Origin of the sequence: Bradyrhizobium sp. 179, assembly GCF_023073535.1 — a bacterium.
GTDB lineage: Bacteria > Pseudomonadota > Alphaproteobacteria > Rhizobiales > Xanthobacteraceae > Bradyrhizobium.
Genome location: NZ_JADPJR010000087.1, coordinates 1 through 111,990 on the forward strand (window position 1 = coordinate 1; position 111,990 = coordinate 111,990).

A 111,990-nucleotide genomic window follows, 5' to 3' on the forward strand; every position below is an offset into this window, starting at 1 on the left:
AGGCCCAAAGACAATGCGAGACGGCTGGGACCGCCTCGCCGCAATCCTCGAAGGTTATCTGCTTGCAATCCAAAGCATAAAACCGGGAATCCCATAGCCCCTTGTGGGAGAGGGTGGCTTCGCGAAGCGAAGCCGGGTGAGGGGTCTCTCCCCACGAATTCAATTCTTATTTGGATGCGCTGAGACAGACCCCTCATCCGGCGCTTCGCGCCATCTTCTCCCACAAGGGGAGAAGGGAAGAAGTGCTCGCGGCTAGTGGGTGCGACTAAGGCGCCGAGCGCCTCGTCAAGAACCTTGTGATCGCCCCACCGAGCTTGGCGTTGTCCATCGGCTCTGACAGCGATGCCCGCGCTGTTGTGACGACATCATCCGGCGCCTTGCCGTCGCGCAGGTCGCAACACACCTGTGCAAACGCCACGTCGAACTCCGGATGCGGCTGCACGGTCAGCGTGGTGCCGTTGGCGTAGAGCAGGCCGGCATGCGGCGTGAAGTCCGACGAGAGAATCGTCAGCGCCTCGTTCGGGGGCTCGATCACCTGGTCCTGATGCGAGGCGGCGATTGCGATGGCTTCGCCGTCGATCACGCCGTTCTCCGGCAGCACCTGATAGACATGCCGGCCGATGCCCCAACCCTTCTCCGACTTGCGTACAGTGCCGCCGAGCGCTCGTGCGATCAGTTGATGGCCGAAGCAGACGCCGACCATCGGCGTCTTCTTGGCGTAAGCCGTGCGCACGAAATCTTCCAGCGGCGCGATCCAGTCGAGCCTGTCATAGACGCCGGCCGCCGCGCCGGTGATCAGGATGGCCTCCAAGCCGCGCGGATCGGGCAGTGCATCCCCATTCGGAATGCTGACGATGTCGATTGTAGCCATGGGGTCCTCGGCGCGGATCATGCGCTCGAACATGTCCGGAAACGAGCCGTGCCGCTCGCGATGCTCTTGAGGAACCAGCCCGGTCTCGACGATGGTGATGCGTGCCATATGCTACCTGCGGGGGCAGGCAGCATACAACGGGACCCGCACGGCGTCCAAATCAACCAGGCGCAAAACCATTTGCGGACTTGTCCTCGAGCTCAGTGAGCGCCTTGCGCATGGTCTCGACCAGATCCAGCGCCACCGGCGAGGGGCTGCGCTGGGCCGGGAAGACGGCCGAGAACTCGAAGTCGATGCGCGGCAGGAAGCGACGCACGACGACGCCGCGCGTTGCAAATTCCCGTGCGGTGAAGGGATCGCAGATCGACACGCCAAGCCCCGACGAAACCATGCCGCACATGATCTCCGACAGCGTGGTCTCCACCCGCAGCACGCGGCGAACGTCGCTGCGATGGAAGACCTGGTCGACCAGGTGCCGGCTCGATGATCCCGCAGAGAGCGAGATGAACGTCTCGCCCTCGAAATCGCCCGGCTCCAACACTTCCTTCTCCGCCAAACGATGTCCGGTCGGCAGCACCGCGACACGCGCCAACGCCGGCAGCCGCAGGCTCGGCAGGCCGGAATGGGCGATCGGCACCTCGGCAAAGCCGATGTCGCATTGATTGTTCAGCACCCAGTCGACCACGATCGGCGAGATCACGCCGAAGAAGGCGAGGTTGAGGTTGGGCCGCTCCTTCAAGAACTGCCCGGCGAGCCGCGGCAGATAGCCGTTCGCGAGCGCCGGCAGCGCGGCGATGCGCAGCGAGCCGGTGCGCCGGCCGCGGATTTCTTCGGCCGCCGCGGTGATGCGTTCGAGACCGACGAACGAGCGCTCGACTTCGGTGTAGAGCGCCATCGCCGCCGCGGTCGGCACGAGACCGGTGCCGCGTCGTTCGAACAACTCCATCTTCAGCAGCGCCTGGAAATCGCGCAGCAACCGGCTGACGGCGGGCTGCGTCACCACCATCAGCTTTGCCGCCTCGGTGACGCTGCCGGTCAGCATGGTCGCCCGGAAAGCCTCGACCTGCCGCGAATTGATCCGCGCCATCTCGAATTCCACTCATAACATTTCGGCATGCAGAGGGTGCCATTATTCATTGGACGATGGAAGCTTGGGTTTGCGATCTTTTTCATCAGAGCTGGAGCCAGCCCGCTTTTTCGGCAGATTGGAGGCGTTCAAACCTCCAAATCGCGCCAAAACCCGCCGAGCAGGGGCCGGAGCCCTGGTCGGAGAGGGGTTTGCGCGGAAGGAAATGCGGAAGGTGCTTCGGCCGGAGACTTGTCGGCACGTCACCTCATTCCGGTATGGAGATCGGTCCACATGAAGACTTTTCGCCTTCTGACCGCGGTCAGCATCGCGGCGCTGATTGCCGCCCCGTCGGCCGCATCGGCCCAGCAAAAGACGCTCTATGTCGCGGGCTATGGCGGCTCATTCGAGAAGACGATCCGCGACGAGGTGATCCCCGCTTTCGAGAAGGAGAACGGCGTCAAGGTCGAGTACGTCGCCGGCAACTCGACTGACACGCTGGCAAAGCTCCAGGCGCAGAAGGGTAACCAGCAGATCGACGTCGCCATCGTCGATGACGGCCCGATGTACCAAGCGATCCAGCTCGGCTTCTGCGGCAAGCTCGACGGATTGCCGGCCGATCTCTACGACACCGCCCGCTTCAAGGATGATCGTGCGGTCGCGATCGGCATCGTCGCGACAGGCCTGATGTACAACACCAAGGTGTTCAAAGAGAAAGGTTGGGCGCCGCCGACCTCGTGGAACGATCTGAAGGATCCGAAATACGCCAAGCAACTCGTCATCCCCCCGATCAACAACACCTACGGCCTCGAAGCCCTGGTGATGCTGTCGAAGATGAATGGCGGCGGCGAGACCAACGTCGATTCCGGCTTCAAGATCTTCAAGGAGCAGATCAATCCGAACGTGCTCGCCTATGAGCCGTCGCCCGGCAAGATGACCGAGCTGTTCCAGTCCGGCCAGGCCGTGATCGCGGTGTGGGGTACCGGCCGCGTGCAGAGCTTCGCCAATACCGGCTTCCCCGTCGACTTCGTCTATCCGAAGGAGGGCGCTGCGACGCTGCTGACGACGGCATGTCCGATCGCCAAGCCCAACGCTTCTCCGCTGGCCGCGAGCTTCGTCAAGATGCTGCTCGATCCCAAGATCCAGCTGGTGATGCTGAAGGACTATGGCTACGGCCCGGTGCTGAAATCGCTGGTGATCCCGCCCGAGCTCGGCAAGATGGCACCGATCGGCGAGCGCGCGGCGAAGCTCTATAATCCCGACTGGACCGTCATCAACGAGAAGCGCGAGGAGTGGACCAAGCGCTGGAACCGCGAGGTCGAACGCTGATCTGATCGTCAGTAGCGGAGACAGCGCATGGCCTATCTCGAGCTTGATCGGGTCGCAAAACAGTTCGGCGCGCAGACCGTGGTCGATGACTTCAGTCTGTCGGTGACGAAGGGGGAGTTCATCTCCTTCCTCGGGCCCTCCGGCTGCGGCAAGACCACGACGTTGCAGATGATCGCGGGCTTCCTCGATCCCACCCGCGGTGCGATCCGGCTGGAGGGCAAGGACCTCACCGCGATCCATCCGGCCAAGCGCGGCCTCGGCATCGTGTTCCAGAGCTACGCGCTGTTTCCGCACATGACCGCGGCGGAGAACGTCGCCTTCGGCCTTGAGATGCGCAAGGTGTCGCGCGCTGAAAAAGCTGAGCGCGTCCGGGCCGCGCTGGCGATGGTCGGCCTCGCCGGCTACGAGGACCGTCATCCGCGCCGCATGTCCGGCGGCCAGCAGCAGCGCGTGGCGCTGGCGCGCGCGCTGGTGATCAAGCCGAGCGTCCTCCTGCTCGACGAGCCGCTGTCCAACCTCGACGCAAAGCTGCGCGAGGAGATGCAGATCGAGCTGCGCCAGATCCAGCGCACGGTCGGCACCACCACGATCCTGGTCACCCACGACCAGAACGAGGCGATGTCGCTGTCCGACCGCATCGTGGTGATGAGCCAGGGCCGCATCGAGCAGATCGGCACGCCGCAGGAGACCTATGAGAAGCCGTCCTCGGCCTTCGTCTCGCAGTTCCTCGGCAAGACCAACGACTTTGCGGCGGTGATCGATCGGGCCGTCACGCCGGCGCGGCTGACCGCGGGCTCCTGGAGCGCGCCGGCGCCGGCGGGTTTCAGCGGCCCTGTCACTGTCAGCATTCGCCCTGAAAGGATCGGCTTCGGCGATGCCGGCCTTAGCGCCAAGATCGTCACCCGCATCTTCCAAGGTAATCACTGGCTGTTCCAGTGCGAGAGCGAATGCGGGCCCGCCATCGTAATCCATCAGAATGACGGCAAGGCGCAGCCCGCCGAAGGCGAGGCGGTGCGTCTGGCTTGGCGTCCCGAGGACATGAGTGTGCGTGCGAGGGCCGTCGCATGAGCGCGGCCGCCGAGGAACGTAACGCGCGTGCGCCGTGGGCTCTGACTGCGCCCGCCCTGATGCTGTTCGTCGGCGTGCTGCTGATTCCGCTGGCGATGACCGTGATGCTGTCGTTCCACGATTGGGGCCAGTACAAAGGCATCGAACCGGTCTTCATTCTCAAGAACTGGCACGAGATCGCGACCGATCCCTATTACGCCGAAATGTTCTGGCGGACCTTTCGAATCGCGATCCTGACCACATTACTCACCGCCGTCCTCGGCGCGCCTGAAGCCTACATCCTCAACCGCATGAGCGGTCGCTGGAAGAGCTTCTTCCTGCTGATCATCCTCGGGCCGCTGCTGATCTCGGTGGTGGCGCGTACGCTCGGCTGGGCGCTGCTGTTCGGCGGCAATAACGGACTGGTCAACAAGCTCTTGATGTCGCTCGGGGTGATCCGCTCCCCCATTCCCTTCATGTTTACTGAAACCGGCATGGTCGTTGCGCTCGCGCATGTGATGATGCCGTTCATGGTGCTGTCGGTATGGGCCGCGCTGCAGCGGCTCGATCCGCAGGTCGAGAACGCCGCGCTGTCGCTTGGCGCGGGACCCGCGACCATCATCCGCCGCATCATCATGCCCCAGATCATGCCGGGCGTGCTGTCGGGCGCCATCATCGTGTTCTCGCTCTCGGCCAGCGCCTTTGCGACGCCTGCGATCATCGGCGGCCGCCGGCTTAAGGTCGCCGCGACGCTCGCCTACGACGAGTTTCTCAACACGCTGAATTGGCCCCTCGGTGCAGCGGTCGCGACGCTCCTTCTCGTCGCGCTGGTGCTGATCGTCGTCGGCAGCAATGCGCTGATCGAGCGCCGCTATGCGGAGGTGTTCCGATGAGACGGAACGGGCCGCTGGCGTTGATCTTCCACACCATCTTCGTCATCGTCATGGTGTCACCGATCCTGGTGGTCTGCCTCGTCGCGTTTACACCCGAGGGCTTCCTGTCGCTGCCGATCAAAGGATTTTCGCTGCGCTGGTTCAGGACGATCGCCAACTACCCCGAATTCGTCCATGCGTTCTGGGTCAGCCTTGGGCTCGGCGCGTTGTCGTCCTTGGTGGCGCTGCTGTTCGCGGTGCCTGCGGCGCTGGCGATTGCGCGCTACCGCTTCCGCGGCCGCGATGCGCTGGCCGCGCTGTTCCTGTCGCCGCTGATGATTCCGCATGTCGTGCTCGGCATCGCCTTTCTGCGTTTCTTCACCTCCGCAGGCATGAGTGGCAGCTTCGCGGCGCTCATCATCGCGCATGTCATCATCGTGTTTCCGTTCGCGCTGCGACTAACGCTGGCGGCGGCGACCGGCATGGATCTTTCTGTCGAGATGGCCGCGATTTCGCTCGGTGCCAACGGCTGGACGTTGTTCCGCCGCGTGACGCTGCCCTTGATCCTGCCCGGCGTCGTCAGCGGCTGGGCGCTCGCCTTCATCCAGTCCTTCGACGATCTCACCATGACCGTCTTCCTCGCGGCGCCTGGTACCGAGACGTTGCCGGTGCGCATGTTCCTTTATATCCAGGACAACATCGATCCGCTGGTGACGTCGGTCTCGGCCTGCGTGATCGCGATCACCATGACCGCCCTCATTCTGCTCGACCGCTTCTACGGGCTCGACCGTGTGCTCGCCGGCAAGGGCGATACGGGACGATAGGAAAATCTATGTCTAAAGCGTTTTCGAGCGAAGTGGACGCCGGCTCGCGTAGAGACAACGCGTCAAAGCAAAAATCTGAATACGAGGTCGCCGTCGTCGGCGGCGGGCTGCTCGGCTCCGCCATTGCCTGGGGCCTCGGCCGGCTCGGCAAAAAAGTCGCGGTGCTCGACGAAGGCGACATCGCCAAGCGCGCCTCGCGTGCGAACTTCGCGCTGGTCTGGGTGCAGAGCAAGGGACTCGGCATGCCCGCCTATACCGTGTGGACCGTGCAGGCGTCGCAGGCGTGGAGCCGACTTGCGTCGGAGCTGAAGCAGCAGACCGGGCTCGACGTCTCTCTTCAGCAGAATGGCGGCTTCCATCTCACCCTCGGCGAGGACGAATTCGGCCAGCGCACCGAGCTGGTCAAGCGCATGCACAACCAGGTCGGCGCGGCCGACTACAAGATGGAGATGCTCTCCGCATCCGAAGTGAAGAAGTCGCTGCCGCTGATCGGCCCCGAAGTTTCCGGCGGCAGCTATTGCCCGCTCGACGGCCACGTCAATTCGCTGCGCACGTTCCGCGCCTTCCACACCGGCTTCAGGGCGTTCGGCATCGATTATTTTCCGGAACGTCCGGTGTCGGCGATCAGCAAGAGCAGCGGCGAATTCCGCCTGACCACGCCGAAGGGCGAGCTGCGCGCCGCGAAGGTCGTGCTTGCCGCCGGCAATGCCAACCGGACGCTGGCGCCGATGGTCGGGCTCTACGCGCCGATGGGCCCCACCCGCGGCCAGATCGTGGTGACCGAGCGCACCATGCCGTTCCTGCCACATCCGCTGACCACGATCCGCCAGACCGACGAGGGCACGGTGATGATCGGCGACAGCAAGGAGGACGAGCTCGACGACCGCGCGCTGAAGCATTCCATCAGCGCCGTGATGACCGATCGCGCGCAACGGATGTTTCCGCATCTGTCGCGGCTCAACGTTATCAGAAGCTGGGCCGGAATTCGCGTCATGCCGCAAGACGGCTTTCCGATCTACGACCAGTCGGAGACGCATCCCGGCGCCTTCGTCGCCTGCTGTCATTCCGGCGTGACGCTCGCCTCCAACCACGCGTTCGAGATCGCGCGCATGGTGGCGCAGGGCGCGCTCGAGCCGGAACTGGTCGGCGCGTTCTCGGCGAGTCGTTTTGGCGGTGCGGGCGCTGCGAACCACAGCGGTTATTAGAAAATAGGAGGGTCGATTTTGAATCGATGCTGGCCCAGAGCTCAAATCACCTCTCCCGTAGGGAGAGGTCGGATCGCATCGAAAGATGCGATCCGGGTGAGGGGTTACGGTCTTACCGGGCGCTGCGGCCCCTCACCCGGATTGCACTGGACGATGCTTCGCATCGCCAGGCGCAATCCGACCTCTCCCCGTTGGGGAGAGGTGAAGCCATCGCGGCCGCACCTGATTTTCCTATGCTCCACCAAGTTCAGAGAAGGAGCCAAAGGGGCATCCCATGTTTAGACGATCCGAACAGGACAAACGGCCACAAGTGCAGATTTTCGTCGATGGCGCTGCCGTTGCAGCACGTCAGGGCGACACTGTCTCTGCGGCGCTATTGGCCTCCGGCGTTGATGCGCGGCGGTCCACCGCAGTGAGCGGCGCGCTGCGCCTGCCCTATTGCATGATGGGGGTTTGCTTCGACTGCCTCGTCACCATCGATGGCATCGGCAATCGCCAGGGGTGTCTCGTGCCCGTCGCAGAGGGCATGAGAATCGAAATCCAAAAGGGCAAGCGGGAGATCGGCAAATGACTGTGGCTCCCAAGCGCGAAGCCTACGACGTCGTTGTGATCGGCGCAGGTCCGGCCGGCCTCGCGGCCGCTGCAACGTCAGCCGAAGCCGGCCTGTCGACGCTGCTGCTCGATGAGAATATCGGTCCGGGCGGTCAGGTTTTCCGCGCCATTGGCTCGACGCCCTTGACAGAGCGCAATCAGCTCGGCGCCGATTATTGGGCGGGCGCCGATCTCGTGCAGGCGCTGCGCGCCAGCAATGCCGAGGTCCTCCATCGCGCGACGGTCTGGAGCCTCGATCGCAACCTCGAGATCGCCGTCTCGATCGGCGGGGCCTCTGCCTTCGTCACGGCGCAGCGCGTGATCCTCGCGACCGGCGCGCTGGAGCGGCCGTTTCCAATTCCCGGCTGGACGCTGCCCGGTGTGATGACCGCGGGCGCCGCGCAGACGATGCTGAAGTCCTCGGCGCTGGTGCCTGACGGACGCACGGTGATCGCAGGGCAGGGGCCGCTGCTCTGGCTGCTCGCCGCGCAGATCCTGCGCCTCGGCGGCCGCATCGACCGCATGCTCGACACGACCGAGCGCGGCAATTATTTCGCCGCGCTGCCGCATGCCTTCGCCTTCCTGACCTCGCCCTATTTCAGCAAGGGGCTATTCATGATGCGCGAGGTGAAGGCGAAAGTGCAGGTCGTCTCCGGCGTCACCGAGCTCTCTGCATCCGGCGACGGTCAGCTCGCGAGCGTGAGCTATGTCGCCGGCGGCAAGCGCGAGACCATTCCTTCGGATCTGTTGCTGCTGCATCAGGGCGTTGTGCCCAACGTCAATCTGGCGATGTCGGCCGGCGTCGAGCATCGTTGGGACGAGCTGCAATTGTGCTGGTCGCCGGTGCTCGATGCGAATGGTGATTCGTCGGTCGCCGGCATCGCGATTGCCGGCGACGGCGCTGGCATCGGCGGCGCGAGCGCGGCCGTGGCGCGCGGCCGCATCGCGGCGCGCGCGGCCGTGGAAGCACTGGCGCCCGCGGCTGCCGCGAAGCTCGCGCCAATGTCGGCGCTTCGTGCCGATCTCGCTAAGGCCGAGCGCGGCCGCACTTTCCTCGATACGCTGTTCCGCCCCTCGCCGCAGTTCCGCATTCCCTCGGGCGATACCATCGTCTGCCGCTGCGAGGAGGTCACCGCAAAGGACGTTCTCGACGCAGTCGCGATCGGCGCGACCGGGCCGAACCAGCTCAAGGCCTATCGCCGCACCGGCATGGGTCCGTGCCAGGGCCGGCTCTGCGGCCTCACCGTCACCGAGCTGATGGCGCAGGCCCGCGGGAAGACCCCGCAGGAGATTGGCTATTACCGGCTGCGCGCGCCGGTGAAGCCGATCACGCTCGCCGAGCTCGCCGCCGTTCCCAAGAGCGAGGCCGACGTCAAGGCGGTGGTGCGCGGATGACCAGAAACGTGGATGCAATCGTCGTCGGCGGCGGCATCCACGGATGCTCGACCGCGCTGCATCTGTGCCTTGCCGGCATGAAGCCGGTGCTGATCGAGAAGGATTATGCCGGCCGTCACGCGTCCGGCGTCAACGCCGGCGGCGTGCGTCAACTCGCCCGGCACATCCCCGAGATTCCGCTCTCAATACGCTCGATGGGGATTTGGGAGAGGATCTCGGAGCTCGTCGACGACGATTGCAGCTTTGAAAGCTACGGCCAGGTCCTCGTCGCGGAGAACGAAGAGGAGCTGGCGGTCTGCCGCGCGCGCGTGGCCGAGCTCAACGCGCTCGGCTTCACCCATGAGGAGCTGATCGATGCGGCCGAGTTGCGGCGCTTGGTGCCGGCCGTGGCCGAGACCTGTCCCGGCGGCGTGGTGTCGCGCCGTGACGGCGCGGCCAATCCGGCGCAGACGATGACAGCCTTCCGCCGCAAGGCCGAGCAGCTCGGTGTCGTCGTGCGCGAGGGCGAGGCGGCCGGCAACATCCGCCGCAGCGGCGGTCTCTGGCACGTCGATGTCGGCCCGGACACCTATGCCGCACCGGTGCTGGTCAACGCGGCGGGCGCCTGGGCCGGGAAGATCGCCGCCGCGCTCGGCGAACCCGTTCCGGTCGAAACCGTGGCGCCGATGCTGATGATCACCTCGCGCGTGCCGCACTTCATCGATCCCGTCGTGATCCTGCGCGGCCGCAAATTGTCCTTCAAGCAATTCTCGAACGGCACCGTGCTGATCGGCGGCGGCCATCTGGCAACGCCGAACCTGGACCGCAACGAGACGGTGCTCGACTGGAAGAGCCTCGCCATCAGCGCCCGCACCGTGTTCGAGCTGTTTCCGGTGATGCGCAGTGCGATGATCGTGCGGGCCTGGGCCGGCATCGAGGCCAGGATGAAGGATGACATCCCCGTATTCGGCCCGAGCTCACGTCACGTGGGCCTCTATCACCAGTTCGGCTTTTCGCTGCACGGCTTCCAGCTCGGCCCCGGCGCCGGCGCCGTGATGGCGGAGCTGATCGTCAACGGCGGCACCCAGACCCGCGTCGGCGATCTCGGCATTGACCGCTTCCATCCTTCCACGCTCTAGAACAAGAGGACATCATGAGCATCACCCGCAGCATCCGCACGCCCATCATGCACCGCGCCGTCGAAGCCAATGGATTCGTCTTCCTCGGCGGCACCATCGCCGACGACACCTCGGTCTCGATGGGCGACCAGACCCGCAACATCCTCGGCAAGATCGCCAGCTATCTGAAGGAAGCGGGAACCGACAAGAGCCGAGTGGTCAGCGCCTCGATCTTCGTCACCGATCTGTCCAAGAAGAAGGAGATGGACACGGCCTGGACCGAGTTCTTCGGCGACAATCTGCCGACCCGCGCCACGGTCGGCGTCGCCGATCTCGGCGGCGGCGCGCTGATCGAGGTGGTGGTCACCGCCCTGAAGGGCTGATCGTGCAGACCGATAGGGACGTCAGCGCTCGCCGCGCTGTCGTCTCCTTGAAACTGCGGCTTGAATCTGCACTTCTGCCGCACGGTTCTGGTGAAGATTTTCAAAAGCCCGACGCCCTGCCCCCAGCGCGTCGGGCCGAAAGATTGACTATCGATCGGTGATGCCATTGTTGTGACGCGTATCTCACCGCTTTTCCATTCCGGGAAACTACCGCGTCGGAACCGCTACGCTCTGCCGCCGGGTTCCAACGCCTCGCCGATCTCCAGCGGGTGGGCCATGGTCTCGTGCAGCGCGTCGCGATCGAGCTCGCCTTCGGAGATGCTGATGACGACGCAGGCAACGCCATTGCCGATCAGATTGGTCAATGCGCGGCACTCGCTCATGAACTTGTCGATGCCGACCAGGATCGCGATCGACTGAATCGGGATGTCGGGCACGATCGAGAGCGTCGCGGCGAGCGTGATGAAGCCGGCGCCGGTGACGCCCGAGGCGCCCTTCGAGGTGATCATGGCAATGCCGAGAATACCGAGCTCCTGCCAGAAGGTCAGATGGGTGTTGGTCGCCTGCGCCAGGAACAGCGTCGCCAGCGTCATGTAGATGTTGGTGCCGTCGAGGTTGAAACTGTAGCCGGTGGGGATGACCAGGCCGACGACCGAGCGCGAGGCACCGAGATGCTCCATCTTCTGGATCATCTGCGGCAGCACAGTCTCCGAGGACGAGGTGCCGAGCACGATCAGCAACTCGTCCTTGATGTAGGCGATGAAGCGCAGGATCGAGAAACCGGCGAACCGGGCGATCGCACCGAGCACGATCAGCACGAACAGGATGCTGGTCAGGTAGAACGTGCCGATCAGGGCGGCGAGGTTGAGCAGCGAGCCGAGACCGTAGGCGCCGACGGTGAACGCCATCGCGCCGAAGGCGCCGATTGGCGCCACGCGCACGATGATGCGGATGATGCCGAAGAACATTTTTGCGGCCTTGTCGATCGCGTCCGCAATGGGCTCACCGGCCTTGCCGAGGAAGGCGATGGCGAAGCCCGACAGGATCGAGATCAACAGCACCTGAAGCAGGTCGCCCCGCGCGATGGCGCCCAGATAGCTGTCGGGGATGATCGCCATCAGATGGGCGACGATGCCCTCTTCCTTGGCCTTGGTGACGTAGGTGGCCACCGATTTCGGATCGATCGTGGCGGGATCGATGTTGAAGCCACGCCCGGGCTGGAGAATCTCGCCGACGAGCAGACCGACCGCGAGCGCGACGGTCGAGACCGTCTCGAAATAGATCAGCGACTTGAGCCCGACCCGGCCGACGCGCTTGAGATCGCCCATCGAGGAGATGCCGTGCACCACTGTGCAGAAGATCACCGGTGCGATCATCATCTTGATCAGCGCAATGAAACCGTCGCCGAGCGGCTTCAAGGCCTTGCCGAGATCGGGATAGAAATAACCGATCAGCACGCCGAGCGCGATCGCGATCAGGACCTGGACGTAGAGGATCTTGTACCAGGGCTGATGCCGGCGGCGGACGGCTGGCTGGACCGCGACTTGTGTCATATTGTACGCCCCGGAACGTATCGATTTTGCTTGATTTGCATCATGTGATGGCCGTGGCGGAAGCGACAATCACATTTTTGTCGGATCGCACGACGATCGACCGCTGCACCGCAAGTCGGGGGAAACATGTCGACAACAGGCTCCGAAGAACGCGTGCAAGGCTATTTTCCGCGATGGAAACTCAAGACCTCGGGCGTGATCATGCCGGAGGAGCGGCTGTCTTGGGGTCAGACCGTTGTCTCCGGTCTCCAGCATTGCGTCGCAATGTCGGGATCAACGATCATCGCGCCGCTACTGATGGGGTTCGATCCCAATGTTGCGGTCCTGTTTTCCGGCATCGGCACGCTGATCTTCTTCGTCATCGTCGCAGGACGCGTGCCGAGCTATCTCGGCTCGAGCTTCGCATTCATCGCCGTCGTCATCGCTGCCACCGGCTATGTGGGGCAAGGGCCGAACCCGAACCTGTCAATTGCGCTCGGCGGCATCATCGGAGCCGGAGTGCTGTACGGCCTGATTGCGCTGATCGTGATGTGGTCTGGGGTTGGCTGGGTCGAGAAGCTGCTGCCGCCGGCTGTCACCGGCGCCGTGGTCGCTGCGATCGGGCTCAACCTTGCGCCGGTGGCGGTCAAGGCTGTGAGCGCCGGCACGTTCGACACCTGGATCGGGCTTGCGACCGTTCTGATTATCGGCGTGGTCGCCGTTGCCGCGCCGGGCCTGTGGCGCCGCCTGCCGATCATTGCCGGCGCCATCGGCGGATATCTTTTGTACTTGCTGTTCGCGAACGGACTCGGTTTCGGCAAACCGATCGACTTCGCGCAACTCTCGGCCGCGCCGTGGTTCGGCCTGCCCAACTTCACCGCGCCGAGCTTCCATGCCGATGCAATTTTCCTGATCGCGCCGGTTGCGATCGTTCTCGTCGCCGAGAACCTCGGTCACATCAAGGCCGTCGGCGCCATGACGGGCCGGAGCCTCGATCGCTATCTCGGCCGCGCCCTGTTGGCCGACAGCCTCGCGACCATCGTGGCGGCCTGCGGCGGCGGCACCGGCGTCACCACCTATGCCGAGAATATCGGCGTCATGGCGGCGACGAAAGTCTATTCCACCTTGTTGTTTGCGTTCGCGGCCACGGTGTCGATCCTGCTCGGCTTCTCGCCGAAATTCGGCGCGCTCATCCTGTCGATTCCAGGTCCGGTCATCGGCGGCCTCTCGATCGTGCTGTTCGGGTTGATCGCGGCGATGGCGGGACGGATCTGGGTCGAGAACAAGGTCGACTTTGCAAATCCCGCGAACCTGATTACCGTTGCGGTGGCGCTCACGGCAGGCGCCGGCGATCTTACGCTCAAATTCGGTGCGTTCACCATCGGCGGAATCGGTACCGCAACCTTTGGCGCCATCATCCTGTATCAGATTCTGACCTCGCCACTCGCACGCCGCGCCGAGCGGATCGAAGTAATGCGCTGAGGGATGGAACAAAAAGCCAGTTCCGCCGATGATCAAGCATCCCGGAGAGAACTCATGCCGCAAACCTCAACCTCCTTTCCCTCGCGCCTCGTGGGCCAATACGCGCTGGTGACCGGCGCCTCGCAAGGCATCGGCCGCGCCGTCGCCATCCGGCTCGCCCAGGAAGGCGCGACCGTCGCCATCAATTATTTCGATCATCCTGAAAGGGCCGAGGAGACGCTTGCGCTGGCGCGGACGGCATCGGGCGATCGGGGTCATGGCAGGCTCGATCACATCATCGTCAAGGCCGATGTCGGCAACGAGCAGGACATCGGCGCGATGTTCGAGACGGTCCTGGCGCGCTGGAAGCGCCTCGATTGCCTGGTCAACAATGCCGGCTTCCAGCGGGAATCGCCGAGCGATGCGCTCGACGTCGAAACCTATCGTCGCATCATTGACGTCAATCTCAATGGCGCCGTGCTTTGCGCCCAGAAGGCGCTCGCGCATTTCGTCGCCCGCGGCGGAGGTGGGAGTATCATCAATTGCTCCAGCGTCCACCAGATCATCCCAAAGCCCGGCTATCTCGCTTATTCGATCAGCAAGGGCGGCATGGGTAATCTGACGCGTACGCTGGCCCTTGAATTCGCCGGCCGCGGCATTCGCGTCAATGCGGTTGGACCCGGCGCGATCGACACGCCGATCAACGCGGCGTGGACCGGTGATCCCGAGAAGCGCGGCGTCGTCACCTCCCACATTCCGCTCGGACGTGTCGGCACGCCGGAAGAGATCGCCGCGGTGTTCGCCTTCCTCGCCTCGGATGATGCGAGCTACATCACCGGACAGACCATCTATGCCTGCGGAGGCCTGACGCTGTTCCCCGAATTCCGGGAGAATTGGGCGAGTTGAACGTCAGCTTGGGAGCGTGCGCATCTGCGGCGGCCCGACCCGGTTGCAACGATTAGATCGTGGTCGCGAGGCGAGCCTCCTCGCTGGCGTGCTGGCCACCAATGCCCGCGCGGCAAAGGCGGTCGGAGCCGGGTAGGGGTCTGCGGCGCCGTGTGCTATCGATCGTGGACGACGCTGCCGCTAGTGGCGAGCGCCGACACATGAAGGCTCCGTGACCACAACCATAAACATCAATGCCTACAGTGACGCGCTGGTGGTCCTCGGCACTGCCGGCGTCGTGGTGCCGATCGTCCGCCACTGGGGCATCAATCCGGTGTTGAGCTATCTCGGTGCCGGTGCCATCCTCGGCCCGCTCGGACTCGGCTCGCTCGTTCAGGACCTCCCGTTCCTGTACTGGTTCACCGTTGCGGACGCGCAGAACGTTGAAGGCATCGCCAATCTCGGCGTCGTGTTCCTGCTATTCCTGATTGGGCTCGAGCTGTCTTTCAGGCGGCTCGTGACGATGCGGCGCCTGGTGTTCGGGCTTGGCGGCCTGCAGGTGCTGGCGACGTCTGCGATCATTTTCGGCGCGACGCTTCTCGCGGGGAAGAATTCCCATACCGCCGTGATCCTCGGCGCAAGCCTTGCGCTGTCCTCGACGGCTATCGTGCTTGAGCTTCTGTCCAGCGACAGGCGGCTCGCGACCATTGCGGGGCGCGCCAGCTTCTCGGTGCTACTGGCCCAGGACCTCGCAGTGGTTCCCATTCTCGTGTTCGTCTCGGTGCTCGGCGCGGGCAGCGACGGCTCCGTCGTGGCGCACATCTCCAGTGCGATCTTGAAGGCCGTAGTGGCGGTCGCTTTTCTTATTCTGATCGGACGGCTGCTGATGCGTCCGCTGTTCCAGATGGTTGCGGGCACTCATTCGATGGAGTTGTTCGTCGCGGCGACCTTGTTCGTCATCGTCGGCGCAGGCCTTGCCGCGCACCAAGCCGGCCTATCGATGGCGCTCGGAGCATTTGTTGCAGGACTGATGCTGGCTGAAACGGAGTATGGCAAGGCCATCGAGGCCACCGTCGAGCCATTCAAGGGCCTGCTGCTAGGCATCTTCTTCTTCACCGTCGGCATGGCCATCGATGTCCGCGTGTTCATGCGCGAGCCTGGTTGGTTGCTGGCCGCCGTCATCGGGGTTCTGACCGGCAAGGCGATCATGCTCATCATCCTGGGCCGCCTCTTCAGGCTCTCGTGGCCGTCGGCGATCGAGGTCGGCTTCCTGCTGGCTCCTGTTGGCGAATTCGCTTTCGTAAGCATCGGGATGGCGGCGGCGCTCGGCCTGATCGAACCGCGCGTGTCGAGCTTTGTCGTCGCCATCACCGCCGCAACGATGGCATTGACGCCGTTTTTGGGCATGCTCGGGCGACGATTGGCCGCGAAACTGGGTGGCGAGCGAACCCTCGATCCCGAACTGACGGTTCGGCCGCCCGGCGACCGGGCGCAGGCCATCGTGGTCGGCTACGGCCGCGTTGGAAAGGTCGTCTGTTCGCTGCTGACCAGCCACGGCCTAAACTACATCGCGGTCGACAACGAAGCAGTCGCCGTGGCGCGCGACCGCCGCGATGGTCATAAGGTCTATTTTGGTGATGCGACAGAACCGGGCTTTCTCGAAGCCTGCGGCCTGATGCAGACGACCGGTGTGATCATCACCATTCAGTCGCGACCAGCAATCGATGCTGTCGTCGAGCGGATCCGCGCCGTGCGGCCGGACGTGCTGATCGTCTCACGTGCGCGGGACGCCGATCATGCCCGTCACCTCTATGCGATCGGCGCAACCGATGCGGTGCCGGAAACCATCGAGGCAAGCCTGCAACTTTCCGAAGCGGCACTGATCGGCCTCGGAGTCGCGGTCGGGCATGCGATCGCCTCGGTGCACGAGAAACGGGACGAATTTCGGCTGACATTGCAGCAAGCCGCCCGCATTGCAGCAGAAGAGAAAACTCGTCTGCTCGATAGCACAGGGCGCCGGTCCCCGAGATAGCCACCTCTCCAGGCCGTGCGCTGCGGACCATCATCATCTGGCAAAACCCGCCCGCACGAACTACATCTGCGTCATGACAAGTGCTCCGCTGCCAAACCTTCCGCTCCAGGATTTCATCGGCCGACACGAACGTCTGTTCGTGCTGACCGGCGCGGGCTGTAGCACCAATTCGGGCATTCCCGACTATCGCGACAGCCACGGCAATTGGAAGCGCACCCAGCCGGTGAATTTCCAGGCCTTCATGTCGCACGAGCATACGCGCCGGCGCTATTGGGCGCGCAGTCTGATCGGATGGCGGCGGTTCGGCCAAGCCAAGCCGAATGATGCGCATCATGCGCTGGCCAGGCTCGAGGCGAACGGCCGGTGCGGGATGCTGCTGACCCAGAACGTCGACCGGCTGCATCAGTCCGCCGGCCACCGGCAGGTGATCGACCTGCACGGCCGACTCGATCTGGTCCGCTGCATGGGCTGCGGCTGCAGGACGCCGCGCGATGAGTTTCAGCACGCGCTTGGCCGCGCGAATCCGGCCTGGCTGACGCTCGATGCCGCCGATGCACCTGATGGCGACGCCGATCTGGAGCACGAGGAGTTTTCGTCCTTCGAAGTGTCGGCCTGCGAAACCTGCGGCGGCATCCTCAAGCCCGACGTCGTGTTCTTCGGCGAGAACGTCCCCCGCGATATTGTCGCCACCGCGCACGATCATCTGGCGCAGGCCGACGCCATGCTGATCGTCGGCTCCTCGCTGATGGTCTATTCCGGATTCCGCTTCGTGCAGGCTGCCGCGGAGCGCAAAATTCCGATTGCAGCGGTCAATCTCGGCCGCACCCGCGCCGACGATCTCCTGACGCTAAAGGTCGAGGAGCGCTGCGAGTCGGCGCTTGCATTCCTGCTCTGATCGCGCAGGCGTCGAACACGTCTTGCCTATTGCATAGGTGCCAAGCAGAATAGCCGGGCGTGGCGTTGTCCTCGTCGTCCATGGCATGGAAATTGCTGCGCTTTCGACCTCAGTCTTGACGATCAGCGCGGAGAATTTGGAATGCTTGAGGGAGCCGAGGTGCGGCTTGCCGTCGATATCGGTGGCACATTCACCGATATCGTGCTGGACGTGGGCGCGGCGCGCAAGACGCGCAAGGTGCTGACGACGCCGCAGCGGCCCGAGCAGGCGGTGCTGGACGGCATGCGCCTCATCCTCGCTGACGCGCGCGCGCATATCAGCGACATCGACGTCTTCATTCACGGCACCACGCTCGCGACCAATGCCATCATCGAGCGGCGCGGCGCGAAAACCGCGCTGATTGCGACGGAGGGCTTTCGCGACGTGCTCGATATCGGCACCGAGAGCCGCTACGACCAATATGACCTCAGCATCGACAAGCCGAAGCCGCTGGCGCCGCGCAGTCTGCGCTTCACCGTCCCCGAGCGTATCGACGCGCACGGTGCCGTTCGGCTCCCGCTGGACGAGACTTCTGTGCGCGCGCTCGCGCCGAAATTGCGTGAGCGAGGCGTCGAGAGCGTCGCGATCGCCTTCCTGCACTCCTACGCCAATCCCGAGCACGAACGCCGCGCTGCCGCGATCCTGGGCGAGGAGATGCCCGGCATCTCCGTGACCGTGTCGTCGGCCGTGTGTCCGGAAATTCGCGAGTATGAGCGGACCTCCACCGCGGTTGCGAACGCCTATGTGCAACCCCTTATCGACGGCTATCTGGCCCGCATGGCGGACGCCTTGCACGTCGAGCAGTTCCGCGGCGCCATCTATCTCGTCACCTCCGGCGGGGGCGTCACCTCGATCGAGACGGCGCGGCGCTTTCCGGTGCGTCTCGTCGAGTCCGGTCCGGCTGGCGGAGCGATTTTCGCGGCGCAGATCGCGGCGCGTCTTGGCGAGACCAAGGTGCTGTCCTTCGACATGGGCGGCACCACCGCAAAGATCTGCCTCATCGAGAAGTATCAGCCTGAGACCTCGCGCGTGTTTGAGGTCGATCGCGCCGCGCGCTTCCTCAAAGGCTCCGGCCTGCCGGTGCGCATCCCCGTGATCGAGATGGTCGAGATCGGCGCCGGCGGCGGCTCGATTGCCCATGTCGACGCGATGAAGCGCGTCACCGTGGGTCCGGAAAGTGCGTCATCGGAGCCGGGGCCGGCCTGCTACGGCCGCGGCGGCCAGCGTCCGGCCGTGACCGATGCGGACGTTGCGCTCGGCTTGATCGATCCCGACGCCTTTGCGGCGGGTACGATCAAGCTCGACCCCGAGCTTTCCAAACAGGCGCTGCTGCGCGATGTCGGCGAGCCGCTCGGCCTGTCCGCGGAAACCGCCGCCTATGCCGTGCACGAGGTCGTCTGCGAGAACATGGCAAGCGCGGCGCGCGTGCATGCGGTCGAGCGCGGCGCCGTGGTCGGCCAGCACACGCTGATCGCGTTCGGTGGCGCTGCACCGTTGCATGCGGCGCGCGTCGCCGAGAAGATCGGCGTCTCCCGGGTGATCGTGCCATCGAATGCCGGTGTCGGATCAGCCGTCGGATTCCTGGCGGCGCCCATCGCTTACGAATTGGTGCGCAGTCGTCATGTCCGACTCGATGATTTCGACACCGAGGCGGTCTCCGATCTCTTGCAGGAGACGGCGACCGAAGCGCGTGCGCTGGTCGAACCCGGCGCCGCCGGTGCGCCCGTGCGGGAGCGGCGCGCCGCCTTCATGCGCTATGTCGGCCAGGGCCACGAGATCTCGGTCGAGCTGCCGAACCGGCGGCTGACGACCGCCGATCTCGCCGGCCTGCGCCAGAAATTCGAGGCGGATTATGCTGCGATGTTCGAGCGGCCGATCCCGGGGGCGGCGATCGAGGTGTTGAGCTGGTCGGTGCTCGCGACCACCGAGGCGCGCAATCCAGCTGCGGTCGCGGCCGTCGCGCGCAAGCCCGCCGGAAAGGCGGCCGGCAGCCGCAAGTTCTTCGACGGCCGCGCAGGCGAGGTGATCGAGATCCCGCTCTATCGCCGCGAAGACATGGCGCCCGGCGCGACCATTGCAGGCCCTGCCGTGATCGCGGAGGACGAGACCTCCACCTTCGTCTCGACCAGTTTTGACGCCCATATCGACGGTGCCGGTAGCATCGTCATGGAACGAAAGGCGGCCTGATCATGAGCAAGGCAAGCGGCGCGAGCCTGATCGACCTCCAGATCATGTGGCACCGGCTGATCGCCGTGGTCGAGGAGCAGGCGCAGGTCCTGCTCCGTACCGCCTTCAGTCCAATTGTGCGCGAATGCGGCGACCTCTCTGCCGGCGTGTTTGACCTCAAGGGCCGCATGCTGGCGCAGGCGGTGACCGGCACGCCCGGCCACGTCAATTCGATGGCAGAATCTGTCAAGCACTTCATCGCGCACTTCCCGCTCCAGACGATGAAGGAAGGCGACGCCTACATCACCAACGATCCGTGGATGGGCACCGGCCATCTCAACGACTTCGTCGTCACCACGCCGTGCTTCAAGGATGGCAAGGTCGTCGCACTCTTCTCTTGCACCAGCCATCTCATGGACATCGGTGGCATCGGTTTCGGTCCCGATGCCACCGACGTGTTCATGGAGGGGCTCTACATCCCCATGCTGAAGCTGATCGATCAGGGCGTCGTCAACGAGACGCTGATGGCGATGATCCGCACCAACACGCGGCTGCCTATAGACACCGAGGGTGATACCTATTCGCTCGCGGGCTGCAACGACGTTGGTTGCGAGCGCCTGGTCGAGATGATGACGGAGTTCGGCATCGATACGCTCGACGAGCTCGGCGACTACATCTGCGAACGCTCGCGCGAGGCCGTGCTGGCCGAGGTCGCGAAACTTCCGAAAGGAAGCTGGCGCAACACCATGGTTGTCGACGGCTATGACGCGCCGGTCACGCTTGTCGCGACCTTGACGATTTCGGACAAAGGCATTCACGTCGATTTCGACGGCACCTCGGCCGCCTCCAAGTTCGGCATCAACGTGCCCTTGTCCTATACCACGGCCTACACCGTGTTCGGTCTCGGCTGCGTCGTTGCCTCGCAGATCCCGAACAACGCCGGCTCGCTCTCGCCGCTGACGGTGTCGGCGCCGGCGGGTGCGATCCTCAATGCGCCGAAGCCGGCGCCGGTGGCCTCGCGCCACATCATCGGCCAGATGTTGCCCGACGTCGTGTTCGGCTGCCTGCGCCAGATCATCCCCGAGCGCGTGCCGGCCGAAGGCACCTCGTGCCTGTGGAATCTCAACGTCCGCGGACAGACCCGAAGCGGCGCCGGCGGCAATTACGGGTTCTCGATGGCGGTGACCTCCAATGGCGGCACCGGTGCGCGCTTCGACAAGGACGGGCTGTCGGCCACCGCCTATCCCAGCGGTGTGCGCGGTACGCCGGTCGAGATCGCAGAGACGCAGACGCCTTTGATCTTCTGGCGCAAGGAGCTGCGTCCGGATTCCGGCGGAGCAGGGCGCACCCGCGGCGGGCTCGGTCAGATCATCGAGGTTGGCAGCGGCGTCGATGCCCCGTTCGACATTCTTGCCGCGTTCGACCGTATCGATCATCCGCCGCGCGGGCGTGATGGCGGCGAGGACGGCGCGGCCGGCTATGTCGGCCTGAAGTCTGGAAAGAAGCTGCGGGGCAAGGGCTTTCAGCAGGTGCCGCCCGAGGATCGGCTGGTGGTGCTGACACCGGGCGGTGCCGGGATCGGCGCGCCCGTCGAACGCGATCGAGCGGCCGTCAAGGACGACGTCGAGAGCGGCCTCGTGTCTGCCGATAGCGCGATTGCAGTTTACGGGTACACACGGTGACGCGTCAGGCGTCGCGCGCGTAGCGAACGGAGGGGTGCAATGATCACGCGACGAAGCTTCACCGCGGGCGCAGCGACGCTGCTTGCGGCCGGCCACATCTCCACTCGCGCCCGGGCGGCGGGCGTGAGCTGGGACATGTCGACGGTCTGGCCTGACGGCAATTTCCACACCCAGAACGCTTTTGCCTTCGCCGAGGAGGTGAAGAAGCAGAGCAGCGGCACTGTCAACATCACGGTGAAGGCCGGCGGCCAGCTCGGCTTCAAGGGCCCCGAGCATCTGCGCGCCGTGCGCGATGGCCTGGTGCCGCTCGCCGACGTCCTCAACATCCAGCAGGTCGGCGACGAGCCCTTCATGGGCGTCGAGAGCATCCCCTTCCTGTGCGGCTCGATGGACGAGCTGAAGGTGCTGCACAAATATGTGCGGCCCGAATACGAGAAAGTCGTCACCCGCAACAACCAGAAGATCCTCTACATCGTGCCGTGGCCGACGCAATATCTGCATCTCAAGGTCAAGGTCGCCAACGTCGAGGGCCTGAAGAACATCAAGATCCGCGTCCCCGACAAGAACGCCGTCGACATGCTGAACGCGATCGGCATGGCCGCGGTCATGATTCCCTGGGGGGAGACCATCCCTGCGCTCGCTTCCGGCGCAGTGGCCGGCGTCTCGACGTCGTCAGTGTCGGGTGTCGACGGAAAATTCTGGGAGTTCCTGAAATACGTCTACCCAACCAACCACGTCTGGTCGTCGCAGATGCTCACCGTCAATCTCGATTCCTGGAAAGCGCTCAGCGCCGATCAGCAGCAGCTCATCGGCGGCATCGCCGCCAAGATGGAGCCGGGCTTCTGGGCCAACTCGCTCAAGGCCGATGTAGACAGCCTCAATCGTCTGAAGGAGGGCGGCATGGAGGTGGTGCCGGTCTCGGACGCGATGATGACCGAAATTCGGGCCAAGACCGCGCCGCAGCTCGATGCTTTCCTCAAACGCGTGCCGGCAGCCGACAAGCCGGTGCGGGCTTATCTCGCCGAAATGAAGCGTGGCTGATGGTGAAGGCGTCGTGAGCGTCTCGCCCGAAGCTCCGCAGAGCCTCAATGCAACGGCGCCGGCGCCGCTGCGCATCCTGCTCGACGGCATCGACCGCCTCGGCCGGCTCGACGGCTGGATTGGCGGCGGCTGTCTGTTGATGCTGGCCCTGCTGATGCTGTGCGAGGTCGCAACGCGCTTCCTCTCGAACTTCCTGTCGTTTTTCCCGCCGTCGATCTCGATCGCCTGGGAATACTCGTCCTATCTGATGGCGGCGTCCTTCACTTTTGGCGCCGCGATGACGCTGCGTGGCGGCGGTCACATCCGAGTCGTCCTGCTGCTCAAGAACGCGCCGGCCTTGGTGCAGCGCGTACTCGAAGTCCTGTCGGCGGCTGCCGGCTTCGCTTTCATGGCGTTCCTGACCTCAGCGATGGCGAAGTTTGCCTTCGGTGCCTATGTGCGCGGCCAGGTCTCGACCTCGAGCGATACGCCGCTGTGGTTTCCACAAGCCGTCGTCACCTTCGGCATGCTGCTCTTGACGCTTCAGTTCCTGGCGCGCGCGATCCAGGCCGTGCTCGGCCTGCCGCTAGAGGATCACCGCATGAAGGCCTCGCCCGTAGAATGATCGCTCACGCGCCAGCCTCCGGACAGCGGATCCCATGACCATCGAAGTCGTTGCCCTTTTCGTGATCCTGTTCGCGTTGCTGGCGTGCGGCGTGTGGATCGGCCTGACGCTCGCGCTCACCGCGACGCTGCTGCTCGCGATGTTCCGCTCGATCCCGCTCGACAAGCTGCTGCCGCAATATGCCTGGAACATCCTGACCACGCAGGAGCTGCTGGCGCTGCCGCTGTTCATCCTGATGGGCGAGCTGTTGTTTCGTACCCGCTTGTCGCGTTCGCTGTTTCAGGGACTCGCGCCGTGGGCTGGGCTTTTGCCCGGTCGCCTGCTGCATGTGAACGTGATCGGCTGTACCATCTTCGCCGCGATCTCAGGCTCGTCGGCCGCGACCACGCAGGTGATCGGCCGCATGTCGCTCAACGAGCTGCTGCGCCGCGGCTATTCGCGCGACATCGCGATCGGCTCGCTCGCCGGCGCCGGCACGCTCGGCTTCCTGATCCCGCCGTCCAACATCATGATCATCTACGGCGTGCTCGGCGATGTCTCGATTTTGAAACTGTTCACCGCCGGCGTGCTGCCCGGCTTCTTGCTCGCCGCCACCTTCATGGCCTGGGTGATGCTGCACACGAGCCTCAACCGCAGCATGGTGCCGGAGACGGAAGCAAAGCTTTCGCAGGTGCCCTGGAGCGAGCGCTTTGCGGCGCTGAAGGATCTTGCGCCGGCCCTGTTCCTGATCGGCTGTGTGCTCGGCTCCATGTATGGCGGCCTCGCAACCCCGTCGGAAGCTGCGGCTGTCGGCGTCCTCGGCGCCGCGCTTGTCGCATGGGCGCAAGGAGCGATGTCGCGGCAGGTGATGCGGGACGTGCTGATCGGCTCGGTGGTCACCTGCTCGATGATTGCGCTGATCGTGCTCGGCGCCTCGATCCTCGGCAACGCGGCTGCCTTCCTCGGCATCCCACAGGCGATTGCCGCCTTCGTGAAGGGCTTGGGCCTGTCGCCCTTCATGCTGATCGTGGTGCTGGTCGTCTTCTATCTCGTCCTCGGCTGCTTCCTCGACGGCTTCTCGATGATCGTGATGACGCTGCCGATCGTGCTGCCGATCGTGAAGGCGGCGGGCTTCGATGAGATCTGGTTCGGCGTCTTCCTGGTGCTGGCCGTCGAGATGGCGCAGATCACCCCGCCGGTCGGCTTCAACCTGTTCGTGATCCAGGGCCTGACCGAAGATGGTCTCGGCTACATCGCCCGCGTGACGATGCCGTATCTGATGATCATGATCGGCTTCGTGCTGCTGCTGACGCTGTGGCCCGGCATTGTCACGCTGCTGCCGCGGGTGCTCTACGGATAGATCGTGCCGTCCCGGCCGGTGCCGGGACGGCATTGCGACGCCTCAGGCTTACGCCGCGGCCTTCTTCCGCGCGAGCTCGGCCTTGTACAGCTCGAACTCCTCCGCGATCGCGCGTGCGATCGACGGCCGCTGGCGCAGGCGCTCGTAATAGGCCTTCAGGTTCGGCCATTTCGCGAGCTCGATCGGCGGCGTCGCCATGGTCCAGTTGATCACCGTGACGAGTAGGCATCAGCGACACTGAAATGGTCGAGCAGGAATTCACGTCCCTTGAGATGATTGTCGAGATAGTCGAGCCGCGACAGGTTCTTCTCCAGCGCATAGGCCTTGGCCTCCTGCGGCGCCTTGCGGTCGAGCAAGGGGACGAACAAGGCCTTGTGTAGCTCGGTGCCGACAAAGCAGAGCCATTGATGCAGCCGCGTGCGCTCGATACCGGCGGCGGCGGCGAGGCCGGATTGCGGAAAACGATCGGCGACATATTGCAGGATCGCGGCGTTCTCGGTCAGCACCACGCCCTCGTCGGTGCGCAGAGTGGGCACGAGGCCAATCGGGTTCACGGTGCGGAAGTCGGAGCCGTCGTTCAGCACTGTCTTGGTCGGCGGATCGACTTCGAGATAGCTCGCTTCGGCGCCAGCTTCGTACAGCGCGACGCGGGTCGCCATCGAGCAGGCGAGCGGCGAGAAATAGAGATCCATCTGTAGCCTCCTGGGGCAATTCGTTCTGGGGTGTCGCTCAACCTGGCCAGATTGATTTTTATACTGTCTTGCATAATATAAGACCGGTCAAGGATTATCTTGCGAAATGGTACAAAAATCGAAGCCGCCGGTTGCTGCCAGCGGACCCAAGCGCCGCGGCCGGCCGCGTGCCTATGAGCCCGGCGTCGCGCTTGGCAGGGCGCTCGACCTGTTCCGCAAGCAGGGCTTTGCCGCGACCTCGCTGGACGATCTCAGCGAAGCCACCGGCATGAACCGGCCGAGCCTCTATGGGGCGTTCGGCGACAAGCGCGAGCTCTACATCAAGAGCTACCAGCGCTACCGGGAGGAAGCGCGCGCGTCGATGGCGGAGATCTTTCGCCAGGAGATGCCGGTGCGCCAGCGCCTGGAGCACATCTTCGCGTCCGCGCTAAACATTTATCTTTCGGGCGACACTGGTCCGCGAGGCTGCTTCACGGTGGTGACTGCGGCATCCGAGGCAGTGAGTGATCCCGAGATCCGCGCCATGGTGCTCGACGGTCTCACCGAGCTCGACAAGGCCTTTGCCAGTTGCTTCCGCCGCGCCAAGGAGAAGGGCGAACTGCCTGATAGCGCCGAGCCGGCGGTGCTGGCGCAGGTCGCATCCGCGACCGTGCACACGATCGCCATCCGCTCCCGCGCCCACGTTCCGCGCAAGGAGCTGGAGGCGATCGTCAGCGGCGCGATCGACCTGATGGTGGGGATCGGGGTCAAAAACTGAGCCGTCCGGTGCAGGCCGGGACGACATCGAGGGTGAGGCGCGGTCGTGCGTCTTGCCAAACCGGACGGAGCGCTAATACCCTCTCGCCCGATTCACCACGTTCTCCAGCACGCCGCCCGCTTCGAACCGCGCAATCTGCTCGGCGACGTAGGCCGAGATCGCATCCGCGTCAGTGTCGGCCGCATTGTGCGGCGTCAGCAGCACCTTGGGGTGGGCCCAGAACCGGCTATCCGCTGGCTGCGGCTCCTGGACGAAAACGTCGAGCGAGGCGGCGCCCAGCGTGCCGTCATCGAGGCAGGCCAGGATGTCGGCTTCGTTCTGCAAGCCGCCGCGGCCGGCGTTGATCAGCACCGGCGCGCCGAGCGGGCTCTTACGGTTGAGCTTTGTGAAGACGTCGCGGTTGAGGATGCCGTGCGTGTCAGGCGTCAGCGGCAGCAGGCAGACCAGGATGTCGGTCGTGCGCAGGAACGCGTCCATTCCGGCTGCGCCGTGGAAGCATTCCACGCCCTCGATCGCGCGCGGGCTGCGGCTCCAGCCGGTGACGCGGAAGCCGAGCCGGCGCAGCACGGCGGCCGCATCACTGCCGAGCGTGCCGAGCCCCATGATGCTCACTGTGACCGCGCTTGCAGGCCATTGATAAGTCGGCTCCCAGCGCTTCTCGCGCTGGCACTGGCGCAAATAGAGCTCCTGGCGATGGTGCATCAGCACATGTAGCACGACATATTCAGTCATGCGGTTGGTCAGGTCGGGCACTGCGACGCGCACCAGCGGCACATCGGGCAGGCTCCTGTCGGCCATCAGCGCGTCCACGCCGGCGCCCAGATTGAAGATCGCACGCAGATTGGGGAAGGCACCGAGATCGCCCGGCACCGGTTTCCACACGGCGGCATAGTGCACCTCGGCCGGATCGAGCCCCGCATCAGGCAGCAGCACCACGCGACGGCCGCCGCAGACCGTCTCGAACCGGGCCTTCCAGCGCTCCGGCAGCCAGTTCTGCTGCGTGCTGTTGATCAGGACGGCCAGTGTGCCCAGGGTCATTCGAAGTGCCTCGTCGAGTTCCGCTTGAGAAGGCCCTCCTTGGCACGATCTACCGGATTTTTCTTGCAAATTTTTTCCGCAGCCCTGTCGGGGCGAGGCATATTGGCGCGTCTTTAGAACAGACGAGGGAAGTGTCGCCTATGCTTTATGCCATTCTTTGCTACCACGATGAGGACTTCGTCGGCTCCTGGAGCAAGGACCAGGACGAGGCCGTGATGAAGAAGCTCGCCGTGGTGCAGGAGAAGCTCACCAAACAGGGCCGGCTCGGGCCGGTGGCGCGGCTGTTGCCGACCACCGCGGCGGCGACGCTGCGCAAGGAAGACCCGCCGCTGGTGCTCGACGGCCCCTATGCGGAGACCAAGGAGCAACTCCTCGGCTTCTACATCGTCGACTGCAAGAACCTCGACGACGCGCTCGACGTCGCCCGCGATCTCGGCGCTGCCAATCCCGGCGGCGCCTATGAGGTGCGTCCCGTCGGCGTGTTCAGGCCCGGAGGGAATCTGACGTGAGCGAGGCCGACACCGCCTGGATCGAGACTGCGCTGACCTCGGCGCGCCCTCAGGCGGTCGGGGCGCTGCTGCGCTATTTCCGCGATCTCGACACCGCCGAAGAGGCCTTTCAGAACGCCTGCTTGCGCGCGCTGAAAACTTGGCCGCAGAATGGCCCGCCGCGCGATCCCGCGGCCTGGCTGATCATGGTCGGCCGCAACGTCGCGATCGACGAGGTCCGCCGCGCCCGCAAGCAGCAACCGCTGCCGGACGACGACCAAGCGATCTCCGATCTCGACGACGCCGAGGGCGCGCTCGCGGAGCGGCTCGACGGCTCGCACTACCGCGACGATATTTTGCGGCTGATGTTCATCTGCTGCCATCCGCAACTGCCGGCGACGCAGCAGATCGCGCTGGCGCTGCGCATCGTCTGCGGCCTCACCGTGAAGCAGATCGCGCGCGCCTTTCTGGTTTCGGAGGCCGCGATGGAGCAGCGCATCACCCGCGCCAAGGCAAAGGTCGCCGACGCCGGCGTACCCTTCGAAGCGCCCGGCGCGGTCGAGCGTTCCGAGCGGCTCGCCAGCGTCGCGGCGATGATCTACCTGATCTTCAACGAGGGCTATTCGGCGAGCGGCGATACCGCGGAGCTCCGCAAGCCGCTGTGCGAAGAGGCGATCCGGCTGGCGCGGCTGCTGCTGCGGCTGTTTCAGAGCGAGCCGGAGATCATGGGCCTGACGGCGCTGATCCTGTTGCAGCACGCGCGCAGCGCCGCCCGCTTTGCCGCGGATGGGTCGCTGATCCTGCTGGAGGACCAGGACCGTTCGCTCTGGAACGGCACCATGATCGCGGAGGGCCTTGCCCTGATTGACAAGGCGATGCGTCACCGCCACAGCGGGCCCTACCAGATCCAGGCCGCGATCGCCGCGCTGCATGCGCGGGCATCGACGCCAGAGGAGACCGACTGGGCGCAGATCGACCTGCTCTACGGCGCGCTCGAAGTGCTGCAGCCCTCGCCGGTGGTGACGCTCAACCGCGCCGTCGCGGTCTCCAAGGTGCGCGGACCTCAGGCCGCGCTGGACCTGATCGAGCCGCTGGCGCCGAAGCTTGCCAACTACTTCCATTTCTACGGCGTGCGCGGTGCCTTCCTGATGCAGCTCGGCCGCAACGACGAGGCCCGCATCGCCTTCGACCGCGCCATCGCGCTCGCCAACACCTCAGCGGAAGCCGCCCACATCCGCATGCATCTGGATCGCCTGATCCGGGACAGCCAGCCGAAGCCGAAGGAAAGCGCCAAGGCGAAATAGGGCGCAAACCGTCGCGGTCGTCATGTCCCGGCTTGTCCCGGGCAGCCCAGTCTTGCCATCGGCGAAGAACGTCGATGGCCGGGGCAACGCCCGGCCACGACGTGGGGTGGGCAGCGTGCCAAAAATTTCGTTTCGATCTTGTCGGCCGGGGCCTCGCTCGTTCGTCCTATGCGTGTGTCCCGGGAGCCCATCCATGCTGAAAGCCATTGCCGTCATCGCAATCGTCCTCGCGGCCGGAATTGCGGCCGTGCTGGTCTTTGCCGTGACGAAACCCGACACATTCCGTGTCGAGCGCACTCTCGCCGTGAAAGCGCCGGCCGACGCGATCTATCCGCAGGTGGCCGATTTCCACCGCTGGACCGCCTGGTCGCCCTACGAGAGCCGCGATCCCGCCATGAGGCGGACCTTCGGCGGAGCCGCGGAAGGTAAGGGCGCGAGCTATGCCTGGGACGGGAACAACAATGTCGGCGCCGGCCACATGGAGATCCTCGAGGCGAACGCGCCTTTGAGGCTCCGCATCAAGCTTGATTTCGAGCGCCCGCTCGAAGGCCATAACAGCGCCGAGTTCACCTTTGTGCCGCAAGGTGATGCCACACTGATCACGTGGGCGATGTATGGTCCGGCCCCGTTCCTGTCCAAGCTGATGCAGGTGTTCATCAACATGGACAGCATGATCGGCAAGGATTTTGAGGCCGGCCTCGCCAGCCTGAAGAAGCTCACTGAGAAGCAATAAGTCTCACAGGAAGCGAAGAGGAGAGAAACGATGCTCAATCCCTATCTGTTCTATCAGGACACCTGCGAAGCTGCGTTCAACTATTACGTCAAGGTTCTCGGCGGCAAGATCGATGCCATGATGCGCGCCTCGGACGCGCCGCCGGAGGTGCCCGCCTCACCCGGGCGCGAGAAGATGATCATGCATGCGCGAATGTCGCTGCCCGACGGCAGCGTATTGATGGCCTCCGACGCGCCGCCCGAGCATTTTCAAAAGCCACAGGGCTTTTCGATCTCGCTCACGGTCAAGGACCCCGCGGACGGCGAGCGCAAGTTCAACGCGCTCGCCGACGGCGGCAGCGTCACCATGCCCTACAGCAAGACGTTCTGGGCCAAGGGTTTTGGCATGTGCGTCGATAAGTTCGGCATTCCCTGGATGGTGAACTGCCCGGCGGAAGGAATGTGACGGGCGCGATCGCCCACATGGTCGATTGAATGTGATCCCCTCTCTCCAAAGCCGCGGGAGAGGGGACACATAATGGATCGTACGGAGCGTGGAGCCGCTCCGTCAGGCGCGGATCGGCCGTTCATCCTCTCATCGGATTGATCCGGTCACGTCCGCGCCCGGCGGCGACGCTTGCACTCAGCGAGGGCAAATCACGAGCTTCGTGCCGAGCTGCCTGTTATTGTCCGCTTCGATCTCGTCATGGACCGCCCACCACGCCTCGGAGTATGGCCGCAGGGTGCCGAGCACGCGTTCCCGCTCCCGATTGGGATCATTTGCCGCGGGGACGGGATTCGTTGCGTGCCGTTTCGCGATTTGAGGGCGGTTCGGGCGTTGTTGGGGTCTTGGCCGAGGCTATCCCACGCGATCGGGCGACGCTCCTGCGCCGGTGCGACTGCGCATCCGGGAAAACTTGCATCGCGTCGGTCAAATGGAACTTAAGGCAAACCAGTGGGCCGGCATGGCCGAGGAATGAATTGGCGATTCGCATCACTTTGCGCGAGCAGTGCGGCCGCTTCGTGAAACGATGCGGACTGCATCGCACAACAATTGACGCAATATTGGGCTGTGCTCTGCACGTCAGAATCGTTATTTGTGAGTCATAAAATCTACAAACTGGGATGGACGTCACTTGGAAGGGGAGCGACCGATGGCGGCGGCGCTACAGATCAATTTTGCTCTTTGGGGGATGCTCATCTGCGTCAGCATGAAGCTGGTGCCGGTGATTCAGACTCTCTTTTGAAGCTAGCCAGCGCGTGATGGCGAACAACCCCGGTGCGCACATAACGTGCGAGCACAGGGAACCCGCCCTATGGCCTCGGACCAGCCAAGCCAAGGGCCATTGGAGCGGCGGCTGGCAAATTGGTCAGCGGCAGCGCGGGTAGATCGCGGCGAGATCACGCCCCTTGAGCAAGAGCAGCCGCGAAGTGAGGCCGCCACGGCGGCTGATCCAGTCGCGCACCGGGCCGGGATAGGCCGCAAGCACCGCGACCGATGCCTCCGGCTCGGCATAGATGTGCCCGCGCCGGTCGATCGAACGTGCGGCATGGAAGCCGAGCACCGCCCGCTTGGTGACACAGATGCGCTCGCCTGGCACGATGCTCAGCACCAGGGTGCAGGCGGACAGGCAAGGACCATCGATCACCACGCGCTCGCCGCTCTCGCGCACCTGCTCGAACAGGTCGAGGAACGGCCCGACCTGTCCGCCCGGCGATTGGATGATGCGGATCTCCGCGGCCGCGGGCGCAGAGGCGAGCAGAGCTGTCGCGAGCAGCCAGGTTTTGAAGGTGACGCGTCGCATGGCACTCTCCGAACTCTCGACATCAAGGTGGGCAAAGCCACCGGTCGCGCGAATGCGCGCCCGATGACAGGCTCCGCGTGCCAGCATTGGCACCGCTGGTCCGGAACGAGGGTGGGCACGGCGCGTGTGCGCCTTTGCCCACCTTACCCGTGCCTACCCGTTGCGCCGCTGGCCGCGCAGTGTCGGCAGGCCGATACCCGCCGCATCGAAGCCGCCATCAACGGCTAAAATTTGGCCAGTGATGTAGCTCGCATTTGCCGAGCACAGGAAGTAGATCGCGTCCGCGAGCTCCTGTTCCAGGCCGTAACGGTTGAGCGGAATGGCGTCGTGATAGTCGGCGCGGATCTCCTTGGTGTGCACCTGCTTCGCCATCGCGGTGTCGACAGGCCCCGGAGCGACCGCGTTGACGCGGATATTGAGGGAGGCGAGCTCGACCGCGAGCTGCTTGGTGAGGTGCGCCAGCCCCGCCTTGCTGGTGCCGTAGGCCGAGCGCAGCGTCGAGGCGCGCACCGCCGAGATCGAGGTGATGTTGACGATGGCGCCGCCAATGCCGTCGCGCATCAAGGGCACCGCTGCCTTGGTGCAGAGGAACGGGCCGGTGAGGTTGACTTCGAGCACGCGGCGCCAGTCAGCCTCCGACGTCTCCATCAGCGGCGCGAACACCGCGATGCCGGCATTGTTGACGAGCGCATCCAGCCGGCCGAATTGCCGTTCGAGCGCGGTCATTGCAGTGGCAACCGCAGCCTTGTCTGAGACATCGCAGGTGAGCGCCAGCGTCGCCTCGCTCTGGCCGATCTCGGCGACCGCGCGGCCGAGCAGTTCGCTCTCGACGTCGAGCAACGCCACGCGCCAGCCCTCGGCGAGGAACTTCTTCGCGGTCGCAAGCCCGATGCCGCGCGCAGCTCCGGTGACGAGGGCGACTTTTTGTGGGGCTTGCGGCATTGGTGATCTGTCCCTGTCGGAAACGTAAGCCGCGCGGCGGCCAACGCATTTTACTTTGCTTTCGTTCCGACAAGAAGGGCAACCGAAAGTCAATCCCCGTCACATCGCGGTTGCCGGGGGGAGGGGGGATCGCTAGGTGCCGCTGATGCCGCGCCTGGCCTCGGGTTCGCCGGCATCAGGTCTCGTCAAGTTTCCCCGCGTGGCGGATCGAGGCTTCGCAAGGTCGAGTTCATCACGTCGGAAACGGGGGCTCGGCCGCATCGACAGCCGTTTTCGCCGAAGCCGCGGCGACTGGCTTCCAGATCGACCAAATTATCTCCAGGTCGGTGTCGGCTCGAGGAGATTGCATTCGTCTTACTTGGGAGCAGGGGCCGGACCGGCCCCCTTCCATGCATATCACGGAGCACGTCCATGCGTTTCATGGTGATCGTCAAGGCAAACCAGGATACCGAGGCCGGCAAGATGCCGAGCACGGAGATGCTGGCGGCCATGGGCAGGTTCAACGAGGAAATGGCCAAGGCCGGCGTGATCGAGGCCGGCGAGGGCCTGCATCCGACGGTGAAGGGCGCCCGGCTCAGATATTCAGCGCGGTCGGAGGCAAGCGTCACCCGCGGTCCGTTCGATCTCTCCCCCGATCTGATCGCCGGCTTCTGGCTGATCAAGACTGCATCGCTCGACGAGGCCATCGCCTGGATGAAGCGTGCGCCGTTCGACTCCGGCTCCGAGATCGAGATCCGCCAAGTGTTTTCGGCCGACGACTTTGGCGAAGCCTTCACCCCCGAACTGCGCGAGCAGGAAGAGCGCACGCGCGCCCATGCGGCGAAGAAATAGCTCTCCGCCGCCGTCATTCCGGGGCGCGGATAGCGCCAGCCGGATCCATCGGCGGCAGCAATAGCGATGAATGGACTCCGGGGCTCGTGACTTCGTCGCGCCCCGGAAGTGACAGCGAATAACGAGGAACTCCCATGCGATTTATGATGCTCATGATCCCACTCGGTTACGAGAGCGCACCGCCGGACGTGCAGCTCGATCCAGAACGCGTTGCCGCGATGATGCGCTACAACGAGGCGCTGAAGGATGCCGGCGTGCTGATCACGCTCGACGGCCTGCATCCGCCCTCGATGGGCGCACGGGTCTCGTTTGCGACCGGCGTGCCTGTCGTGACCGACGGGCCTTTCACTGAGGCCAAGGAGGTCCTGGGTGGTTACTGGATGATCGAGGTCGCCTCGCGCGAGGACGCGATCGCATGGGCCAAGAAGTGTCCGGCCTCGCCGAACGAAATCATTGAGATCCGGCAGGTGCAGGAGATGAGCGACTTTCCGCCCGACGTGCAGCACGCCGCCGCCGGATTCGACGAGCTGAAGAAGTAGCCACAGCGGTCGCGATGAATCGCGGCTAGCGTCAATCGATCAACAAGGAGAGAACCGATGAGCACCGAACAGAAATTTCTCGCCGTCTATCTCGGCAGCATGACGGGTGCGAAAATGGCGGCCTGGCGCGCGCTGCCCGAGGCCGAACGGAAAGCAAGGGAGCAGGAGGGCATGGCCGCCTGGCACGGCTGGGTCGAGAAGCACCAAGCCGTCATCGTCGAGATGGGCGGCCCGCTCGGGAAGACCCGCAGGATCGACGCAAGCGGCATCACCGAGGTCAGCAATGCCCTGACCGGCTTCACGGTCGTGCGGGCTGCCTCGCAAGAGGAAGCAGCCAGGCTGTTCGAGAACCATCCGCATTTTGCGATCTTCCCGGGCGAGGCGATCGAAGTCATGCCCGTGCTGCCCATTCCGCAGATGTAGCTTCGGTCGAACTCCTTTCCGGGCCGATACTGACGCATCGGCCCGGCCTGACGTGAAAATACGGGTTAATGACGCCTCATCGCCGCTAGTGACCTTCACGTCCGCCTCATGTAAAAGTCGTTCACATGAGCTGGCGCAAGGAGCAACGCCGCGCCGAGCGCGGCTATCACCACGGCAATCTGAAGGAGGCCCTGTTGCAGGCCGCTCTCGGGCTGATTGCCGAGAAGGGCGCGGCCGGCTTCACCTTTGCCGATGCTGCGCGCATGGCCGGGGTCAGCGCGGCGGCGCCCTATCGGCATTTTCGTGACCGCGACGAGCTGTTGTCCTCGATTGCCCAGCGCGGCTTCGAGCAGTTCGAGGCGCGCCTGACTTCGGCCTGGGACGATGGGCGTCCCGACACGGTCACCGCGTTCGAGCGCGTCGGCAAGGCCTATCTCGCCTTCGCCCGCGAGGAGCCCGCTTTCTATAACGCGATGTTCGAATCCGGCCTGCCGGTCGATGCCAATCCGGCGCTTCAGGCCGCCAGCGAGCGCGCCTTCAACATCATTCGCGCCGCCGCGGAGCGGCTCGCCGCATTGGCGCCTCCCGGCACGCCGCGGCCGCCGGCGATGATGATGGCGCTGCACATCTGGTCCATGGCGCATGGCGTGGCCTCCTTGTTTTCCCGCGGCGATGCCGCGCGACGAAAACTGCCGATGTCGCCGGATGAACTGCTCGAAGCCGAGGTGCTGATCTATTTGCGTGGTCTCGGCTTCCCGACGGATCGCCGCCCGCAGAAGAGCGCCGAGCCGCCGCCAGTGCCACCGGAGGCGTCCTCCGGTTCAGGCGTGCCGCCCGGCGGCCCCTGGGGCAAGCCGAAATAAAATTGCGCAAATAATTCGGCGACCCTGTCTGGCGGCTGGCTTGACAAAATCGCGGGATGGTCTAGCTATGTAAATGTTATTTACATTCACAACGGCGCTGATGCCGTCATGGAGATGGAAATGGCCTACACCGCTGATGTCAATCGATGGCGCGGCCCCTCGGACCAATACCAACAGTACCAGCGTCCTCACATGCTGGAGACGCCCTGGCATCCCGGCTGGATCGCCGTGACCATTCTCGGCTTCATCATCTGGTGGCCGATCGGACTTGCCCTTCTCTTTTTCACACTCGGGAGCAGAAGAATGTCGTGCTGGAGCCACCAGGATCGCTGGCAGAACAAGATGGAGAAGATGCAGTACAGGATGGACCGCATGCGCGATCGCATGGAGCGCCGTGGCTTCGGCTTTGGCTTCGGCCCGCCGTCATCCGGCAACCGCGCCTTCGATGAATATCGCGCCGAGACGCTGCAGCGGCTCGAGGAAGAGCAGCGCGAGTTCAAGGATTTCCTGACCCGGCTGCGTCACGCCAAGGACAAGGAGGAGTTCGACCAGTTCATGGCGCAGCACAAGACCCGTCCGACCCCGCCGCCGACCGACCAGCAGCAGGGTTGACACCTCTCAAAGCCTTCAGGCGCATGCCCCCAAAGTCCTGATGGCCCCGAGCCGCCCGCCTGCGCAACCCGCAGGCGGGCGGTTTGGTTTTCGGGGAAGGCGGCGGTCAGCCGCGACGTTCAGGTCGTGATCGCGAGCTGCGCGCGGACCGACGCCAGGAAGTGTTCGTAGGCGTGGTCCACGATTTCGTTGAGCGATCGTGTTCGCGCGAACATCGCCTTGGCCTCGGCGAGAAACTCGTCCCGGCTCGGGATCTTCGGCAGATGCAGATGCGTCAGCGCATCGACGCCTTCGTGCGCGCGGTTGAGGATGTCGTGCAGCGTCGGCAGTTGCAGCTGGGCGAGGTCTGCCCGGCGCCGCGCCGACGAAATCGCATGGGCCAAGGTCTGCGCATCGAACCGTCCGGCAAGTTCGCGGGCCGCCCGATTGATGACCCGCGCGCCGAGCGGCTGCTCGTTGCGCAGCACCTGTTCGGGCGGCGCCTTCATGTTCCAGACGACGCCGATCCACGACAAGACCTTCAGGATGTAATAGGTCACGTCGATCTCCCACCAGCGAAAGCCCTGTCGCACGCTGCTCTGGTAGGCGTGGTGATTGTTGTGCCAGCCCTCACCCAGGGTGAACAACGCCAGCAGCCAGTTGTTGCGGGAATCATCACCCGTCACGTACCGCTTGCGTCCATGCACATGGGCGAGGGAATTGATGCAGAAGGTCGCGTGATAGACCAGCACCGTGCTCCAGAGGAAGCCGACGACCAGACCTGACCAGCCCGCCACCAGGAAGCAGAGCGCTGCAAGCACAAAGGCCGGCAACAGCTCGAGCCGATGCAGCCACATCAGCTCCGGATAAGCGGCGAAATCGGCGATCTTCACGAGGTCGGTCGAGTCGTGCTGCCGCGAAAAAATCCAGCCGAGATGGCTGTAGAGGAAGCCGCGGTGACGCGGCGAATGCACGTCGGTTTCGGTATCGGAATGCAGGTGATGGTGCCGATGCTTGGCCGCCCACCACAACACGCTCTTCTGCGCGCTGCTCTGCGCGAGGCAGGCCAGGATGAACTGAAACACTCGGCCGGTCGCAAATGCCCGATGTGAGAAGTAGCGGTGGTAGCCGGCTCCGATCGCAAACATCCGCACGCAATAGAGTGAGACGCAGATCACGACGGCCTGCCAATCGATGCCTGACCAGATCGCTGCAACGCAGCCGAGATGGACCAGCAGAAACGGCAGGGCGGAGGGATACATGATGTCGTCATGCTGGTCGTCGGCGGCGGTGTTGGGCGACATGTTTTCAGAGTGACCTTGAACGAAGAGGATGCGTTTCGCTCCGGCGCAGCCAAAGTCGGCCGCCCGTGAAAAACCCCGCTGATGGCGTGCCACCGCGGGGTCGCGAACGAGATGCTTTGCCGGTACATTCGGCCAAACCGGTCGGCCGAAGCTCGACGAACATATGGTCCTGAATGCCTGCTATGCAAGCACGTAGTCTCACGGAAACGGCACCGAGCGCACGCCAGGTCGAGCGCAGCGGCCGATCACCGAGGATTTCGACCATGCCACCGGCATGATGATCGGCGCCGAGGTGGTGATCGGCGGAGGTCACAAGCCTTTCAGAACATCAGCATCGGCACGGCGTCAGGCGGCCCGCCGGTGGTTCTCGCCGCCACGATCCGGCGTGACCGGCTCCGAACTGGTCTGGCCTGGCGCGTCCAGCACCGCGACGTGATGCCGATACACCATCTCCCAGCCCTTCCATCCCGTGAACAGGAGGATGCCGACGACGATGAGCGACAGCACCACGCCCCACGGCTTGACCGCAGCTTCAGTGCCTTGCGCGTAGCGGAGATAGAAGTTCACCAGCGCCAGCACGACCGCTGCGAGATTGCCGACCATATGGTACCAGGCATCATTCAGGCGGCGGATCCGGGGCTCGCTGAAGAAGTCCGTAAAGCCGGCCGCAGCAGCAACGAGCGCCATGACAATGCCGGCGCCGATCAGCCAGATCGCGGCGCGCGCCCAGAAAGCATCGCCGGTTCCGATGAACGCCAGATCGGCGACGGGCGCGCCGACCAGGAACGCGACGGGGAATGGAATCAGCATCGGGTGCAGAGGGTGGTCGCCGACCGCGGCGGTCGTTTTGGGGTTGATGCTCATGGAATACCTCGCCAAAAATGAATTTCCAGGACAACTTTTCCGGGCGAGGGCTGGTTCCTGCAGGCGCTGGACGGCGCTCTGCATGCTGTCTGCAGGTATGAAGCGGAACTCCCGTGCCCGACGCAGCGGACCCGCCTGCCTCCCATCCCCCTGCGCTGCCTGCCTTTCCCGGAGCCAAATTCGCTGCCGGTAACCCGCCATTAACCAACGCCGGGCTCTGGTAATTGCGGACAGTCGCGCCCGAAGCCGTGTCGAGGCCCATAGTTTTGACATCTTGGCGGGGAATGCAGGCGACCGGCTTTGGATGAGCCTTTGGACGAGCCCTGCACCCCAAAAAGACAAGGCTTTTGAGCGGGCTTGCCAGCCGCGCCGGTTCTAGCGCGGCTGTTGGGGAACACCGGCAGCCATTTGCTGGCCGAAGGATGTTGGGTAACGACCGCCTTGAGAGGATACTGCTTATGAATCCGGCCGACGTGGCTCAGTCAGCCCTTCCGGTTGCTGCCTCCGCCGACGTGTCGCTGATTGCGCTGTTCTGGCAGGCTCACTGGATCGTGAAAGCGGTGATGCTGGGACTTCTGTCCTGTTCGGTCTGGGTCTGGGCAATCGCCATCGACAAGATCTTTCTTTACGCGCGCACGCGGCGCTCGATGGACCGATTTGAGCAGGCCTTCTGGTCCGGCGAATCGATCGAGGAACTCTATCGCACGCTCTCGGCCAAGCCGACCCATTCCATGGCGGCCTGTTTCGTCGCGGCGATGCGCGAATGGAAGCGTTCCTTCGAGAGCCATGCCCGCTCGGTCGCGGGCCTCCAGATGCGCATCGACAAGGTGATGAACGTGTCGATCGCGCGCGAGGTGGAGCGGCTGGAACGCCGACTCCTGGTGCTCGCGACCGTCGGCTCCGCCGGCCCCTTCGTCGGCCTGTTCGGCACCGTCTGGGGCATCATGTCGAGCTTCCAGTCGATCGCGGCGTCGAAAAATACCTCTCTGGCGGTGGTGGCCCCCGGTATCGCGGAGGCGCTGTTTGCGACCGCCGTCGGCCTTATCGCCGCCATTCCTGCCACTATTTTCTACAATAAGTTCACCTCCGAGGTGAACCGGCAGGCCCAGCGGCTCGAGGGCTTCGCGGATGAATTTTCCGCCATCCTGTCGCGTCAGATCGACGAGCGGGGCTGACCGACGGCATGTATAGTGTGAAGGGCAAATTGGGCACCAGATCATGGGCATGAACGTCGCGAGTTCGTCCGGAGGCGGCGGGCGCCGCAGCCGGCGCAAGCCGGTCATGGCCGAGATCAACGTCACTCCCATGGTCGACGTCATGCTGGTGCTGCTCATCATCTTCATGGTGTCGGCACCACTGCTCACCGTCGGCGTGCCGCTCGATCTGCCGCAGACCCAGGCGAAAAGCCTCGAGCAGAACGACCAGAAGCCGATCCAGATGTCGGTCGACATCAAGGGCAAGGTGTTCATCAACGACGCGGAGATCGCGATCAACGAGCTGGTGCCGAAGCTCAAGGCGATCACGGACGCCCGCGGCGGGCTCGAGGAACGCATCTATCTGCGCGCCGACAAGAAGGCCGATTACGGAACGGTTGCCAGGGTGATGGGCCTGTTGTCCGGCGCGGGCTTCAAGAAGCTGGCGCTCGTCACGGAAGCGGATCAGGGGTAGGCCGTGAAGGTGAAGGTCGACAAGACACTCGTTGCGTCGATTGCTCTCCACGTCCTCGTGCTGGGATGGGGGCTCGTCACCTTTAGCAGCAAGGCCTATGTGGCGCCGGAAGAGTCGCTTCCGATCGACATCATCTCCTCGGATCAGCTCGCGAAGATGATGGCGGGGCAGAAGACCGGCGACAAGGACAAGCCGAAGCCGAAGGTGGAGAAGATCGCAGAGCCCAAGCCCGAGGAAGACGCTGTCGGCAAGATCACCGAGAAGAAAGAGCTGATCAAGACCAACTCGACGCCCGAGCCGCCGCCAAAACCCGTCGAGAAGCCGGTCGAAAAGAAGCCCGAGCCGCCGAAGCCGGTCGCCGAGGCGAAGCCGAAGGAAGAGCCGAAGCCGCAGGAAAAGAAGCCTGATCCGGCCAAGGAAGATCCGATCGCCGAGCTCCAGAAGAAGTTGGAGACCAAGAAGCCGCCGCCAAAGCCGGTTGAGCAAAAGGTCGCGGCGGTGCAGCCGCAGCAGCAGCCCAAGCCCAAGGAGCGCACCTTCGATCCCGCGCAGATCCAGCGCGACCTCGACAAGCGCGCGGCGACCCGGCACGAACTCGCCGGCGCGGCGCTGAACGCATCGGCCTCGCTGGGATCGGCGACCGGGACCGCCGCCAACAACGTCGCGACCTGGCGTGGTGCATTCCAGGGCGCGGTCAAGCGCTGCTTCACGCCCACCTATAACGGGCAGGACGCCGATCAGTATGAAGCCGACATCGACATTCCCATGAAGATCGACGGATCGCTGGCATCAGAGCCCATCGTCGTCGCGGTGAGGGGACCGTCGCGGTCGATCGCCCAGGCGGTGGCGGAGAGCGCCAAGCGCGCCATCGTGCAGTGTCAGGTCTACTCCTTCATGCCGAAGCAGCAGTACGAGAGCTGGAAGCTCATTCCCATGACTTTCGGCCTGAAAGATATGTTGTGACATCCAAACAAAAGATTTTTGCAATGAATGACGTCCGATCGATCAACCGCCGCCGCTTCATGACCCTGACGGGATCGACGCTCGCGATGCTCGGGGGCCCGGCCTTCGCGCAGGGCCAGGAGCCCCGCCTTCGCATCGATCCCACGGCATTCCAGCCGATCCCGATCGCGATCACCAACTTCGTGCCGGGCTCGCCCGCCGACGGCGACGTCGGCAACGGCGTCACGCAGGTGATCACCAACAATTTGAAGCGCTCGGGCCTGTTCGCGCCGATCGATCAGGCCGCCTTCATCGAGCGCATCAGCAACATCGACGTCGCGCCGCAATTCCAGAACTGGAAAACCATCAACGCGCAGGCCCTCGTCACCGGCCGCATGACGCGGCAGCCGGACGGCCGCCTCAAGGCCGAATTCCGCCTGTGGGACGTGATCTCCGGCCAGCAGCTCGCCGGCCAGCAATATTTCACCTCGCCGGAGTATTGGCGCCGCATCGCCCACATCATCTCCGATCAGATCTACGAGCGGATGACCGGCGAGAAGGGCTATTTCGACAGCCGCGTGGTGTTCGTGGACGAAACCGGGCCGAAGGAGCGCCGCGTCAAGCGACTTGCGATGATGGATCAGGACGGCGCCAATGTTCGCTACCTGACGCGCGGCTCCGACCTCGTGCTGACGCCGCGCTTCTCGCCCAACTCGCAAGAGATCACCTATATGGAGTTCGGCCAGGGCGATCCGAAGGTGTATCTCTTCAACATCGAGACCGGCCAGCGCGAGATCGTCGGCAATTTCCCCGGCATGACCTTTGCGCCGCGCTTCTCGCCAGACGGCCAGCGCGTCATCATGAGCCTGCAGCAGGGCGGCAATTCCAACCTGTTCGTGATGGATCTGCGCTCGCGCTCGACCACGCGCCTCACCGACACGCCGGCGATCGACACTTCTCCTTCTTATTCTCCAGATGGCACCCGCATCTGCTTCGAGTCCGATCGCGGCGGCAGGTCGCAGATCTATGTGATGGCGGCGGGCGGGGGGCAGGCGCAGCGTATCTCCTTCTCCAAGGACGACACCAACGCCAGCTATTCGACACCCGTGTGGTCGCCGAAGGGCGATTACATCGCCTTCACGAGGCAAGGCGGCGGGCAGTTCGCGATTGGCGTCATGAAGCCGGACGGCTCCGGCGAGCGGCTGCTCACCTCCGGCTTCCACAACGAAGGCCCGACCTTCTCGCCGAACGGCCGCGTGCTGATGTTCTTTCGCGACCCGGGCGGCAACAGCGGACCGTCGCTGTACAGCGTCGACATTTCGGGGCGCAACGAGCTGAAGGTGCCGACGCCAGGCTTCGCCTCAGACCCGGCGTGGTCGCCGCTATTGTCTTCGACGGCGGGCCAATAAAGAATTACGCGGTTAGACGCGCAACGTTGTCGAAAAGGCGCGCAGATTTTTTCGGCTTCGCTGAGGAAAGCAAGCTTTCCTTCACCTTGCGCTCGGCAAGGCTTGCCTAGTCGCTTGAAATATCAGTAGAAATAGGTTCGCCATTGCCGCAAAACAACTCGACTTTAACGATGTTCCCTCAGAAAGGCTTCATCTGGGTTGAGTAAAACTACGCGCCAAACAGGACGCGCGTACAAACACCAATGCAGTTCGCAAGCCAGAGCGGAGAACCTGAGGAGCAGGCCTCGCCGACGATTTCGGCGGCACTGACCGATTCGCTGTTCGAGGCTCCTGGCACGGTGCTTACCGGCATCATCTTCTCGGCGTTCGCGGCATCCTTGACAGCGCTGAAGACGGGACAGACGCTGATTTGGGGGTTTGTTCCTCTTCTCGTTCTCGCAGGAGCTATACGGGCCTTCGATTTGAGCCGGTACCAGGCTCGAAAATCGGTCCTGAGCGCGGAACAAGCAGCCAGTCTGCAAATGCGCTACCAAGTCGGCGCGCTCATCCAGGCCGTCGTGATTGGTCTATGGTGCTTCACGACGCTGCTGAGCAATGACGACGCCATCGCTCACATGATTGCCCTCTCGGTCACCACCGGAATCGTGGCGGGAGGAGCGGGGAGAGCTTACGGACGGCAGTCGATATTTCGTCTGCAAGCCACGTTGATATTCGGCCCGGCTGTGGTCGCGCTGGCGCTGCGCGGCACGCCCTATTACGTGGCAATGTCCGTCGTGTGCGCCGCGTTCCTCCTCTCGGTCATGCGGCTCTCCGGCAATCTGCACAAGATATTCCTGCGCGCGGTTATCGCACGCGAGCGCGAGGCTGCGCTCGCCGGCCAGTTCGACACGGCCCTCAACAACATGCCGCACGGGCTCTGCATGTTTCGCATCGACGGCCAACTCGCGGTGATGAACCACCGCTTTGGCGCGATGATGGACCTGCCCGACAATCTCGCCCAGAACGGCACGAGCGTGCGCGGCGTCATCGCAGCATGCGTCGAAGCGGGATCGATATCGGCCGCGAGCGGCGACCTGATCATTGCCGACATCGAAACCGCGCAGGCGAAGGAAATCATCACCACCGACCCCGATCCGCGAAGGAACCGTTCGCTGTCATGGACCGTCCAACCGATGGCTGATGGCGGCGCGGTGGTACTGCTCGAGGACATCACCGAGCGGCGCAACGCCGAGGCCAGGATCAGCCATCTGGCCCGCTACGATGATCTCACGGCGCTGCCGAACCGTGTCAATTTTCGCGACGAGATCGAGCGGTTGCTCGCCGTCGCGCGGGATTCAGCGCGTCTATCCGCTCTGCTCTTCGTTGATCTTGACCAGTTCAAGCAAGTCAATGACACGCTGGGCCATCCCTGCGGTGACCAGCTCCTGTGCGCGGTGGCCAACCGTCTGCGCGAGATGCTGCGCCCCGAGGATTTCGTCGCCCGTTTCGGCGGCGACGAGTTCGTCGTGTTTCAGCAGAACCTCTCTTCGCCCGAGGACGCAGCTGCGCTGGCCCGCCGCATCGTCGAGCGGCTGAGCGAGCGCTATCGCATCGACAACCATCTGGTCGAGATCGGCGCCAGCGTCGGCATCGCACTGACCTCGCCGGATGGCACCAGCGCCGATACGCTGCTCAAGAACGCCGACATGGCGCTGTACCGCGCCAAGGCCGACGGCCGCGGCACCTTCTGCTTCTTCCGCGACGAGATGGCGGCGACGGTCGAAGCCCGCCGCATTCTCGAGCTCGACCTGCGCAAGGCGCTCGCTCACGAGGAGTTCGAGCTGTTCTATCAGCCGCTGGTCAATCTGAAATCCGGCAAGATCACCACCTGCGAGGCGCTGCTGCGCTGGAATCATCCGGTGCGCGGCACGGTCTCGCCGGTCGACATCATCCCGGTTGCCGAAGACATGGGCCTGATCGTCGATCTCGGCCGCTGGATCCTGCGCCGCGCCTGCATGGAATGCGCGAAGTGGCCGGAGGGCGTCAGCGTCGCCGTCAACTTCTCGCCGCAGCAATTCCACCAGCGGGACGTGCTGAGCGAAATCCGCTACGCGCTCGAAGTGTCGGGCCTGCCGGCGCATCGGCTGGAGATCGAGATCACCGAGTCCTCGCTGCTGCGCAACACCCAGCTCACGCACGACATCCTGTCGCAACTGCATGCGCTCGGCGTGCGCATCTCGCTCGACGATTTCGGCACCGGCTACTCCAGCCTCAGCTATCTGCACAATTTCCCGATGCAGAAGGTGAAGATCGACCGCTCCTTCCTGGAGGGCATCGACACCGACCGGCCGCTGACGCTTTTGCGCGGCGTGGCGAGACTGTCGGCGGACCTCGGCATGTCCGTCGTGGTCGAGGGAATCGAGACCAACGAGCAGCTCGAGCTGATTAGTGCCGACGGTACGGTGACCGAGGGACAGGGTTATCTGTTCAGCCGGCCGGTACCGGCGGTGCGGGTGCGCCAATTGCTCAATGCCTCGCACGGCATTCGCGGCGGCAAGGATCAGGTGGTCGCCGTATCGCGATCGATCGCCTGATTTCCAGTTCTCAAGATTTCCCTTCGTTTCAGCTCGCTCAGGCATCACCGTAGTCGTACGGGGTTAACCGTATCCGATTCAAGTCTTTGCAATTCCGTTAAGGAACCATTAATCTCTACCTACTCGCAGAGGTTGTCGGAGCGTAGAGATTGCAGATGAAGTCAGGGGCCGAACCGCAGACGGCGCTCCTTCCGCGCGGAGCCGCGCTGTTCGATCGCATCGACTATCGCCTCCTCGAAACGCCGGAGGACAATGAAGCGCTGTATCGGATGCGCTACCGCGCCTATCTGCAAGCAGGACTGATCCCACCGTCCGAGTCCCAGCGGGTAACTGATCGCTTCGATAGCGCGCCCAACGTTTGGAATTTCGGCGTCTACGTCGCAGACGAACTTTGCGCTGCCGTGCGCATCCACGTTCTGACCTCCGACTGGCGGATGTCCTACACCACGGAGGTGTTCGGCGACGTCCTGCATCCTCGCCTGGACCGGGGCGAGGTTTTTGTCGATCCGTGTCGATTTGTTGCCGATCCCGAAATGCAGCAGAGGTTCCCTGAACTGCCCTATCTGACGGTGCGGCTGCCTTTCGTAGCTTGCGAGCATTTCAATGCCGATGTCGGACTTTCGATGGTGCGGACCGATCATCAGGCGTTCTACCGCCGCGTGTTCCTGTCCGAGACTCTCACTGAGCCGCGTTCATTTCCGGGCTGGCCGACGAAGAAAGCCGTCCTGATGGCCTCGAATTATCCCGAGGTCCGGGAAAAGATCCTGACGCGTTTCCCGATCATGCGCTCGAGCGCGTTTGAGCGGCGGATGCTATTTGAACGGGGCACCCACCGGATCGCCGCATCCAGGCCGGTTCTTGTTGCCGGCGCTGTGGCCGCCCAAGCCTGATCCCTCCAGCTCGTTTGTGGTTTCATGTGGTTTCAGCCGCTGGCAGCCGGGTTCTATCCTGGTGCAAGCGCGCGTTCTGGCCATGAGCACCGCTTGCCTTCACCCTTGCGCCACATTTACAACCCATTAACCATAATGGGTGCTTTTCGCTGGTTGGGGGCATTTGATCGGCTGAGGCAAGGTTCCGTCAAGGTTGACGGAACGTTCGCTTAACCAACCCCCTGTAGACCGGACGGCAGTGGACTAACGCGAGCGTGGAGGCTCCGGAATGAAACATCCTATGCGTATCCTCCAGGGATTGAAGCTGGTCGCGGTGCTTGCCGTCGCGCTGTCGATGGGCGCCTGCGCCAACAAGAATGCTGCGACGGATGCGATGGCCAACGCGGCGACGCCGGGCAGTCAGCAGGACTTCGTCGTCAACGTGGGCGACCGCGTGTTCTTCGAAAGCGACCAGACCGATCTGACCCCGCAGGCGATCGTGACCCTGGAGAAGCAGGCGCAGTGGCTGCAGACCTATCCGCGCTACAGCTTCACCATCGAAGGCCATGCCGACGAGCGCGGCACCCGCGAATACAACATCGCGCTCGGCGCCCGGAGAGCCCAGTCGGTGCGTTCGTTCCTCGCCTCACGCGGCATCGATCCGAACCGCATGCGCACGATCTCCTACGGCAAGGAGCGGCCGGTGGCCGTCTGTAACGACATCTCCTGCTGGTCGCAGAACCGGCGCGCCGTCACCGTCTTGAACGCGAGCTCCTGACGCTTCAGTCAGGTGCCGTTCAGCTTCAGAACTCGATTATGCCGGCGCCCTCTCGGGCGCCGGTTTCGTTTCAGCATTCTGTGACAGAAACCCCTTGGTACCAGTCACATTTTTGGCGTACTCCACTTCAATGTGTGGCGCGTCGAATGTTCCGTTGCAGGCCATTTCGCTTTTGTCGTCAGGGCAAGATGTCATCCAGATTTAAGGTCTTTACCGGCACCGCGGCGATTGCCGCGCTGCTCTCTTTGTGCTCGCCCGCACTTGCGCAGTCGGTCTTCGCGCAATCGGATGATGCCGACCCCGAGATGCGGATCGAGCGGCTGGAGAACCAGCTGCGCCAGCTCACCGGCCAGAACGAGCAGCTGCAATATCGCAACCGCCAGCTCGAGGAGCGGCTGCGGGCGCTGGAAGGCGGCGCGCAAGCCGCGCCCGGACAGGCGCCCAGCGTCGCGGCGATGCCGCCTGCCCAGATCGCACCGAGCCAGGTCGCGCCGGGCTATCGCCAGCAGCAGCCGCAACAACAGGCCGTGCAGCCGAATTACGAGCAGCCGCAGATCGCTGCTCCCGCGCCGATCGTTCAGGAGCAGCCGGCGCCTGGCGCACCGGGCACGCGCCGCCGCGGCGATGCCTTCGATCCGAACCAGAACCCGACCGCGCCCGGTGCGCCACGTGCGCTCGGCGGCGGGCAGCAGCCGATGCCGGCAGGGGCACCCGGCGGACGCGGTGCCGGCGAACCGCTCGATCTTGCCAACACGAGCCCCCGTTATCAGGCCGCTCCCCCGGCCGCCCAGCCCGGCTATCCGCCGGCCCAATCCGGCTATCCCCCGCCATCAGGCGGCGCTGGCCTGACGACGCTGCCGCCCTCGGCAACGCCGCGCGACGAGTTCGACCTCGGCATCGGCTACATGCAGCGCAAGGACTATGCGCTCGCCGAGCAGACCATGAAGAATTTCGCGCAGAAATATCCGAGCGACCCGCTGCTCGGCGATGCGCAATACTGGCTCGGGGAGAGCTACTTCCAGCGCCAGCAATATCGCGATTCCGCGGAAGCCTTCCTCGCCGTCACCACCAAATACGAAAAATCGGCCAAAGCGCCGGATGCCCTGCTGCGGCTCGGCCAGTCCCTCGCCGCGCTGAAGGAGAAGGAGGCCGCCTGCGCCGCCTTCGGCGAGGTCGGCCGCAAATATCCGCGCGCCTCGGCCGGTGTCAAAGCCGCGGTCGATCGCGAGCAGAAGCGGGTGAAGTGCTGACATCTGGCGTTTGAGTCCTGACAATGCGGATGGTGCTGCGCTAAACATCGCAATCATCCGCTGACGATTGCTGGGCCGCGTCATGTCAGACGACGACAATTCTCCGATCTCGGCACGCGAGGCGAGGCGGCTGTTCGCCGGCCTCAAAACTGCGCCGGCGCTGGTGCTCGCGGTCTCGGGCGGGCCCGACTCGGTCGCGCTGATGTGGCTCGCGGCCCGCTGGCGGCGCAGTCTTGCGCGCGGCCCGCAACTCACCGTCGTCACCGTCGATCACGGCCTGCGCCCGGAAGCGGCCCGCGAGGCGCGCGAGGTCAGGCGTCTCGCCGCCGACCTGGGATTGCCGCACCGGACTTTGCGCTGGCGCGGTGCAAAGCCGAAGACGGGACTGCCTGCCGCGGCGCGCGAGGCCCGCTACCGTCTGCTCGCACAGGCCGCACGCGCCGTCGGCGCAAGTCATGTGCTGACCGCCCACACCCGCGACGATCAGGCCGAGACCCTGTTGATGCGAATGCTCCGCGGCAGCGGACTTGCCGGGCTCTCGGCGATGGCTGGCGTCAGCGAGCGCGATGGCATCGTGCTGGCGCGTCCGCTGCTCGACGTCCCGAAGGCGCAGCTGATCGCGACCTTGAAGCGGGCGAAAGTCGGCTTTGCCGATGACCCCTCCAACCGCGACACCGCCTTCACCCGGCCGCGGCTGCGCGCGCTGCTGCCACAGCTCGCGGCCGAGGGCGGCGATGCCCGCACGCTGGTGCGGCTCGCGTCAAGGCTGGCGCGCGCCAATGCGGCGGTCGAGGTGCTCGCCGACGGCGCCGAGCGCTTCCTCCGCTTGCGGGATCGCGACGTTGCGCCGCAGGCGGGTGTTCGGAGCTTCGAGGCCTTGGCATTTGCCGCCCTTCCGGACGAGGTCCGGCTGCGGCTTCTGCTGCGGGCCATCGACGCGCTCGGGCACGAGGGGCCGGCGGAACTCGGCAAGGTCGAAAGCCTGCTGGCCGTGCTCGATCGGGCCATCGCCGCAGCTCCCCGTGCCGCCGCAAATGGCCGGCCGGTTCTGAAGCAAACGCTCGCGGGAGCCTTGATCAGCCTCGCCGGCGGGCGTATCCGCATCGCGCCGGCGCCGCCGCGGCGGCGCAAGGGCGCCTGATAGTGTGTATGAAGGCTGCATGAGGTCGGGATCATGACACCGGCCGGTTCGGCTCTGCGCCCTCAGGCGACCTTAACCAGGCGGGAAAAACCCCGGCTCGGGCGCCATTATTTCAGCCGGAATCGCACTAAGATGGGATAAATAGTCCCATCTCGTTCCCTTGGCAGCGACCGGGGCGGCACCTAAATTGTATGCGTCTAACCGAGAGGATTCCTTGGGATTTCCTCGCATTGACCAAAGTAACTGCCCAAGGATCACGGCCGCGATCCGCGCGACCACGAAGGAAGATCGATGAACGCCAATCTGCGCAATTTCGCCCTCTGGGTCATCATTGTCTTGCTGCTGTTGGCGTTGTTTACGCTCTTCCAGAATCCGGGTCAGCGCGCTTCCTCGCAGGACATCGCCTTCTCCCAGCTGCTGAGCGAGGTTGACCGCGGCAATGTGCGCGACGTCGTGATCCAGGGTCCCGACATCCACGGCACCTTCACCAACGGCTCCAGCTTCCAGACCTATGCGCCGAACGACCCGACGCTGGTGAAGCGCCTCTATGATAGCAAGGTGCAGATCACGGCGAAGCCGCCCGGCGACAACGTGCCGTGGTTCGTCTCGCTGCTGGTCTCCTGGCTGCCGTTCATCGCGCTGATCGGCGTCTGGATCTTCCTGTCGCGGCAGATGCAGGGCGGCGCCGGCAAGGCGATGGGTTTTGGCAAGTCGCGTGCGAAGATGCTGACCGAAGCGCATGGCCGCGTCACCTTCGAGGACGTCGCCGGCGTCGACGAGGCCAAGCAGGACCTCCAGGAGATCGTCGAGTTCCTGCGCGACCCCGGCAAATTCCAGCGCCTCGGCGGCCGTATCCCGCGCGGCGTGCTGCTGGTCGGCCCGCCCGGCACCGGCAAGACCCTGATCGCGCGTGCGGTCGCAGGTGAAGCCAACGTGCCGTTCTTCACCATTTCCGGTTCCGACTTCGTCGAGATGTTCGTCGGCGTCGGTGCTTCCCGCGTACGCGACATGTTCGAGCAGGCCAAGAAGAACGCGCCCTGCATCATCTTCATCGACGAAATCGACGCCGTCGGTCGTCACCGTGGCGCCGGTCTCGGCGGCGGCAATGACGAGCGCGAGCAGACGCTGAACCAGTTGCTGGTCGAGATGGACGGGTTCGAGGCCAACGAGGGCGTGATCCTCATTGCCGCGACCAACCGTCCCGACGTGCTCGATCCCGCGCTGCTGCGTCCCGGCCGCTTCGACCGCCAGGTCGTGGTGCCCAATCCTGACGTCGTCGGCCGCGAGCAGATCCTCAAGGTGCATGTTCGTAAAGTTCCGCTGGCGCCGGACATCAACCTCAAGACCATCGCGCGCGGCACCCCCGGCTTCTCCGGCGCCGACCTCATGAACCTCGTCAACGAAGCCGCCTTGACCGCCGCCCGCCGCAACAAGCGGATGGTGACGCAGGCCGAGTTCGAGGAGGCCAAGGACAAGGTGATGATGGGCGCTGAGCGCAAGTCGCTCGTCATGACCGAGGAAGAGAAGCTGCTCACGGCCTATCACGAGGGCGGCCACGCCATCGTCGGCCTCAACGTGCCTGCGACCGATCCGATCCACAAGGCGACCATCATCCCGCGTGGCCGTGCGCTCGGCATGGTCATGCAGCTGCCGGAGCGCGACAAGCTGTCGATGTCGCTGGAGCAGATGACCTCGCGCCTCGCCATCATGATGGGTGGCCGCGTCGCCGAAGAGCTGATCTTCGGCCGCGAGAAGGTGACCTCCGGTGCGGCCTCCGATATCGAGCAGGCGACGCGCCTTGCCCGCATGATGGTGACGCGCTGGGGCCTGTCGGAAGAGCTCGGCACCGTCTCCTACGGCGAAAACCAGGACGAGGTGTTCCTCGGCATGTCGGTGTCGCGCACGCAGAACGCCTCCGAGGCGACGGTCCAGAAGATCGATTCCGAGATCAAGCGCCTGGTCGAGGAAGGCTACAAGGAAGCAACCCGCATCCTCACCGAGAAGCGCGCCGACCTCGAGACACTTGCCAAGGGCCTGCTCGAGTTCGAGACGCTGACCGGCGATGAAATCGTCGACCTGCTCAAGGGCAAGAAGCCGAACCGCGAATCCGTGCTCGAGCCGACCACGCCGCGCGCCTCCGCGGTGCCTCCGGCCGGCAAGCCGCGCCCGCGCCCCGATCCGGATCCCGGCTTGGAGCCGCAGCCGCAGGCGTAAGCTGCGAACGACAGATCAACTCGAAAAACGCGGCGGCAACGCCGCGTTTTTTGTTAGTCGAGCGCGCGTTCGCGAGCGGACATTCTTGCCCGTCATTGCGAGTTGGGGCGGGCATAGAGGACGCGTCCGGGCTCAAACGCGGCGCGCGCTCCGCCTGAGCGTCATCGCCACGCCGGAAATCGCGAGCAGCCCGCCGACGATCAATTTTGGCGTCATGCGCTCGCCAAGGATCAACACGCTCGACATCAAGGCGAACACCGGAAGCAGCAGGCCGAAGGGGGCGACGCGACCCATGGAGCAACGTCCGATCAGCCAGAACCAAAGGCCGAACCCGACGATTTCCTCCGATGAAGATCGTGTAGGCGAGGGCCAGCCAACCACGTCCATCCGCCGTGGCGAGGCTCGCCATTTGTCCATATTCGAGCAGCAGCGACATCAACATCACTTGCGGCACGGTGAACAGCGATGACCATCCCATCAGCATCAGGGGATCAAAAGGGCCGTAGCGTTTCGTCAGGACGTTAGACACGGCGAATGCGAAGGCTGCCCCGACCACGAGCAGCAGAGAAAGCCAATTGGTGGACAGGCCGGGCTCCGCCGCCAGCACGACCACGCCGACGAAGGCCAGCAGAACTCCGGCGGAGGTGGTGAGAGACGGCCGCTCGCTGAGCAGCGGCCACGCCAACAGCACCGTGAAAGGCGTGGCGAGCTGATAGGCAACGGCCGACATACTTCCCGAGCCGAGCCCAAGGCCGACATAGAAGAGGCCGAAGTTCAAAGCGCCAAGGAAAATCGAAATGCCCGCGATAGGACGGAGCTGCTCGCGCGTGGGTTTTTTGACGAACGGAACGAGCACCAGCGTGATCGCCAGAAAGCGCAGCGCGAGGAAGAAGAGCGGCGGAAACTCCGCGACGCCGACCTTGATCGCCACGAACTGATAGCCCCAGAGCAGGGGGACCGCTACCGCGCAGACGATCTGGATGGCAGACATGGCGTGCTTTCTTTCAAGACCGATTGGTCCAAATATAGGCGCATCAATTGCGGTGCGTGCCTGAAGGGTCGTCTATCTGATGAAACGGTCGAGAAGAGCGTCAGCGATGGCTTGCGACGTGGTCCGTGCCGGCGCGGTCTTACCAACGACGCGCAGCCCCTCGACGAAACAGACGAGAATCTTGGCGGCACTCGAGGGATCGACATCTTCCGCCAGCTGGCCTGCTGTCTTTGCGCGGGATAGTGCGCTCGTCACCCTGGCCTCCATCGCCCTAAAGAAGCCCGCGACGCGGCGGTTTACTTCGGAATCCTGCCCGGCTAACTCCATGGCCGTGGCCACCAGCAGGCACCCGCGCCGGCCATTGGCACCGCTGGTGCGCTCGACGTAGCCGGCCAGAAGGGTTCGCAGGCCGTCGATCGGCCCCTTGCGAGGGCTGAGCTCGACATCCATCCGTGCCACGGCATCGGCAATGTAGCGATCGAGCGCGCGAAGGAACAGCGAGTGCTTGTCGCCAAACGCGGCGTAAAGGCTACCACGCGACAATTTCGTGGCACGAAGCAGGTCCGGCAGCGCGGTGGCGTGATAGCCGCGCGACCAGAACGCGTTCATCGCGCGTTCGACGACGGCGTCCACGTCGAAGCTTCGCGGGCGGCCGCGAGGCAATTGCGTTAGGGGCTGGCGGCTCATGGGTGATATATAGACCGATCAGTCCTCAAATTACAAGTGGCGGCTGGCAGGCTCCAGCTCAGGAATCCGAGGCGTCGCCTCGCCTTTTGGGAACACGGCCGGACAACTTACGTTGGAGATCATAGCTTATCGCGGGATAATCGGAGTGCGTCCCGACATGGCGACCTTTTTGGGCGTTGAGGCCTGCGACTTGGCCGCCGCGCTTCCGGCTGCCGACGTGATCTTGTTTGGCGCTTCAGATGCCACGCCTCATCTTGCAGGTCAGACGAGCCATGCCGCTAAGGCGCCGGATGTCATTCGTCGTGCCCTGCGCCACTATGAGAGCGATCTCACGCGTTGGGATTTTGATCAAGACGCCGAGTTGCTCGAATCAGCAAGCATGAAGGTCCTCGACGGTGGGAACCTGCTGACGGACCCAACAACACCCGAGAGCAATCGAGACGCGATCAGAGCAGCCACACAAGCAATACTTTCCGTCGGAGCTGTCCCGATCCTGCTGGGCGGTGATGATTCGGTTCCGATACCCTTCTTCGAGGCATTCCATAAGGCCAAAGACCTGACGATTCTGCAAATTGACGCCCATCTCGATTGGCGCGATCAGCGAGACGGATCAGGCTATACGTTCTCCAGCACAATGCGGCGAGCCAGCGAATTATCTTGGGTGAAGCGCATCGTCCAAGTCGGTTTGAGGGGCATTGGCGGCTCTGGTCGCGCTGAATTTGACGATGCGAAGGCATGGGGCGCGAAGATTTTCACTGCCAGAGAGCTCCGACGTCACGGAATCGCTAGCGTTCTCGAAGAAATAGAAGACGACGCTAAGTGCCTCATCACCATCGATTGTGACGGTCTTGATCCGTCAGTCGTCCCGGCTGTGCTCATCCCTCAGCCGGGCGGTCTGCACTATTTCGACGTTATTGAACTGCTGCAAGGTATTGCGTCAAAGTCTACAATCGTCGGATTAGACCTGGTCGAGTTCGTTCCGCATCGCGATTTGCAAAATATTGGAGCAACTACTGTCGCGCGAATTCTTTGCAATGCGATAGGTTGCATGCGGAAACGGGCGGTGTAGCTGCTAGCCAGCCACCTGCGCCGGACGCCATCGGCTTACGTCTTCACTTCGTCAGCACCGCCGCCGAACCTTCGGCATTCTCCCGCACATGGATCACCGCGATATCATCGGTGTAGATCCGCTTCCAGCCCTTGAGCTGGTCGAGAATCTGCGGGCCCGGCGCATCGGCGACCAATAGCGTTGCGTCGATCTTGTGCTCGTCGAGCAGACGCGGCAGCAGCTCCGGCTTCTTGCCCTCCGTCGCCTTGAAGAAGTCCATGACGAATTTCTCGCCATAGAGCTCGGCGCGGCCGTCGACGAAGACGGGGATGTCGCGCGAGATCAGATAGCCGCCGAACTGATAGGCGTTGAAGATGCGCTGCACCTTGCGCTGTTCGAGCAGGTCGACCGCTGCAACCGGCGTCTGCGTCATCGTGAAGCTGAAGCGGTGATGCCCCATGTAGATCGAGGTTGAGCTCCAGCTTGCGGCCACGATCATCAGCGCGCCTGTTACGGTGATGTAGCGGGCCGGCCAGCGGTCGCCATCAGTGGCGTCGATCTGCGGGCGCGAAAACATCTCGCCGAGCGGCTTTGCCAGCACCAGCGGCACCAGAAAGGCAAAGGCATCGATGCTGCGGACATGGGTCAGCGCGCTCCAGGTCAGGAACAGGATCAAGAAGATCCTTGGCGCCGAGAGCACGAGGCCGCGATAGTAACCGAGCGCGATCAGGCCGAGCAGCGCGCCTTCGAACGAGGTGAACGTGGCGAAATTCGCCGGCATCCATTCGAAGATCAGTGACAGCAGTTCGCCGAGGCTGAGGATGTTGGTAGCACCCATCAAGGTCTGCCAGCCGTAAGGCGTGCAGCAGCTCGCGATCAGGGCGCCGATGCCGAACAGCACCCAGCGCAGGAACAGTTGGAGTCGTCGTCCCTTCTCGGCATGCTCGACCGCCTCGAGTGAGATCGGGCCGATCAGCGCCAGGCCCAGCACGAAGCCGCCGTGCAAATTCGCCCAGAGTGCCATCAGCGGCAACCAGGCCCAGGACGGCGCGCTTCTGCGGTCGGCAGCGGCCATCAAGAGGCCGACCCACGCCACCATGACGGGCAACGCCAGGACGTGCGGACGCGCCAGCACGTGATGCAGCGACAACAGCAGCGCCAGCATCGCGAACAGCACCGCGCGCGGTGCCTCGATCCGGGCGTCGAGCAGATAGACGAAGATCGCGGCCGAGAGCGCGACCCCGACCGCGGTGAGGATCACGGGCCCGGCCCAGCCCCACTGCGCATAGGAGAACGCGAACATCACCTGCGACAGCCACGACGTCGAAATCCAGGGCGCGCCCGTCCGCGTGAAGGAATAGAAGTCGGTGGTGGGCATGGCGCCGTGATCGAGGATCCATTGCCCGATCTTGATCTGCCAGAACGAGTCGGAGTCCTGAAGCAGCGTGTCGCCGACGAAGAGGAAGAAGAGATAGGCGCCGGCACCGACGCAGAGCGGCGTCAGGACTCGTGCGCGGCCCTGCACCGCGATGCCGTTGGCAAAGGAAAGGGACATGCCGCCTCGTCGTCCTGTTGTTTCTTGTCGGTCCGAGCATGATCCGCAAAAGTGTGTAGCAGTTTTCCGGGAAGATCATGCTCGAACAATAACTTGAAGCGCGCTGAACGATTCATCTCGTCGCGCTTCAGTCCGAGCGGGCGGCATTGGACCACGGCGGTGATAACTTCGGGTAAACCGGCGCCGGTCAGTCTCATCTCCCGACGATTTAACCGATTGTTTTCAATTTCGGTTTACCATCGGCCAATACACGCAAACCGCTCCGTGTTTGCGCAGTCGAATTAACTGCGGCGAAATTCTTTGCCCCTAAGTTGGGTTTCATGGTCGGGCGGCGCTGGGAAGCCGAAAAGACCAGATCAGTTATAGCCCGTATACTCTTTGGAGCAGTCTATGAAGAACCTCGTTTCGCGTTTCGTGAAGGACGAATCCGGCGCCACCGCCATCGAATACGGCCTAATCGCCGCCGGCATCGCGCTCGCGATCATCACCGTCGTCACCAACCTCGGCAGCACGCTGAACGGCAAGTTCGGCTCGATCTCGACCAGCCTGAAGTAAGTAAGACTGGACGACTTAAGAATTTCGAGAGCCCCGTCCCCGATGGGGCTCTTTTCTTTTGGGCGATGCAGCTGCAGTCGGACGACGCCTAAGGTGTATGGTTCAAGTCGCCCGCTTGGCAGGCGCCTCACCATGCGGCTCAATATCCCGCCGCAAACCACCTGAGAGTCCGCCGCAGACGCACGCCTCGAAGGAGAGCTGAAGGCAAGCTTTCCGCCATGGTTTTCTTCTTACGCGCAAGGTCGCGAGAGCCAGCGGCCTTGTTTGGCTCACCGTGATGCGGAAGGTAGCTGCGCCGGTGCGTCATCGCGGACGTGAACCACGACGATGTCATCCGCATAGAGCCGCTTCCACCCCGGCAAATGGTCCATAATTCTCGCGGCGGGAATGCTGGTGTTCAGCAACGTCGCGTCGATCCGGTAGGTCTCGAGCAGACGCAGCAGAGTCTCGACGTTCTTGCCCTCAACGGCATCGAAGTAGTCGAGCACAAACTGCTCTCCATACAGCTCGGCACGGCCATCGATGAAGCTCTTGATGTTGCGGGTGATCAGATAGCCTCCGATCGGAGCGGTGCTAAAGATCCGCTGCGCGTGCCGCCGTTCGAGCAGGTCGACCGCAGCCGCGGGACTCTGATTGGCAATAAAAGCATACCGGTGCGGCGTCGCATAGGACCGGGTGATGCTCCAGCCGGCGACGACGATCACGAGCGCCGCAATTGCGGTGATTGTAAAGGACAACCGCGGTTCTTGCGCCACAGCTCTCGTCAGTCCCAATTGTTCGGCGAACGGCTTTGCGACCACGAGCGGGGTCAACAGGGCAAAGACCTCGATGTTTCTGACGTGGGTGAGTGCCGCCCAGGTCAGGCCTAGCAGCAGAAGGATGCGGGTCCACCGCAGCGTCAGTCCGCTGCAATAGCCGATAGCGATCAAACCGAGCAGGGCGGCTTCAAACGGGCTGAACGAGCTGAAGTCGGCCGGCATCCACTCCCAGATCAACGAGAGCAGCTTACCGAGGCTGAGGATTTTCGTGGCGCCGAGAAGCGTGTCCCAGCCGTAGGGCGTGCAACAGCTCGCGGCAAGCGCAGCAAGCCCGAACAAGGCCCAGCGCGCCGCCACTGCAAACCGGTCGTTGCGATCGGCGGCTACGATTGCATCGAGGCCAATGGGTCCAATCAGGACCAGCCCCATGACGAAACCGCCGTGAAGATTGGCCCACAACGCCATCAAGGGCAGCAACAGCCAGGAGGGCGCAGTGCGCCGATCGGCGGCCGCCAGCAACCCGCCGACAAAGGCAAGCATGACAGGCAAGGCCAGCATGTGCGGGCGGGCGAGAAAGTGGCCGACCGACATCGCGAGCAGCGGAGTGAGGAGCAGAAAGGCGCGCGCAGGTTCCAGATAGGGCTCGAGCAGGTAGACGAAAATCGCCGCAGTCACACCGATCGCGAGCGATGTCAGGATCACTGCGCCCGACCAGTTCGATGGTTCGTAAACAAGCGCGAACAGCACTTGTGACAGCCAGGAACTCGAGATCCAGGCCTCGCCGGCCCGGGTAAACGAATAAATATCGTTGTAGGGCAGCGCGCGGTGTTCGAGGATCCACTGCCCGATCTTGATCTGCCACAGCGTATCGGAGTCGCGCAGCATGACGTCGCCGATGCCTAGAAAGAACACGTAGACAATGGCGCCAATGCAGAACGGCATGAGCCAGCGCGCAACGCCGCGGAGGGGAACGCTGCTCGTGATGGAGATCGACATTGCACTCTCGGAGTTGAATGACCACGCACAACAGCGCGTCAGCACCTGAACATGATCGCTTTTAAGTTGAGGTAAACTGGACCGGCTTGCCGCGGCCCAGCGGTGCAAGGATGCCTTTACTACTTGCTTGCAGCTCAGAGCTGCGTGGCGTTCGTATGCCCATTTGTACCTTGTCATCCACCCTGAATAGTTGTTCAGTCCTTGCGGGGCGATTTGCATCTTTCGACGTGACGAAGCGTTCGGCCGCGGGGCGTGGCTGGCGCGTGGGGACAGGAAGCGCGCCATGGTTTATCGGCGGACGCATCAAGTGGTGAAGCGCCTTGCGGCCCGGCGCAGTGCGATATTGGCGGCGGCGCGGGAGGCTGCGGCCGAAGGCGGGATGGCGGCTGTGCAGATCGCGCCAGTCGCGCTCCGCGCCAATGTTGCGGCGGGGACGGTCTACCGCTACTTCCCGTCCAAGGCCGAGCTGATTTCCGAATTGATTGCCGAGGTTTCGCGCGACGAACTGGCGGCCATCCGGCGGGCGGCCGACGGCGCGCCGGGGCCGTCCTCGGCGCTGGCGGCCGCGGTCACTACCGTGGCGGTCCATACGCTGTCGCAGCGCAGGCTGGCCTGGGGCATCTTGGCCGAGCCCGTTGACGTCGATGTCAGTGCCTCGCGCCTCGCCAGCCGCCGCGAGATCGCCGGCGAGATCGCGTCCCGGATCGACGCCGCCGTGCGCGCCGGCCATCTGCCGGCGCAGGATACCGCGCTCGCTGCCACCGCGCTGCTCGGCGCGCTGCATGAATCCCTGGTCGGGCCGCTCGCGCCCGACAATCTCGAGGATCCCGTCAAGATGCGCGACGCGGTGCAGACGGTGACGCTGCTTGCGCTGCGTGCGGTAGGCGTCATGGACGCCCGGGCCAGGGGGCTGGTGGTGCAGCAGACGCTGCTGCCGACCACGAAGGCGCTGGTTGGGGCGTAAAATCCGCCGCGCCATCCGGGCGGAGGCCTGATTGCGCTCAGGCCGTTGCTCGCACAGGGCTTTTCGAAAAACCGCAGCACGGGCGCCGGACCGGCCTTCTACTGTGCATGGGGTTGTTTTCGTAGTTTTTGTTTGAGCAGCCGGATATCAGATATGGGCGTCGTCCTCGGGGCCGACCGAGGCGATGCGCACCATGTTGGTGGTGCCGGGGATGCCGAGCGGCACGCCGGCGACAATGATGACGCGCTGGCCGGCCCGGACGAAGCCGTCCCGGAACGCGATCTGGCCGGCGCGGCCGACCATGTCGTCCTGGTCGCGGGCATCCTCGGCCACGACGCAGTGCACGCCCCAGACGACGGCGAGGCGGCGGCCGGCCGTGATGTTCGGTGTAATCGCCACGATCGGCGGCTTCGGCCGCTCACGTGCGACGCGCACGGCGGTTGAGCCCGAGCTGGTCCAGCAGATCAAGGCGGGCAGGTCGAGCGTCTCGGCGATCTGGCGCGCGGCGTCGGCGATGGCATCACCGGCGGTAGATTCCGGCGCGGGGCGCTGCGCCATGATCACCGACCGATAGGTCGGGTCGCGCTCGACCTCCTCGCCGATGCGGTTCATGGTCGAGACCGCCTCGACCGGGAACTTGCCGGCCGCCGATTCCGCCGACAGCATGATGGCGTCGGCACCCTCGTAGACGGCGGTAGCGACGTCGGAGACTTCGGCCCGGGTCGGCACCGGCGACTGGATCATCGATTCCAACATCTGGGTCGCGATCACCACCGGCTTGCCGGCGCGGCGCGCCATCCGCGTCATCTGCTTCTGCAGGCTCGGCACCCGCTCCAGCGGCAGCTCGACGCCGAGATCGCCGCGCGCCACCATCAGCGCATCGGAGGCCTCGATGATGTCGGCGAGGCGGTCGATCGCCTGTGGCTTCTCGATCTTGGCCATCACGGCGGCGCGGCCACGGATCATCTTCTTGGCTTCGAGCACGTCGTCGGCCCGCTGCACGAAGGAGAGTGCGATCCAGTCGACGCCGGTGACGAGCGCCGCCTCGAGGTCGGCGCGGTCCTTCGGGGTCATCGCCGAGACCGGCAGGTCGGTGTCGGGCAGGCTGACGCCCTTGCGGTCGCTCATCTTGCCGCCGACCACGACACGCGTCACCGCGTGCTGCTTCGTGGTCTCCTCCGCGATCAGCCGCACCTTGCCGTCGTCGAGCAGCAGCGCATGGCCGGGCCGCAGCGCGGCCAGGATCTCCGGATGCGGCAGGTGGACGCGCGTGGTATCGCCTGGCGCCTTGTCGGAATCGAGGGTGAAGGTCTGGCCGTTCTGGAGCTGGACCGCGCCGTCAGTGAAGGCGCCGAGCCTGAGCTTCGGGCCCTGGAGGTCGACCAGAATGCCGATCGGCCGGCCGTAGCTCGATTCGACGTTGCGGATCGTTGCCACCAGCTCCCGCATCTTGTCATGCGGGGTGTGGCTCATGTTGATGCGAAACAGGTCGGCGCCGGCCTCGAACAGGCGGCGGATCATCGCGAGGTCCGACGAGGCAGGTCCCAGGGTCGCGAGAATCTTGATACGGCGAAGGCGCCTCATTGCTTACTTCCAGACGGGGGCGAGGGCGCTGGCGGGAGGCCAGTCGGGGGCGGCGTACCACCGGGCGGGCTGTTGGGCAAACCGGGAACCCCGCCCGGGCCAACCGTGCCGGGCAGGCCAGGTACGCGCTGCTGCGCCGGTTGTTCGTTGGCGTCGGTGAGCTGGACCGTCCAAGCCCGCTGCTCGCCGGTATCGACCTCGAAATAGCCGGTGCGATCGTAGCCGCGCGCTAGGCAATCCTCGGTGCCGCGGATGGTGAACTCCTTGTCGCGCGAGCACATGAAGGCTTGGCCCGACCATTCACCGCCACGGTCGTAGTCGATGGCGTAGATGTAATAATAGCGGGCGACCAGCGTTCCCCGCAGCAGCGTCTCGCAGGAGCGGGACGAGATGTTCCACCAGCCCTCGGTGGTCCAGCCTTCGGCGTCCTTGTAGCCGAGCGCGATTCCCACCCGGCTCGACGTGTTATTGCAGAGGCGGAAATCGGCGGACGCCGGGCTGGTCCAGAGGCATAGCAGCGCGACCGCCAGCACCGGGACCAACCGGGCGAGCACGCAAAGGGGGGAGCGGGGAGATTCGGCGATCATTGTCGCGGAAGCTATATCAGATCATTGACGATTTGGCGTGGCGCCGCAGAACCGCCCCAAGGAGCGGTAAGGCCGGCTGCCGGCTCGTTTGCGCCGTGATATAGCAAAATCTGTGACAGGACCCACCTGATCCCGTAAGGGTGACCGCCATCGGGCGGCAGGGCACAATTCAGGGCCAAGGAATCCAGCTATGGCAATCGACGACAAAACCAGAACGGAGCTCGAGGCGGCCGCTTTCCGCCGTCTGGTCGATCATTTGAGGACGCGCACGGACGTCCAGAACATCGACCTGATGAACCTCGCCGGCTTCTGCCGCAACTGCCTGTCCAACTGGCTCAAGGACGCCGCCGACGCTCAAGGCGTCGCCTTGAGCAAGGAGGAGAGCCGGGAGGCCGTCTACGGCATGCCCTACGAGACCTGGAAGTCGAAATACCAGGGCACGGCCACGCCGGAGCAGATCGAGGCGATGAAGAAAGTCCATCCCCGCGGGCACTGAACGACGGCCTGCTGAGTCGGGTCACACAACAGCTTTCTTCAAGCAGCCGCAGGAAGGTGTGGGCGCACTGTGGACGAGCGCGATGCTGCCTTGAACGCCGGGAGCACCAACCCTAAGGGTCTACCCAGCACGCGCGGTGAGGATGCCGGCGTCACCTCGTTTTGCCAGTTCCATTGGGAGTACCAAGATGGCCATCTCCGCCGCCGTCCGCGACGACGAGCCCGCGACGAAATTTGCCAAGGACCAGCTCAAATCCATCATCGAGCGCATCGAGCGGCTGGAGGAAGAGAAAAAGGCGATCTCGGACGACATCCGCGACGTCTATGCCGAGAGCAAGGGCAACGGCTACGACGTCAAGGCGCTGCGCACCATCGTGCGCCTGCGCAAGCAGGACCCTAACGAGCGCGCCGAGGCCGAGACCATTCTCGAGACCTACATGCAGGCGCTGGGGATGATCTGAGGCGCCCGGGGGGCGTTGCAGCGCACGAAGCTTGGGCGAAATCCCTTCATCTGCTAGAGTGCCCGGTGAAGGGACCGAGCGATGGATGTGCCGGGACCAGAGCGCAGGCTTGCCGCGGTCCTCGCCGCCGACATGGTCGGCTTTAGCCGGCTGATGGAAGTCGACGAGGCGGGTACCCTTGCGCGCCTGAAGACCCATCGGGTCGAGCTCATCGATCCGGCCATTGCCAAGAATCGCGGCACCATCATCAAGACGACGGGTGACGGCATGCTCGCCGAATTCCACAGCGTCGTCGATGCCGTGCTTTGTGCCGCCGAGGTTCAGCGCCGCATGGCGCGACGCAATGCCGATGTCCCGCCGCCGCGATGGATACAATTCCGCATCGGCATCAATCTTGGCGATGTCATCGTCGATCAGAACGACATTTTCGGTGACGGCGTCAACGTCGCAGCACGACTGGAGGCGCTGGCCGAACCTGGAGGGATCTGCGTTTCAGGCGCGGTGCGCGATCAGGTGGGCGACCGGCTCGACGGAGTTCAATTCGACGATCTCGGCGAGCAGAACGTCAAGAACATCGCTCGCCCGATCCGCATCTTCCGCATTCGGCTGGCGGAAGGGCCTGCAAGCCTGCCAGAGGCGACGAAGGCTGTTACGTCACCAATTGTCTCAAAGAAGCCGTCCATCGCCGTGCTGCCGTTCGCCAACATGAGCGGCGATCCGGAACAGGAATTCTTCGCCGACGGTCTCACGGAAGATATCATCACCGAGCTCTCGCGCTTCCACGACCTGCTCGTCATCTCGCGAAACTCGACCTTCGTCTACAAGGGCAAGGCCGTAAAGGTCCAGGACATCGGCCGCGAGTTCGGGGTCGACTATGTCATCGAGGGCAGCGTGCGAAAAGCCGGCGGGCGTGTCCGCGTCACCGTGCAGCTGATCGACGCGGAAACCGATCGCCACATCTGGGCTGAACGTTACGATCGCGAGCTCGAGGATATTTTCGCCATCCAGGACGAGATGACCCGCGCGATCGTCGCGACGTTGCCTGGTCGCGTCGAAGCGGCAGCGCATGACCGCACCAAGCGCAAGCCGACCGAGAACATGCGCGCCTACGAATGCGTGCTGGCTGCAAAGCTCCTGCATCACCGTTCAACACGCGAGGACAACGCGCAGGCGCAGATACTGCTCAACCGGGCGCTGGCGATGGATCCGAATTACGCCCACGCCCACGCCTGGAAGGCGTGTGTGCTCGGCCAGTGCTGGATCTATGGCTGGTGCGCTGACCGCGACGCGACTTTCGAGCAGGTGGCTGCAGAACTCGAAATCGCGTTGGCACTCGACGAAAACGATGCAGACGTGCACCGCATCCTCGCCGCGCTCAACCTGACGCGCCACGACTATGAAAAAGCCACTTATCATCAGGAGCGTGCGCTGGCCCTCAACCCGAACTACGATCTGGTTGTCGTGCAGCAGGGAGAGCTCCTGACCTGGCTGGGCTTGCCTGAGGAGGGAATCGACTGGATCAGGAAAGCGATGCGGCTCAACCCTCATCATCCCGAGCGATTCTGGAGCCATCTCGGTCGCGCGTATTATTGCGCGGAGAAATACGCCGAGGCTGCCGAGGCGTTTTCAAGGATCACGCGGCCCGACTATACCCATCACGCGTTCCTTGCAGCGATATTCGCGCAGATGAACAATGCCGTCGCGGCTGGCGCTCACGCCGCGGAGGTCCTGAAGCGCGAACCCGGGTTCTCGGTGGCAGCCTATCTTGCAACCCTGCACTACAAGCGCGAGATCGATCGCGAGCGTCACGAATCCGGGCTCCTCAGAGCTGGCCTGCCGGCATGATCGATACGCGCAGCAAGAACAGGGCAGGCGAGAGGTTGGCTGGGCCGCGGCTCTCAGCGCAGCGCGGCAGTGCGCATGACGAAGGACGTCGTCTCGAGCTTGGCGGTGGCGCTACCCGAGAAACTGTCGCAGGACAGGCCCTGCATCGGGTCCTCGACAAAACCCATCGCGATCACAGCGTGCGGCTTGACGAAATAGCGGCGCAGCGCCGCGGTATCGAGCTCGCCCATCAGCGTCACCGACATCGCACGGCTGGCGCTCGGTGAGAGCATCACGATCTTGAGCCAGATGCTGTCGCCCTTGGCCGCGGAGAGCCGGGTCGCGGTTGCGATCCTTCCATCGATGCTCTTACCGACCACCGTGTTGATCTCGGCCTGAGCGAGGCTGCGCGTCGTGGAAGCGGTACGAGCGGAGCGCGGGATCGGGGCAGAGGCGGCGACGACATTGGCGCGGTCGACCGGCGAGGCGGATGCGGGGGCAAAGGCCAGCGCCTGATAGGCCGCGCTGGAGACGCTCGCGGTGGCTTGCGGATCGCTGGCGGGGGCGAGTGCCTGGCGCGCCTTCAACGCTGCGACCTGTGCCGGCGTCGCCTGCTGCGGCGCGGCCGGGATATCATCCCAGAAACCGCGGGCATTGATGATGTCGGCCGGGGTCTCGGGCTTGGCATCGGCAGATTTGGCGGTCGCCAGCTTGTCAGCCACGGGCTTCGGCTTAGGTGGCGCAACGATCTGCGCGTCGGCCGAGGCGAGCTGGAGCGTTGCAGCGATCTGCGGCTTGGCGCGCGGCGTCGGCACCGGCTCGGCGGACTTGGCCGCGGCGGCGACCACGGTCGGCGTCGCCGGTTTCGCGGCCGGCGCCGGTGCACCCTCGTCATCCTCGTCGCTGCTGGCGGCCGGAGCCGCCGACCTGCCCTTGAACAAGGCGGCGAAGAAATTGGTCTTGCTGCCGGAATCGTCGCCGCTGCCGCGTCGCTCGATCTCGGCCTTGGCGAGCTCATAACCCTTCAGCGGAACGCCGTCGGTCGGCAGATGCACTGTTTTTCCGTCCGGGAAGACGCGGGCGAGCTGGTCATGCGTCATGCGCGGCCAGTGCCGGATGCTGCCGGTGTCGAGGTGCACGAAGGGCGAGCCGGAGGTCGGATAGAAGCCGACGCCGCCACGCTGGAGGCGCAGGCCGGCGAAGCGAATCTGCTCCAGCGGCACGCCGGGGATATAGAAGTCCATCGCGTGGCCCAGCATATGCTGGCTGAAGCGCGCCACACCGGAGGAGCGGCGGCGGAGCATGGCGTTGGTAGCGGGGGAGCGGTAGGAGGAGATGATCTGGATCGGCTGCTTGCCGTCGACGTCGCGATAGACTTCCCAGAGGATGTCGAACAGGCGTCGGTCCATGACCGTCTCATCCTGGGTGCGCCAGTCGCGCAGAAAGTGGTTGAGCTGCTTCAGCGCGGCTTCGTCATACCGGCCGTCGCGCTTGAAGGTGACGGTGAGGTCTTCGCCGGAATGGGTGTGATGAAAGGAGAGCGTCTTGGTTTCGTTCAGCGCGGCGGCATCATGAACCGAACCTGCGGCAGCAAGCAGCAGTGCAGCAGCGAGGCCGATCCTGGATCCGGCCTTCACTCCCGCATGGGACAACGACAGCACAGCGAATTGGCGTGCGAGACCAGTCAGCACGTATGAGCCCACCCAGTCGACGAGCGTTCAAAATGGACTCTCCCGCCAACCCCGTAGCAGCGCGAAAGAGGATGAACGCTTTCTTAAAGCGAGAAGGTTAATTCGAGGTTGACCTTCCCGCCCCCAAACCAAGTCAGAATACAATCCTAAACGGTTGACTGTGGCAAAAAAACGCCCGCTGTCCGGGCCGAGGTTGAGGGTGGTTAACGTTAAGCGACGCCGTCCAAAGGACGGGGTCGCTGATTTTATTGCAGAATTTTATAGAGGGAGCTGAGCCTCAGCGGGTGAATACCCGCTGCTGCGGTCGGCGGCCCACCGGTGCGGGCGGCGCCGGCGGGGTCGGCGCCCCGAACAGCCGTTCGAAGAAATTCGGGCCGGATGAGCCAAAGCCGCCGCCATTGTTGGCCACCGCCACCCCTGACGGCAGCGTCGTTGCCGGGCGCGAATAGCTCGGCTGCGAATGCGCTACGACGGCCTCGAGGTCCTTGCCGCGGTTGTTCTTCAGGATGTTGATCATGGTCGCGTCGCGGCCATAGATGTCCTTGCGGAACTGGAGCTTGGCGGCGTCATCCACGAACGCGGTCTGATAGGTGATGTTGACCGGGATCGGGGTCGGGAATTTCAGGTCGATCTCGCCCTTGCCGTACATGCTGCGGACGCGCTCGGGCGTATACTTGTCGTTCGGCATGGTGATATTGAGCAGCACGGACGCGTACTGATCCGGATTCTGCACACGCATGCAGCCGTGGCTGAAGGCGCGCTCGTCCCGGGCGAACAAATGCTTGTCCGGCGTGTCGTGCTGATAGACCAGGAACTTGTTCGGGAAATTGAAGCGGATGCGGCCGAGCGCGTTGGCTTCACCCGGCGGCTGCGAGATGTGCACCGAGCCGTCGCGGTTCTGCTCGAGCTTGAGGCCCATGCGCTGAAGCACGGTCGGGTCCTGCTGAAGCGCCGGCAGATATTCGTTGTAGACGATCGACGGGGGCACATTCCAGGTCGGATTGACCGTGATGTACTTCATCGTCTCGGTGAGCAGCGGCGTCGCATGCGTGCCCGGTTTGCCGGTGACGACGCGGGTGCTCCAGACCTGCTGGCCGCGCTGCATCACCTTCAGCGTATAGTCGGGAATGTTGAGGATGACATAGGCATCGCCGAGTGAGGACGCCCCGAGGTCGCGCGGCAGCCAGCGCCAGCGCTCCATGTTCACCAGCACCACGTCGATCTGCTTGTCGCGCTTGGGGGTGTTAAGCGCCTTGACAGTCTTGTCGTCGAGGATGCCGGTCGCCTTGATCTCGGCGCCGCTCTGGAATCTGCGCACGGCGTCGGCGACCGCCGCGTCATAGCGGGTGTCATTCGCGTTCTCGGTGATGCCGAGCTTGGCGCGCAGCTGCGGCACGCGCGGATCTTCCACGACGATCTCGGCCTGCTTCTTGCCGGCCGGGGTGTATTTCAGCGCCGGACCGTCGGCGATCTCGATCAACGGGCCGCTGCCGTGGCCGCGGAGCTCCGCGAGCTTGGCCTTCAGCTCCTTGTAGAGCTTGTGCGGCGGGTTGTAGCTGTCGAGCGCCGCGGACGCATCCGTCGCGGTCGTGACCTTGGCAAGCACTTCGTTCGGGTCGACCGGGTGCTCGGGATAGAGGATGTCGCCGCTGACCTGCGACCAGTGCATGCGGCCACTCTGAGCGTGCCGCGCATAGTCGAACATGCTGGCGGTGAGTTTCAGCTCGGCATCGGCGAGCGTATCGGGCGTGGTCGCGGCGGCGAAATCCGGCACCGGATAGTCGGCCGGATTGAGGCCGTCGGAGGCCGCGTCCTTCAGCCGCGCGATCACACCCTTGGCTGCAGCGGTCAGGCTGCCGCCTTGCGTCCAGACCGGCGCGAAGTCGCGCGCACCGTAAAACTTCTCGATCGCCGCGCGTTCGTTCTTGCGGTCGAAATGGCGCGACGTCTTGGCGCCGATGATGTCCTTGAGCCTGTCGGCGACCGGCTGGTCGGCAGCGGGAACGTTGCTCGCGGCCTTCACCGGCTCGGCGGCCGGAGCCGGGGCCACAGGCGCGGCTGGCGTTGCCGTCGCCGTGTCTGCCTTGGTTTGTTCAGATGCGGCAGGCTCGGTCTTCGCGGATTCGGTCTTCGCAGGTTCGCTCTTGGCCGTCTCGCTCGTCGGCGCCTCAGTGGCGGGCGAGGTGGCGACATCGGAAGGCCTGGTCTCGACCTTGTCGGGCGCCGGTGCGACTTCGGCCTTCACGGGCTCCTTCGCAGTGGCCTGAACGGTGGCGGTGGTATCGAGCTTGATGTCGGAGGCGGTTGGAGGCGGGACGTTGGCCGGCTCGGGGCGCGGGATCGCGGCCTCGATTGCGAGCTCGGCGGCGCTGCTGCGCGTCTGATCCTGCGCCAGGGCTGAGCTGGCCGACACCGTGAGGAAGGTTGCCGCGACCGTCATCAAGACACGGTCAAAGCCTGCACGGTGGTTCAAACAGTCACGCATTGTGTCACACCCCTCGGGTGAACTGTCCCTCGTGGAACAGCTTCGTTATCGTCGCTAAATCTTCGGCTAAACGCGCCGGCCTCTCGAAAGTCGCACGCCTGCACGCAACGATTCATACGCAGACGATATACGGGCCCCGTTTTTGCGGCCAGCGCTACCCGGGACAACTCACGACAAACTGACGTCAAGGCAGCCTTCTTGGCAACGAATTATGCGCATGCCCCACGCGCTTTTCCCTGTGTCTGTCACTTCCAGGTCACGGTTCACGTCGCGGCCAAATTTCACCGTGATGCGAAGGGCTTGCGGCCTCTTCGCGGCAACAGGCAATCCGCTGTGCAGATACGGCTCAGTGCGTCTCCTCGTCGCTTTTCCCGCCATGGCCGGGCACCCCTGCTTCGTCGAGTTTGCGGTAGAGCGTGGACCGGCCGATTTTGAGGCGGCGGGCGACTTCGGACATCTGCCCGCGGTAATGCGAGATCGCGAAGCGGATGATTTCGTTCTCCATGTCCTCCAGCGCGCGGACATCTCCGCTCGCGGTCAGCATGCAGAGAGTTCCCGCCGACGGGAGGGGAGCAATCGGTATTTCGTTACCCGATACCAAGGAAGGCGCCGCAATCGGCTCGAGCATCAGTGGCGCAGTCGGAATCTCGGTTGCGGGATGCGGCTGCGAGGCGAGCAGGGGAAAATCGCCGAGGCCAAGCTGGTCGCCGTCGCTCATCACCACCGCGCGGTAGACCGCGTTTTCGAGTTGGCGGATGTTGCCGGGCCAGTCGAGCTGGGCGAGGTGCGCCACCGCTTCGCCGCTGATGCCGGTGATGGTGCGGTTCTCCTCGGCGGCAAAGCGCGCCAGGAAATGCCGCAGCAGATGCGGAATGTCCTCGCGCCGGGCGCGCAGCGAGGGGATCGTCAGCGGCAGCACGTGCAGGCGATAAAACAGATCTTCGCGGAAGTGCCCCTGTTTGACCCGCTCCAGGAGCTTGCGATTGGTCGCGGAGATGATGCGCACGTCGACCTTGACGGGCTTGCGGCCGCCGACCGCCTCGACCGCGCCTTCCTGGAGCGCGCGCAAGAGCTTGACCTGCGCCGTCAGCGGCAACTCGCTGATCTCGTCCAGGAACAGCGTGCCGCCATGAGCCTCGACGAACTTGCCCATGTGCCGCTCGGTGGCGCCGGTGAAGGCGCCCTTCTCATGGCCGAACAGGATGGACTCGACGAGGTTGTCGGGAATCGCGCCGCAATTCACGGCGACAAAGGGTTTTGCCTTACGCTCGCCGCTGCCATGAATGGCGCGCGCGAACATCTCCTTGCCGACGCCGGACTCGCCCTCGATCAGCACGGGAATCGAGGAGTTCGCCGCCTTCTGCGCGGCGCGCATCACGCCTGCCATCGCCTCGGAGCGGGTGATGATGTCGGAGAAGCTCAGGCGGCCCTCGCGGCTGTGACGGATGCGCTGCAATTCGCCCTTCAGTGCGGAGGCGTTCAGCGCGTTGCGCAATGAAACCTGAAGCCGCTCCAAGCCGACCGGCTTGACGACGAAATCGGCCGCGCCGGCGCGCATCGCCGAGATCACGTTGTCGATGCCGCCATGCGCGGTCTGCACGATGACGGGGATGCTGAGGCCCGCTTCGCGGATTTTCGCCAACACACCCATGCCGTCGAGGCCGGGCATCACGAGATCGAGGATGACGCCGTCGATGGTCGGGGCGTCGGGAGCGGTGAGGGCAGCGATCGCGGCGTCGCCAGAATCCACGACGACCGTCTCGTAGCCGCATTTCTGCACCATGTTTTCGACCAGCCGGCGGGCTACAGCGTCGTCGTCGGCGATCAAAATACTGGCAGCCATGGTGTTCCCTGCACGCTACAACTATCTGTCTCGAATCGGGGCACTCTGGCCGAAGCCGATTAACGCACTCTTAAACCTTGATGCCCACGCCCGCCGTCGCGACGGTTGAACACAGGTTTCCCACACAATGAATTCGCGCTCCAAGCTCGCTCTCAAGAAGTCTGCTCTCAAGAAGCCCGCTTCCAGCAAGTCCGCTCCCCGCAAGCCGAGCACCAGGAAATCCGCCGCCAAAGCAAAGTCCTCCAGGCCTTCACCGATAAAGTCTCCGCCTGCAAAGCCTGCAAGCAAGACCGGCAAGCTTCCGGAGTGGAACCTGGCCGATCTCTATTCGGGGATCGAGGCGCCGGAAGTGGCGCGCGACCTCGACAAGATGGATGCCGATTGCGTCGCGTTCGAGACGGACTACAAGGGCAAGCTCGCGACAGGGACAGCAAACGAAGATGGCGGAAAATGGCTCGCTGAAGCCGTGCGACGCTATGAGGCGATCGACGACCTCGCCGGCCGTCTCGGCTCCTATGCCGGCCTGGTCCACGCCGGCGACAGCGTGGACCCTGCGATTTCAAAGTTTTACGGCGACGTGTCCGAGCGCCTGACGGCGGCGTCGACACATCTTCTGTTCTTCGCGCTCGAGCTCAATCGGATCGATGACGACATTTTGAACCGCGCGATGCAGACACCGGAGCTGGCACACTATCGCCCCTGGATCGAGGATTTGCGCAAGGAGAAGCCGTATCAGCTCGACGATAAGCTCGAGCAGCTCTTCCTGGAGAAGGCGCAGACCAGCTATTCCGCCTTCAACAGGCTGTTCGACCAGACCATCTCGGGCCTGCGCTTCAAGGTGGGCGCAAAAGAGCTCGCGATCGAGCCGACGCTCAATCTGTTGCAGGACCGAGACGGCGCAAAGCGCAAGGCCGCCGCCGAAGCCCTGGCGAAGACCTTCAAGGCCAATGAGCGCACTTTTGCGCTGATCACCAACACGCTCGCGAAGGACAAGGACATTTCCGACCGCTGGCGCGGCTTTCAGGATGTTGCGGATTCCCGGCACCTCAACAACCGCGTCGAGCGCGAGGTGGTGGATGCGCTGGTCGCCTCGGTGCGCGCGGCCTATCCAAAATTATCGCATCGCTACTACGCACTGAAGGCGAAGTGGTTCGGCAAGAAGCGGCTCGCTTATTGGGACCGTAACGCGCCGCTGCCCTTTGCCGCGACCGATGTCATCGGCTGGCCCGATGCGCGGAACATGGTGTTGACGGCCTATCGCGGCTTCTCACCCAAGATGGCCGACATTGCGGAGCGCTTCTTCACCGATCGCTGGATCGACGCGCCGGTGCGTCCGGGCAAGGCGCCCGGCGCGTTCTCGCATCCGACCACGCCGTCGGCGCACCCTTACGTGCTGATGAACTACCAGGGCAAGCCGCGCGACGTGATGACGCTCGCGCACGAGCTCGGCCATGGCGTGCATCAGGTGCTCGCCGCGAAGAACGGCGCGCTGATGGCGCCGACGCCGCTGACGCTGGCGGAGACCGCGAGCGTGTTCGGCGAGATGCTGACCTTCCGGCGGCTGCTGGCGCAGACCAAGAGCGCAAAACAGCGCCAGGCGCTGCTCGCCGGCAAGGTCGAGGACATGATCAATACCGTGGTGCGGCAGATCGCGTTCTATTCGTTCGAACGCGCGGTTCATACCGAGCGCAAGAACGGCGAGCTCACCGCGACGCGGCTCGGCGAGATCTGGCTGTCGGTGCAGGGCGAGAGCCTGGGGCCTGCGATCGAGATCAAGGCGGGCTATGAGAATTACTGGATGTACATTCCGCACTTCATCCACTCGCCGTTCTACGTCTACGCCTACGCCTTCGGCGATTGCCTCGTGAACTCGCTCTATGCGGTCTACGAGAATGCGGCCGAGGGCTTCGCCGAACGCTATCTCGACATGCTCGCCGCCGGCGGGACCAAGCATTATTCCGAGCTGCTGCGGCCGTTCGGGCTGGATGCCAAGGACCCGAAGTTCTGGGATGGCGGGCTCAGCGTCATCGCCGGCATGATCGACGAGCTGGAGAAGATGGCCTGAGTGGCTGGCTTCTCACGGGGCGTAAAACGTCTGTTGAACCAAGAGTCCAGCAATGTTATACACCCGTATAACCGCTGGAGGTTAGCCATGAAGATCGAGATCAAGAAGATCGGCAATTCGGACGGGTTGTTGCTGCCCCGCGAGCTTATGCAGCGGCTCGATCTCAAACGCGGGCAGCAATTGCATGTCGTGGAATTGCCCGGTGGGGGTTTTCAATTGCTGCCTTACGACCCCGACTTCGAGCGGACGATGGAAATCGCCGATGAGGTGATGGATAAGTATCGCGATACGCTCGCCGCGCTGGCAAAATAGCGGCCGGCGCATGAGTGATCCTCAGGAGCCATTCTGGGTCACCTACGAGCAGGCTGTCGCAATTCATAGCCGACAGCTCCGGCGCTTCGGTGGCGCGCCCGGATTGCGCGACGAGGGCATGCTGCGTTCGGCGCTGGAGCGTCCGATCAACAAATGGCGCTATGAACAGGCGCCAATGGAAGAACTCGCTGCAGCATACGCGTTCGGCCTCGCGAAGAACCATGCATTTGCCGATGGAAACAAGCGCATCGCCTTCATGGCGATGATGGTCTTCCTTCACAAGAACGGCGTCGCCTTCAGTCCCGCTCCCGCGGAAGCGACAACGATGATTCTCTCGCTCGCCGCCGGCGAAGTCAGCGAGCAGAGCCTGGCGCGCTGGATCCGCGACAATTGGAATTCCAAATGACCTCATTTGCGGGAAAACCGCGCCCGCGTGCCGTTGCCCTGCCCGAAAGTTTGCGGTATCCCAGCCAAGAATTCGACTTTCGACTGGGGACAATCCATGGCTGACCATAGCGAAGTGGCGTACACCACCGCCGACGGCAACGACTACGTTGCGCACGAGCAGACCTACGAGGGCTTCATCAAGCTGGTGAAGTACGGCACGGCCTCGGTCGCGCTCATCGTGATCCTGATGGCGATCTTCCTCACCTGATCGATCGGCAGCTGCACACGCCAGCGGCAGCAGCTGCCCAGAAAATTTGCATACAAACCGGTCCCAGAACCGGTATCGAACGCCGCGGGAGTAACGCTTTAGTTTGCGCGCGCGCTGTCCTGCGCCGCCGGAGGCCTCATGAAGATTGCCGTTGCCAAGGAAATCGATCCGTCCGAGCCGCGGGTCGCCGCTTCGCCTGATACGGTGAAGAAATTCAAGGCGCTGGGCGCCGAGATCGCCGTCGAGCCGGGCGCCGGCCTCAAGTCGGGCCTGCCGGATTCCGAATTCACCGCCGTGGGCGCCACCATCAGCACTGATGCGCTTGTTGACGCCGACATCATCATCAAGGTGAAGCGCCCCGAGGCGTCGGAGCTCTCGCAATACAAGCGCGGCGCGCTCGTCATCGCCATCATGGATCCCTATGGCAACGAGGCGGCGCTGAAGGCGATGGCCGATGCCGGCGTCTCCGCCTTCGCGATGGAATTGATGCCGCGCATCACCCGTGCGCAGGTGATGGACGTGCTGTCCTCGCAAGCCAATCTTGCCGGCTATCGTGCCGTGATCGAGGGCGCCGAGGCCTTCGGCCGCGCCTTCCCGATGATGATGACGGCGGCCGGCACTATACCCGCGGCCAAGGTGTTCGTGATGGGCGTCGGCGTTGCCGGTCTCCAGGCGATCGCGACGGCGCGCCGTCTCGGCGCCGTCGTGACCGCCACCGACGTGCGTCCCGCCACCAAGGAGCAAGTGGAATCGCTCGGTGCGAAATTCCTTGCCGTCGAGGACGAGGAGTTCAAGAACGCGCAGACCGCCGGCGGCTACGCCAAGGAAATGTCGAAAGAGTACCAGGCCAAGCAGGCCGCGCTCACGGCCGAGCACATCAAGAAGCAGGACATCGTGATCACGACCGCGCTGATTCCGGGCCGACCGGCGCCGAAGCTCGTCAGTGCCGAGATGGTCAAGTCGATGAAGCCGGGCTCGGTGCTGGTCGATCTCGCCGTCGAGCGCGGCGGCAATGTCGAGGGCGCCAGGGCCGGCGAGGTCGTTGACCTCGATGGCATCAAGATCGTCGGCTACACCAACGTCGCCGGCCGCGTCGCGGCCTCTGCCTCCAGCCTCTACGCACGCAATCTGTTCTCCTTCATCGAGACCATGGTCGACAAGACAGAGAAGAAGCTCGCCGTCAACTGGGACGATGAACTCGTCAAGGCCACTGCGCTCACGAAAGACGGCGCCGTCATCCACCCGAACTTCCAGCCGAAGGTTTAAGGAGAGTCGCCATGGAGCATGCTGCACAGGTCGTCGACCCCTTCATCTTCCGGCTGTCGATCTTCGTTCTCGCCGTCTTCGTCGGCTATTTCGTGGTGTGGTCGGTGACGCCGGCGCTGCACACCCCGCTGATGAGCGTGACCAACGCGATCTCGTCGGTGATCGTGGTCGGTGCGCTGCTCGCGGTCGGCGTCGGCATGATCTCGAGCGGCTCGGGCTGGGCGCGCGGCTTCGGCTTCGTCGCGCTCATCTTTGCCTGCGTGAACATCTTTGGCGGCTTCCTTGTCACGCAGCGCATGCTCGCGATGTACAAGAAGAAGTCGAAGTAAGCGGCCACCTCGGGCTGAAGGGACAGATGGGGACCTGAGATGAACGCCAATCTCTCTGCATTCTTGTATCTCGTGGCGGGGGTGCTGTTCATCCTGTCGCTGCGCGGGCTGTCGAGCCCGGCGACGTCGCGCCAGGGCAATTTGTTCGGCATGATCGGCATGGGCATCGCGGTTGCGACCACCCTCGCCAGCCATCCGCCAGCGGACGGCGTCGCCTGGATCCTCGTGATCCTCGGTATCGCCATCGGTGGCGCGATCGGCGCCGTGATCGCCCGCCGCGTGCCGATGACCTCGATGCCGGAACTGGTCGCCGCCTTCCACTCGCTGGTCGGCATGGCCGCGGTGCTGGTCGCCGCCGGCGCGTTCTACGCGCCCGAGGCCTTCGACATCGGCACTCCCGGCAACATCCATCCGCAGAGCCTGGTCGAGATGTCGCTCGGCGTCGCCATCGGCGCGCTGACCTTCACCGGTTCGGTGATCGCCTTCCTGAAGCTCTCCGCACGCATGAGCGGCGCGCCAATTATCCTGCCGTTCCGCCACGTCATCAACATCGCGCTCGCCGTGGCGCTGGTGTTCTTTATCGTCGGCCTCGTGCTGACCGGCAGCGCGCTCGACTTCTGGCTGATCGTCATCCTCGCCCTGGTGCTCGGCGTGCTCATGATCATCCCGATCGGCGGCGCCGACATGCCGGTCGTGATCTCGATGCTGAACTCCTACTCCGGCTGGGCCGCTGCCGGCATCGGTTTCACGCTCGGCAATTCCGCGCTGATCATCACCGGCGCGCTGGTCGGCTCCTCGGGCGCGATCCTGTCCTACATCATGTGCCACGCGATGAATCGGTCCTTCATCTCGGTCATCCTCGGCGGCTTCGGCGGCGAGACCGCTGCGGCCGGCGGCGGTACGGGCGAGCAGAAGCCCGCCAAGCTCGGCTCGGCCGACGATGCGGCCTTCATCATGAAGAACGCCTCCAAGGTCATCATCGTGCCCGGCTACGGCATGGCGGTGGCGCAGGCCCAGCACGCGCTGCGCGAGATGGCCGACATCCTGAAGAAGGAAGGTGTCGAGGTGAAATATGCCATTCACCCGGTCGCCGGCCGCATGCCCGGCCACATGAACGTGCTGCTCGCCGAAGCCAACGTGCCCTATGATGAGGTGTTCGAGCTCGAGGACATCAACTCCGAATTCGCGCAGGCCGACATCGCCTTCGTGATCGGCGCGAACGACGTCACCAACCCGGCCGCCGAAGAGGACAAGACCTCACCAATCTACGGCATGCCCGTGCTCCAGGTCTGGAAGGCCGGCACCGTGATGTTCATCAAGCGCTCGCTCGCCTCCGGCTATGCCGGTATCGACAATCCGCTGTTCTACCGCGACAACACCATGATGCTGCTCGGCGACGCCAAGAAGGTCACCGAGAACATCGTCAAGGCGATGTAGCGCGGAAGCAAACGGACCGTGGCCATCACAAAGGAATGGCACCGGTCCTATCGCATGGCTCCCAAAGCGACGCGCGCGCAGCGCGCAGCCGGCAAGCCGCCCGTAAGGCGGCGTGCCGCTGCCGCGATGTTCCGGCCAGCCTCCGGCCCCATGTCATGAAATTGCTGCGGAGCCGTCGCAAGCCGTGAGCCGAAAGGCCGGCCGCGTATCATGACCATCGTCAAGTGGATCGCCATCCTGCTCGCGGCCGTCTATTGCGCCGGTCTCCTCGTGCTGTATGTCCGCCAGCGCGAGATGATGTTTCCGATCCCGCCCGCCGGTCGCACCGCACCCGATGCTGCGGGCCTTCCCGAGGCGGAAGAGCATGTCCTGACCACGTCGGACGGCGAGAAGGTCATCGTCTGGCACGTGCCGGCGAAGCGTGGCCGTCGCGTGATCCTGTATTTTCCGGGCAATGGCGATTTTCTCGCCGGTCGCGTCAGCCGCTTCAGGGCGATGACGGCCGACGGCACCGGCCTCGTCGCGCTGTCCTATCGCGGCTATGCCGGCTCCAGCGGTGCGCCGAGTGAGGAGGGTTTGCTGCGCGATGCCGCAGCTGCCTACGATTTCACGTCGGGGCGCTATGCCGCGGAACGGATCGTCGCCTGGGGCTTTTCGCTCGGCACCGGCGTGGCCGTCGCGCTCGCATCCGAGCATCCGATCGGCAAGCTGATCCTGGAGGCGCCCTATACCTCGGCGGTCGATATCGCCGCATCAGCGTTCCGGTTCGTGCCGGTGCGCCTCCTGATGCGCGACCCGTTTCGCTCCGACGAGCGGATCGCGCGCGTCACGGTGCCGCTGCTGATCATGCATGGCACCAATGACCTTGTCATTTCGATCGTATTCGGAGAGCGTCTGTTTGCGCTCGCCCGCGGACCCAAGCAGTTCGTTCGCTTCGCGGGCGGCGGACACGACAATCTCGATGCTTTCGGTGCGATCGAAACGGCAAGGCGCTTCATTGAATCCTAAGCAGTTCGTTACGTGGCCCTGGCGCCTGGCCTTCGCCGCGATCCTCGCGTTATCGCCGCAACACGCATGGGCAGCGACCGGGCTCGATGGTGCTGCCATGCGCTGGCCCTATGCGCTGCCCTTTGCCGGCCTGTTGCTGTCGATCGCATTGGGTCCGCTGCTGTTTCCAAAAATCTGGCATCATCACTACGGCAAGATCGCCGCGGCCTGGTCGCTGCTGGCACTCGCCGCGCTCGTCATCTTTGCCGGGAGCATGGCAACGCTGGCGGCGCTCGTTCACGCCATGCTCGCCGAATATCTCGGCTTCATCGTGCTGCTGTTCTCGCTCTATGTCGTGGCCGGCGGCATCCTCATCACCGGCGACATCAAGGCCACGCCGGCGACCAATTTCGGCATCCTCGCGCTCGGCACATTGGGGGCGAGCATTGTCGGCACCACGGGGGCCGCGATGATCCTGATACGTCCCTTGATCCGCGCCAACCGGCTGCGGCGCCACAATACCCATGTCGTCATCTTCTTCGTCATCCTGGTTGCCAATGTCGGCGGCGCGCTGAGCCCGCTCGGCGATCCCCCGCTGTTCGTCGGTTTCCTGCATGGCGTCGATTTCTTCTGGACCACGCGTACCATCTGGTTGCAGACCGCAATCGTGGCCGGACTGCTGCTCGCTATCTTCGTCGCCATCGATGTCTGGCGCTTCCGCAGCGAGTCGCCGCCCGGCGACACAGGCTGCGGGGAGCCGCTGCGCATCCGCGGCCTTGTCAATTTGGTGCTGATCGCTGCCATCGTCGCGAGCCTGCTGGCATCGGCGATGTGGAAGTCCGGCATTGCCTTCGACATTCTCGGCACCAAGCTGCAATTGGAGGACGTCGTCCGCAATTTGGTGCTGCTGGCCATTGCGGCCTTGTCGGTTTGGCTGACGCCGGACGAGCACAGACTGGCCAACGGCTTCACCTGGGAGCCGATCCGCGAGGTCGCGAAACTGTTCGCCGGCATCTTCGTCGCGATCATTCCCGTCATTGCCATGCTCAATGCGGGCCATCACGGTGCCTTCGCCTGGCTGTTGTCGGCGGTGACGGCGCCGGACGGTGCGCCGCGCGAAGTCGCCTATTTCTGGTTCACCGGCCTGATGTCGGCGTTCCTCGACAATGCGCCGACCTATCTGTTGTTCTTCGAACTCGCCGGCGGCGACCCGCAAGTGCTGATGCATGAACTCTCGGGGACGCTCGCCTCGATCTCCATGGGCGCGGTCTACATGGGTGCGCTCACCTACATCGGCAATGCGCCGAACTTCATGGTGAGCAGCATTGCCAGCGAGAACGGCATCGAGATGCCGAGCTTCTTCGGCTATATGTTGCGCGCCGGCGCCGTGCTCATTCCGCTGTTCCTGCTGCTGACGCTGCTGCCGATCGCGCCGATCCTGCACTGGCATTGAATCTCACGCCTGATTTGCTACTGCTCATGGCAGCAAATGGAAGCGGTGGATGAGCGCACATAACCCGATGCCCCGGTCGGCCTGGATCTTCCCGGCGCTGGCCGTGCTGTTGTTCGCGGCTGTTAGCGCGACGAACTACGTGTTCACGCTGTCGCTCGGCGGGCTCGTCTTCGCCATTGTCCTTTTGATCATCCTGTTCGGCACCGTATTTGCCGCGGTTCATCATGCCGAAGTGATCGCTGAGCGGGTCGGCGAACCCTATGGCACGCTCGTGCTGACGCTCTCGGTGACCATCATCGAAGTGGCGCTGATCACCACGATCATGCTGGGCGACAAGCCCGCCCCGGCGCTCGCGCGCGACACCGTGTTCGCCGTGGTCATGATCGTCTGCAATGGCCTCGTCGGGCTCTGCATCTTCATCGGCGGCCTGCGTTATCGCGAGCAGGGTTTCCAGCTCTCCGGGGCCAACGTCTATCTCAGCGTCTTGTTTGCGCTTGCCACCATCACGCTGATCATGCCGAACTACACCACCACCACGCCCGGACCGGTCTATTCGGCGGTTCAGCTCGGTTTCGTCGACGTGGTCACGCTCGCGCTTTATGCGGTGTTTCTCTACACGCAGACCGTCCTGCACAAGGATTACTTCGTTCATGAACGGGCGCAGGGCGAGGGCGGGGAGGTGCACCTGTCAAGTGGGGCGCTCGCACTCACCGTGGCGCTGCTCTTGGTCTCACTTCTGGCGGTCGTGCTGCTCGCCAAGAAATTCTCGCTGGTGGTCGATGCCGTGGGCGCCAGGATCGGCGCGCCGCCGGCCTTCGCCGGTCTCCTGGTCGCGCTCCTGATCCTGCTGCCCGAGGGCGTCGCGGCCATCGCGGCTGCCCGCAAGAACGACCTCCAGAAGAGCATTAACCTCGCGCTCGGATCGTCACTCGCGACCATCGGGCTGACCATCCCGGCCGTCGGCGTCGCCACCTACGCGCTCGATAAGGAGCTCGAACTCGGCCTCAGCGCCCAGGGCAGCGTGCTCTTGCTCCTGACCTTCTTCTTGAGCATGCTGACCTTCGGCACCGGGAGGACCAATGTCCTGTTCGGCCTGGTCCACATGGTGGTATTTGCCATCTACGTGTTCATGGTCTTCGTGCCCTGAAGCGCGACATGGAGAGTTCCCGATGCTTGCCGCCCAGTCCGAGGTTCAGGTCGACAACGCGCAGGTTCGCGTGACCGAGTGGCGACTTGGGCCGGGGAGCGCCACCGGGCATCACACGCACGGAATGGACTACGTGATTGTACCCGTGGTGGCGGGGGAGATGACCATCGTGGCGCCCAGCGGCGAGAGATCCAAGGCGCAGCTTGCGGCCGGGAAATCCTATTTCCGCAAGGCTGGCGTCCAGCATGACGTACTTAACGAAACCTCAACCGAGATCGTGTTCCTTGAAGTCGAGCTAAAACCGTAGGTTGGCGTTGCCGATTGCCATCGATCCGTCGCAGTTGATCCCTCACAATGCCCCAAAGTTCCCGCATCAGGTCGCGCGGGGAGTGGCCGAGAAATGCTGAAATACCTCGCTAAAATCTCGATGGATATTTTCCCCTCGGTGCTCGCGACGATCATCGGGGCTTACATCGTTAATCACTATATCAATGCCAAGCCCGCACCCGATACTCCTGCGGCCGTAGCGGTGCCTGCCCAGGCTGGCAGTGAGGGCAAGCCGGCAGACACCACCAGCCTTCCCGGGGCCGGCGTCAAGGCCAAGGGTGTCTCCGACAAGAGTGTCTCTGAGAAGAGTGTCTCCGAGAAGAGCGTTTCCGAGAAGAATGCTGCGGACAAGTCGGCGGCCGAGAAGCCTGCCGATCATCAACCTGCTGCCGAGACCAAGGCCGCAGACGTTGCTCCCGCCGAGACCAGCCCGCGCGGCCGCACCGCCGCGCGCGAAAAGGCGGCTGCCAAGTCTGCTCCGGCTGCTGCGGTTCCCGCCACCGCCCCGGTGGTGGAGGCCAATTCGGCGCCGGCTGCGGCTTCCCCGGCCGCGGCCCCCGACGCCAACGATCTCGTGCGTGCCGCGATCGAGCGTCTGCGCAAGTCGCCTGAGGGCAAGGCCGCTGAGGCCAAATCAATCGAGAGCAAGTCTTCCGAGACCAAGTCTTCCGAGACCAAGCCGGCTGAAAGGCCGGCGGAGCCTGCGGTACGGGAAGCCGCCCGTACCCCGGAGGCGCCGCGTGTGATCACCGCGGAGCCGTCCACGGTGCGTCCGCTGCCGCCGCCGATTACTGTGTCGACGCCGTCACCCGAGGCCTATGGTAATAGCGGCTCGTCGCCGCTCAACCCGCCTTACACAGCCTCGGTCGGAAATGACGACCCGAATCGGATCACGCCGCCGGCTGACATTCCCGTGCCGGTGATCGCACCGCCGCTCGATCTGCGCGCCGACGCCGCGGCGACCACGACCATGCGGCGGCCGAAGACCAATGTCGCCGATGAGATGCTGTCAGGCGTGAAGTCGATGTTCCACGCCGTTCTGCCAAAACCCGCCACCCCCGATTAGGACGGCATCTGAGCCGCGCTGTCAGCCGCCGACCCGGGCGAGGCCGCTGCGGGCGGCATCGTCGCGTGGGCGAAGCGAGACCGCCTTGGTGTAGGACGCCGCTGCCTTGGCCCTGTCGCCCAGCCGCTCATAGGCCTGTCCGCGGGTGGTCCAGACCTGGGCGTTGTGCGGATCGGACTCGGAGGCCTCGTCCAGATCGGCTGCGGCTTCCTTGATCTTGCCGAGCGCGAGATAGCTGGTGGCGCGGCCGAGCAGTGGCTCGACCTTCTGCGGGTTGAGCCCGCTCGCAGCGCTGAAATCGGCGATTGCGAAATCGTGCTGGTTATTGCCCTGATAGATCAAGGCACGGCCATAGAGCGCCTGTGCGTTGTAGGGATCGAGCCCGACCGCGCGATTGAATTCGTCGAGCGCAGCTGCGGCCTCACCTGACTTCGCCAGGGATTGGGCCTTTGCCGTGTGGGCCTGAGCTTCGCTGACGTTGCCGGCGCTGACCGCGCTTTCGGCGGTCGCGATCGCCTTCGGCGCCTCCTGAGGCTTCTCCTTCTCCGGCATCAGCGATCCCAGATCGAAAGAGCAGCTGCACAGCGCAATCCCCATCAAAGCCAACACGAACGGTTGCTGCCAGATCTGGCGTAGCCGCGCCAAGCTGCGCTCGGGGAAAGGGGAGGCCATCTACGGTTCGCTCGCGCTAGAGCATGGTCCGAAAAAATGTGAAGCGGTTTCTGTCTCGCGACAAACGCGGAAATGCGTTTGCGCGGAGATCATGCTCAAACAACAAACCAAAGCGCGATGACGTTCAATCCCAATCTCATCGCGCTTTGGTGCCGCATCGGTGGCGCCCCTGTCCCAGAATAGGCACCGCTCAAAACAATAACGCGGGCCAGGGGCCCGCGTTATCGAAAACTGAAGTCTTGCAAGATCCGGTAGATCAGCGCGGTCCGCGCGGACCTGCACCCGGGCCGCCACGACCGCCACGATCACCGCCGGGACCTGCGCCGAACACCGGCTTCGGCTTCATCGGCAGCAGGCCTTCGCGCTGCAGCTTCTTGCGGGCCAGCTTGCGTGCGCGGCGCACGGCTTCGGCCTTTTCGCGGGCCTTCTTCTCGGACGGCTTCTCGTAATGACCGCGGAGCTTCATCTCGCGGAAAATTCCCTCGCGCTGCATCTTCTTCTTCAGCGCCTTGAGGGCTTGATCGACATTGTTATCGCGGACGAGAACCTGCACGCGGCATCCTCTTCAGGTGGATCGGATTTGAATTCTGGTAAGAATTAAGGGGATGGCAAAACGCGCAAGCCCTTAACCTTGAGCGCGCGGATGTATCAGACAAAACTGCGGATGTCCACCGGCCATGCGGGGTTTCGGGCCAATTTCGGCCATTAAATGCGGCGAAAATACCTCTGTGCGGCCCCGATTTGGGCGATTTGATGCCCATGGCGGGGTCGTTTCCGGAGCTTTGTTCCGGAAACTTGAAATCAGGGGACGACACATGGACATGAAAAAATACGCCGCCGAAGCCATCGGCACTTTCTGGCTCACATTCGCAGGCTGCGGCAGCGCCGTCATTGCCGCCGGCTTTCCCCAGGTCGGCATTGGACTGGTCGGTGTGTCCCTGGCGTTCGGGCTGAGCGTCGTCACAATGGCCTATGCGATCGGCCACATCTCGGGTTGCCACCTCAATCCGGCCGTCACGGTCGGCCTCGCCGCAGGTGGCCGTTTTCCGGCCGGCCAGATCCTGCCCTATGTGATCGCACAGGTGGCGGGCGCCATCGTTGCCGCGTGGCTGCTCTACGTCATCGCGAGCGGGGCGCCCGGATTTGACGTCGCCAAGGGCTTCGCGTCGAACGGCTATGACGCGCATTCGCCCGGCCAGTATAGCATGATCGTGTGCTTCCTCACCGAGGTGGTGATGACCATGATGTTCCTGTTCATCATCATGGGCGCCACCCATGGCCGTGCGCCCGCGGGCTTCGCGCCGCTCGCGATCGGGCTCGCGCTGGTGATGATCCATCTCGTCAGTATCCCCGTCACCAACACCTCGGTGAACCCGGCGCGCAGCACCGGCCCCGCGCTGTTCGTCGGCGGATGGGCGCTGTCGCAGCTCTGGCTGTTCTGGGTCGCGCCATTGATCGGCGGCGCGTTAGGCGGGGTGATCTACCGCTGGCTCAGCGAGGAGCCGACAGGCGTCGTCGCCGGCGCAAAGACGGCGTGATCGCAAGGGGATCGCAGCGATTGCTGCGGTCCTCTCATTTGGCTTTTGTCGGCGTGACTTCGGTGACATGTCCCATCTTGCGGCCGGGGCGCGGCGCGCCCTTGCCATAGATGTGCACCGTGGCGCCAGGGACGGTCAGCCACTTGTCGTAGTCATTGATCTCGTCGCCAATCAGATTGGTCATGGTGACGCATTCGCCGTGGCGCACGGGCTTGCCGAGGGGCCAGCCGGCGATGGCGCGGATGTGCTGCTCGAATTGCGACACGGACGCGCCGTCCAGCGTCCAGTGTCCGGAATTGTGCACGCGCGGAGCGATCTCGTTGACCAGCACCTTCGGTCCGGTGCCATTGGTGAGCACGAACATCTCGACGGCGAGCACGCCGACATAGTCGAGCGCGCTGGCGATCTTGCTGGCGATGCTGCGCGCTTCTTCGGCGAGCGAGTCCGCGATCGGTGCGGGCGCGCGCGATATCTTGAGAATGTGGTCGCGGTGCTCGTTCTCGGTGACGTCGAAGCACTCGACCTGACCCGTCGCCGCGCGGGCGGCGATCACGGAAATCTCGCGCTCGTAGGGCACGAATGCCTCCAGGATCGCCGATTTGGTGGCGAGACTGGTCCACACCTTGGCGATATCGTCGCCCTCGCGGATGATGGCTTGGCCCTTGCCGTCATAACCGAAGCGGCGGGTTTTAAGCACGGCTGGAAGGCCGATCCTGACGATCGCCTCGCGCAACGAAGCCACCGAGGTGACGTCGGCGTAAGCGGCGGTGCCGATGCTGAGCCGGGTGACAAAATCCTTCTCGGCCAGTCGGTCCTGGGTGGTCTCGAGGATCTTGCGGTTGGGCAGCACCGGGCGGCGCGCATCCAGCACCATCGCGGCGGCCGCCGGCACGTTCTCGAATTCGTAGGTGATGACGTCGACGTCGTTTGCGAACAGCTCGAGCGCCTCGACATCGGCGTATTCGGCGCAGGTCGCATTGAGGACAACGTCGAAGGCCGGCGAATCCGGATCGGGCGAGAATACCTGGCAGCGCAGCCCGAGCCGCGCCGCAGCCATCGCCAGCATCCTGCCCAATTGTCCGCCGCCGAGGATTCCGATGGTGTCGCCCGGCTTCAGCGTCACCTGCTTTGCGTCAGTCACGCCTTGTCCTCCGGGCGCTCGGCAACTGCCTCGGTCTGCGCCTTGCGCCAGGCGGCAAGCCGACCGGACAGGGCGGGGTCGGACAGCGCCAGCACGGAAGCTGCCAGCAGCGCGGCGTTGATCGCACCGGCCTTGCCGATGGCCAGGGTGCCCACCGGGATACCCGCGGGCATCTGAACGATCGAATACAGCGAATCGAGGCCTTTGAGCGTCTTCGATTCGACGGGCACGCCGAACACCGGCAGCTCCGTCAGCGCCGCCGCCATGCCGGGCAGATGCGCGGCGCCGCCAGCGCCGGCGATGATGACCTTGTATCCCGCCGCCTTGGCGCCTTTGGCGAAGGCAAACAGGCGATCGGGCGTGCGATGGGCCGAAACGATGCGGGTGTCGGCGGCGACGCCGAGCGCGGCAAGCGTGTCGGCGGCATGCCGCATCGTGTCCCAATCCGACTGGCTTCCCATGATGATGGCGATCGGCGCGGTCATGACGTCAATTGTGCCCGGAAAACAGAAAGATAGGCCAGATTAAAGGTTCCGGCCGGCGGCTCGCAAGGCGGTGGCAAGGAGAAGGGAATGCACTATCCTGTCTTGGTGAATCCCCGCAAGCCTTCATTGAGCAGGATGCCCATGAAGAAACCAAAAAGGGCGAGTGCTGCGAAGGCCGAAAAGGGCCGGAAGACCAGCGCCAGCCGTTCCAAAGCCGCTGCCAAGCCTCCGGCCAGGCCGTCGCGGCGCCGAACGCAGGCCAATGGCGCCACGGAGAGCATCAAGGCGACCATCCGCGGCTTGCGGAGCAAGCTCAAGGCGGCGGAGCGGCGGGTCGCGGAGCTCGAAGCGGCCGCTGACACCGATTTCCTGCTCGAGATTCCGAACCGGCGCGGCTTCGAGCGCGAGCTCAACCGCGCCATCGCCTACATGAAGCGCTACCGCGCCAGCGGCGCGCTGATCGTGCTCGACGTCGATCGGCTGAAGCCGATCAACGATTCCTTCGGACACGCGGCCGGCGACGAAGTGCTCAAGGCGATTGCCGCGACGCTGACGCGGCAGGTCCGCGCCTCGGACGTGGTCGGCCGCCTTGGCGGCGACGAGTTCGCGCTGCTGCTGTGGAATCTCAGCGAGACCGACGCCAAAGCGAAGGCCGCCTCGTTCGAGCAGGCGATCGACGAACTGTCCTTCACCTTTCGGGGCCAGCATGTGGCTGCGGGCGCCTCCGCCGGCGTCGCGTTGCTGGGGGCGCAGTCCGACGCAGGCCGCGCCCTCGAGGAAGCCGACGCCGCCATGTATGTGCGCAAGGCGTGCCGGCGGCACGAGCCGCGGACCAGGCTGGCCGGGAGCTAATTCTAAAGCGCGGCGAGATCTTGCGGCACATTGCCGAAATGCGCAGCAATGTGGCGTCGCCGAATTCGCCGGTCATGGGATCGCCGCTGCGGCTAAACGCGATCGCGCCGATGTGACCAGCGCCGCGCGATAGGATTTCGGCGCGCCGCAAGGCGGCCGTCGAGCTCTGGCACTCCTCTGCGGCGCCCGCGACGAGCGATCCGTCAGCATCGATCAGGAAGGGCATTGCAACGTAGTAGGTTACATCCGACATGGCGTTGCTCCGATGTTGAACTCAGGCGGCGCTGCTCTTGCTTCGCATCTTGCCGGGCGAGATCTCCGGAACGCACCCGGCGGAAATCGCCGCCTGCAATTCCTCCAGCTCGGCTTCCAGATATTCATTGGCCATGATCAGCGCCTTGATGGTGCTGCGCAGATTGCCGTCGCACATCGCGATCGCCTGATCGCAGGCTTGTTCATAATGGCTGTTGTCGAGAAGGGCGGTTGCCGACATCTGCGTTGTCCTTGGCGTTTCCTGGGGCGTTGGAAGTCAGAATGTTCCTATTTTGTTCTCTTTGAGTCAAGCGGATTCACGCACCCGCAAGCCGCCGCAAGGCCGCCTTGCGGATCAGGCGATGATGTCGGGCGTGATCTGGTCTTCGATGAAGGCGATGCGGTCGCGCAACAACAGCTTGCGCTTCTTCAACCGTTGTAAACGCAACAGGTCGGGGGCGGGCGACTGATGCAGTGCATCGATCGCCGCATCGAGGTCTCGGTGTTCCTGCTGCAACCGGGTGAGCTCGGCTTCGAGCTCACGCTCGTCTTCATTGGTCATGTCTGCGGTGGCCGAAAACCGATAGCCGTGAGATCTGGGCTGTGGATGCCCTGTGGAAATTATCGTCCTTGCGCGGCGTGACCGCAAGCGATCTGCGGCCGTCGCCCGCCGATCTCCCGTCACATATTTCTGCGGGTCGCCCCGGCGCTGCGCAAGCGCATTGATATCATGGATTTTTCCTGCGTGGTTCCCTTACTCACGCTTCGTTACATATGAATTTTCAAAAATGACGGCGCAACCACGGATACCCATCGACAGAACGAATCGGTGATGTAGACTTCCCTCGTCCGGATCGAATCCTGAGGTTCAACCCTACCGAGGAGGTTTCGAATGACAATTCAGGCACATCTTGTTGAATTGGAACGGAAGCACAAACTTCTCGAAAACGAATTGCACGAAGCTCTCGTGCACCTTTCAACAGACGACCTGCAAATTGTTGAGTTGAAGCGCCGGAAGTTGATGGTCAAGGACCAGATCGAGCGTCTGAAGCAAGGCGACACGCTCCACTAGTGACCCCCGCAACAGCGTAGAGTTGATCGTACTCCTTAGGCAGGGATGAGCGCCTTTGCGCTCATCCCTGCTGCAAGGAGCGCGCGTCGTGCAAATTGTGCGGCGTCAGCCTTTTGCTTCGACGCATTTTCTTGACGCAAACCGGTATCCGCTTTGCTCGAAACGCTCTAGATGTCCGCGAGCTCAGCGACGTGATCTGCGATTGCGAGCGACGACGTCAGTCCCGGCGATTCGATGCCGAACAGGTTGATCAAGCCTGCCACGCCGTGATCGCGCGGGCCCTGCATCAGAAAATCCTGCGTCGCCACCGCCGGCGGCACGATCTTCGGGCGAATGCCTGAATAGCTCGGCATCAACGCCCCGTCGGGCAGCGTCGGCCAGTATTTGCGGATCGCGGGATAGAAGCGCTCGGCGCGTGCCGGATCGACCTCGTAATTGATGGTCTCGATCCATTCGACGTCGGGGCCGAAGCGGGCCTGCCCCGCCATGTCCAGCGTCAGGTGCACCCCCAACCCGCCAGGCTCGGGCACCGGGTAGATCAGGCGCGAGAACGGCGCCCTGGCACTGCAGCTGAAGTAATTTCCCTTGGCGAGATAGGCCGGCGGAATCCGGTCCAGGGGCATGCCGTCGATATTACGCGCCACATTCGTCGCCGAGAGCCCCGCGGCGTTGACGAGAAGGCTGCATTGCAGCGTCATCGGCGCCTCACCGCCGGCCTCGATCTCGATGCCGTCGGCGGCAGCCTTGGCACGGACCAGCGGCGTGTGGAACGCGAAGGCCGCGCCGGCCTCCTCGGCTTCGCCGCGTAGCGAGAGCATGTAGGCGTGACTGTCGATGATGCCGGTCGACGGCGACAGCAGCGCGGCGTCGCAGGCGAGCGCCGGCTCCAGCGCGCGTGCGGCTTCGCCCGAAAGCAGTTGCATGTCGAGCACGCCGTTGGCTTCGGCATGCGCCTTGATCGATTGCAGCTTCTCGGTCTCTTTTGCGTTGGTGGCGACGATCAGCTTGCCACAATTCTTGTGCGGGATACCGCGCTCGGCGCAGTAGCGGTACAGCGCCTGCTTGCCGCCGACGCACATGCGCGCCATCCAGCTCCCGGCGCGGTAGTAGATGCCGGCATGGATCACCTCGCTGTTGCGCGAGGAGGTGACGGTGCCGATGGCCTCGGCTTCCTCGAGCACGACGACCTCGCGCCCGGTCTGAGCGAGCCTTCGAGCCACCGCGAGGCCGATGACGCCGGCTCCGATGACGACGCAATCGACCCTATCCATGGTCGTGCAGGACGTCAGTTGGAAAGGCCGGTGGCAGTGGGGCTTGAAGCGACGGCGCGCGGCCGTTTTCCATTAAGGAAGCATTTATCATGTCAGGGCAATTGCCGTGTTTCGCGTCACATTTTTCCGTTGCGCGTACAGGCGTTTACCCGATCCAAACCCGCGAAGCCAGACAATCCGGCGTTGAAATCGCGGGTGGCGGATGGCTGAGAAAAACTGGCACGTGGGCAGTGCGCTTCCGATTGCTGTGCAGGCTGTCGTGTGCCTGGCCGGCGCGGTCGGCCCTGCGCGCGCCTTTGCGCTGTCGGACAGCTTCACCGCTCCGGGCGATCTCGCCAAGCTCGATCCCAACGTGATCTGGGAAGGCCTGATCGCGAGCATCGTCGTCTGCTCGTTCCTCGCCGCGATCGCGCTATGGATCCATTCCTCGCTGCGGCGGACCAGGCGTTCGCAGATGCGGCGCAATGCCTTCGTCTCCTCGGCAATGAACAATCTCAACCAGGGCGTGGTGATGACGGATGCGCAGCGGCGCGTCATCTTCTGCAACGACCGCTATCTCGAGATCTATGGCCTGACGCGGTCGGATATCCGGGCCAACATGAACGGCTCCGAACTCCTCGAGCTGCGACGCAAGCGCGGGGTGCTCGGCGGCGCCTCCGTTGACGAGTTCTACGAGAAGGCGGCAAGCAGCAACGGTTTGATCACCGAACTGCCGGGTGGACGGGCCATCCTGGTGAAATTTTACGTGCTGCCGAACGGCGGCTCGGTGGCGACGCATCTCGACGTCAGCGAACAGCGCCGGCTTTCACAACAGCTCGCCTCCACCAAGCAGTTCCTGGAAACCGTGCTGGACAATGTGCCGGCCTGTGTTGCCGCGAAGAGCATCGAGGACGGCCGCTACATCTTCGCGAACACCGCCTATGAGCGCTTCTGGGGCTTCTCGCGGGATCACGTGGTCGGCAAGAATGCGCGTGAATTGTTTTCGCCCGCCTCGGCGGCCACGATCGAGGCGACCGACCAGGCCGCGCTCAACTCGCCGGACGGGCAATTCCGCAACGACTTCGAGGTCGAGCGAGGCGGGGAGCAGCGCATGGTCGCCTCGATCCGGATCGCGGTCCGCAATGAAAGCAACAGGCCCGGATTCCTGCTGCTGGTATTCGAGGACATCACCGACCGCCGCTCGCTGTCGCAGGAACTGGAGAGCACCAAGAAGTTCCTCGAGCTCGTGGTCGACAACATCCCGGTGGCGCTGATCGTCGAGCAAGTCAAGGACGGCCGCTATTTGCTCGCCAACCGCAGCGCCGAGACGATTCTCAACCGCAGGCGCGAGGAAGCCACGGGCCTGACTGCCGCGGATATCTTCAATCCCAAGGAAGCCAAGCTGATCATCGCGCGCGACGAGGCCGCAATCAAGAAGCGCGGGATGATCACCGAAGAGCATCCGATCTCCACCAAGGACGGCTTGCGCCTGTTCCTAACACGCCGCGCCACCGTGTTGAGCGATGCCGGCGAGCCGCAATATCTGATCAAGACCCATGAGGACGTCACCGATCGCCGGCAGACCGAGTCGCGCATGGCGCACATGGCCTATCACGACGGCCTCACCGATCTGCCGAACCGCGCCGCCTTCCTCCAGGCGCTGACCCAGATGATCGAGGCCTGCCAAGGCACGGTCGAGGAGTTTGCCGTCCTATGCGTGGACCTCGACGGCCTCAAGGAGGTCAACGATGTCTTCGGCCATGCGCTCGGCGACAAGCTCCTGATCGAGGTGGCCCAGCGGCTCCAGGACTCCGCGCGCGGCGGCGTGGTGGCGCGTCTGTCGGGCGACGAATTTGGTCTCATCATCGACGGCAAGCAGCCGGACGCCGGAATGGCGCTGGCGCAGCAGATCGGCGAAGCCGTCGCCCGGGAATTCCAGATCGATGGCCGGCCGGTTCGCGCCGGTATCACCACTGGCATGTCGGTCTTCCCGCACAATGGCGCCGACGGCGCCTCGCTGCTTGCCAATGCCGGCGCGGCGCTGTTCCGCGCCAAGCAGAAGTCGCGCGGCACGATCAGCCTCTACCAGCCGGAGATGGACCAGCAGATCCGCGATCGCCGCGTGCTGCACCAGGACCTGTCGATGGCGATCAAGAATGGCGAGCTCTCGCTCGCCTTCCAGCCGCAGGGCGCCGCCGGCGACAGCGTCGCCGAGAGCGAGATCATCGGCTTCGAGGCATTGGCGCGCTGGCAGCATCCGGTGCGTGGTCAGGTCTCGCCGGCCGAATTCATCCCGATCGCGGAAGAGAGCGGCCTGATCGTCGAAATGGGCGAGTGGATCCTGCGCGAGGCCTGCCGTGAGGCGGCGTCCTGGCCAAAACCGCTCCAGGTCGCCGTCAATCTGTCGCCGGCGCAGTTCATGCACGGTGACGTGGTTGGCCTCGTCCATTCGATCCTGATCGAGACCGGCCTTGCACCCGGCCGGCTCGAGCTGGAGATCACCGAGGGCGTGCTGATCGAGGACTTTGATCGAGGCCTTGCGTTGCTGCGCCGGCTGAAGGCGCTCGGCGTGCGCATCTCCATGGACGATTTCGGCAGCGGCTATTCCTCCCTGAGCTATCTCCAGGCGTTCCCGTTCGACAAGATCAAGATCGACCGCGCCTTCATCATCAATCTTGGCCGCAACCCGCAATCGGCGGCAATCGTGCGCGCCGTGATCGATCTCGGCCACGGCCTCGAAATGTCGATCATCGCCGAGGGCGTCGAGACCACCGACCAGCTCGCCTTCCTTGCCAAGGAGGGGTGCGACGGCGTGCAGGGCTATCTGCTCGGCAAGCCGCTGCCGATCGGGAAATATGCCGGCCTCGTCGGCCGCGCTGAGGTCATGGAGCTTGCGCTCAAGACCGGCTAATGATGATGGGGCGCTTCGCTCCTTCTCGTCGGCTCATGGCGGATTACGACCTTGCGATCATCGGCGGCGGCCTGAACGGTGTCAGCCTCGCGCGCGATGCGGCTGGCCGCGGTCTGCGGGTCGTCCTGTTCGAGCAGGGCGATCTCGGCGCCGGGGCGTCGTCGGCGACGCCGCGGCTGATCCATGGCGATCTGTCGGTTCTGGAACGGCGCGGCTTCTGGCGGGTGCGCCGGGCGCTGATGGAGCGGCGGACTTGGCTCAGGATCGCGCCGCATCTGGTCCGGCCGATGCAGTTCGTCATTCCCGCCCATTCGCACGAACGTCCGCCATGGCTGCTGCGCGCCGGCCTATTCCTTTATGACAGCCTCTCCAGCCGGAGCGGACTGCCCGTCGCGACAACCCTCGACATCACGCATCATCCGGTGGGCAACGCGCTGAAGCGTCCGTTCGGCACGGCGTTCGAATATTCGGATTGCGTCGTCGATGATTCCCGCCTGGTGGTGGTCACGGCGCTCGATGCCGCCGAGCGTGGCGCGGTGATCCGGACCGGCGCGCGTTGCGTCCGCGCCGATCGAACCGACACCTGGCGGCTTGCGGTGGTCGATCGGGGCCACCGCCGCACGATCACGGCCCGGGCGCTGGCCAACGCGACCGGGGCCTGGACGTCCATGGTGGCGGAGACTGTGCTGCGGCAGCCGTTGCTCACCATGGCCGCCGTGCAGATGAGCCAGATCATCGTGCCGCGGCTGTTCGAATCCGATCACGTCTACGTCTTGCAGAACAACGATGGACGGCTGATCTTTGCCCGGCCCTTCGAGCGCGACTTCACCCTGATCGGCACGGTCACGCGTGAGTTCACCGGCGATCCCGCGATCGTGGCGATGCCTGGGGCCGATGTCAGCTATCTCTGCGAGGCGGTCAGCCGCTATTTCCGCGAGCGCGTTACCCCGTCGGACGTGGTCCGGGCGGTCTCCGGCGTCAACCTGACGCTGGCGTCCGCACGCGGACGTGATGGCACGACGCTGTTCCACGCGAGCAGGCGGAAGGCGCCGTTGATCACGATGTTCGGCGGCGACATTACGACGTCGCGCCTGCGCGCGGAGAGGGCGGTGACGAAGTTGGCGCGGTTCTATCCGATGTCGCCGCGCTGGACCGCCGGCGCAGCGCTGCCCGGTGGGGATTTTGCCTGGAATCGTTTTGATACCGAGGTCGATCTCGCGCGCGACCGCTGGCGCTTTCTTTCGGAGCCGCAGGCCCAGCGGCTGGTTGCCGCCTACGGCTCGCGGTTAGCGGCGGTGCTCGGCGAGGCCAAGAGCCGTGAAGAGCTCGGCCCCGCCTTCGGTCCCGAGCTGACCGCGGCCGAGGTGCGCTATCTCATGACCCACGAATGGGCGCGCTTCCCAGAGGACATCCTGTGGCGCCGTTCCAAGCTTGGGCTGACCATGTCCGCGGCGGATCGCGACGCGCTGGCCGCGTTCATGGCGGGTGTGAACGATTCATACCGAACCGGTTGAGCTAGGCACGATCGGCCGCTAGCGTGCGGCGGAATCGGGGTTGGCAGGGAACATGACGGACGAGTTGCCCAGACCAGACGCCGCGGCCAATGCGGCCAGCGGAGATCAACATCCGGTGGCCGGGCAGCCGTTGCTGCGCATTGAGAGCGTCACCAAGAACTTCGGGACGTTCCGTGCCGTGGACGGCGTGTCGCTCGACATCAGGGCCGGCGAGTTTTTCGCGCTGCTTGGTCCGAGCGGCTGCGGCAAGACCACGCTCCTGCGCATGCTCGCCGGTTTCGAGGCGCCGGACGAGGGGCGCATCCTGCTCGGGGGCAAGGATATCGCGCAGGCCTTGCCGCACGAGCGTCCGATCAACATGATGTTCCAGAGCTACGCGCTGTTTCCGCATCTGTCGGTGCGCGACAACATCGCGTTCGGCCTGAAGCGCGCCGGTATGGCGCGCGCCGACATTGCCGCGCGCGTTGCGGAGATGGTCGCGCTGGTGAAGCTCGAGGGGCTGGAGAAACGCAAGCCGGACCAGCTCTCCGGTGGCCAGCGCCAGCGCGTCGCGCTCGCCCGTGCGCTGGCCCGCCGACCGCAGCTTTTGCTGCTCGACGAGCCCCTCGCCGCGCTTGACAAGAAGCTGCGCGAGAGCACGCAAGCCGAGCTGATGGAGCTGCAGCGCCGGCTCGGCATGACCTTCATCATGGTCACCCACGACCAGGAAGAGGCGATGACGATGGCGAGCCGGATCGGTGTAATGAACGCCGGCAAGCTCGCGCAGGTCGCGACCCCGCGCGAGCTTTACGAGGCGCCGCGCTCGCGCTGGATCGCCGAGTTCGTCGGCGACATCAATTTGTTCGACGGCGAGTTCAGGCTGCGCGACGGGCATCGCCTGGTGATCGCCACCCGTGAAGCGGGCACGCTGGTGGCGGCCGAGCCGCGCGAGCCGGTGGGCAAGACGAAACTGTCGGTCGCAATCCGGCCCGAGAAGGTCAAGCTCGCACGCCGCGGGCCGGTGTTTGAGGCCGGCCGTGAAACGGCGATCAACAGTCTGGACGGCGTGATCGCCGACATCAGCTATCTCGGGGGCACCACCACCTATAAGGTGAAGCTCGACGACGGCGGAATGGTGCAAGCTTCAGTCGTCAACAGCGCGCGCCTCGACGTCGATGCCTACAGTGTGAACCAGAGAGTCATCGCCTGGTTCACGCCCGACGACTGCGTGGTGCTGCCGTCATGAGCTCCCGCCGCATCTTCGCGCGGCCGGCGCGTTTTGCTGCCATCGCGCCTTACGTCTGGATGGCGCTGTTCTTCCTGGTGCCGTTCGCCTTCGTGCTGAAGATCAGCCTGTCGCAGACCGCGATTGCTCAGCCACCTTACGAGCCCGTGTTCGACGTGACGGCGGGATGGGAAGCGCTGAAGACAGCCCTTGCTGCGATGTCGATTGACAATTTCAGGCTGCTGATCTCCGACGACATCTACGTATTCGCTTATGTGCGCAGTCTCATCGTCGCGGTCACGGCGACCGCGCTCCTGCTCCTGATCGGTTACCCCATCGCCTATGGCATGGCGCGGCTGCCGAAGCGCTGGCAGGCGGTGGCGATGGTGCTGGTGATCGTGCCGTTCTGGACCTCGTTCCTGATACGCATCTATGCCTGGATCAACATCCTCCAGCACGATGGCCTGCTCAATCAGATCCTGCTGGCACTGCATCTAGTCAGCCAGCCCGTGGTGTGGCTCTCCACGGACAGCGCGATGTATATCGGCATCGTCTATTCCTATTTGCCGTTCATGATCCTGCCGCTCTATGCCACGCTCGCGAAGATGGAGCGGGCGCTGGAGGAGGCGGCCGGCGATCTCGGCGCGCCGCCGTGGCAGGTGTTCTGGCTCGTCACATTCCCGCTGTCGCTGCCCGGCGTCGGCGCCGGCGTGCTCTTGTGCTTCATCCCGATTGTCGGCGAATTCGTCATCCCGGATCTCCTGGCCGGGTCCAACTCGCTGATGATCGGCCAGACCCTCTGGCTCGAATTCTTCACCAACAAGGACTGGCCGGTCGCGTCCGCGGCGGCCATCGTGCTGCTGGTGATGCTGCTGCTACCGCTGCTGCTGTATGAGCGGCTCCAGAAGCGGCAGCTGGAACAATGGCGGTGAGGCGATGCGCAAGCTCTCCCGTCTCTCCCGCTTCAACATCGCCTCGCTGGCGCTCGGGCTGGCGTTCCTTTACCTGCCGATCCTCATCCTCGTCATCTATTCCTTCAACGCCTCGCGTCTGGTGACGGTGTGGGGTGGGTGGTCGCTGCGCTGGTATCACGAGTTCTTCAATGACCGCGCCATGATCGAGGCGGCCTGGATGAGCCTGCGGGTTGCGGTCTCGTCCGCGACCATTGCCACGCTGCTCGGCACGCTCGCCGCGGTCGCACTGTCGCGTGGTGAACGCTTCCGCGGACGTACGCTGTTCTCCGGCATGCTCTATGCGCCGCTGGTGATGCCGGAGGTGATCACCGGATTGTCGCTGCTGCTGCTGTTCGTCGCGCTCAACGCCGAGCGCGGCTTCTGGACGGTGACGATCGCCCACACCACGCTGACGATGTGCTTCGTCGCCGTGGTGGTGCAGTCCCGCCTCGGCTCGCTCGATCGCTCGCTGGAGGAGGCCGCAATGGATCTCGGCTGCGACCCCGTCCGCGCGTTCGCGGCCGTCACGCTGCCGCTGATCGCGCCGGCGATCGTTGCCGGCTGGATGCTGGCGTTCACGCTGTCGCTCGATGATCTCGTGATCGCGAGCTTCACCACCGGCCCCGGCTCGGCGACCTTGCCGATCCGCATCTATTCGGAGGTGCGGCTCGGGGTGAAGCCGGAGATCAACGCGATCTGCACGCTGGTGATCGCCCTGATCGCAGTGGTCATCGTCATCGCCTCGCTCGCCTCGAAACTGTCGAGCTCACAGGGCGAGAGCGCGGCGCCGCTGTGAGCCGATCGTCATTCCGGGGGGCGATGCGAAGCATCGAACTCAGGTGCGCAATTGCGCACCTGAGAATCTCGAGATTCCGGGTCCGGTGCTGAAGCACCGTCCCGGAATGACGAACGTGCACGCTTACGACTTCACCGCACCCGCCGTGAGTCCGCCCACCATGTAGCGGCGGAAGGCGTAATAGACCGCGGCCGGTGGCAGCGCGTAGATGAAGCCGGTCGTCATCAACAGTTCCCAAGGCGAATCGTCGGCGGCGAGGAAATTGCCGAGCGCGACGGGCAGGGTGATCTCACGGTCGTTGGAGAGCAGCAGGAACGCGTAGAGATATTCGTTCCACGCGAGCAGCACCGCGTAGGTGCCGATCGCGACCAGCGAAGGCATCATCAGCGGCAGGTAGACCAGGCGGAAGATCTGCAGCGTCGTCGCGCCGTCCATCACGGCGGCCTCGTCCAGCTCGACCGGCAGCTTGTCGGAAGCCTGCTTGAGCACCCAGATCGCGTAGGGGCTGGCGATCGTCACCATAGCCAGGATCAGCGACCAGTGATTGTTGAGCAGGCCGTAATTGCCCATGGTGCGGTACATCGGCACGGCGAGAAACGCCGCTGGGATGAAATAGGTGAACAGCGCGAGGTTCAGCACGGCGCGTCCGCCCGGCACCTTCAGCCGTGAGATCGAGAACGCCGCCGCGGTCGCGATGAACAGCGTCAGCACACCGACGGAGACGGCGATCACCGTCGAATTCCAGAACTGAACGTAGAAGTCGCGCAGAAAGTAATGCTGCTGCTTGAACACGATCTCGAAGTTATGCAGCGTCGGATGATCCGGCCACAGCTTGCCCGAGAACGCGTCCTCCTTCGGGGAGATCGCGAACAGGAACATGTGATAGATCGGGATCATCGTCCACAGGAAGACGGGGATGCCGATCAGCAGCAGCCGCGCTTCGGTCGCGACGTCACGCCAAGAAAATTCGCTTACGCCGGGGAGCTTCATCGCGACAACCGTTTCATCATGAAGTACACGAGCGGCAGGACGAACGGCATCGCACAGACGATCGACGCCATCGCCAGCGAGAGCTGGTCGAGCCGGAGATAGCGGATGCCGAGCGTCGACAGCACGTGCGTGAGGTCGGCCGGGCCACCGCCGGTGAGCAGATAGACGCTGTTGAAATCGCCGAGCGTCCAAATCATCGAGAGCAGCGTGCAGGTGACGTACAGCGTCTGCATCGACGGCCAGGTGATGTAGCGGAATTTCTGCCACCAGCTCGCGCCGTCGACCTCGGCGGCCTCGAACAGATCGTGCGAGATCGCAAGCCGGCCGGTGATCAGGATCAGCGTCCAGAACGGCAGCGACTTCCAGATGTGCACGGCGATCGCCATGCTCAGCGCCACGGTCGGATCGTTCAGCCAGTTCGGGCCGTCATCGCCGGTGAAGGAGAAGATGAGGTGGTTGATCATGCCCCATTCCGGATTGAGCATGAAGCGTACCGACAGGATGGTCGGGATCGACGGCACCGCCCAGGGCAGGATGAAGATCACCGAGAGCCATTTGATCCAGGTGCGCTGCTGGGCGAAGAAGCCGGACAAGAACAGCGCGATCAGCATCTTGATATTGATGCCGATGACCAGGAAGATCAGCGTGTTGACCGCGGCGCGGGCGAAGATCGGGTCGTTGTACAGCGCGACGTAGTTCGCCGGAGCGCGCGCCAGCCACAGCCCGTAACAGACGGGATAGACAACGAAGGCGAGAAAAACGAGCAGGTAGGGCGCGAGCAGCACGATGCCCCAGACCTGCGCCGGGGTCAGCCGCGACGACAGAGGCGGGCCGGGAATTGCCTGATCGCCAGAAAGCGTGATCGCCATTCTTTTCGAACTCTCCAAAGAGAAGCCGGCCGCGAAACGCGGCCGGTGTTGTTCTTATACCTTTCCCCGCAACGCGGGGAGAGGGGCGGATGACTTAACCCGCGACCTGCTTGATGCGGGCAATCAGTTCGTCGACGGCCTTATCGACCGGAACCTTCTCGCTTACTACCCGGTTCATCGCCTTGGCCCACACGTTCTCGTTGTTGAGAATCGTGAACTTCCAGTTCTTGGTGAAGTCGAACGCGGCGGTGCCGCCTTTGAACTGCGTGTAGACTGCCTTGCGGTGCTTGTCAGCCTGCCAGAACGGGCTTTCCTGGCTTTCCTTCGTCACTGGGAACCAGCGGCCGAGCGCGCCCTCGATATAGGGACGGACGTTCTCTTCCTGGAGCAGGAAGCTGATGAACTGCTTGGCCTCGGCCTTGTTCTTGGCGGCGGTGAAGATCAGCCCGGTCTTGACGTCGGAGCGGTAGCGGATGGTCGAACCATCCGGCGCCTTGGGGAAGGACGCCGTGATGATGTCCTGCTCATAGGCCTTCTTGCCGGCGTCGCGCTGTTCCTGGGTGAGGGCCTGGTTCTGCGAGTCCTCGAACCACTTCGCCGCGATCGAGATCGTGAAGTTGTGGGTCATCACGATCGTCTTGTTGTGGAAGGCAACGTTGTTGTCAGGATCCTTCCACGTCGTCGAGGACGGCGGCGTGCAGCCCTTGATGTACGTGTCGGTGTAGTCCTTCATCGCCTTGATCAGGTTCTCGCGGACCTTGGGATCATCGACCAGCAGCTTGCCGTCGTCGTCGACCAGCTTGACGTGGTAGGCGTCCATGAAGGTGTAGAACGACTGGAAGGCATCGGTGGATTCCACGCCCATCGGCTGGCCTACGGCATAGATGCGCTGGCCGGTCGCCTTGCGGATCGCCGGCTGCACCTTGTCGCACCAGAACGACCAATAGCCCGTCCAATCGGTCGGAATGTCGCTCTGCTTGAAGCCGGCCTTTTCCAGCATGTCGTTCCAGATCTGGACATGCATGCTCTGCTGCTTCAGTGGGAAGCCGTAATAGGCCTTCTTCTTGGTCACATCGTTGTAGAGGATCGACGCGTCCAGCGTGTTCTGCACGAACCGGCCCTTGATCGGCTCCATGACATCCGTGAGGTCCTCGAGCTTGCCCTCGTATGCCCACTTGCCCTGCGCCTGCACGTCATAGGAGTCGGAGTAGGCAACATCGGGCACGGTGCCGGCATCGAGCGCCGCGACGGTCTTCGGAATCATGTCCTGGATCGCGTATTGCGACAATTCGACCTTGATGCCGGTCTTGGCTTCGAACTTCTTGATCGTCTCGATCAGCGCGTCGTCTTCGGAGCGATAGAAGCCCTTGCCCCACCAGACCGTAATCGTCTTCTGCTGCGCAAAGGCGGGTGCAGTGGCGGCGAAAAGCCCAACCGCAGCGACCGCCAATGATACTGCGCCAATAACCTTGGATCTCACGTTTTTCTCCCTCAAACGACCGGTGTTTTTAGCCGGTCGTATAAAACACTAGCGCATGGCGGAAGTCTGATCTAGCGCCATGTTGTCAGACCAATGTCGTGGGATAGAGCCTCGCGGAGATGCTTAACCCGCGTATCGATCCAATCGCCGCATCAATTCGCAGCGATCAATTCGCCTTGTGCGTTCTGGCTTGGCCTGCCCATGCGCAGCTCCACACACCCGCTCGCCGCCAGCGAAAGTCTCAGCTGTTGTAAGCGGTATGAGGACTGAACGCAACGCAGCCGGCTTGCAACGCCGCGGCGCTCCGGCTGCGGGAGCCAAAATGTCTCTGAAGGATACGGGCGGCTGATCCACGAGCTCAGGTTCGTCGGGGAACGGACTTGCACCGCTTAGCGGCAAACTGTCAGCGTTTCCCCTTCAGCCCTGTTGAAATGGCATGCGAACTTGCCTCAGCGGATCGGGATCGCGCCTTGCCTTGCCCGCTGGTCCGGGAAGGCGAACGCCATGCCTCGAGCAGCATCTTGAGAAATTGGCTGGCATGAGGGGATAGTGTCGCCCCGCGCCTGCGCACGATTCCGATCGTCCGCGACACTTCCGGCTCGATCAACCGAATGGTGTGAATGATCGGATGATCGGCAGCGGGAGTCGCGAGCTTCGGTAGCACGGCAATGCCCAGTCCCGCTTCGACCAGGCCAAGCGAACCTGAGAGATGAGCGACTTCATAGGACCAGTTCAGCTGCAGACCGTGTCGCGCCAGCGCATTGTCGATCAATGCGCGATTGCCGCTGTTGCGACCGACGGTGATCACCCGGTGCGGCACAATTTCCGACCAGCTTACCTGCTTGCGTGACGCCAGCGGATGGTCATGACGGCAGGCCAGGACGAAAGGATCCTCAACCAGTTTTTCAAAGTCAATCTCGGCATGCGAAGCACCAATGAAATTGATGCCGAAATCGGCTTCTCCGCGCGCGACCGCTTCCAGTCCCTCATTGGCACCGATGTCCAGAATCCGGATGCGAATGCGCGGATAGGCTTCGGCAAACCGGCCGATCGCACGCGGCAGAAAATAGAATACTGCTGTCGGCACCGCAGCCACCGAGACTAGGCCTGAACTTCGCGCGCCGATATCATGGATGGCGAGCACCGAGGTCTCAAACTCGTCGATGAGGCGGCGCACCTTCGCCAGGAAGTCACGGCCCGTCATGGTGAGATTGACGTGGCGCGTCGACCGCTCGAGCAACGGCGCACCGAGGCTTTCTTCCAGCTTCTGAATGCGTCGGCTGAGCGCCGGCTGAGACAGGTTCAGCGCCTTGGCAGTGCGAACAAAGCTTCCCGTCTCCGCGACCGTGATGAACGCCTTGAGGTCGAGCAGTTCTGCGTTCATGGCAGCCTCCATTATATCGATATGCGGAATAATACATCGGATATTTGCATTTCACAAAAGAGTTCAGAGGGAGGATGTTCTGGTCGAGCGAAGACGTCGCCGAACGGAAGAGGTCCATGAACGATCAGATTGCCATCCCCTGTGTGGTAATGCGTGGGGGTACCTCGCGCGGGCCGTTCTTCCTCGCCCGCGATCTTCCGGCCGATCCCAGGTTACGCGACGCGATCCTGTTGTCCGTGATGGGAGGTGGGCACGATCTTGGAATCGATGGAATCGGCGGCGGCAATGCCGTTATCAACAAGGTCGCGATCATTGGGCCGGCCTCGGTACCCGGCGCCGATGTCGACTACCTGTTTGCGCAGGTCCGTGTTCGTGAAGGGATCGTCGACACCTCGCCGAACTGCGGAAATATGCTGGCGGCGGTGGGGCCGTTCGCAATCGAAGCCGGGTTGGTCGCCGCTACTGCGGATCGCACCCATGTGCGTGTCCACAATGTCAACACCGGCAAGCTGATTGATGCGACCGTTGCCACCCCCGGCGGGCGGGTGACTTACGAGGGCGAGGCGCGGATCGACGGCGTACCGGGAACGGCCGCGCCCATCGAACTGTCCTTCCCCAACGCCGCCGGCGCACGCACCGGTCGCCTGCTGCCGACGGGACGTCCGGTCGACTGCATCGAAGGGATCGACGTGACCTGCATCGACGCGGCGATGCCGGTCATGCTGGTCGGCGCGGCGGATCTGGGCTGCACCGGCCGTGAGGCGCCCTCGGGCTTCACCGACAGCGGCTTCCGCGCGTGTCTAGAGAACTTGCGCATCGAGGCGGGACGCCGGATGGGTTTTCCGAACTCCGCGACAATGGTGATCCCGAAGCCGGTTCTGATGGCGCCTGCGGGCGAGGCGGCGTTGAACATCCGGTACTTCATGCCGCATGACTGCCATAGCGCGCTGTCGGTGACCGGCGCTGTCGCGATCGCGACTGCTTGCGTGACGCCCGGAACGATCGCCGCAGAGATGGTCGGGACGCTGGCGCTGCCGGTGCCGATCACGCTCGCCCATCCCTCGGGCCAGCTCGTCGTTCGGCTGGAGCCCGGCCCAATTGCCCGGGTGCAGCGGACGGCCCGGCGAATTTTCGAGGGCCATGTCTTCGCCCGTCGATCGCACGTGCCTCATTCGGTGCTGGCGGCCTGAAGCCCGCCGCCTTCGAAGCCATCAAGAAAAATCAGAGCCATGGGAGAAACGAGAATGCACAAGCAAGCGCTGGTCGGGCACCCGAACACGCCGGCGGGGAAGCCATTCTACCGGATTCTCTATGTCCAGGTGCTGATTGGCCTGATGCTGGGTGTCCTCACGGGCCATCTGTGGCCTGAGTTTGGTGCCGCGCTGAAGCCGCTTGGCGACGGCTTCGTCAAGCTGGTCAAGATGATGATCGCGCCGATCGTGTTCTGCACTATCGTCAGCGGCATCAACAGCATCAGCGATTCCCGCGAGATCGGCCGCACGCTGGTGAAATCCATGGCGCTGTTCTACCTGCTGACTGTGCTGGCGCTGCTGGCCGGGTTACTCGCTGTATCGCTGATCCAGCCGGGTGTCGGCATGCATGTGGCCGTCAGTACGCTGGATCCGTCGGTGGCTGCGAAATTCATCAAGCAGGCAGGTGCGACCGGATTCGCGGAGTTCGTGCTGCACATCATCCCACATTCGTTTTTTGGAGCGTTTGCGGATGGCGAAGTGCTGCCGGTGCTACTGATTTCTGTCCTGATCGCTTTTGGCCTAAGCCGTGCCGGCGATGGCGGTGTGGTGGTGACAAAGGCAGTCGACTCGTTCTCACAGGTGCTGTTTGTGTCCTTCGGCTTCATCATGAAGCTCGCTCCGCTCGGCGCCTTTGGAGCCATGGCGTTCACGGTGGGGCGCTACGGCATCCATTCGATTGGTTCGCTCGGACTGCTGATCCTGACGTTCTACATCGCCTGCTCCGTCTTCGTGGTCGTCGTGCTTGGCACGCTGGCGCGGCTTAACGGCTTCAGCCTGTGGAAGACTGTCCGCTACTTCAAGGAAGAACTGCTGATCGTGCTCGGCACGTCGTCGTCGGAGCCGGCGTTGCCTGGTGCGCTGCGCAAGCTGGAGCAACTCGGATGCCGGAAAGGCGTATCGGGGCTCGTGTTGCCGATGGGCTACTCTTTCAATCTGGACGGCAGCGCCATTTATCTCACCCTGGCTTCCATCTTCATTGCGCAAGCCTGCGACATTCACCTGTCATGGGGGCAGATTGCGGCAATGCTCGGACTGATGCTGCTGACTTCCAAAGGGGCGGCAGGCGTCACCGGCAGCGGCTTCGTCGCGCTTGTCGCGACCCTTTCGGTCATGCCGGATTTGCCGGTGACCGGCGTGGCGCTGCTTGTCGGCATCGACCGCTTCATGTCGGAGGCGCGGGCGCTGACCAGCATGATCAGCAACTGTGTCGCATCCATCACCATTTCGCTGTGGGAGGACGCCTGTGACCGCGAGGTGCTGGCCCGTGAACTGGGACAGAGTGGCACTATCAAGGTTGCGGCCGGGACGAAGATCGACGGGGCAACAAGGGTGCACGAGGACAAGAGCTGGATCTCGACGACGCAATCGGCCGCTTGACGCCGCGTTGCATGAAATCCGTCGCAGTATTGGATTTGGCAAATCGAGCCTGTCGCGCGCGGGCTGCCAAACCTAACAGAGCGAGGTTGATCACTCTAGTTGGACTTGGCGCCCTCCTTCGCGTTCTCCGCCGTCGGCGATCCGTCCTGCGCCGGGCGCTTTCCGCCCCCGGTAATGCGCTGCTTCAGGAGATCGAGGAAGGGAGAGGCCGCAGGCGACTGCCGGATCAGGCTTTCGGGGTCGGGGAAAATCAGGGGATCGTCCCAGGGCCCCTGCACCATGAAGGGCAATTGAAAGCCTGACGCCGTGTTGAGGCTCGCGACGCCCTTCATGTCGTATTCGCGTGTCGGTACGGAGGCGGTGCCGGTCAGCGTGATCTTCGCCGCGGGTCCTTCGATGCGGATGTCCTCGGCGGTGGCGATCCCGTCGGAGAATTTCACTGCGATGGTGAGCTTGTCGTAGGGGGTCGAGCCGTTGCGGAAATTGCCGCCGCCCGACAGCGGCCGCCGCTCCAACCGCTTGAGCAACTGCTCGGCATTGAAGCCCGAGATCGCGCCGTCATGCCCGGTGACGGTGGCGCTGCCGTCGAGCGACTGCACGAGGCCGAACGGGCTCGAGCCGGAGGCGAAGAGCGAAACGTTGATGTTGCCGCGGCCGGACAGTTTGTTGAGGCCGAATAGTTCGGAGGCGCAAGCCTGGAGGTCGACGTCGGTGAACTGGAATTGCGCCTTGATGTCGGCGACGCTGTCGGCGCGCGCGATGCCGAACGAACCCTTGGCGATGCCGCCATAGACCTGGGCCTCGCCGACCGAGAGCGCCAGCGTGCCGTTGCGCAAATTGGCGCCGATCGCAGTGCGGCCGAGCTTCGACGGGCCGACCGTCAGCTTTGCCGCCGACAGGCGCATGTCGAGGTCAGTGGTCGACAGCCCGTTAAGATCGAACAGCTGCCTGTTCCAGTCGCGCGCGCCGCTCGCGAGCAGGCGGAAGGTCGAGATATAGGGTGTGAAGTCGAGCGCGTCAGCGGCGAGCGTCGCCTGCAGGGTCTGCCGGCCGTTATTGGCGTAGGTCATCACGCCTTCAGCGGCATTGCCGTCGAGCTCGACATTGACGTTGGTGAGCGCGATCGAGGCACCCACGACGTTGGCGCGCGCCTTCAGCGCGAAACGGCCGAAGCCGCCGCTGGCGGGCTGCGGCTGGCCGGTCCAGCGTAGCGCATTGCGCAAGGACGGGCTGTCGATGGTGAGCGTGCCTTCCATCATCGGGCTGGTGCGGTTGGCGACGCTGCCGTCGAAGGCGAGCTTGAGCGGCGCGCTCGCGATCCGCGCCTTCAATCCTGAGCGCTCGCCGGAGAGGGCGGCGACGAAATCGGAAAAGCTGATCGAGCCATCGACGCGCTCGCCCCGCCAGTCGAACTGTCCGGTCGCGGCGAAGGAGCGCGAGATCGAGGGCCAGGCCAGCGACAGGTCAATGTCCTCTAGCTTCTCGGTGGCGCGCGTGGCAACGTCCTCGTAATTGAGCACGCCGTCCTGGATCCTGATCTCGGAGAACGACACCTGATTGTCGGCCCCGGGCTTCATGGTGCGCGCAATGGTCTGGATGAAGGGCGTCCAGTTGCTCTCGCCGTCCGGCTTCAGGCTGACATGAATGCGCGGCCGCAGCAGCGTCAGGTCGGCGATCTCGAACCGTTGCAACAGCAGCGGCAGCAGCCGCAAATTGGCGGTGAGGACGTCGACATGAAGCGCGGGATCGTAGGCGCCGCCGCCCTTGAGACCGACGTCGCGGAAGGAGATATAGCTCGCCGGCAGGACCGAAATGTCGATGTTGCCTGCGACACTGAGCTCGAGCCCGGTCACGTCGCGGATCTGCGCTTCCACCGCCTTGCGCAGCGCGTCACGGTTAATGAGCCAGGAGGTCGCGATCAGGGCGATCAGCGCCACGCCGAGCAGCGCCGCGATCGGGGTCCCGAGGCGCTTCATTCCTTGGGCCATGGTCAATGGCATGTCCTGATCGGGTTGGTCGTTGGAGCCAGAAGGACGGGTCGGGAAACCTGCGTGCCCATGCCCAAGCCCTATTATGTTAAGTCCCGCAACTTGATGGGTTTTCTTGTCGCTTTCAAGGCCGCGGACGATTCTGCCCACGGCGTGGGCAGCTTCTATCACCCGGCCACGGATCGGAGAACCCCGTATCATTGACGGCTTCGGAGAATTTCGCCTAATAATCGCCGCCAATAAGGCGCGACGCCCGCAAGCCGAACGTTCAGTCGAAGGTCATTTGCATGAACAAGGTCTATCCCGACGCCAAGTCGGCTCTGTCAGGCATTCTCAAAGACAACATGATGATCATGTCGGGCGGCTTCGGCCTCTGTGGCATCGCCGAGGAGCTGTCGGACGCGATCCGCGAGTCCGGCGTCAAGGGCTTGACGGTGGTCTCCAACAATGCCGGCGTCGACGGTATCGGGCTCAGCCGGCTGCTGCAAACCCGGCAGATCAAGAAGATGATCTCGTCCTATGTTGGCGAGAACAAGCTGTTCGCCCAGCAATTCCTCGCCGGCGAGCTGGAACTCGAATTCAATCCGCAGGGCACGCTGGCCGAGCGCATTCGCGCCGGCGGCGCCGGCATCCCGGCCTTTTACACCAAGACCGGCGTCGGCACGCTGATCGCCGAAGGCAAGGAAGTGAAGGAATTCGACGGCGAGAAATATCTGATGGAGCGTGGCCTGTTCGCCGATCTCGCCATCGTGCATGCCTGGAAGGGCGACACCGCCGGCAACCTCATCTACCGGAAGACCGCGCGCAACTTTAACCCGATGATGGCGACCGCCGCCAAGATCACGGTGGCCGAGGTCGAGCATCTGGTTCCGGCCGGTGAACTCAATCCCGACCACATCCACACGCCCGGCATCTTCGTGAAGCGCATCGTCGAGGTCGGCACGGCCAAGAAGCGCATCGAATTCCGCAACACCCGCCCGCGTCCGACGGCGGCGCAGGCGGCCGGCACTGGAGTAGAAATCTGATGGCCTGGACCCGTGAACAGATGGCCGCGCGCGCCGCGAAGGAACTGCGCGACGGCTATTACGTCAATCTCGGCATCGGCATCCCGACGCTGGTCTCGAACTACATACCCGATGGCATTGACGTCAGCCTCCAGAGCGAGAACGGCATGCTCGGCATGGGCCCGTTCCCCTATGAAGACGAGGTGGACGCGGACCTGATCAACGCCGGCAAGCAGACCGTGAGCGAACTGCCCTCGACGTCTTATTTCTCGAGCGCCGATTCCTTCGGCATGATCCGCGGTGGTCACATGGATCTGTCGATCCTCGGCGCCATGCAGGTGGCCCAGAACGGCGACCTCGCCAACTGGATGATCCCCGGCAAGATGGTCAAGGGCATGGGCGGCGCGATGGACCTCGTCGCCGGCGTCAAGCGCGTCGTCGTGGTGATGGAGCATTCCGCCAAGGACGGTCCGAAGCTCCTGAAGCAGTGCAACCTGCCGCTCACCGGCGAGCGCGTGGTCGACATGGTCGTCACCGATCTCGCCGTCTTCACTATCGACAAGCACGGCGACGGCGGCATGGCCCTGATCGAGCTCGCCGACGGCGTCTCGCTCGAGGAGGTCAAGGCCAAGACCGAAGCCGAATTCCGCGTTGCGCTGAAGAATACGTAAGGCCGTCGCAATGGAGGCGCGCATGACGATACGGTCAGCGCGTCCCGACGACGCCGGTTTTGTCGCACGAACCATTTTGACATCGCAGCGCGGCTACCGCACGCGTGGCTGGTTCGACGTCGCGCTCGGCTGCCCCGAAGCGCAGTGCCTCGATTTCATCGCGCGCATCACCGTCGCAGACGCGGTGTCGATGTGGCACGTCTCGCAATTCCTGATCGCCGAGATCGATGGCATGCCTGCCGCCGCGCTATCCGCGCTGCCGGCGGCCGGCACCGGACCTTCGGCCTGGCGCGCGATCGAGGAAGTCGCCGGTGCAACCGGGCTCGCCGCGCTGGAGCTGGAAGCCATCCGTCGACGCGGCGCCTATACGCGCGCCTGCTGGGTTCAGGGCGGCGAGGGCGACTGGATGATAGAATATATCGCATCCGATCCCGCCTATCGCGGTCGCAGCCTGGTGCAGGCGCTGATCGGGCACGCGCTGGATAAAGGGCGGGCGGCTGGATTTGGCCGGGCGACGATATCGTTTCTGATCGGTAACGAGCCCGCCGAACGTGCCTATAGCAAGGCCGGATTCGTGTTCGCGGAGGAGAAGCGCGATCCCGATTTCGAGGCGCTGATCGGCGCGCCCGGCTTTCGCATGTTCGTGCGGACAATCTAGCCCGCTGCGGCGCGGCCGACTTATCGGAAAGCTGTTCCGCGCCCGCGACATGGTCGATTGGATCGATGCTGCCGTTGACGAGTTCGCGCCAGCCCGGCGCGACCGCAGCGCCCCACCGAAACCCCCAATCGAACCGGTTCCTTCCCTGCCGCGTCTCATCACGATGGCGAGGCATCTTTTCGCGCGTCCGGCTGGTGACGCGTCGATATCGGCAGGGAGGAAATTTATGCGTACCATCGCAAAATATCTGGCGACGACGATTCTGGTCCTGGTGGCCTCGGCGGCGGCGTTGCCGTCATGGGCCGCCGACGTGGACGCCACATCGGCTATCGACACCGTCACCGTCTATCCCGATGGTGCCACCGTGACCCGTGTCATCGCGCTGGATCTGGCCTCCGGTGACAGTACGTTGGTCGCGAAGGACTTTCCGCTCTCGCTCGATCCGTCCTCCCTCCGCGTCGAGGGCGAAGCGGGCGCCAAGCTGACTATCGGCACCATCGACGCGCGACCGCCGCGTGCGGCGCCGCCGGTCAACCTGTCCGAGCTCGACCAGCGCATCGAAACGCTCAAGGACGAACGCTCCGATTTGCAAGGAGCAATCGATGCGGCGGTCGCGCGGCGCAAATTCGCTCAGCGCTTTGCCGAAGTCTCTCCTGCCGGTCTCGGCGACAAGGGCGAGGCCCGGCCGATCACCGAATGGCGCGCGGCCTTTGCCGCCGTCGCCGACGAGATCGCGACCGCCGACACTGCGATCCGCGAGGCCACGCGAAAACAGCGCGAGATCGATCGGCAGATCGCGCAGCTCGAGGCCGAGCGTTCGGCCAAGCCGCCGAGCAAGCTGGAGGTGCGGATCGACGTCGCCTTGGCAGCCGCGACCAAGGCGACGCTGCGGGTGACCTATACCGTGCGCAATGCGCGCTGGCTGCCGCTCTATGACGCGCGCCTCGACACTGGCGCCAAGGATCGCAAGCCGCAGCTCGAGCTGGTGCGCCGCGCCGAGGTCACGCAATCGACCGGCGAGGATTGGTCCAACGTGACGCTCGGCGTCTCCACCGTCCACATCAGCCGCGGCGGCAGCGCCCCGGAGCTGAATTCGCTGGTCGCGCAATATCCGCAGGTGGCGAAACCGCTGGCTGCAGGAACGGTCTCCGATCTGGCGCGGCCCGCGCCGGTCGCACGTCAGATGCAGCCCCATCTTTCGAAAATGGCCGAATCGGCCGAGCCGCGTGAACGCGCCGACGAGCAGCAGGCGGTTGCCGAGATCGGGGACTTCCAGGCTACCTTCAAGATTCCCGGGCGCGTCAGCCTCGGCGCCGCCGAAGGCGCCAAGAGCCTCCGTATTGCTTCGGTGAATGTGCCCGCCGATCTGGCGGTGCGGGCCGCCCCGGTGATGGACCCGACCGCCTTCCTCGAAGCCAGCTTCAGGCAGACCGACGAGGCGACTCTATTGCCGGGCAAGGTCGCGATCTACCGCGACGGCGTCTTCGTCGGCCGCGGCAAGATCATGGCGTCGGCCAAGGACGACATCGTGCGGCTCGGCTTCGGCGCCGACGACAAGGTTAAGATCGAGCGCGCGGTACTCAAGCGCAACGAGGGGTCGGCGGGTCTCCTTGTCACGACGTCGAAGACCGACGAGCGCGCGTTCAAGACGACGATCCGCAATGGACACGACTTCCCGATCAAGATTGCGATCGAGGATCAGCTGCCGGTCAGCGAGAACGAGGACATCGTGGTCGAGATGCTGCCCGCAAGCACGCCGCCCACCGCGAGCAACATCCGCGACAAGCGTGGCGTGATGGAATGGTCGTTCGACGCCAAGCCCGGCGAGTCCAAGGACATCAACTTCGCCTGGCGCATCCGCTGGCCGAAGGACAAGAGCATGGTGATCGCACCGGCCGGCTGACGGTGTCTCTTCACCTCTCCCGTAGTGACAGGTGAAGTGCGCCGCAAGCTCTGCGCAAATCAACTGGGCATCATCGCGTAGGTCCAGCCGCTCGCATCGATTGCGGCAGCACGTACGGTACGCCGTCGCCGCCTTGGTGCACGGCGGCATCGATCTCGAAGATGTCGCGGATGATCTCGTGCGTGACGACATCGGCCCGCGGGCCGTCGACGGCGAGCTTACCGCGGTTCAGCACGATCAGTCGGTCGGCGAAGCGGATCGCGAGGTTGAGGTCGTGCAGGATTGCGACCACCGCCGTGCCACCTGCCGCGCGGCGGCGCGCGGCTTCGACGAGGTCGATCTGGTGGCGCAGGTCGAGGCTCGAGGTCGGCTCGTCCAGCAGCAGAAGTCCGGGGCCGTGTTCGGCCTCGCCGCAGGCGAGTTGCACCAGCACGCGGGCGAAATGGGCTCGCTGCTGCTCGCCGCCGGACAGTGTCGGCAATTGCCGGTCTCTGAAATGGGCGAGGCCAACCTCGTCCAGTGCGGCATCGACGAGCGCGCTCGCCTCGCGCGAGCTGCGATCGCCTGCGCCCATCAGCACGATCTCCTCGACCGTGAAGGGAAAGGTGACGTTGATGTGCTGGGACAGCATGGCGCGGCGCGCGGCGAGCTCGCGCGGCGTGAAGCTGCTGATGTCGCGCTGCTTCAGCCGCACCTCGCCCTCGCTTGGGCGGAGATCGCCGGAGAGCAGCCGCAGCAGCGTCGACTTGCCGGCGCCGTTCGGGCCAATGATGGCGACCGTCTCGCCGGCCGCGACATGCAGGCCAACCGCATCGAGCAGTGTCGCGCGGCCGGCGTGCTTGCTTAAGGATTGCGCCTCGATCACGGCGCTCATAGCGAGGCGAGCCCACGCTGCCGCAGCAGGATGGCCAGGAAGACCGGCGCACCGACGGCCGCGGTCAAAATGCCGATCGGCATCTCCGCAGGCGCCACGATGGTGCGCGCCAGCGTGTCGGCGCCGACCATCAGAATAGCGCCAAGCAGCACCGAGGCGGGCAGCAGCAGCCGATGCGCCGGTCCGACGACCAGACGGAGCAGATGCGGCACGACGATGCCGACGAAGCCGATGACACCGCTGATCGACACCGCAACGCCGGTCATGGCGGAAACCATGACGATCGAGATCCGTTTCAGGCGCTCGACGTCGACCCCGCCGTGAAAAGCGTCGGCTTCGCCGAGCACCAGGAGATCGAGCCCGCGCGCGATGAAGGCGCAGGCCGCAAGCCCGACGGCCAGGATCGGCGTGAGCACGGCGGCCTTGGTCCAGGTCGCGCCGCTCATCGAGCCCAGCAGCCAGAAGGTGATGTCGCGGAGCTGGCGGTCATCGGCGACGAACACCAGCAACCCGATGCCGGCATTGGCAATGGCGGTGATGGCGACGCCGGCGAGCAGGAAGATCGCGATGGAGGTTCGCCCGGCACGGCTGGAGATGCCGTAGAGGATCGCGGTCGTCGTCAGCGAACCTGTAAAGGCCGCGAGCGGCAACAGCTCGGTCTGGAGGAAGCGCAGCGCTTCGCCGAACCGTGAATCGGTGAAGACGATCGCACTCGCCGCCGCGAGCGCGCCGCCGCTGGAAACGCCGACCAGCGCGGGATCGGCGAGCGGATTACGAAACAGTCCCTGCATGATCGCGCCGGCCGCGGCGAGCAAGCCGCCGACCATCGCGGTCGATGCGATCCGGGGAATGCGGATCGACCACAGCACGAGCTGGTCACGCGCCGTCATGGCGTCGGCAATCGTATTGCCGGCAAAGCCGAGCGCAGCAGGCAGTCGCGAGAGAGGAATACCGGCCGCACCAACCGTCAGCGCAACGATGGCGGTGAGCACGAGTAGCACGACCAGAAGGGGAAGCGCGAACGATGCGGCACGTCGTCGTGCGGCGCGTCGTCGCCGGCTTTGCGCATCCGTCCCGACCGCCACACTCATTGCCGGCAATTCGCCGCCGACAGGGCCGACGTGAACGCGCCGCCCTGTTCGGCCAGCGTCGGATAGAGCTTGACGGAGAGATCGCGAGCGGCCGCGGCCGTGCGCGGCCCGAACCCGAGCAGATAGAGGCCGTCCATGGTGATGAAACTCTTGTTGGACGCAACCGGCGTCAGCGCAAAGCCGGGATGGGTATAGACCGCTTCGGCCTGGAGCGAATCCTTGCCGCGCTCGATCGACAGCACGACATCGGGTTTGGCTGCCACGATCGCCTCGTCGCCGATGATCTTGTAACCATCATAATCGTCGACGGCGTTGGCGGCGCCGGCGAGCTGGATGATCTCGTCCGCCGCGGTCTTGCGGCCGGCGACCATGGCGCGTCCGTTCTGGAGCGACATCACGAACATCACGCGCGCCGGCTTCGTCACCTTGGCGCGCAGCGCGCGGAGCTGCGCGAGATCGGTGCCGACCGCAGCGCTCAGGCATTCGGCGCGCGCATCGACGCCCATGGCGTGGCCGACCAGCTTGATCTTCTCGATCAGGCCTTCCTCGGAGAAGGTCTCGGGCACCAGCACCAGCGGCACCTTCGCCCCCTCCAGGATGACCATGGTCTCGCGCGGGCCCGATCCCTGGATCGCCAGGATCAGCGTCGGGTTGAGGCCCAGCACACCTTCGGCGGAAATCTGGCGCATGTAGCCGACATTGGCTTTGTCGTGCAGCGCCGCCGCCGGATAGAGGCTCGTCGTGTCGACGCCGACCAGCCGGCTCTCCAGGCCGAGTGCATAGAGGATTTCGGTGATGGCGCCGCCGATCGAGACCGTGCGCGCGAAATCGGTGATGGCGATGTCGCGATTGCGCGCGTCGTGCACGGTGACACCGGCGGCGTGCGCGCCGGACACGAGCGCGAACGTGCCGGAGAGCAGGAGGCTTGCAAGAGTGCGACAAAATGTCATTGCGTTCACTTGGTCAGGATCAGCTTGTTCTGCGAGGTCAGGCGCAGGCGATAGCTGTCCGCGCCATGCGCAATGATGATCTCGCGCTCGGCCGCAAACAGCTCGCGGCTGTCGATCCGACTTCCTCGCATCGTGAGGGTTCTCGTTGCTGCAGAAGGCCCTCCTGCCGCCGCGCCGCTGCCGCTGTCTCCTGATGTTGCTGACATTGTCGGTGTGATGCGCTTTCGAAATTCAGATACGTCTTGCTTTGTATAGGGGGCGCGAGGCGCATTCCAACGGCAGCAATTTACAATCGATATAAACTGTAAACCGATGTCATTGACGGTCAGAGTGTTGCCACGTAACCAATGATGGCAGCGGGGAGTGCCCCGCGTGCTTTCGAAAGACAGCCAGCCAGTCGTTCGCGTTGCGAACGCACGCCAGCCAATAGACTCCAAGACTAAAGTGAAGTGCAGGCTGGGGCTGATATGGCTGACGGGGCTAGGTATTCGCGCGCCCTGATTTTGGGCGCGTCGGTGGTTTCAATCGCGGCAATGACGGCGGAGAGGGGGCTTGCACAGGCCGCCCAGCCGCAGGCCGAAAGTGCGTCGTCGGAACGGCCCAAGCAAGCGAAGCGCAGGCCGGTGAAGCCGCCAGTTGCGCAGCAGGCAGCGCCCGACGTCATCAACGCCCGCGCCCAGGCTGGAGGCGCCGCGCCTGTTCAGACGCTCGACACGATTACGGTCGCCGCGACCAAGACACCGGAGCGGACGATCGATGCGCTCGCGCCAGTCAGCTCGATTTCGCTCGACCAGATCCAGGGGCTTCAGCCCAACCGTTTGTCGGGCATCTTCTATGCGGTGCCCGGCGTGTCGTTCCAGGAGCGCGGCGACGATCCCGCAACCGTCATCAACATCCGCGGCTTGCAGGATTTCGGCCGCGTCGCGGTCGTGGTCGAC

Annotated in this window: 103 protein-coding genes and 3 pseudogenes (1 of these 106 only partly in view); 71 read left to right on the top strand and 35 right to left on the bottom strand. The window is 64.1% G+C overall.

Annotation, left to right across the window (positions count from 1 at the left end):
* Window positions 1–265: 265 nt before the first annotated feature.
* Window positions 266–979 carry a type 1 glutamine amidotransferase gene (locus IVB12_RS20980; RefSeq protein ID WP_247301487.1) on the bottom strand — a complete coding sequence of 238 codons (714 nt, stop codon included), beginning with the start codon at window positions 977–979 and terminating at the stop codon, window positions 266–268.
* A 52-nt stretch (window positions 980–1,031) separates the two neighbouring features.
* A complete protein-coding gene (locus tag IVB12_RS20985; RefSeq protein WP_247301488.1) occupies window positions 1,032–1,958 on the bottom strand; it encodes a LysR substrate-binding domain-containing protein in 927 nt (308 codons plus the stop codon).
* 273 nt (window positions 1,959–2,231) lie between these two features.
* Between IVB12_RS20985 and IVB12_RS20990 the strand changes: the two genes are divergently transcribed.
* The 9 genes from IVB12_RS20990 to IVB12_RS21030 all read left to right on the top strand — a co-directional run bounded on the left by IVB12_RS20990 (window position 2,232) and on the right by IVB12_RS21030 (window position 10,680).
* The gene (locus IVB12_RS20990) at window positions 2,232–3,266 is read left to right on the top strand and encodes an ABC transporter substrate-binding protein (RefSeq protein ID WP_247301490.1); all 1,035 of its coding nucleotides are present in this window, start codon (window positions 2,232–2,234) and stop codon (window positions 3,264–3,266) included.
* Between the two features lie 27 nt (window positions 3,267–3,293).
* Window positions 3,294–4,334, top strand: coding sequence for an ABC transporter ATP-binding protein (locus tag IVB12_RS20995; RefSeq protein ID WP_247301491.1), 1,041 nt, complete (start codon window positions 3,294–3,296; stop codon window positions 4,332–4,334).
* On the top strand, window positions 4,331–5,206 hold the full coding sequence (locus tag IVB12_RS21000) for an ABC transporter permease (RefSeq protein WP_247301493.1): 876 nt from the start codon (window positions 4,331–4,333) through the stop codon (window positions 5,204–5,206). The genes IVB12_RS20995 and IVB12_RS21000 overlap by 4 nt, the downstream gene beginning before the upstream one ends.
* The gene (locus tag IVB12_RS21005; protein WP_247301495.1) at window positions 5,203–6,009 is read left to right on the top strand and encodes an ABC transporter permease; all 807 of its coding nucleotides are present in this window, start codon (window positions 5,203–5,205) and stop codon (window positions 6,007–6,009) included. Before IVB12_RS21000 ends, IVB12_RS21005 begins: the two co-directional genes overlap by 4 nt.
* An 8-nt stretch (window positions 6,010–6,017) precedes the next feature.
* On the top strand, window positions 6,018–7,214 hold the full coding sequence (locus tag IVB12_RS21010; protein WP_247301496.1) for an FAD-dependent oxidoreductase: 1,197 nt from the start codon (window positions 6,018–6,020) through the stop codon (window positions 7,212–7,214).
* A gap of 274 nt (window positions 7,215–7,488) precedes the next feature.
* Window positions 7,489–7,785, top strand: coding sequence for a (2Fe-2S)-binding protein (locus IVB12_RS21015; protein WP_247280232.1), 297 nt, complete (start codon window positions 7,489–7,491; stop codon window positions 7,783–7,785).
* The gene (locus tag IVB12_RS21020) at window positions 7,782–9,200 is read left to right on the top strand and encodes a (2Fe-2S)-binding protein (protein WP_247301499.1); all 1,419 of its coding nucleotides are present in this window, start codon (window positions 7,782–7,784) and stop codon (window positions 9,198–9,200) included. The genes IVB12_RS21015 and IVB12_RS21020 overlap by 4 nt, the downstream gene beginning before the upstream one ends.
* Window positions 9,197–10,318: an FAD-dependent oxidoreductase gene (locus tag IVB12_RS21025; protein ID WP_247301500.1), complete on the top strand. Its 1,122-nt coding sequence runs from the start codon at window positions 9,197–9,199 to the stop codon at window positions 10,316–10,318. The genes IVB12_RS21020 and IVB12_RS21025 overlap by 4 nt, the downstream gene beginning before the upstream one ends.
* A gap of 14 nt (window positions 10,319–10,332) precedes the next feature.
* Window positions 10,333–10,680, top strand: a complete 348-nt coding sequence (locus IVB12_RS21030; RefSeq protein WP_247301501.1) for a RidA family protein — start codon at window positions 10,333–10,335, stop codon at window positions 10,678–10,680.
* Between the two features lie 224 nt (window positions 10,681–10,904).
* Here IVB12_RS21030 and IVB12_RS21035 read toward each other — a convergent pair whose 3' ends face one another.
* The gene (locus tag IVB12_RS21035; RefSeq protein WP_247301502.1) at window positions 10,905–12,233 is read right to left on the bottom strand and encodes a dicarboxylate/amino acid:cation symporter; all 1,329 of its coding nucleotides are present in this window, start codon (window positions 12,231–12,233) and stop codon (window positions 10,905–10,907) included.
* A 126-nt stretch (window positions 12,234–12,359) separates the two neighbouring features.
* Between IVB12_RS21035 and IVB12_RS21040 the strand changes: the two genes are divergently transcribed.
* The 9 genes from IVB12_RS21040 to IVB12_RS21080 all read left to right on the top strand — a co-directional run bounded on the left by IVB12_RS21040 (window position 12,360) and on the right by IVB12_RS21080 (window position 24,356).
* Window positions 12,360–13,694 (top strand): solute carrier family 23 protein, encoded by a 1,335-nt coding sequence (locus IVB12_RS21040; protein WP_247301503.1) that lies wholly within the window; start codon window positions 12,360–12,362, stop codon window positions 13,692–13,694.
* A gap of 54 nt (window positions 13,695–13,748) precedes the next feature.
* Entirely contained in the window at window positions 13,749–14,579 is an 831-nt protein-coding gene (locus IVB12_RS21045; protein WP_247301504.1) for an SDR family oxidoreductase, read from the top strand.
* 211 nt (window positions 14,580–14,790) lie between these two features.
* On the top strand, window positions 14,791–16,590 hold the full coding sequence (locus IVB12_RS21050) for a cation:proton antiporter (protein WP_247301505.1): 1,800 nt from the start codon (window positions 14,791–14,793) through the stop codon (window positions 16,588–16,590).
* Between the two features lie 73 nt (window positions 16,591–16,663).
* A complete protein-coding gene (locus IVB12_RS21055) occupies window positions 16,664–17,485 on the top strand; it encodes an NAD-dependent protein deacetylase (RefSeq protein ID WP_247301506.1) in 822 nt (273 codons plus the stop codon).
* 141 nt (window positions 17,486–17,626) lie between these two features.
* The gene (locus tag IVB12_RS21060) at window positions 17,627–19,711 is read left to right on the top strand and encodes a hydantoinase/oxoprolinase family protein (RefSeq protein ID WP_247301507.1); all 2,085 of its coding nucleotides are present in this window, start codon (window positions 17,627–17,629) and stop codon (window positions 19,709–19,711) included.
* Window positions 19,712–19,713: 2 nt separating this feature from the next.
* Window positions 19,714–21,372, top strand: a complete 1,659-nt coding sequence (locus tag IVB12_RS21065) for a hydantoinase B/oxoprolinase family protein (RefSeq protein WP_247301508.1) — start codon at window positions 19,714–19,716, stop codon at window positions 21,370–21,372.
* Window positions 21,373–21,411: 39 nt separating this feature from the next.
* A complete protein-coding gene (locus IVB12_RS21070; RefSeq protein WP_247301510.1) occupies window positions 21,412–22,413 on the top strand; it encodes a TRAP transporter substrate-binding protein in 1,002 nt (333 codons plus the stop codon).
* Entirely contained in the window at window positions 22,406–23,017 is a 612-nt protein-coding gene (locus tag IVB12_RS21075) for a TRAP transporter small permease (RefSeq protein WP_247301512.1), read from the top strand. The genes IVB12_RS21070 and IVB12_RS21075 overlap by 8 nt, the downstream gene beginning before the upstream one ends.
* 34 nt (window positions 23,018–23,051) lie before the next feature.
* Complete coding sequence (locus IVB12_RS21080; RefSeq protein WP_247301513.1) at window positions 23,052–24,356, top strand: TRAP transporter large permease subunit; 1,305 nt, start codon at window positions 23,052–23,054, stop codon at window positions 24,354–24,356.
* A 48-nt stretch (window positions 24,357–24,404) separates the two neighbouring features.
* Here the strand turns inward: IVB12_RS21080 and IVB12_RS21085 are convergent.
* Window positions 24,405–25,048 (bottom strand): annotated as a pseudogene (locus IVB12_RS21085) (glutathione binding-like protein).
* A 106-nt stretch (window positions 25,049–25,154) separates the two neighbouring features.
* On the opposite strand from IVB12_RS21085, the gene IVB12_RS21090 reads away from it, so the two are divergent.
* Window positions 25,155–25,805, top strand: coding sequence for a TetR/AcrR family transcriptional regulator (locus IVB12_RS21090; RefSeq protein ID WP_247301515.1), 651 nt, complete (start codon window positions 25,155–25,157; stop codon window positions 25,803–25,805).
* Between the two features lie 72 nt (window positions 25,806–25,877).
* On the opposite strand, the gene IVB12_RS21095 is transcribed toward IVB12_RS21090, so the two are convergent.
* Window positions 25,878–26,843, bottom strand: a complete 966-nt coding sequence (locus tag IVB12_RS21095) for a glyoxylate/hydroxypyruvate reductase A (RefSeq protein WP_247301517.1) — start codon at window positions 26,841–26,843, stop codon at window positions 25,878–25,880.
* A gap of 140 nt (window positions 26,844–26,983) precedes the next feature.
* Between IVB12_RS21095 and IVB12_RS21100 the strand changes: the two genes are divergently transcribed.
* The 4 genes from IVB12_RS21100 (at window position 26,984) to IVB12_RS21115 (ending at window position 29,812) form a co-directional block, all read left to right on the top strand.
* Entirely contained in the window at window positions 26,984–27,352 is a 369-nt protein-coding gene (locus IVB12_RS21100) for a YciI family protein (RefSeq protein WP_247301518.1), read from the top strand.
* Window positions 27,349–28,635: an RNA polymerase sigma factor gene (locus tag IVB12_RS21105; protein WP_247301520.1), complete on the top strand. Its 1,287-nt coding sequence runs from the start codon at window positions 27,349–27,351 to the stop codon at window positions 28,633–28,635. The genes IVB12_RS21100 and IVB12_RS21105 overlap by 4 nt, the downstream gene beginning before the upstream one ends.
* 193 nt (window positions 28,636–28,828) lie before the next feature.
* The gene (locus tag IVB12_RS21110; protein ID WP_247301521.1) at window positions 28,829–29,368 is read left to right on the top strand and encodes an SRPBCC family protein; all 540 of its coding nucleotides are present in this window, start codon (window positions 28,829–28,831) and stop codon (window positions 29,366–29,368) included.
* 30 nt (window positions 29,369–29,398) lie between these two features.
* Window positions 29,399–29,812 (top strand): VOC family protein, encoded by a 414-nt coding sequence (locus tag IVB12_RS21115; RefSeq protein ID WP_247301523.1) that lies wholly within the window; start codon window positions 29,399–29,401, stop codon window positions 29,810–29,812.
* Window positions 29,813–30,716: 904 nt separating this feature from the next.
* Here the strand turns inward: IVB12_RS21115 and IVB12_RS21120 are convergent.
* The gene (locus IVB12_RS21120; RefSeq protein ID WP_247301525.1) at window positions 30,717–31,151 is read right to left on the bottom strand and encodes a hypothetical protein; all 435 of its coding nucleotides are present in this window, start codon (window positions 31,149–31,151) and stop codon (window positions 30,717–30,719) included.
* 153 nt (window positions 31,152–31,304) lie between these two features.
* Window positions 31,305–32,093, bottom strand: a complete 789-nt coding sequence (locus tag IVB12_RS21125; RefSeq protein WP_247301526.1) for an SDR family oxidoreductase — start codon at window positions 32,091–32,093, stop codon at window positions 31,305–31,307.
* A 411-nt stretch (window positions 32,094–32,504) separates the two neighbouring features.
* Here IVB12_RS21125 and IVB12_RS21130 point away from each other — a divergent pair, with 411 nt between their 5' ends.
* From IVB12_RS21130 to IVB12_RS21150, 5 genes are all read left to right on the top strand, one after another.
* Window positions 32,505–32,924 (top strand): YciI family protein, encoded by a 420-nt coding sequence (locus tag IVB12_RS21130; protein WP_247301527.1) that lies wholly within the window; start codon window positions 32,505–32,507, stop codon window positions 32,922–32,924.
* A 134-nt stretch (window positions 32,925–33,058) separates the two neighbouring features.
* Window positions 33,059–33,463: a YciI family protein gene (locus IVB12_RS21135; protein WP_247301528.1), complete on the top strand. Its 405-nt coding sequence runs from the start codon at window positions 33,059–33,061 to the stop codon at window positions 33,461–33,463.
* Window positions 33,464–33,520: 57 nt separating this feature from the next.
* Window positions 33,521–33,886: a hypothetical protein gene (locus IVB12_RS21140; RefSeq protein WP_247301532.1), complete on the top strand. Its 366-nt coding sequence runs from the start codon at window positions 33,521–33,523 to the stop codon at window positions 33,884–33,886.
* Between the two features lie 125 nt (window positions 33,887–34,011).
* Window positions 34,012–34,749 (top strand): TetR/AcrR family transcriptional regulator, encoded by a 738-nt coding sequence (locus IVB12_RS21145; RefSeq protein WP_247301534.1) that lies wholly within the window; start codon window positions 34,012–34,014, stop codon window positions 34,747–34,749.
* Between the two features lie 120 nt (window positions 34,750–34,869).
* Window positions 34,870–35,361 carry a DUF2852 domain-containing protein gene (locus IVB12_RS21150; RefSeq protein WP_247280203.1) on the top strand — a complete coding sequence of 164 codons (492 nt, stop codon included), beginning with the start codon at window positions 34,870–34,872 and terminating at the stop codon, window positions 35,359–35,361.
* Between the two features lie 119 nt (window positions 35,362–35,480).
* On the opposite strand, the gene IVB12_RS21155 is transcribed toward IVB12_RS21150, so the two are convergent.
* Together IVB12_RS21155 and IVB12_RS21160 are read right to left on the bottom strand one after the other, a co-directional pair.
* On the bottom strand, window positions 35,481–36,644 hold the full coding sequence (locus tag IVB12_RS21155) for a fatty acid desaturase (RefSeq protein WP_247301536.1): 1,164 nt from the start codon (window positions 36,642–36,644) through the stop codon (window positions 35,481–35,483).
* A 345-nt stretch (window positions 36,645–36,989) separates the two neighbouring features.
* The gene (locus IVB12_RS21160) at window positions 36,990–37,508 is read right to left on the bottom strand and encodes a DUF2231 domain-containing protein (RefSeq protein WP_247301537.1); all 519 of its coding nucleotides are present in this window, start codon (window positions 37,506–37,508) and stop codon (window positions 36,990–36,992) included.
* Between the two features lie 458 nt (window positions 37,509–37,966).
* On the opposite strand from IVB12_RS21160, the gene tolQ reads away from it, so the two are divergent.
* From tolQ to ftsH, 10 genes are all read left to right on the top strand, one after another.
* The gene (gene tolQ / locus IVB12_RS21165) at window positions 37,967–38,683 is read left to right on the top strand and encodes a protein TolQ (protein WP_028180156.1); all 717 of its coding nucleotides are present in this window, start codon (window positions 37,967–37,969) and stop codon (window positions 38,681–38,683) included.
* Between the two features lie 43 nt (window positions 38,684–38,726).
* Window positions 38,727–39,176: a protein TolR gene (tolR, locus tag IVB12_RS21170; RefSeq protein ID WP_028173005.1), complete on the top strand. Its 450-nt coding sequence runs from the start codon at window positions 38,727–38,729 to the stop codon at window positions 39,174–39,176.
* A 3-nt stretch (window positions 39,177–39,179) separates the two neighbouring features.
* The gene (locus tag IVB12_RS21175) at window positions 39,180–40,139 is read left to right on the top strand and encodes a protein TolA (RefSeq protein WP_247301538.1); all 960 of its coding nucleotides are present in this window, start codon (window positions 39,180–39,182) and stop codon (window positions 40,137–40,139) included.
* A gap of 23 nt (window positions 40,140–40,162) precedes the next feature.
* The gene (gene tolB / locus IVB12_RS21180) at window positions 40,163–41,527 is read left to right on the top strand and encodes a Tol-Pal system beta propeller repeat protein TolB (RefSeq protein WP_247301540.1); all 1,365 of its coding nucleotides are present in this window, start codon (window positions 40,163–40,165) and stop codon (window positions 41,525–41,527) included.
* Between the two features lie 242 nt (window positions 41,528–41,769).
* Window positions 41,770–44,100 (top strand): EAL domain-containing protein, encoded by a 2,331-nt coding sequence (locus IVB12_RS21185; RefSeq protein ID WP_247301542.1) that lies wholly within the window; start codon window positions 41,770–41,772, stop codon window positions 44,098–44,100.
* A gap of 155 nt (window positions 44,101–44,255) precedes the next feature.
* Window positions 44,256–44,990 (top strand): hypothetical protein, encoded by a 735-nt coding sequence (locus IVB12_RS21190; protein ID WP_247301624.1) that lies wholly within the window; start codon window positions 44,256–44,258, stop codon window positions 44,988–44,990.
* Window positions 44,991–45,258: 268 nt separating this feature from the next.
* A complete protein-coding gene (gene pal / locus IVB12_RS21195) occupies window positions 45,259–45,747 on the top strand; it encodes a peptidoglycan-associated lipoprotein Pal (RefSeq protein WP_035704649.1) in 489 nt (162 codons plus the stop codon).
* A 188-nt stretch (window positions 45,748–45,935) separates the two neighbouring features.
* On the top strand, window positions 45,936–46,997 hold the full coding sequence (ybgF, locus tag IVB12_RS21200; protein ID WP_247301543.1) for a tol-pal system protein YbgF: 1,062 nt from the start codon (window positions 45,936–45,938) through the stop codon (window positions 46,995–46,997).
* A gap of 82 nt (window positions 46,998–47,079) precedes the next feature.
* Window positions 47,080–48,138, top strand: coding sequence for a tRNA lysidine(34) synthetase TilS (gene tilS / locus IVB12_RS21205; protein WP_247301544.1), 1,059 nt, complete (start codon window positions 47,080–47,082; stop codon window positions 48,136–48,138).
* Window positions 48,139–48,429: 291 nt separating this feature from the next.
* Window positions 48,430–50,352: an ATP-dependent zinc metalloprotease FtsH gene (ftsH, locus tag IVB12_RS21210; protein ID WP_035998585.1), complete on the top strand. Its 1,923-nt coding sequence runs from the start codon at window positions 48,430–48,432 to the stop codon at window positions 50,350–50,352.
* Window positions 50,353–50,484: 132 nt separating this feature from the next.
* Here the strand turns inward: ftsH and IVB12_RS21215 are convergent.
* Both IVB12_RS21215 and IVB12_RS21220 read right to left on the bottom strand, forming a co-directional pair.
* Window positions 50,485–51,343: pseudogene (locus IVB12_RS21215) on the bottom strand (EamA family transporter).
* A 72-nt stretch (window positions 51,344–51,415) separates the two neighbouring features.
* Entirely contained in the window at window positions 51,416–51,952 is a 537-nt protein-coding gene (locus IVB12_RS21220; RefSeq protein ID WP_247301627.1) for a TetR/AcrR family transcriptional regulator, read from the bottom strand.
* Between the two features lie 235 nt (window positions 51,953–52,187).
* Here IVB12_RS21220 and IVB12_RS21225 point away from each other — a divergent pair, with 235 nt between their 5' ends.
* Window positions 52,188–53,099 (top strand): arginase family protein, encoded by a 912-nt coding sequence (locus tag IVB12_RS21225; protein WP_247301546.1) that lies wholly within the window; start codon window positions 52,188–52,190, stop codon window positions 53,097–53,099.
* Window positions 53,100–53,142: 43 nt separating this feature from the next.
* Here IVB12_RS21225 and IVB12_RS21230 read toward each other — a convergent pair whose 3' ends face one another.
* Window positions 53,143–54,633: a hypothetical protein gene (locus tag IVB12_RS21230; protein WP_247301547.1), complete on the bottom strand. Its 1,491-nt coding sequence runs from the start codon at window positions 54,631–54,633 to the stop codon at window positions 53,143–53,145.
* A gap of 390 nt (window positions 54,634–55,023) precedes the next feature.
* Between IVB12_RS21230 and IVB12_RS21235 the strand changes: the two genes are divergently transcribed.
* Window positions 55,024–55,188 (top strand): Flp family type IVb pilin, encoded by a 165-nt coding sequence (locus tag IVB12_RS21235; RefSeq protein WP_247280192.1) that lies wholly within the window; start codon window positions 55,024–55,026, stop codon window positions 55,186–55,188.
* Window positions 55,189–55,457: 269 nt separating this feature from the next.
* Here the strand turns inward: IVB12_RS21235 and IVB12_RS21240 are convergent, their stop codons facing one another.
* Window positions 55,458–57,227: a hypothetical protein gene (locus tag IVB12_RS21240; RefSeq protein ID WP_346657747.1), complete on the bottom strand. Its 1,770-nt coding sequence runs from the start codon at window positions 57,225–57,227 to the stop codon at window positions 55,458–55,460.
* On the opposite strand from IVB12_RS21240, the gene IVB12_RS21245 reads away from it, so the two are divergent.
* The gene (locus IVB12_RS21245; protein ID WP_247301549.1) at window positions 57,226–57,906 is read left to right on the top strand and encodes a TetR/AcrR family transcriptional regulator; all 681 of its coding nucleotides are present in this window, start codon (window positions 57,226–57,228) and stop codon (window positions 57,904–57,906) included. The two genes, IVB12_RS21240 and IVB12_RS21245, sit on opposite strands and share 2 nt — an antisense overlap.
* A 147-nt stretch (window positions 57,907–58,053) precedes the next feature.
* Here the strand turns inward: IVB12_RS21245 and pyk are convergent, their stop codons facing one another.
* Window positions 58,054–59,490: a pyruvate kinase gene (pyk, locus tag IVB12_RS21250; protein ID WP_247301550.1), complete on the bottom strand. Its 1,437-nt coding sequence runs from the start codon at window positions 59,488–59,490 to the stop codon at window positions 58,054–58,056.
* Entirely contained in the window at window positions 59,487–60,077 is a 591-nt protein-coding gene (locus tag IVB12_RS21255) for a DUF1036 domain-containing protein (protein WP_247301553.1), read from the bottom strand. Before IVB12_RS21255 ends, pyk begins: the two co-directional genes overlap by 4 nt.
* A gap of 190 nt (window positions 60,078–60,267) precedes the next feature.
* Here IVB12_RS21255 and IVB12_RS21260 point away from each other — a divergent pair, with 190 nt between their 5' ends.
* From IVB12_RS21260 to IVB12_RS21270, 3 genes are all read left to right on the top strand, one after another.
* Complete coding sequence (locus tag IVB12_RS21260) at window positions 60,268–60,573, top strand: DUF1244 domain-containing protein (RefSeq protein WP_247301554.1); 306 nt, start codon at window positions 60,268–60,270, stop codon at window positions 60,571–60,573.
* A 187-nt stretch (window positions 60,574–60,760) separates the two neighbouring features.
* The gene (locus IVB12_RS21265) at window positions 60,761–61,033 is read left to right on the top strand and encodes a DUF2312 domain-containing protein (RefSeq protein ID WP_247301556.1); all 273 of its coding nucleotides are present in this window, start codon (window positions 60,761–60,763) and stop codon (window positions 61,031–61,033) included.
* Between the two features lie 81 nt (window positions 61,034–61,114).
* Window positions 61,115–62,878, top strand: a complete 1,764-nt coding sequence (locus tag IVB12_RS21270) for an adenylate/guanylate cyclase domain-containing protein (RefSeq protein ID WP_247301557.1) — start codon at window positions 61,115–61,117, stop codon at window positions 62,876–62,878.
* Window positions 62,879–62,931: 53 nt separating this feature from the next.
* Here the strand turns inward: IVB12_RS21270 and IVB12_RS21275 are convergent, their stop codons facing one another.
* The 3 genes from IVB12_RS21275 to IVB12_RS21285 all read right to left on the bottom strand — a co-directional run bounded on the left by IVB12_RS21275 (window position 62,932) and on the right by IVB12_RS21285 (window position 68,876).
* Entirely contained in the window at window positions 62,932–64,548 is a 1,617-nt protein-coding gene (locus IVB12_RS21275; RefSeq protein WP_247301558.1) for a DUF882 domain-containing protein, read from the bottom strand.
* Window positions 64,549–64,825: 277 nt separating this feature from the next.
* On the bottom strand, window positions 64,826–67,033 hold the full coding sequence (locus IVB12_RS21280; protein ID WP_247301560.1) for a L,D-transpeptidase family protein: 2,208 nt from the start codon (window positions 67,031–67,033) through the stop codon (window positions 64,826–64,828).
* 346 nt (window positions 67,034–67,379) lie between these two features.
* Window positions 67,380–68,876, bottom strand: a complete 1,497-nt coding sequence (locus IVB12_RS21285; protein WP_247301562.1) for a sigma-54 dependent transcriptional regulator — start codon at window positions 68,874–68,876, stop codon at window positions 67,380–67,382.
* Between the two features lie 127 nt (window positions 68,877–69,003).
* Between IVB12_RS21285 and IVB12_RS21290 the strand changes: the two genes are divergently transcribed.
* The 12 genes from IVB12_RS21290 (at window position 69,004) to IVB12_RS21345 (ending at window position 79,920) form a co-directional block, all read left to right on the top strand.
* Window positions 69,004–70,941, top strand: a complete 1,938-nt coding sequence (locus tag IVB12_RS21290; RefSeq protein WP_247301564.1) for a M3 family oligoendopeptidase — start codon at window positions 69,004–69,006, stop codon at window positions 70,939–70,941.
* Between the two features lie 87 nt (window positions 70,942–71,028).
* Complete coding sequence (locus IVB12_RS21295) at window positions 71,029–71,253, top strand: AbrB family transcriptional regulator (RefSeq protein ID WP_124162834.1); 225 nt, start codon at window positions 71,029–71,031, stop codon at window positions 71,251–71,253.
* A 10-nt stretch (window positions 71,254–71,263) separates the two neighbouring features.
* Window positions 71,264–71,659, top strand: coding sequence for a type II toxin-antitoxin system death-on-curing family toxin (locus IVB12_RS21300; RefSeq protein ID WP_247301566.1), 396 nt, complete (start codon window positions 71,264–71,266; stop codon window positions 71,657–71,659).
* Between the two features lie 96 nt (window positions 71,660–71,755).
* On the top strand, window positions 71,756–71,908 hold the full coding sequence (locus tag IVB12_RS21305) for an aa3-type cytochrome c oxidase subunit IV (protein WP_008136857.1): 153 nt from the start codon (window positions 71,756–71,758) through the stop codon (window positions 71,906–71,908).
* A 138-nt stretch (window positions 71,909–72,046) separates the two neighbouring features.
* On the top strand, window positions 72,047–73,174 hold the full coding sequence (locus tag IVB12_RS21310) for a Re/Si-specific NAD(P)(+) transhydrogenase subunit alpha (protein WP_247301568.1): 1,128 nt from the start codon (window positions 72,047–72,049) through the stop codon (window positions 73,172–73,174).
* A gap of 11 nt (window positions 73,175–73,185) precedes the next feature.
* Window positions 73,186–73,503, top strand: coding sequence for a proton-translocating transhydrogenase family protein (locus tag IVB12_RS21315; RefSeq protein WP_235543528.1), 318 nt, complete (start codon window positions 73,186–73,188; stop codon window positions 73,501–73,503).
* Between the two features lie 39 nt (window positions 73,504–73,542).
* On the top strand, window positions 73,543–74,940 hold the full coding sequence (locus IVB12_RS21320) for an NAD(P)(+) transhydrogenase (Re/Si-specific) subunit beta (RefSeq protein WP_247280178.1): 1,398 nt from the start codon (window positions 73,543–73,545) through the stop codon (window positions 74,938–74,940).
* Window positions 74,941–75,150: 210 nt separating this feature from the next.
* On the top strand, window positions 75,151–75,948 hold the full coding sequence (locus IVB12_RS21325) for an alpha/beta hydrolase (RefSeq protein WP_247301569.1): 798 nt from the start codon (window positions 75,151–75,153) through the stop codon (window positions 75,946–75,948).
* A 97-nt stretch (window positions 75,949–76,045) separates the two neighbouring features.
* A complete protein-coding gene (locus tag IVB12_RS21330) occupies window positions 76,046–77,380 on the top strand; it encodes a sodium:proton antiporter (RefSeq protein WP_247301571.1) in 1,335 nt (444 codons plus the stop codon).
* A 49-nt stretch (window positions 77,381–77,429) separates the two neighbouring features.
* On the top strand, window positions 77,430–78,527 hold the full coding sequence (locus IVB12_RS21335; protein ID WP_247301573.1) for an ionic transporter y4hA: 1,098 nt from the start codon (window positions 77,430–77,432) through the stop codon (window positions 78,525–78,527).
* Between the two features lie 22 nt (window positions 78,528–78,549).
* Window positions 78,550–78,834, top strand: a complete 285-nt coding sequence (locus tag IVB12_RS21340; protein ID WP_247301575.1) for a cupin domain-containing protein — start codon at window positions 78,550–78,552, stop codon at window positions 78,832–78,834.
* Window positions 78,835–78,927: 93 nt separating this feature from the next.
* The gene (locus tag IVB12_RS21345) at window positions 78,928–79,920 is read left to right on the top strand and encodes a hypothetical protein (RefSeq protein ID WP_247301576.1); all 993 of its coding nucleotides are present in this window, start codon (window positions 78,928–78,930) and stop codon (window positions 79,918–79,920) included.
* Between the two features lie 21 nt (window positions 79,921–79,941).
* Here IVB12_RS21345 and IVB12_RS21350 read toward each other — a convergent pair whose 3' ends face one another.
* Window positions 79,942–80,592 (bottom strand): tetratricopeptide repeat protein, encoded by a 651-nt coding sequence (locus tag IVB12_RS21350; protein WP_247301578.1) that lies wholly within the window; start codon window positions 80,590–80,592, stop codon window positions 79,942–79,944.
* A gap of 256 nt (window positions 80,593–80,848) precedes the next feature.
* Window positions 80,849–81,145, bottom strand: coding sequence for a 30S ribosomal protein S21 (rpsU, locus tag IVB12_RS21355; protein WP_008546194.1), 297 nt, complete (start codon window positions 81,143–81,145; stop codon window positions 80,849–80,851).
* Window positions 81,146–81,407: 262 nt separating this feature from the next.
* Between rpsU and aqpZ the strand changes: the two genes are divergently transcribed.
* Complete coding sequence (gene aqpZ / locus IVB12_RS21360) at window positions 81,408–82,130, top strand: aquaporin Z (RefSeq protein WP_247301579.1); 723 nt, start codon at window positions 81,408–81,410, stop codon at window positions 82,128–82,130.
* A 34-nt stretch (window positions 82,131–82,164) separates the two neighbouring features.
* On the opposite strand, the gene IVB12_RS21365 is transcribed toward aqpZ, so the two are convergent.
* Window positions 82,165–83,271 carry a 5-(carboxyamino)imidazole ribonucleotide synthase gene (locus IVB12_RS21365; RefSeq protein ID WP_247301580.1) on the bottom strand — a complete coding sequence of 369 codons (1,107 nt, stop codon included), beginning with the start codon at window positions 83,269–83,271 and terminating at the stop codon, window positions 82,165–82,167.
* Window positions 83,268–83,756, bottom strand: coding sequence for a 5-(carboxyamino)imidazole ribonucleotide mutase (gene purE, locus IVB12_RS21370; protein ID WP_247280168.1), 489 nt, complete (start codon window positions 83,754–83,756; stop codon window positions 83,268–83,270). The genes IVB12_RS21365 and purE overlap by 4 nt, the downstream gene beginning before the upstream one ends.
* 141 nt (window positions 83,757–83,897) lie before the next feature.
* Between purE and IVB12_RS21375 the strand changes: the two genes are divergently transcribed.
* Window positions 83,898–84,608, top strand: coding sequence for a GGDEF domain-containing protein (locus tag IVB12_RS21375; protein ID WP_247280167.1), 711 nt, complete (start codon window positions 83,898–83,900; stop codon window positions 84,606–84,608).
* 2 nt (window positions 84,609–84,610) lie between these two features.
* Here IVB12_RS21375 and IVB12_RS21380 read toward each other — a convergent pair.
* The 3 genes and pseudogenes from IVB12_RS21380 to IVB12_RS21390 all read right to left on the bottom strand — a co-directional run bounded on the left by IVB12_RS21380 (window position 84,611) and on the right by IVB12_RS21390 (window position 85,422).
* A pseudogene (locus IVB12_RS21380) lies at window positions 84,611–84,861 on the bottom strand (hypothetical protein).
* 21 nt (window positions 84,862–84,882) lie between these two features.
* Window positions 84,883–85,101: a hypothetical protein gene (locus tag IVB12_RS21385; RefSeq protein ID WP_247280165.1), complete on the bottom strand. Its 219-nt coding sequence runs from the start codon at window positions 85,099–85,101 to the stop codon at window positions 84,883–84,885.
* A 114-nt stretch (window positions 85,102–85,215) separates the two neighbouring features.
* Window positions 85,216–85,422, bottom strand: a complete 207-nt coding sequence (locus IVB12_RS21390; protein WP_008546179.1) for a DUF465 domain-containing protein — start codon at window positions 85,420–85,422, stop codon at window positions 85,216–85,218.
* Window positions 85,423–85,752: 330 nt separating this feature from the next.
* Between IVB12_RS21390 and IVB12_RS21395 the strand changes: the two genes are divergently transcribed.
* Window positions 85,753–85,932, top strand: a complete 180-nt coding sequence (locus tag IVB12_RS21395; protein ID WP_025034152.1) for a DUF465 domain-containing protein — start codon at window positions 85,753–85,755, stop codon at window positions 85,930–85,932.
* Window positions 85,933–86,099: 167 nt separating this feature from the next.
* On the opposite strand, the gene IVB12_RS21400 is transcribed toward IVB12_RS21395, so the two are convergent.
* Window positions 86,100–87,203 carry an NAD(P)/FAD-dependent oxidoreductase gene (locus tag IVB12_RS21400; protein WP_247301581.1) on the bottom strand — a complete coding sequence of 368 codons (1,104 nt, stop codon included), beginning with the start codon at window positions 87,201–87,203 and terminating at the stop codon, window positions 86,100–86,102.
* A 202-nt stretch (window positions 87,204–87,405) separates the two neighbouring features.
* Here IVB12_RS21400 and IVB12_RS21405 point away from each other — a divergent pair, with 202 nt between their 5' ends.
* Genes IVB12_RS21405 through IVB12_RS21425 form a run of 5 tightly spaced genes read left to right on the top strand, consistent with a single transcriptional unit; the run spans window position 87,406 to window position 94,560 of the window.
* The gene (locus tag IVB12_RS21405) at window positions 87,406–90,093 is read left to right on the top strand and encodes an EAL domain-containing protein (RefSeq protein WP_247301582.1); all 2,688 of its coding nucleotides are present in this window, start codon (window positions 87,406–87,408) and stop codon (window positions 90,091–90,093) included.
* A gap of 35 nt (window positions 90,094–90,128) precedes the next feature.
* Window positions 90,129–91,607: a glycerol-3-phosphate dehydrogenase gene (locus tag IVB12_RS21410; RefSeq protein WP_247301583.1), complete on the top strand. Its 1,479-nt coding sequence runs from the start codon at window positions 90,129–90,131 to the stop codon at window positions 91,605–91,607.
* Between the two features lie 52 nt (window positions 91,608–91,659).
* Window positions 91,660–92,832: an ABC transporter ATP-binding protein gene (locus IVB12_RS21415; RefSeq protein WP_247301584.1), complete on the top strand. Its 1,173-nt coding sequence runs from the start codon at window positions 91,660–91,662 to the stop codon at window positions 92,830–92,832.
* Window positions 92,829–93,743, top strand: coding sequence for an ABC transporter permease (locus IVB12_RS21420; RefSeq protein ID WP_247301585.1), 915 nt, complete (start codon window positions 92,829–92,831; stop codon window positions 93,741–93,743). Before IVB12_RS21415 ends, IVB12_RS21420 begins: the two co-directional genes overlap by 4 nt.
* A 4-nt stretch (window positions 93,744–93,747) precedes the next feature.
* The gene (locus IVB12_RS21425; RefSeq protein ID WP_247301586.1) at window positions 93,748–94,560 is read left to right on the top strand and encodes an ABC transporter permease subunit; all 813 of its coding nucleotides are present in this window, start codon (window positions 93,748–93,750) and stop codon (window positions 94,558–94,560) included.
* A 123-nt stretch (window positions 94,561–94,683) separates the two neighbouring features.
* Here the strand turns inward: IVB12_RS21425 and IVB12_RS21430 are convergent, their stop codons facing one another.
* From IVB12_RS21430 to IVB12_RS21445, 4 genes are all read right to left on the bottom strand, one after another.
* On the bottom strand, window positions 94,684–95,550 hold the full coding sequence (locus IVB12_RS21430) for a carbohydrate ABC transporter permease (protein ID WP_247301587.1): 867 nt from the start codon (window positions 95,548–95,550) through the stop codon (window positions 94,684–94,686).
* Window positions 95,547–96,419 (bottom strand): sugar ABC transporter permease, encoded by an 873-nt coding sequence (locus tag IVB12_RS21435; RefSeq protein WP_247280158.1) that lies wholly within the window; start codon window positions 96,417–96,419, stop codon window positions 95,547–95,549. Before IVB12_RS21435 ends, IVB12_RS21430 begins: the two co-directional genes overlap by 4 nt.
* 94 nt (window positions 96,420–96,513) lie before the next feature.
* Window positions 96,514–97,899, bottom strand: a complete 1,386-nt coding sequence (locus IVB12_RS21440; protein WP_247280157.1) for an ABC transporter substrate-binding protein — start codon at window positions 97,897–97,899, stop codon at window positions 96,514–96,516.
* Between the two features lie 403 nt (window positions 97,900–98,302).
* A complete protein-coding gene (locus IVB12_RS21445) occupies window positions 98,303–99,283 on the bottom strand; it encodes a LysR family transcriptional regulator (RefSeq protein WP_247301589.1) in 981 nt (326 codons plus the stop codon).
* Window positions 99,284–99,399: 116 nt separating this feature from the next.
* On the opposite strand from IVB12_RS21445, the gene IVB12_RS21450 reads away from it, so the two are divergent.
* Both IVB12_RS21450 and dctA read left to right on the top strand, forming a co-directional pair.
* Entirely contained in the window at window positions 99,400–100,473 is a 1,074-nt protein-coding gene (locus IVB12_RS21450; protein WP_247301591.1) for a 4-oxalomesaconate tautomerase, read from the top strand.
* A gap of 54 nt (window positions 100,474–100,527) precedes the next feature.
* Entirely contained in the window at window positions 100,528–101,913 is a 1,386-nt protein-coding gene (gene dctA / locus IVB12_RS21455) for a C4-dicarboxylate transporter DctA (protein ID WP_249817074.1), read from the top strand.
* A gap of 95 nt (window positions 101,914–102,008) precedes the next feature.
* Here dctA and IVB12_RS21460 read toward each other — a convergent pair whose 3' ends face one another.
* Window positions 102,009–103,901: an AsmA family protein gene (locus tag IVB12_RS21460; RefSeq protein WP_247301631.1), complete on the bottom strand. Its 1,893-nt coding sequence runs from the start codon at window positions 103,899–103,901 to the stop codon at window positions 102,009–102,011.
* A gap of 287 nt (window positions 103,902–104,188) precedes the next feature.
* Between IVB12_RS21460 and IVB12_RS21465 the strand changes: the two genes are divergently transcribed.
* From IVB12_RS21465 to IVB12_RS21480, 4 genes are all read left to right on the top strand, one after another.
* Window positions 104,189–104,926: a CoA transferase subunit A gene (locus IVB12_RS21465; RefSeq protein WP_247301594.1), complete on the top strand. Its 738-nt coding sequence runs from the start codon at window positions 104,189–104,191 to the stop codon at window positions 104,924–104,926.
* Entirely contained in the window at window positions 104,926–105,576 is a 651-nt protein-coding gene (locus IVB12_RS21470) for a CoA transferase subunit B (protein ID WP_247280156.1), read from the top strand. Before IVB12_RS21465 ends, IVB12_RS21470 begins: the two co-directional genes overlap by 1 nt.
* A gap of 22 nt (window positions 105,577–105,598) precedes the next feature.
* Window positions 105,599–106,234 (top strand): GNAT family N-acetyltransferase, encoded by a 636-nt coding sequence (locus tag IVB12_RS21475; RefSeq protein ID WP_247301596.1) that lies wholly within the window; start codon window positions 105,599–105,601, stop codon window positions 106,232–106,234.
* A 226-nt stretch (window positions 106,235–106,460) separates the two neighbouring features.
* Window positions 106,461–108,137 (top strand): mucoidy inhibitor MuiA family protein, encoded by a 1,677-nt coding sequence (locus IVB12_RS21480; protein WP_247301598.1) that lies wholly within the window; start codon window positions 106,461–106,463, stop codon window positions 108,135–108,137.
* A gap of 70 nt (window positions 108,138–108,207) precedes the next feature.
* Here IVB12_RS21480 and IVB12_RS21485 read toward each other — a convergent pair whose 3' ends face one another.
* Genes IVB12_RS21485 through IVB12_RS21500 form a run of 4 tightly spaced genes read right to left on the bottom strand, consistent with a single transcriptional unit; the run spans window position 108,208 to window position 111,258 of the window.
* Window positions 108,208–109,011: a heme ABC transporter ATP-binding protein gene (locus IVB12_RS21485; RefSeq protein ID WP_247301599.1), complete on the bottom strand. Its 804-nt coding sequence runs from the start codon at window positions 109,009–109,011 to the stop codon at window positions 108,208–108,210.
* Window positions 109,008–110,102: an iron ABC transporter permease gene (locus tag IVB12_RS21490; protein WP_247301601.1), complete on the bottom strand. Its 1,095-nt coding sequence runs from the start codon at window positions 110,100–110,102 to the stop codon at window positions 109,008–109,010. Before IVB12_RS21490 ends, IVB12_RS21485 begins: the two co-directional genes overlap by 4 nt.
* Window positions 110,099–111,052, bottom strand: a complete 954-nt coding sequence (locus tag IVB12_RS21495; RefSeq protein ID WP_247301602.1) for a hemin ABC transporter substrate-binding protein — start codon at window positions 111,050–111,052, stop codon at window positions 110,099–110,101. Before IVB12_RS21495 ends, IVB12_RS21490 begins: the two co-directional genes overlap by 4 nt.
* A gap of 5 nt (window positions 111,053–111,057) precedes the next feature.
* Window positions 111,058–111,258 carry a hemin uptake protein HemP gene (locus tag IVB12_RS21500; RefSeq protein WP_247301604.1) on the bottom strand — a complete coding sequence of 67 codons (201 nt, stop codon included), beginning with the start codon at window positions 111,256–111,258 and terminating at the stop codon, window positions 111,058–111,060.
* A gap of 261 nt (window positions 111,259–111,519) precedes the next feature.
* Between IVB12_RS21500 and IVB12_RS21505 the strand changes: the two genes are divergently transcribed.
* Window positions 111,520–111,990 carry the 5' portion of a TonB-dependent hemoglobin/transferrin/lactoferrin family receptor gene (locus IVB12_RS21505; protein ID WP_247301605.1) on the top strand. Its footprint extends 1,881 nt past the window's final position, so the window shows 471 of its 2,352 coding nt (coding positions 1–471); the start codon lies at window positions 111,520–111,522; its stop codon lies off the right edge, out of view.

What these genes read in the sequence shown, in the direction of transcription:
- IVB12_RS21490 (WP_247301601.1), bottom strand. Translation starts at nt 110,102, where the DNA reads ATGAGTGTGGCGGTCGGGACGGATGCGCAAAGCCGGCGACGACGCGCC.
- IVB12_RS21040 (WP_247301503.1), top strand. Translation starts at nt 12,360, where the DNA reads ATGTCGACAACAGGCTCCGAAGAACGCGTGCAAGGCTATTTTCCGCGA.
- IVB12_RS21475 (WP_247301596.1), top strand. Translation starts at nt 105,599, where the DNA reads ATGACGATACGGTCAGCGCGTCCCGACGACGCCGGTTTTGTCGCACGA.
- IVB12_RS21430 (WP_247301587.1), bottom strand. Translation starts at nt 95,550, where the DNA reads ATGAAGCTCCCCGGCGTAAGCGAATTTTCTTGGCGTGACGTCGCGACC.
- IVB12_RS21255 (WP_247301553.1), bottom strand. Translation starts at nt 60,077, where the DNA reads ATGATCGCCGAATCTCCCCGCTCCCCCCTTTGCGTGCTCGCCCGGTTG.
- purE (WP_247280168.1), bottom strand. Translation starts at nt 83,756, where the DNA reads ATGACCGCGCCGATCGCCATCATCATGGGAAGCCAGTCGGATTGGGAC.
- IVB12_RS21425 (WP_247301586.1), top strand. Translation starts at nt 93,748, where the DNA reads ATGCGCAAGCTCTCCCGTCTCTCCCGCTTCAACATCGCCTCGCTGGCG.
- IVB12_RS21270 (WP_247301557.1), top strand. Translation starts at nt 61,115, where the DNA reads ATGGATGTGCCGGGACCAGAGCGCAGGCTTGCCGCGGTCCTCGCCGCC.
- pyk (WP_247301550.1), bottom strand. Translation starts at nt 59,490, where the DNA reads ATGAGGCGCCTTCGCCGTATCAAGATTCTCGCGACCCTGGGACCTGCC.
- IVB12_RS21500 (WP_247301604.1), bottom strand. Translation starts at nt 111,258, where the DNA reads ATGTCAGCAACATCAGGAGACAGCGGCAGCGGCGCGGCGGCAGGAGGG.
- IVB12_RS21095 (WP_247301517.1), bottom strand. Translation starts at nt 26,843, where the DNA reads ATGACCCTGGGCACACTGGCCGTCCTGATCAACAGCACGCAGCAGAAC.
- IVB12_RS21265 (WP_247301556.1), top strand. Translation starts at nt 60,761, where the DNA reads ATGGCCATCTCCGCCGCCGTCCGCGACGACGAGCCCGCGACGAAATTT.
- IVB12_RS21260 (WP_247301554.1), top strand. Translation starts at nt 60,268, where the DNA reads ATGGCAATCGACGACAAAACCAGAACGGAGCTCGAGGCGGCCGCTTTC.
- IVB12_RS21140 (WP_247301532.1), top strand. Translation starts at nt 33,521, where the DNA reads ATGAGCACCGAACAGAAATTTCTCGCCGTCTATCTCGGCAGCATGACG.
- IVB12_RS21160 (WP_247301537.1), bottom strand. Translation starts at nt 37,508, where the DNA reads ATGAGCATCAACCCCAAAACGACCGCCGCGGTCGGCGACCACCCTCTG.
- IVB12_RS21245 (WP_247301549.1), top strand. Translation starts at nt 57,226, where the DNA reads ATGGTTTATCGGCGGACGCATCAAGTGGTGAAGCGCCTTGCGGCCCGG.
- IVB12_RS21000 (WP_247301493.1), top strand. Translation starts at nt 4,331, where the DNA reads ATGAGCGCGGCCGCCGAGGAACGTAACGCGCGTGCGCCGTGGGCTCTG.
- IVB12_RS21350 (WP_247301578.1), bottom strand. Translation starts at nt 80,592, where the DNA reads ATGGCCTCCCCTTTCCCCGAGCGCAGCTTGGCGCGGCTACGCCAGATC.
- IVB12_RS21280 (WP_247301560.1), bottom strand. Translation starts at nt 67,033, where the DNA reads ATGCGTGACTGTTTGAACCACCGTGCAGGCTTTGACCGTGTCTTGATG.
- aqpZ (WP_247301579.1), top strand. Translation starts at nt 81,408, where the DNA reads ATGGACATGAAAAAATACGCCGCCGAAGCCATCGGCACTTTCTGGCTC.
- IVB12_RS21035 (WP_247301502.1), bottom strand. Translation starts at nt 12,233, where the DNA reads ATGACACAAGTCGCGGTCCAGCCAGCCGTCCGCCGCCGGCATCAGCCC.
- IVB12_RS21020 (WP_247301499.1), top strand. Translation starts at nt 7,782, where the DNA reads ATGACTGTGGCTCCCAAGCGCGAAGCCTACGACGTCGTTGTGATCGGC.
- IVB12_RS21110 (WP_247301521.1), top strand. Translation starts at nt 28,829, where the DNA reads ATGCTGAAAGCCATTGCCGTCATCGCAATCGTCCTCGCGGCCGGAATT.
- IVB12_RS21495 (WP_247301602.1), bottom strand. Translation starts at nt 111,052, where the DNA reads ATGACATTTTGTCGCACTCTTGCAAGCCTCCTGCTCTCCGGCACGTTC.
- IVB12_RS21060 (WP_247301507.1), top strand. Translation starts at nt 17,627, where the DNA reads ATGCTTGAGGGAGCCGAGGTGCGGCTTGCCGTCGATATCGGTGGCACA.
- IVB12_RS21295 (WP_124162834.1), top strand. Translation starts at nt 71,029, where the DNA reads ATGAAGATCGAGATCAAGAAGATCGGCAATTCGGACGGGTTGTTGCTG.
- IVB12_RS21310 (WP_247301568.1), top strand. Translation starts at nt 72,047, where the DNA reads ATGAAGATTGCCGTTGCCAAGGAAATCGATCCGTCCGAGCCGCGGGTC.
- IVB12_RS21090 (WP_247301515.1), top strand. Translation starts at nt 25,155, where the DNA reads ATGGTACAAAAATCGAAGCCGCCGGTTGCTGCCAGCGGACCCAAGCGC.
- IVB12_RS21120 (WP_247301525.1), bottom strand. Translation starts at nt 31,151, where the DNA reads ATGCGACGCGTCACCTTCAAAACCTGGCTGCTCGCGACAGCTCTGCTC.
- IVB12_RS21010 (WP_247301496.1), top strand. Translation starts at nt 6,018, where the DNA reads ATGTCTAAAGCGTTTTCGAGCGAAGTGGACGCCGGCTCGCGTAGAGAC.
- IVB12_RS21300 (WP_247301566.1), top strand. Translation starts at nt 71,264, where the DNA reads ATGAGTGATCCTCAGGAGCCATTCTGGGTCACCTACGAGCAGGCTGTC.
- IVB12_RS21445 (WP_247301589.1), bottom strand. Translation starts at nt 99,283, where the DNA reads ATGAACGCAGAACTGCTCGACCTCAAGGCGTTCATCACGGTCGCGGAG.
- IVB12_RS21225 (WP_247301546.1), top strand. Translation starts at nt 52,188, where the DNA reads ATGGCGACCTTTTTGGGCGTTGAGGCCTGCGACTTGGCCGCCGCGCTT.
- IVB12_RS21375 (WP_247280167.1), top strand. Translation starts at nt 83,898, where the DNA reads ATGAAGAAACCAAAAAGGGCGAGTGCTGCGAAGGCCGAAAAGGGCCGG.
- IVB12_RS21240 (WP_346657747.1), bottom strand. Translation starts at nt 57,227, where the DNA reads ATGGCGCGCTTCCTGTCCCCACGCGCCAGCCACGCCCCGCGGCCGAAC.
- IVB12_RS21055 (WP_247301506.1), top strand. Translation starts at nt 16,664, where the DNA reads ATGACAAGTGCTCCGCTGCCAAACCTTCCGCTCCAGGATTTCATCGGC.
- IVB12_RS21185 (WP_247301542.1), top strand. Translation starts at nt 41,770, where the DNA reads ATGCAGTTCGCAAGCCAGAGCGGAGAACCTGAGGAGCAGGCCTCGCCG.
- IVB12_RS20995 (WP_247301491.1), top strand. Translation starts at nt 3,294, where the DNA reads ATGGCCTATCTCGAGCTTGATCGGGTCGCAAAACAGTTCGGCGCGCAG.
- IVB12_RS21190 (WP_247301624.1), top strand. Translation starts at nt 44,256, where the DNA reads ATGAAGTCAGGGGCCGAACCGCAGACGGCGCTCCTTCCGCGCGGAGCC.
- IVB12_RS21335 (WP_247301573.1), top strand. Translation starts at nt 77,430, where the DNA reads ATGAGCGCACATAACCCGATGCCCCGGTCGGCCTGGATCTTCCCGGCG.
- IVB12_RS21290 (WP_247301564.1), top strand. Translation starts at nt 69,004, where the DNA reads ATGAATTCGCGCTCCAAGCTCGCTCTCAAGAAGTCTGCTCTCAAGAAG.
- IVB12_RS21345 (WP_247301576.1), top strand. Translation starts at nt 78,928, where the DNA reads ATGCTGAAATACCTCGCTAAAATCTCGATGGATATTTTCCCCTCGGTG.
- IVB12_RS21030 (WP_247301501.1), top strand. Translation starts at nt 10,333, where the DNA reads ATGAGCATCACCCGCAGCATCCGCACGCCCATCATGCACCGCGCCGTC.
- IVB12_RS21070 (WP_247301510.1), top strand. Translation starts at nt 21,412, where the DNA reads ATGATCACGCGACGAAGCTTCACCGCGGGCGCAGCGACGCTGCTTGCG.
- IVB12_RS21025 (WP_247301500.1), top strand. Translation starts at nt 9,197, where the DNA reads ATGACCAGAAACGTGGATGCAATCGTCGTCGGCGGCGGCATCCACGGA.
- IVB12_RS21325 (WP_247301569.1), top strand. Translation starts at nt 75,151, where the DNA reads ATGACCATCGTCAAGTGGATCGCCATCCTGCTCGCGGCCGTCTATTGC.
- dctA (WP_249817074.1), top strand. Translation starts at nt 100,528, where the DNA reads ATGCACAAGCAAGCGCTGGTCGGGCACCCGAACACGCCGGCGGGGAAG.
- IVB12_RS21415 (WP_247301584.1), top strand. Translation starts at nt 91,660, where the DNA reads ATGACGGACGAGTTGCCCAGACCAGACGCCGCGGCCAATGCGGCCAGC.
- IVB12_RS20985 (WP_247301488.1), bottom strand. Translation starts at nt 1,958, where the DNA reads ATGGCGCGGATCAATTCGCGGCAGGTCGAGGCTTTCCGGGCGACCATG.
- IVB12_RS21400 (WP_247301581.1), bottom strand. Translation starts at nt 87,203, where the DNA reads ATGGATAGGGTCGATTGCGTCGTCATCGGAGCCGGCGTCATCGGCCTC.
- IVB12_RS21305 (WP_008136857.1), top strand. Translation starts at nt 71,756, where the DNA reads ATGGCTGACCATAGCGAAGTGGCGTACACCACCGCCGACGGCAACGAC.
- IVB12_RS21465 (WP_247301594.1), top strand. Translation starts at nt 104,189, where the DNA reads ATGAACAAGGTCTATCCCGACGCCAAGTCGGCTCTGTCAGGCATTCTC.
- tolR (WP_028173005.1), top strand. Translation starts at nt 38,727, where the DNA reads ATGGGCATGAACGTCGCGAGTTCGTCCGGAGGCGGCGGGCGCCGCAGC.
- IVB12_RS21320 (WP_247280178.1), top strand. Translation starts at nt 73,543, where the DNA reads ATGAACGCCAATCTCTCTGCATTCTTGTATCTCGTGGCGGGGGTGCTG.
- IVB12_RS21150 (WP_247280203.1), top strand. Translation starts at nt 34,870, where the DNA reads ATGGCCTACACCGCTGATGTCAATCGATGGCGCGGCCCCTCGGACCAA.
- IVB12_RS21460 (WP_247301631.1), bottom strand. Translation starts at nt 103,901, where the DNA reads ATGGCCCAAGGAATGAAGCGCCTCGGGACCCCGATCGCGGCGCTGCTC.
- IVB12_RS21115 (WP_247301523.1), top strand. Translation starts at nt 29,399, where the DNA reads ATGCTCAATCCCTATCTGTTCTATCAGGACACCTGCGAAGCTGCGTTC.
- IVB12_RS21125 (WP_247301526.1), bottom strand. Translation starts at nt 32,093, where the DNA reads ATGCCGCAAGCCCCACAAAAAGTCGCCCTCGTCACCGGAGCTGCGCGC.
- pal (WP_035704649.1), top strand. Translation starts at nt 45,259, where the DNA reads ATGAAACATCCTATGCGTATCCTCCAGGGATTGAAGCTGGTCGCGGTG.
- IVB12_RS21005 (WP_247301495.1), top strand. Translation starts at nt 5,203, where the DNA reads ATGAGACGGAACGGGCCGCTGGCGTTGATCTTCCACACCATCTTCGTC.
- IVB12_RS21390 (WP_008546179.1), bottom strand. Translation starts at nt 85,422, where the DNA reads ATGACCAATGAAGACGAGCGTGAGCTCGAAGCCGAGCTCACCCGGTTG.
- IVB12_RS21330 (WP_247301571.1), top strand. Translation starts at nt 76,046, where the DNA reads ATGCGCTGGCCCTATGCGCTGCCCTTTGCCGGCCTGTTGCTGTCGATC.
- IVB12_RS21065 (WP_247301508.1), top strand. Translation starts at nt 19,714, where the DNA reads ATGAGCAAGGCAAGCGGCGCGAGCCTGATCGACCTCCAGATCATGTGG.
- IVB12_RS21420 (WP_247301585.1), top strand. Translation starts at nt 92,829, where the DNA reads ATGAGCTCCCGCCGCATCTTCGCGCGGCCGGCGCGTTTTGCTGCCATC.
- IVB12_RS21410 (WP_247301583.1), top strand. Translation starts at nt 90,129, where the DNA reads ATGGCGGATTACGACCTTGCGATCATCGGCGGCGGCCTGAACGGTGTC.
- IVB12_RS21015 (WP_247280232.1), top strand. Translation starts at nt 7,489, where the DNA reads ATGTTTAGACGATCCGAACAGGACAAACGGCCACAAGTGCAGATTTTC.
- IVB12_RS21315 (WP_235543528.1), top strand. Translation starts at nt 73,186, where the DNA reads ATGGAGCATGCTGCACAGGTCGTCGACCCCTTCATCTTCCGGCTGTCG.
- tolQ (WP_028180156.1), top strand. Translation starts at nt 37,967, where the DNA reads ATGAATCCGGCCGACGTGGCTCAGTCAGCCCTTCCGGTTGCTGCCTCC.
- IVB12_RS20980 (WP_247301487.1), bottom strand. Translation starts at nt 979, where the DNA reads ATGGCACGCATCACCATCGTCGAGACCGGGCTGGTTCCTCAAGAGCAT.
- IVB12_RS21080 (WP_247301513.1), top strand. Translation starts at nt 23,052, where the DNA reads ATGACCATCGAAGTCGTTGCCCTTTTCGTGATCCTGTTCGCGTTGCTG.
- IVB12_RS21100 (WP_247301518.1), top strand. Translation starts at nt 26,984, where the DNA reads ATGCTTTATGCCATTCTTTGCTACCACGATGAGGACTTCGTCGGCTCC.
- IVB12_RS21450 (WP_247301591.1), top strand. Translation starts at nt 99,400, where the DNA reads ATGAACGATCAGATTGCCATCCCCTGTGTGGTAATGCGTGGGGGTACC.
- IVB12_RS21230 (WP_247301547.1), bottom strand. Translation starts at nt 54,633, where the DNA reads ATGTCCCTTTCCTTTGCCAACGGCATCGCGGTGCAGGGCCGCGCACGA.
- IVB12_RS21340 (WP_247301575.1), top strand. Translation starts at nt 78,550, where the DNA reads ATGCTTGCCGCCCAGTCCGAGGTTCAGGTCGACAACGCGCAGGTTCGC.
- IVB12_RS21405 (WP_247301582.1), top strand. Translation starts at nt 87,406, where the DNA reads ATGGCTGAGAAAAACTGGCACGTGGGCAGTGCGCTTCCGATTGCTGTG.
- IVB12_RS21470 (WP_247280156.1), top strand. Translation starts at nt 104,926, where the DNA reads ATGGCCTGGACCCGTGAACAGATGGCCGCGCGCGCCGCGAAGGAACTG.
- IVB12_RS21385 (WP_247280165.1), bottom strand. Translation starts at nt 85,101, where the DNA reads ATGTCGGCAACCGCCCTTCTCGACAACAGCCATTATGAACAAGCCTGC.
- IVB12_RS21220 (WP_247301627.1), bottom strand. Translation starts at nt 51,952, where the DNA reads ATGAACGCGTTCTGGTCGCGCGGCTATCACGCCACCGCGCTGCCGGAC.
- tilS (WP_247301544.1), top strand. Translation starts at nt 47,080, where the DNA reads ATGTCAGACGACGACAATTCTCCGATCTCGGCACGCGAGGCGAGGCGG.
- IVB12_RS21480 (WP_247301598.1), top strand. Translation starts at nt 106,461, where the DNA reads ATGCGTACCATCGCAAAATATCTGGCGACGACGATTCTGGTCCTGGTG.
- IVB12_RS21130 (WP_247301527.1), top strand. Translation starts at nt 32,505, where the DNA reads ATGCGTTTCATGGTGATCGTCAAGGCAAACCAGGATACCGAGGCCGGC.
- IVB12_RS21435 (WP_247280158.1), bottom strand. Translation starts at nt 96,419, where the DNA reads ATGGCGATCACGCTTTCTGGCGATCAGGCAATTCCCGGCCCGCCTCTG.
- IVB12_RS21285 (WP_247301562.1), bottom strand. Translation starts at nt 68,876, where the DNA reads ATGGCTGCCAGTATTTTGATCGCCGACGACGACGCTGTAGCCCGCCGG.
- IVB12_RS21045 (WP_247301504.1), top strand. Translation starts at nt 13,749, where the DNA reads ATGCCGCAAACCTCAACCTCCTTTCCCTCGCGCCTCGTGGGCCAATAC.
- IVB12_RS20990 (WP_247301490.1), top strand. Translation starts at nt 2,232, where the DNA reads ATGAAGACTTTTCGCCTTCTGACCGCGGTCAGCATCGCGGCGCTGATT.
- IVB12_RS21135 (WP_247301528.1), top strand. Translation starts at nt 33,059, where the DNA reads ATGCGATTTATGATGCTCATGATCCCACTCGGTTACGAGAGCGCACCG.
- IVB12_RS21235 (WP_247280192.1), top strand. Translation starts at nt 55,024, where the DNA reads ATGAAGAACCTCGTTTCGCGTTTCGTGAAGGACGAATCCGGCGCCACC.
- IVB12_RS21145 (WP_247301534.1), top strand. Translation starts at nt 34,012, where the DNA reads ATGAGCTGGCGCAAGGAGCAACGCCGCGCCGAGCGCGGCTATCACCAC.
- ftsH (WP_035998585.1), top strand. Translation starts at nt 48,430, where the DNA reads ATGAACGCCAATCTGCGCAATTTCGCCCTCTGGGTCATCATTGTCTTG.
- IVB12_RS21485 (WP_247301599.1), bottom strand. Translation starts at nt 109,011, where the DNA reads ATGAGCGCCGTGATCGAGGCGCAATCCTTAAGCAAGCACGCCGGCCGC.
- ybgF (WP_247301543.1), top strand. Translation starts at nt 45,936, where the DNA reads ATGTCATCCAGATTTAAGGTCTTTACCGGCACCGCGGCGATTGCCGCG.
- tolB (WP_247301540.1), top strand. Translation starts at nt 40,163, where the DNA reads ATGAATGACGTCCGATCGATCAACCGCCGCCGCTTCATGACCCTGACG.
- IVB12_RS21155 (WP_247301536.1), bottom strand. Translation starts at nt 36,644, where the DNA reads ATGTCGCCCAACACCGCCGCCGACGACCAGCATGACGACATCATGTAT.
- IVB12_RS21395 (WP_025034152.1), top strand. Translation starts at nt 85,753, where the DNA reads ATGACAATTCAGGCACATCTTGTTGAATTGGAACGGAAGCACAAACTT.